Source organism: Paracoccus kondratievae (genome assembly GCF_009301415.1).
Taxonomy (GTDB): Bacteria; Pseudomonadota; Alphaproteobacteria; order Rhodobacterales; family Rhodobacteraceae; genus Paracoccus; species Paracoccus kondratievae.
In genome coordinates this window covers 97,501-209,289 of the sequence record NZ_CP045072.1, presented here as the reverse complement: position 1 = coordinate 209,289, position 111,789 = coordinate 97,501, and the positions used below count along the sequence as shown (strand labels likewise).

The 111,789-nt window shown below is 64.3% G+C and carries 108 protein-coding genes, 3 tRNA genes, 2 rRNA genes, 2 pseudogenes and 1 riboswitch (2 of these 116 cut by a window edge); of the genes and pseudogenes, 42 read left to right on the top strand and 73 right to left on the bottom strand.

From position 1 onward, the window contains the following. From gcvT to F8A10_RS01060, 7 genes are all read right to left on the bottom strand, one after another. Positions 1-116 carry the beginning of a glycine cleavage system aminomethyltransferase GcvT gene (gene gcvT, locus F8A10_RS01090; protein ID WP_152366513.1) on the bottom strand. It extends 997 nt beyond the left edge of the window, so the window shows 116 of its 1,113 coding nt (coding positions 1-116); it begins with the start codon at positions 114-116; its stop codon lies beyond the left edge, outside the window. 131 nt (positions 117-247) lie between these two features. Then, positions 248-337: riboswitch (glycine riboswitch) on the bottom strand. Positions 338-392: 55 nt separating this feature from the next. After that, positions 393-1,175 carry an SDR family oxidoreductase gene (locus tag F8A10_RS01085; RefSeq protein WP_010397701.1) on the bottom strand — a complete coding sequence of 261 codons (783 nt, stop codon included), beginning with the start codon at positions 1,173-1,175 and terminating at the stop codon, positions 393-395. 58 nt (positions 1,176-1,233) lie between these two features. Beyond that, positions 1,234-1,569, bottom strand: a complete 336-nt coding sequence (locus tag F8A10_RS01080) for a hypothetical protein (RefSeq protein WP_010397700.1) — start codon at positions 1,567-1,569, stop codon at positions 1,234-1,236. Continuing rightward, a complete protein-coding gene (locus F8A10_RS01075; RefSeq protein ID WP_152366512.1) occupies positions 1,566-2,180 on the bottom strand; it encodes a hypothetical protein in 615 nt (204 codons plus the stop codon). Before F8A10_RS01075 ends, F8A10_RS01080 begins: the two co-directional genes overlap by 4 nt. A gap of 85 nt (positions 2,181-2,265) precedes the next feature. Then, entirely contained in the window at positions 2,266-3,591 is a 1,326-nt protein-coding gene (locus F8A10_RS01070; RefSeq protein WP_010397697.1) for an ATP-binding response regulator, read from the bottom strand. A 3-nt stretch (positions 3,592-3,594) separates the two neighbouring features. Next, the gene (locus F8A10_RS01065; RefSeq protein ID WP_010397696.1) at positions 3,595-4,797 is read right to left on the bottom strand and encodes an FIST N-terminal domain-containing protein; all 1,203 of its coding nucleotides are present in this window, start codon (positions 4,795-4,797) and stop codon (positions 3,595-3,597) included. Further along, entirely contained in the window at positions 4,794-5,504 is a 711-nt protein-coding gene (locus F8A10_RS01060; protein WP_010397695.1) for a response regulator transcription factor, read from the bottom strand. The genes F8A10_RS01065 and F8A10_RS01060 overlap by 4 nt, the downstream gene beginning before the upstream one ends. Before the next feature lie 188 nt (positions 5,505-5,692). Here F8A10_RS01060 and F8A10_RS01055 point away from each other — a divergent pair, with 188 nt between their 5' ends. The 3 genes from F8A10_RS01055 to F8A10_RS01045 are packed head-to-tail and all read left to right on the top strand — an operon-like array spanning position 5,693 to position 8,052. Beyond that, entirely contained in the window at positions 5,693-6,682 is a 990-nt protein-coding gene (locus tag F8A10_RS01055) for an ABC transporter substrate-binding protein (protein ID WP_152366511.1), read from the top strand. 7 nt (positions 6,683-6,689) lie between these two features. After that, the gene (locus tag F8A10_RS01050; protein WP_010397691.1) at positions 6,690-7,472 is read left to right on the top strand and encodes an ABC transporter permease; all 783 of its coding nucleotides are present in this window, start codon (positions 6,690-6,692) and stop codon (positions 7,470-7,472) included. After that, positions 7,462-8,052, top strand: coding sequence for an ATP-binding cassette domain-containing protein (locus tag F8A10_RS01045; protein ID WP_152366510.1), 591 nt, complete (start codon positions 7,462-7,464; stop codon positions 8,050-8,052). The genes F8A10_RS01050 and F8A10_RS01045 overlap by 11 nt, the downstream gene beginning before the upstream one ends. On the opposite strand, the gene F8A10_RS01040 is transcribed toward F8A10_RS01045, so the two are convergent. The 6 genes from F8A10_RS01040 to pqqA form a co-directional block, all read right to left on the bottom strand. Beyond that, a complete protein-coding gene (locus tag F8A10_RS01040; RefSeq protein WP_010397686.1) occupies positions 8,040-8,810 on the bottom strand; it encodes a quinoprotein dehydrogenase-associated SoxYZ-like carrier in 771 nt (256 codons plus the stop codon). The genes F8A10_RS01045 and F8A10_RS01040 overlap by 13 nt on opposite strands. Continuing rightward, positions 8,807-9,943 (bottom strand): pyrroloquinoline quinone biosynthesis protein PqqE, encoded by a 1,137-nt coding sequence (pqqE, locus tag F8A10_RS01035; protein ID WP_010397685.1) that lies wholly within the window; start codon positions 9,941-9,943, stop codon positions 8,807-8,809. Before pqqE ends, F8A10_RS01040 begins: the two co-directional genes overlap by 4 nt. Then, entirely contained in the window at positions 9,940-10,239 is a 300-nt protein-coding gene (pqqD, locus tag F8A10_RS01030) for a pyrroloquinoline quinone biosynthesis peptide chaperone PqqD (protein ID WP_010397683.1), read from the bottom strand. Before pqqD ends, pqqE begins: the two co-directional genes overlap by 4 nt. Next, complete coding sequence (pqqC, locus tag F8A10_RS01025; RefSeq protein WP_010397681.1) at positions 10,236-11,015, bottom strand: pyrroloquinoline-quinone synthase PqqC; 780 nt, start codon at positions 11,013-11,015, stop codon at positions 10,236-10,238. Before pqqC ends, pqqD begins: the two co-directional genes overlap by 4 nt. Then, positions 11,012-11,902, bottom strand: a complete 891-nt coding sequence (gene pqqB, locus F8A10_RS01020) for a pyrroloquinoline quinone biosynthesis protein PqqB (protein ID WP_152366509.1) — start codon at positions 11,900-11,902, stop codon at positions 11,012-11,014. The genes pqqC and pqqB overlap by 4 nt, the downstream gene beginning before the upstream one ends. A gap of 66 nt (positions 11,903-11,968) precedes the next feature. Next, entirely contained in the window at positions 11,969-12,061 is a 93-nt protein-coding gene (pqqA, locus tag F8A10_RS01015; RefSeq protein ID WP_010397677.1) for a pyrroloquinoline quinone precursor peptide PqqA, read from the bottom strand. Positions 12,062-12,203: 142 nt separating this feature from the next. On the opposite strand from pqqA, the gene F8A10_RS01010 reads away from it, so the two are divergent. The 5 genes from F8A10_RS01010 (at position 12,204) to F8A10_RS00990 (ending at position 21,925) form a co-directional block, all read left to right on the top strand. Next, entirely contained in the window at positions 12,204-13,262 is a 1,059-nt protein-coding gene (locus F8A10_RS01010; RefSeq protein ID WP_152366508.1) for a quinoprotein relay system zinc metallohydrolase 2, read from the top strand. Positions 13,263-13,321: 59 nt separating this feature from the next. Further along, a complete protein-coding gene (locus F8A10_RS01005; protein ID WP_152366507.1) occupies positions 13,322-18,823 on the top strand; it encodes an alpha-2-macroglobulin family protein in 5,502 nt (1,833 codons plus the stop codon). 85 nt (positions 18,824-18,908) lie between these two features. Beyond that, positions 18,909-19,907, top strand: a complete 999-nt coding sequence (locus F8A10_RS01000; protein ID WP_085502195.1) for a helix-turn-helix domain-containing protein — start codon at positions 18,909-18,911, stop codon at positions 19,905-19,907. A gap of 105 nt (positions 19,908-20,012) precedes the next feature. Further along, positions 20,013-21,539, top strand: a complete 1,527-nt coding sequence (gene adh, locus F8A10_RS00995; protein ID WP_085502194.1) for an aldehyde dehydrogenase — start codon at positions 20,013-20,015, stop codon at positions 21,537-21,539. Between the two features lie 56 nt (positions 21,540-21,595). Beyond that, positions 21,596-21,925 carry a DUF779 domain-containing protein gene (locus tag F8A10_RS00990; RefSeq protein ID WP_010397664.1) on the top strand — a complete coding sequence of 110 codons (330 nt, stop codon included), beginning with the start codon at positions 21,596-21,598 and terminating at the stop codon, positions 21,923-21,925. A 61-nt stretch (positions 21,926-21,986) separates the two neighbouring features. Here F8A10_RS00990 and F8A10_RS00985 read toward each other — a convergent pair whose 3' ends face one another. The 5 genes from F8A10_RS00985 to F8A10_RS00965 all read right to left on the bottom strand — a co-directional run bounded on the left by F8A10_RS00985 (position 21,987) and on the right by F8A10_RS00965 (position 25,537). Next, positions 21,987-22,178 (bottom strand): Trm112 family protein, encoded by a 192-nt coding sequence (locus F8A10_RS00985; RefSeq protein ID WP_152366506.1) that lies wholly within the window; start codon positions 22,176-22,178, stop codon positions 21,987-21,989. Continuing rightward, positions 22,175-22,813 (bottom strand): LON peptidase substrate-binding domain-containing protein, encoded by a 639-nt coding sequence (locus F8A10_RS00980; protein WP_010397659.1) that lies wholly within the window; start codon positions 22,811-22,813, stop codon positions 22,175-22,177. The genes F8A10_RS00985 and F8A10_RS00980 overlap by 4 nt, the downstream gene beginning before the upstream one ends. 1 nt (position 22,814) lies before the next feature. Further along, positions 22,815-23,729: a thioredoxin family protein gene (locus F8A10_RS00975; RefSeq protein WP_152366505.1), complete on the bottom strand. Its 915-nt coding sequence runs from the start codon at positions 23,727-23,729 to the stop codon at positions 22,815-22,817. A gap of 86 nt (positions 23,730-23,815) precedes the next feature. After that, positions 23,816-24,601, bottom strand: a complete 786-nt coding sequence (locus F8A10_RS00970; protein WP_010397655.1) for an exodeoxyribonuclease III — start codon at positions 24,599-24,601, stop codon at positions 23,816-23,818. 249 nt (positions 24,602-24,850) lie between these two features. Then, positions 24,851-25,537 carry a response regulator transcription factor gene (locus F8A10_RS00965; protein ID WP_010397653.1) on the bottom strand — a complete coding sequence of 229 codons (687 nt, stop codon included), beginning with the start codon at positions 25,535-25,537 and terminating at the stop codon, positions 24,851-24,853. Between the two features lie 133 nt (positions 25,538-25,670). On the opposite strand from F8A10_RS00965, the gene ribA reads away from it, so the two are divergent. Together ribA and F8A10_RS00955 are read left to right on the top strand one after the other, a co-directional pair. Then, the gene (ribA, locus tag F8A10_RS00960; RefSeq protein WP_152366504.1) at positions 25,671-26,732 is read left to right on the top strand and encodes a GTP cyclohydrolase II; all 1,062 of its coding nucleotides are present in this window, start codon (positions 25,671-25,673) and stop codon (positions 26,730-26,732) included. Positions 26,733-26,749: 17 nt separating this feature from the next. Next, positions 26,750-27,265 (top strand): L,D-transpeptidase family protein, encoded by a 516-nt coding sequence (locus F8A10_RS00955; RefSeq protein WP_152367315.1) that lies wholly within the window; start codon positions 26,750-26,752, stop codon positions 27,263-27,265. Positions 27,266-27,271: 6 nt separating this feature from the next. Here F8A10_RS00955 and F8A10_RS00950 read toward each other — a convergent pair whose 3' ends face one another. Then, positions 27,272-28,021, bottom strand: coding sequence for an SDR family NAD(P)-dependent oxidoreductase (locus tag F8A10_RS00950; protein WP_152366503.1), 750 nt, complete (start codon positions 28,019-28,021; stop codon positions 27,272-27,274). Positions 28,022-28,125: 104 nt separating this feature from the next. Beyond that, positions 28,126-29,322, bottom strand: coding sequence for a THUMP domain-containing class I SAM-dependent RNA methyltransferase (locus F8A10_RS00945; protein WP_227493395.1), 1,197 nt, complete (start codon positions 29,320-29,322; stop codon positions 28,126-28,128). 163 nt (positions 29,323-29,485) lie between these two features. Between F8A10_RS00945 and F8A10_RS00940 the strand changes: the two genes are divergently transcribed. Then, positions 29,486-30,289, top strand: a complete 804-nt coding sequence (locus tag F8A10_RS00940; protein ID WP_152366501.1) for a VOC family protein — start codon at positions 29,486-29,488, stop codon at positions 30,287-30,289. On the opposite strand, the gene F8A10_RS00935 is transcribed toward F8A10_RS00940, so the two are convergent. Then, positions 30,286-31,074, bottom strand: a complete 789-nt coding sequence (locus tag F8A10_RS00935; RefSeq protein ID WP_085502190.1) for a metallophosphoesterase family protein — start codon at positions 31,072-31,074, stop codon at positions 30,286-30,288. The two genes, F8A10_RS00940 and F8A10_RS00935, sit on opposite strands and share 4 nt — an antisense overlap. Continuing rightward, positions 31,071-32,045: a diacylglycerol/lipid kinase family protein gene (locus F8A10_RS00930; RefSeq protein ID WP_152366500.1), complete on the bottom strand. Its 975-nt coding sequence runs from the start codon at positions 32,043-32,045 to the stop codon at positions 31,071-31,073. The genes F8A10_RS00935 and F8A10_RS00930 overlap by 4 nt, the downstream gene beginning before the upstream one ends. A gap of 338 nt (positions 32,046-32,383) precedes the next feature. Between F8A10_RS00930 and F8A10_RS00925 the strand changes: the two genes are divergently transcribed. From F8A10_RS00925 to F8A10_RS00915, 3 genes are read left to right on the top strand one after another with little or no spacing between them, the layout of a single operon-like run. Further along, complete coding sequence (locus F8A10_RS00925) at positions 32,384-33,592, top strand: isochorismate synthase (RefSeq protein WP_152366499.1); 1,209 nt, start codon at positions 32,384-32,386, stop codon at positions 33,590-33,592. Continuing rightward, the gene (locus F8A10_RS00920) at positions 33,592-34,233 is read left to right on the top strand and encodes an isochorismatase family protein (protein ID WP_152366498.1); all 642 of its coding nucleotides are present in this window, start codon (positions 33,592-33,594) and stop codon (positions 34,231-34,233) included. Before F8A10_RS00925 ends, F8A10_RS00920 begins: the two co-directional genes overlap by 1 nt. Before the next feature lie 4 nt (positions 34,234-34,237). After that, positions 34,238-35,008 (top strand): SDR family oxidoreductase, encoded by a 771-nt coding sequence (locus F8A10_RS00915; protein ID WP_152366497.1) that lies wholly within the window; start codon positions 34,238-34,240, stop codon positions 35,006-35,008. A 19-nt stretch (positions 35,009-35,027) separates the two neighbouring features. On the opposite strand, the gene F8A10_RS00910 is transcribed toward F8A10_RS00915, so the two are convergent. Continuing rightward, positions 35,028-35,270 (bottom strand): phosphopantetheine-binding protein, encoded by a 243-nt coding sequence (locus F8A10_RS00910; protein WP_227493394.1) that lies wholly within the window; start codon positions 35,268-35,270, stop codon positions 35,028-35,030. 11 nt (positions 35,271-35,281) lie between these two features. Further along, a complete protein-coding gene (locus tag F8A10_RS00905) occupies positions 35,282-36,904 on the bottom strand; it encodes a (2,3-dihydroxybenzoyl)adenylate synthase (protein WP_152366496.1) in 1,623 nt (540 codons plus the stop codon). A 192-nt stretch (positions 36,905-37,096) separates the two neighbouring features. Between F8A10_RS00905 and F8A10_RS00900 the strand changes: the two genes are divergently transcribed. Continuing rightward, entirely contained in the window at positions 37,097-38,455 is a 1,359-nt protein-coding gene (locus tag F8A10_RS00900) for a condensation domain-containing protein (RefSeq protein WP_152366495.1), read from the top strand. Here the strand turns inward: F8A10_RS00900 and F8A10_RS00895 are convergent. Both F8A10_RS00895 and F8A10_RS00890 read right to left on the bottom strand, forming a co-directional pair. Next, positions 38,452-38,886 (bottom strand): hypothetical protein, encoded by a 435-nt coding sequence (locus tag F8A10_RS00895; protein WP_152366494.1) that lies wholly within the window; start codon positions 38,884-38,886, stop codon positions 38,452-38,454. The genes F8A10_RS00900 and F8A10_RS00895 overlap by 4 nt on opposite strands. Next, complete coding sequence (locus F8A10_RS00890) at positions 38,879-39,499, bottom strand: DUF5671 domain-containing protein (protein WP_010397618.1); 621 nt, start codon at positions 39,497-39,499, stop codon at positions 38,879-38,881. Before F8A10_RS00890 ends, F8A10_RS00895 begins: the two co-directional genes overlap by 8 nt. 188 nt (positions 39,500-39,687) lie before the next feature. Between F8A10_RS00890 and F8A10_RS00885 the strand changes: the two genes are divergently transcribed. The 3 genes from F8A10_RS00885 (at position 39,688) to gndA (ending at position 42,871) form a co-directional block, all read left to right on the top strand. After that, positions 39,688-39,762 (top strand) — tRNA-Gly (locus F8A10_RS00885). A 276-nt stretch (positions 39,763-40,038) separates the two neighbouring features. Beyond that, on the top strand, positions 40,039-41,343 hold the full coding sequence (locus F8A10_RS00880; RefSeq protein ID WP_010397616.1) for a class I SAM-dependent methyltransferase: 1,305 nt from the start codon (positions 40,039-40,041) through the stop codon (positions 41,341-41,343). 127 nt (positions 41,344-41,470) lie between these two features. Next, positions 41,471-42,871 (top strand): NADP-dependent phosphogluconate dehydrogenase, encoded by a 1,401-nt coding sequence (gndA, locus tag F8A10_RS00875; RefSeq protein ID WP_085502181.1) that lies wholly within the window; start codon positions 41,471-41,473, stop codon positions 42,869-42,871. 14 nt (positions 42,872-42,885) lie between these two features. Here the strand turns inward: gndA and F8A10_RS00870 are convergent. The 9 genes and pseudogenes from F8A10_RS00870 to choX all read right to left on the bottom strand — a co-directional run bounded on the left by F8A10_RS00870 (position 42,886) and on the right by choX (position 50,923). Further along, positions 42,886-43,642: pseudogene (locus F8A10_RS00870) on the bottom strand (IS5 family transposase). Positions 43,643-43,720: 78 nt separating this feature from the next. Continuing rightward, the gene (locus F8A10_RS00865; RefSeq protein WP_010400363.1) at positions 43,721-44,722 is read right to left on the bottom strand and encodes a DMT family transporter; all 1,002 of its coding nucleotides are present in this window, start codon (positions 44,720-44,722) and stop codon (positions 43,721-43,723) included. Further along, a complete protein-coding gene (gene queG / locus F8A10_RS00860; protein WP_152366493.1) occupies positions 44,719-45,771 on the bottom strand; it encodes a tRNA epoxyqueuosine(34) reductase QueG in 1,053 nt (350 codons plus the stop codon). Before queG ends, F8A10_RS00865 begins: the two co-directional genes overlap by 4 nt. Next, positions 45,752-46,441 (bottom strand): FtsZ-binding protein FzlA, encoded by a 690-nt coding sequence (gene fzlA, locus F8A10_RS00855; protein WP_085502180.1) that lies wholly within the window; start codon positions 46,439-46,441, stop codon positions 45,752-45,754. Before fzlA ends, queG begins: the two co-directional genes overlap by 20 nt. 86 nt (positions 46,442-46,527) lie before the next feature. Next, positions 46,528-47,280 carry a monofunctional biosynthetic peptidoglycan transglycosylase gene (gene mtgA, locus F8A10_RS00850; protein ID WP_152366492.1) on the bottom strand — a complete coding sequence of 251 codons (753 nt, stop codon included), beginning with the start codon at positions 47,278-47,280 and terminating at the stop codon, positions 46,528-46,530. 71 nt (positions 47,281-47,351) lie between these two features. After that, on the bottom strand, positions 47,352-47,921 hold the full coding sequence (locus tag F8A10_RS00845) for a DUF1269 domain-containing protein (RefSeq protein ID WP_010400368.1): 570 nt from the start codon (positions 47,919-47,921) through the stop codon (positions 47,352-47,354). A gap of 134 nt (positions 47,922-48,055) precedes the next feature. After that, positions 48,056-48,481, bottom strand: a complete 426-nt coding sequence (locus F8A10_RS00840; RefSeq protein ID WP_085502177.1) for a PPC domain-containing DNA-binding protein — start codon at positions 48,479-48,481, stop codon at positions 48,056-48,058. Beyond that, positions 48,482-49,984, bottom strand: coding sequence for a choline-sulfatase (gene betC / locus F8A10_RS00835; RefSeq protein ID WP_152366491.1), 1,503 nt, complete (start codon positions 49,982-49,984; stop codon positions 48,482-48,484). Next, positions 49,985-50,923, bottom strand: coding sequence for a choline ABC transporter substrate-binding protein (gene choX, locus F8A10_RS00830; RefSeq protein ID WP_152366490.1), 939 nt, complete (start codon positions 50,921-50,923; stop codon positions 49,985-49,987). 162 nt (positions 50,924-51,085) lie between these two features. On the opposite strand from choX, the gene F8A10_RS00825 reads away from it, so the two are divergent. Then, positions 51,086-51,161, top strand: a tRNA-Ile gene (locus tag F8A10_RS00825). Between the two features lie 69 nt (positions 51,162-51,230). Here the strand turns inward: F8A10_RS00825 and F8A10_RS00820 are convergent. Continuing rightward, positions 51,231-51,713 (bottom strand): tyrosine-type recombinase/integrase, encoded by a 483-nt coding sequence (locus tag F8A10_RS00820; protein WP_152366489.1) that lies wholly within the window; start codon positions 51,711-51,713, stop codon positions 51,231-51,233. 122 nt (positions 51,714-51,835) lie between these two features. After that, the gene (ychF, locus tag F8A10_RS00815) at positions 51,836-52,933 is read right to left on the bottom strand and encodes a redox-regulated ATPase YchF (RefSeq protein WP_010397835.1); all 1,098 of its coding nucleotides are present in this window, start codon (positions 52,931-52,933) and stop codon (positions 51,836-51,838) included. A gap of 126 nt (positions 52,934-53,059) precedes the next feature. On the opposite strand from ychF, the gene trpA reads away from it, so the two are divergent. From trpA to F8A10_RS00795, 4 genes are all read left to right on the top strand, one after another. Continuing rightward, on the top strand, positions 53,060-53,857 hold the full coding sequence (gene trpA, locus F8A10_RS00810) for a tryptophan synthase subunit alpha (protein ID WP_152366488.1): 798 nt from the start codon (positions 53,060-53,062) through the stop codon (positions 53,855-53,857). Positions 53,858-53,976: 119 nt separating this feature from the next. Next, positions 53,977-54,594: a glutathione S-transferase family protein gene (locus F8A10_RS00805; protein ID WP_085502209.1), complete on the top strand. Its 618-nt coding sequence runs from the start codon at positions 53,977-53,979 to the stop codon at positions 54,592-54,594. An 11-nt stretch (positions 54,595-54,605) separates the two neighbouring features. Continuing rightward, positions 54,606-56,135 carry a VOC family protein gene (locus tag F8A10_RS00800; RefSeq protein WP_010397829.1) on the top strand — a complete coding sequence of 510 codons (1,530 nt, stop codon included), beginning with the start codon at positions 54,606-54,608 and terminating at the stop codon, positions 56,133-56,135. 206 nt (positions 56,136-56,341) lie between these two features. After that, positions 56,342-56,935 (top strand): NADPH-dependent FMN reductase, encoded by a 594-nt coding sequence (locus tag F8A10_RS00795; protein ID WP_010397827.1) that lies wholly within the window; start codon positions 56,342-56,344, stop codon positions 56,933-56,935. A 30-nt stretch (positions 56,936-56,965) separates the two neighbouring features. Here F8A10_RS00795 and F8A10_RS00790 read toward each other — a convergent pair whose 3' ends face one another. Both F8A10_RS00790 and F8A10_RS00785 read right to left on the bottom strand, forming a co-directional pair. Next, positions 56,966-57,367 carry a DUF1801 domain-containing protein gene (locus F8A10_RS00790; RefSeq protein WP_152366487.1) on the bottom strand — a complete coding sequence of 134 codons (402 nt, stop codon included), beginning with the start codon at positions 57,365-57,367 and terminating at the stop codon, positions 56,966-56,968. 140 nt (positions 57,368-57,507) lie between these two features. Beyond that, positions 57,508-58,452 carry a ring-cleaving dioxygenase gene (locus F8A10_RS00785; RefSeq protein ID WP_010397823.1) on the bottom strand — a complete coding sequence of 315 codons (945 nt, stop codon included), beginning with the start codon at positions 58,450-58,452 and terminating at the stop codon, positions 57,508-57,510. 119 nt (positions 58,453-58,571) lie between these two features. On the opposite strand from F8A10_RS00785, the gene F8A10_RS00780 reads away from it, so the two are divergent. The 3 genes from F8A10_RS00780 (at position 58,572) to F8A10_RS00770 (ending at position 62,382) form a co-directional block, all read left to right on the top strand. After that, on the top strand, positions 58,572-59,525 hold the full coding sequence (locus F8A10_RS00780) for a LysR family transcriptional regulator (protein ID WP_152366486.1): 954 nt from the start codon (positions 58,572-58,574) through the stop codon (positions 59,523-59,525). Continuing rightward, positions 59,522-60,541: an LLM class flavin-dependent oxidoreductase gene (locus tag F8A10_RS00775; protein ID WP_010397817.1), complete on the top strand. Its 1,020-nt coding sequence runs from the start codon at positions 59,522-59,524 to the stop codon at positions 60,539-60,541. The genes F8A10_RS00780 and F8A10_RS00775 overlap by 4 nt, the downstream gene beginning before the upstream one ends. Before the next feature lie 68 nt (positions 60,542-60,609). Next, positions 60,610-62,382: a monovalent cation:proton antiporter-2 (CPA2) family protein gene (locus tag F8A10_RS00770; RefSeq protein WP_010397815.1), complete on the top strand. Its 1,773-nt coding sequence runs from the start codon at positions 60,610-60,612 to the stop codon at positions 62,380-62,382. On the opposite strand, the gene F8A10_RS00765 is transcribed toward F8A10_RS00770, so the two are convergent. The 7 genes from F8A10_RS00765 to F8A10_RS00735 form a co-directional block, all read right to left on the bottom strand. Next, the gene (locus tag F8A10_RS00765) at positions 62,379-62,942 is read right to left on the bottom strand and encodes a HutD/Ves family protein (protein ID WP_085502167.1); all 564 of its coding nucleotides are present in this window, start codon (positions 62,940-62,942) and stop codon (positions 62,379-62,381) included. The genes F8A10_RS00770 and F8A10_RS00765 overlap by 4 nt on opposite strands. Before the next feature lie 31 nt (positions 62,943-62,973). Beyond that, a complete protein-coding gene (locus tag F8A10_RS00760) occupies positions 62,974-64,002 on the bottom strand; it encodes an AbrB family transcriptional regulator (protein WP_152366485.1) in 1,029 nt (342 codons plus the stop codon). Positions 64,003-64,066: 64 nt separating this feature from the next. Continuing rightward, positions 64,067-65,836 (bottom strand): acetyl/propionyl/methylcrotonyl-CoA carboxylase subunit alpha, encoded by a 1,770-nt coding sequence (locus F8A10_RS00755; protein ID WP_193668131.1) that lies wholly within the window; start codon positions 65,834-65,836, stop codon positions 64,067-64,069. Beyond that, entirely contained in the window at positions 65,833-67,386 is a 1,554-nt protein-coding gene (locus F8A10_RS00750) for a 5-oxoprolinase subunit B/C family protein (RefSeq protein ID WP_227493393.1), read from the bottom strand. Before F8A10_RS00750 ends, F8A10_RS00755 begins: the two co-directional genes overlap by 4 nt. Positions 67,387-67,388: 2 nt before the next feature. Beyond that, complete coding sequence (locus tag F8A10_RS00745; RefSeq protein WP_152366483.1) at positions 67,389-68,180, bottom strand: putative hydro-lyase; 792 nt, start codon at positions 68,178-68,180, stop codon at positions 67,389-67,391. Then, positions 68,177-68,950, bottom strand: coding sequence for a LamB/YcsF family protein (locus F8A10_RS00740; RefSeq protein ID WP_152366482.1), 774 nt, complete (start codon positions 68,948-68,950; stop codon positions 68,177-68,179). The genes F8A10_RS00745 and F8A10_RS00740 overlap by 4 nt, the downstream gene beginning before the upstream one ends. 55 nt (positions 68,951-69,005) lie before the next feature. Next, positions 69,006-70,241, bottom strand: a complete 1,236-nt coding sequence (locus tag F8A10_RS00735; RefSeq protein WP_152366481.1) for an NRAMP family divalent metal transporter — start codon at positions 70,239-70,241, stop codon at positions 69,006-69,008. 304 nt (positions 70,242-70,545) lie between these two features. Here F8A10_RS00735 and F8A10_RS00730 point away from each other — a divergent pair, with 304 nt between their 5' ends. The 4 genes from F8A10_RS00730 (at position 70,546) to F8A10_RS00715 (ending at position 75,718) form a co-directional block, all read left to right on the top strand. Next, entirely contained in the window at positions 70,546-71,223 is a 678-nt protein-coding gene (locus F8A10_RS00730; protein ID WP_085502163.1) for a GntR family transcriptional regulator, read from the top strand. A 106-nt stretch (positions 71,224-71,329) separates the two neighbouring features. Beyond that, positions 71,330-72,526 (top strand): HPP family protein, encoded by a 1,197-nt coding sequence (locus tag F8A10_RS00725; protein WP_010397794.1) that lies wholly within the window; start codon positions 71,330-71,332, stop codon positions 72,524-72,526. 135 nt (positions 72,527-72,661) lie between these two features. After that, positions 72,662-73,624 carry a glycosyltransferase gene (locus tag F8A10_RS00720; RefSeq protein ID WP_085502162.1) on the top strand — a complete coding sequence of 321 codons (963 nt, stop codon included), beginning with the start codon at positions 72,662-72,664 and terminating at the stop codon, positions 73,622-73,624. A 9-nt stretch (positions 73,625-73,633) separates the two neighbouring features. Further along, positions 73,634-75,718: an NAD-dependent epimerase/dehydratase family protein gene (locus tag F8A10_RS00715; RefSeq protein WP_152366480.1), complete on the top strand. Its 2,085-nt coding sequence runs from the start codon at positions 73,634-73,636 to the stop codon at positions 75,716-75,718. Here F8A10_RS00715 and F8A10_RS00710 read toward each other — a convergent pair whose 3' ends face one another. From F8A10_RS00710 to F8A10_RS00690, 5 genes are all read right to left on the bottom strand, one after another. After that, entirely contained in the window at positions 75,719-76,231 is a 513-nt protein-coding gene (locus tag F8A10_RS00710) for an AmiS/UreI family transporter (protein ID WP_085502207.1), read from the bottom strand. 135 nt (positions 76,232-76,366) lie between these two features. Further along, positions 76,367-77,305 (bottom strand): hypothetical protein, encoded by a 939-nt coding sequence (locus tag F8A10_RS00705; protein ID WP_085502160.1) that lies wholly within the window; start codon positions 77,303-77,305, stop codon positions 76,367-76,369. A 92-nt stretch (positions 77,306-77,397) separates the two neighbouring features. Then, positions 77,398-78,492, bottom strand: a complete 1,095-nt coding sequence (locus tag F8A10_RS00700) for a DUF475 domain-containing protein (protein ID WP_010397784.1) — start codon at positions 78,490-78,492, stop codon at positions 77,398-77,400. A 134-nt stretch (positions 78,493-78,626) separates the two neighbouring features. Further along, positions 78,627-80,057: a sensor histidine kinase gene (locus tag F8A10_RS00695; RefSeq protein WP_152366478.1), complete on the bottom strand. Its 1,431-nt coding sequence runs from the start codon at positions 80,055-80,057 to the stop codon at positions 78,627-78,629. Beyond that, positions 80,054-80,725 carry a response regulator transcription factor gene (locus F8A10_RS00690; RefSeq protein WP_010397778.1) on the bottom strand — a complete coding sequence of 224 codons (672 nt, stop codon included), beginning with the start codon at positions 80,723-80,725 and terminating at the stop codon, positions 80,054-80,056. The genes F8A10_RS00695 and F8A10_RS00690 overlap by 4 nt, the downstream gene beginning before the upstream one ends. A 79-nt stretch (positions 80,726-80,804) precedes the next feature. On the opposite strand from F8A10_RS00690, the gene F8A10_RS00685 reads away from it, so the two are divergent. From F8A10_RS00685 to F8A10_RS00665, 6 genes are all read left to right on the top strand, one after another. Beyond that, the gene (locus F8A10_RS00685; protein WP_227493392.1) at positions 80,805-81,884 is read left to right on the top strand and encodes an ABC transporter substrate-binding protein; all 1,080 of its coding nucleotides are present in this window, start codon (positions 80,805-80,807) and stop codon (positions 81,882-81,884) included. Positions 81,885-82,068: 184 nt separating this feature from the next. Next, positions 82,069-83,010, top strand: coding sequence for a Bug family tripartite tricarboxylate transporter substrate binding protein (locus tag F8A10_RS00680; RefSeq protein WP_029372301.1), 942 nt, complete (start codon positions 82,069-82,071; stop codon positions 83,008-83,010). After that, on the top strand, positions 83,007-83,501 hold the full coding sequence (locus F8A10_RS00675) for a tripartite tricarboxylate transporter TctB family protein (RefSeq protein WP_085502158.1): 495 nt from the start codon (positions 83,007-83,009) through the stop codon (positions 83,499-83,501). Before F8A10_RS00680 ends, F8A10_RS00675 begins: the two co-directional genes overlap by 4 nt. A 3-nt stretch (positions 83,502-83,504) precedes the next feature. Next, entirely contained in the window at positions 83,505-85,022 is a 1,518-nt protein-coding gene (locus F8A10_RS00670) for a tripartite tricarboxylate transporter permease (protein ID WP_152366477.1), read from the top strand. A gap of 155 nt (positions 85,023-85,177) precedes the next feature. Next, positions 85,178-85,333: a hypothetical protein gene (locus F8A10_RS21015; protein WP_010397767.1), complete on the top strand. Its 156-nt coding sequence runs from the start codon at positions 85,178-85,180 to the stop codon at positions 85,331-85,333. A 216-nt stretch (positions 85,334-85,549) separates the two neighbouring features. Further along, positions 85,550-86,548 carry a glycosyltransferase gene (locus F8A10_RS00665; RefSeq protein WP_152366476.1) on the top strand — a complete coding sequence of 333 codons (999 nt, stop codon included), beginning with the start codon at positions 85,550-85,552 and terminating at the stop codon, positions 86,546-86,548. Here the strand turns inward: F8A10_RS00665 and F8A10_RS00660 are convergent. The 7 genes from F8A10_RS00660 to F8A10_RS00630 are packed head-to-tail and all read right to left on the bottom strand — an operon-like array spanning position 86,545 to position 94,780. Then, entirely contained in the window at positions 86,545-87,420 is an 876-nt protein-coding gene (locus F8A10_RS00660; protein WP_085502156.1) for an alpha/beta hydrolase, read from the bottom strand. The two genes, F8A10_RS00665 and F8A10_RS00660, sit on opposite strands and share 4 nt — an antisense overlap. Beyond that, the gene (locus tag F8A10_RS00655; RefSeq protein WP_010397760.1) at positions 87,417-89,033 is read right to left on the bottom strand and encodes an ABC transporter ATP-binding protein; all 1,617 of its coding nucleotides are present in this window, start codon (positions 89,031-89,033) and stop codon (positions 87,417-87,419) included. Before F8A10_RS00655 ends, F8A10_RS00660 begins: the two co-directional genes overlap by 4 nt. A gap of 3 nt (positions 89,034-89,036) precedes the next feature. Beyond that, the gene (locus F8A10_RS00650) at positions 89,037-89,855 is read right to left on the bottom strand and encodes an ABC transporter permease (protein ID WP_010397757.1); all 819 of its coding nucleotides are present in this window, start codon (positions 89,853-89,855) and stop codon (positions 89,037-89,039) included. Positions 89,856-89,859: 4 nt separating this feature from the next. Next, a complete protein-coding gene (locus F8A10_RS00645; RefSeq protein ID WP_010397755.1) occupies positions 89,860-90,840 on the bottom strand; it encodes an ABC transporter permease in 981 nt (326 codons plus the stop codon). After that, positions 90,837-92,291: a carnitine 3-dehydrogenase gene (locus F8A10_RS00640; RefSeq protein WP_152366475.1), complete on the bottom strand. Its 1,455-nt coding sequence runs from the start codon at positions 92,289-92,291 to the stop codon at positions 90,837-90,839. Before F8A10_RS00640 ends, F8A10_RS00645 begins: the two co-directional genes overlap by 4 nt. Next, positions 92,288-93,847 (bottom strand): ABC transporter substrate-binding protein, encoded by a 1,560-nt coding sequence (locus F8A10_RS00635; RefSeq protein WP_010397750.1) that lies wholly within the window; start codon positions 93,845-93,847, stop codon positions 92,288-92,290. The genes F8A10_RS00640 and F8A10_RS00635 overlap by 4 nt, the downstream gene beginning before the upstream one ends. Before the next feature lie 45 nt (positions 93,848-93,892). Then, entirely contained in the window at positions 93,893-94,780 is an 888-nt protein-coding gene (locus F8A10_RS00630) for a BKACE family enzyme (protein ID WP_085502153.1), read from the bottom strand. Positions 94,781-94,867: 87 nt separating this feature from the next. Here F8A10_RS00630 and F8A10_RS00625 point away from each other — a divergent pair, with 87 nt between their 5' ends. Beyond that, positions 94,868-95,821 (top strand): GlxA family transcriptional regulator, encoded by a 954-nt coding sequence (locus F8A10_RS00625; RefSeq protein ID WP_152366474.1) that lies wholly within the window; start codon positions 94,868-94,870, stop codon positions 95,819-95,821. Between the two features lie 4 nt (positions 95,822-95,825). On the opposite strand, the gene F8A10_RS00620 is transcribed toward F8A10_RS00625, so the two are convergent. Continuing rightward, complete coding sequence (locus tag F8A10_RS00620; RefSeq protein ID WP_085502152.1) at positions 95,826-96,086, bottom strand: DUF1127 domain-containing protein; 261 nt, start codon at positions 96,084-96,086, stop codon at positions 95,826-95,828. A gap of 104 nt (positions 96,087-96,190) precedes the next feature. Here F8A10_RS00620 and F8A10_RS00615 point away from each other — a divergent pair, with 104 nt between their 5' ends. Then, a complete protein-coding gene (locus F8A10_RS00615; RefSeq protein WP_152366473.1) occupies positions 96,191-97,075 on the top strand; it encodes a LysR substrate-binding domain-containing protein in 885 nt (294 codons plus the stop codon). On the opposite strand, the gene F8A10_RS00610 is transcribed toward F8A10_RS00615, so the two are convergent. Then, positions 97,072-97,521, bottom strand: coding sequence for a PACE efflux transporter (locus tag F8A10_RS00610; protein ID WP_010397736.1), 450 nt, complete (start codon positions 97,519-97,521; stop codon positions 97,072-97,074). The two genes, F8A10_RS00615 and F8A10_RS00610, sit on opposite strands and share 4 nt — an antisense overlap. Before the next feature lie 83 nt (positions 97,522-97,604). On the opposite strand from F8A10_RS00610, the gene F8A10_RS00605 reads away from it, so the two are divergent. Continuing rightward, positions 97,605-98,498: a LysR family transcriptional regulator gene (locus tag F8A10_RS00605; protein ID WP_152366472.1), complete on the top strand. Its 894-nt coding sequence runs from the start codon at positions 97,605-97,607 to the stop codon at positions 98,496-98,498. A gap of 3 nt (positions 98,499-98,501) precedes the next feature. Here F8A10_RS00605 and F8A10_RS00600 read toward each other — a convergent pair whose 3' ends face one another. From F8A10_RS00600 to selA, 4 genes are all read right to left on the bottom strand, one after another. Continuing rightward, a complete protein-coding gene (locus F8A10_RS00600) occupies positions 98,502-100,049 on the bottom strand; it encodes a PhnE/PtxC family ABC transporter permease (protein WP_227493391.1) in 1,548 nt (515 codons plus the stop codon). Continuing rightward, positions 100,015-100,674, bottom strand: a complete 660-nt coding sequence (locus F8A10_RS00595; protein ID WP_152366471.1) for an ATP-binding cassette domain-containing protein — start codon at positions 100,672-100,674, stop codon at positions 100,015-100,017. The genes F8A10_RS00600 and F8A10_RS00595 overlap by 35 nt, the downstream gene beginning before the upstream one ends. Before the next feature lie 9 nt (positions 100,675-100,683). Beyond that, positions 100,684-101,562, bottom strand: coding sequence for a putative selenate ABC transporter substrate-binding protein (locus F8A10_RS00590; protein WP_152366470.1), 879 nt, complete (start codon positions 101,560-101,562; stop codon positions 100,684-100,686). A 63-nt stretch (positions 101,563-101,625) separates the two neighbouring features. Further along, positions 101,626-103,011, bottom strand: a complete 1,386-nt coding sequence (gene selA, locus F8A10_RS00585; protein WP_010397728.1) for an L-seryl-tRNA(Sec) selenium transferase — start codon at positions 103,009-103,011, stop codon at positions 101,626-101,628. An 831-nt stretch (positions 103,012-103,842) separates the two neighbouring features. On the opposite strand from selA, the pseudogene F8A10_RS00580 reads away from it, so the two are divergent. Continuing rightward, a pseudogene (locus F8A10_RS00580) lies at positions 103,843-104,311 on the top strand (IS5 family transposase); the annotation flags it as partial. Here F8A10_RS00580 and F8A10_RS21010 read toward each other — a convergent pair. The 6 genes from F8A10_RS21010 to F8A10_RS00555 all read right to left on the bottom strand — a co-directional run bounded on the left by F8A10_RS21010 (position 104,293) and on the right by F8A10_RS00555 (position 109,013). Continuing rightward, positions 104,293-104,712, bottom strand: coding sequence for a type 1 periplasmic-binding domain-containing protein (locus F8A10_RS21010; RefSeq protein ID WP_193668207.1), 420 nt, complete (start codon positions 104,710-104,712; stop codon positions 104,293-104,295). The pseudogene F8A10_RS00580 and the gene F8A10_RS21010 sit on opposite strands and share 19 nt — an antisense overlap. Beyond that, positions 104,700-104,969 (bottom strand): ABC transporter substrate-binding protein, encoded by a 270-nt coding sequence (locus F8A10_RS00575; RefSeq protein ID WP_152366469.1) that lies wholly within the window; start codon positions 104,967-104,969, stop codon positions 104,700-104,702. The genes F8A10_RS21010 and F8A10_RS00575 overlap by 13 nt, the downstream gene beginning before the upstream one ends. 75 nt (positions 104,970-105,044) lie before the next feature. Then, on the bottom strand, positions 105,045-106,127 hold the full coding sequence (locus tag F8A10_RS00570) for a 3-hydroxyacyl-CoA dehydrogenase family protein (RefSeq protein ID WP_152366468.1): 1,083 nt from the start codon (positions 106,125-106,127) through the stop codon (positions 105,045-105,047). After that, entirely contained in the window at positions 106,124-107,317 is a 1,194-nt protein-coding gene (bktB, locus tag F8A10_RS00565; protein WP_152366467.1) for a beta-ketothiolase BktB, read from the bottom strand. The genes F8A10_RS00570 and bktB overlap by 4 nt, the downstream gene beginning before the upstream one ends. An 11-nt stretch (positions 107,318-107,328) precedes the next feature. Further along, positions 107,329-108,255, bottom strand: coding sequence for an electron transfer flavoprotein subunit alpha/FixB family protein (locus F8A10_RS00560; protein ID WP_152366466.1), 927 nt, complete (start codon positions 108,253-108,255; stop codon positions 107,329-107,331). Continuing rightward, complete coding sequence (locus F8A10_RS00555) at positions 108,255-109,013, bottom strand: electron transfer flavoprotein subunit beta/FixA family protein (protein ID WP_152366465.1); 759 nt, start codon at positions 109,011-109,013, stop codon at positions 108,255-108,257. The genes F8A10_RS00560 and F8A10_RS00555 overlap by 1 nt, the downstream gene beginning before the upstream one ends. 212 nt (positions 109,014-109,225) lie before the next feature. On the opposite strand from F8A10_RS00555, the gene F8A10_RS00550 reads away from it, so the two are divergent. Both F8A10_RS00550 and F8A10_RS21290 read left to right on the top strand, forming a co-directional pair. Continuing rightward, on the top strand, positions 109,226-109,636 hold the full coding sequence (locus F8A10_RS00550; protein WP_152366464.1) for a hypothetical protein: 411 nt from the start codon (positions 109,226-109,228) through the stop codon (positions 109,634-109,636). A gap of 92 nt (positions 109,637-109,728) precedes the next feature. Then, positions 109,729-110,031: a hypothetical protein gene (locus tag F8A10_RS21290; protein ID WP_227493390.1), complete on the top strand. Its 303-nt coding sequence runs from the start codon at positions 109,729-109,731 to the stop codon at positions 110,029-110,031. Positions 110,032-110,081: 50 nt separating this feature from the next. Here F8A10_RS21290 and F8A10_RS00540 read toward each other — a convergent pair. The 3 genes from F8A10_RS00540 to F8A10_RS00530 all read right to left on the bottom strand — a co-directional run. Beyond that, positions 110,082-110,158 (bottom strand) — tRNA-Met (locus tag F8A10_RS00540). 33 nt (positions 110,159-110,191) lie between these two features. Then, positions 110,192-110,306, bottom strand: a 5S ribosomal RNA gene (gene rrf / locus F8A10_RS00535). Between the two features lie 105 nt (positions 110,307-110,411). Continuing rightward, positions 110,412-111,789 (bottom strand): 23S ribosomal RNA (locus F8A10_RS00530); it runs 1,468 nt beyond the window's last position.

The following is a 111,789-nucleotide window of genomic DNA, read 5'->3' as shown; positions in this document are numbered from 1 at the left end:
TCGTTCAGAACGCCCATCGGATATTGCACCGGCATTTCCCAACCGGCAAAGGGCACCATCTTCGCGCCACGCGAAAGGTGCAGATCATACAGCATCGTACGCCGAAGCTCGGCCATGGGCATCCCCTGTCTTGCGGGCGGACCAATCCCGCCCGGTTAGATGCCCCCTCTGTCCCTACCCCGAACGGGGGCGCCTGAGATCGTTATCCCTTCGGCGGACGGCGGATGCCGTCTCTCTCCAGAGCGTACATAGGAAAACGGTCCCTTTGCCTGAGAGATTCCCGGGGCGGTTGCTCCTTCGGCCCTGGCGGTGCGCCAGCGTCTCCCGATTTCCTACTTTTGTCGTAGCCGGACGGCACCATTCTGGCAAGAGGCTAATGCCGCCCGCAAGCCTCAGACGGTGACGTTCAGTGCTCCACCATCAAGCAGGATGTTCTGCCCGATGATAAACCGCGCATGCTGGCTGCAAAGAAACGCGCAGGTCGCGCCGAAATCCTCGGGCTGGCCATAGCTGCGGGCGGGAATCGTTGCCTCACGGCGGCGGCGTGCCTCGTCAAGGCTGATGCCCTCGGCCTTGGCAACGCCACTGTCCAGACTGTCCGCGCGGTCGGTCGCATGAATGCCGGGCAGCAGGTTGTTCACCACCACACCATGGGGAGCCACCTGACGCGACATGCCCGCAACAAAGCCCGTCAGGCCCGCACGGGCAGTGTTCGACAGCCCCAGCACCGGGATGGGCGAGCGCACCGATTGCGAAGTAATGTTCACCACCCGCCCCCAGCCACGCTCGATCATACCGGGCACAAGGGCCTGCATCAGCGCGACAGCTGTCAGCATATTGGCGTCGATGGCTTTAATGAAATCATCCCGGCTCCAGTCCGTCCACACACCAGGCGGGGGACCGCCGGCATTATTGACCAGAATATCGGCCCGCCCACCCAGCGCCTCAAGCACGGCGGCGCGGCCTTCCCCGGTAGTGATATCGGCGGCAACCGGCGTGACCGAAACGCCGTGTTTCGTGGCAATTTCGTGTGCTGCGGCCTCAAGCGCGTCGGCCCCGCGGGCGTTGATGACCAGATCAACCCCTGCCTCGGCCAGGGCCTCGGCGGATGCCCGGCCCAGCCCCTTGGACGCGGCGCAAACGAGGCCACGCTTGCCTCTGATCCCCAGATCCATCGCTTATCTCCTGTTCGTTTCGCCGTCAGGGAAGCGCGGGATGCCGGCATTGTCCAGATTAGAAGCAGAGGATCTCGGCCTCGGCCTCGGCACGGTGAAAATTCGCCACCTTTTCATTGGTGCCCATATTGCGAAAGACAGCGGCACGTTCGCCGCCGACCTGACGCATGGCCAGCACCGTCTCGGCCGCGACGTAATCCTCATAGGGCAGGATCTCGGCGATCTGATCTATGGCACAGCTGCATTTGTCCAGCATTTCGCGCGTCTGGCCGTTCGCCGCCATGCAGACGAAAACGTAATCGGCCCGCGCATTGGTCGGATAATCATTCACCGCCTGCGCCCAGGCCATGCCGGCCGAAAGCGTCAGGGCGGCTGTCAGGGTTGCCCGGATCATTTCAACACCATTTCGCTGCGATAGGCTGGCAGGCCGCCTTCAAGGGGGCCAGTCTGCGCCAGCATACGCCGGATCGGCTGCTTGGGGTCACCAAAGGTAAAGCTTAGCTCCAACCTGTCAAAGCCGTGCATCCGCCCACTGTTCTGGTCACCGCGAAAAGGGGCAAAAACCGCCACGGTCGCATCGCCCTCTTGCCGGACTTCTCCGCCGCGAAACAGCGCGTCCTTGAGCCGGTTGCGAATGTAAAAGGGGCTGCCACCGGTCAGCATCGCCATATCGCGCGAAGTGTTTTCCAGAAAGAACACCAGCGCCGGATCGCCACCCGAGACAGGGAAAGGACCGATGCGGCGCGTGATGCGATCGGTCTTTTCGGCCAGTTCCAGCACCGGTTTGCCATCAGCAGGGTCGGTGACCGCCTGCAAGGTAACCGTCCCTTCGCCCAAGGGTTTAAAATCCCCTGCCTCGGGCCCGGTCTGGCGCAGCACCCAGGTCAGCCCTCCCTGCGACAGGTCCCAGGGGCCGCGGTCGGCAAAGACAAGGTCACCCGCCTCGCCCGCCCATAGCGGCACGGCCAGTAGTCCGATCAGCGCAAGGCCCGGCCATAATCTCATGCGATGTCTCCCCTTCCCTGTTCGCGACTCTGCCCCCGCGAAACGCGCGGCGAAAGCCTGCCGCCGGGACTTTCGTGCTTTGGTCTTAGGTCAGCAGCTTTTGCAGCATGGTCAGCAGATCCTCGGGGCGGATCGGTTTTTCCAGCACCGGCACGCCCATCTGGCCGCAGGCCCGGCTGAGTTCCGAGGCACGCCGGGCCGAAACGACGATGGCCGGCAGCGCGCGACCCGCCGCCTCGCGCAGCGCCATGATCGCATCCAGCCCGGTGTCACCATTGTCGAGATTGTAGTCAGCAATCACCACATCCGGGGGCTCATCACCCATCTGCGCCAGCGCCTCGGCAATGCCGCCTGCGACGCGCGGCACCATGCCCAGCTGGTCCTTGAGCACCAGTTGCAGGGCGCGGCGCATCGCCTCGTCATTCTCGACCACCAGCGCAACAAGGCCGCGCAGCAACGGCGCCGTATCAAACCGCTCGGGCCGCGTCGGCTCGCATCCGGCCAAGATCAGCGGCAGGCTGACACGGAACACGGTGCCGCGCCCAGGTTCGCTGTCCATTGCGATCGGGTGGCCAAGCTTGGCACAGGCACGGCGCACGATAGACAGACCCAGCCCCATCCCCGGCGCGCTGTTTTCGCGCCCCAGGCGCTGAAACTCATCAAAGATGCGGGCACGGTCTGCGGCGGCAATGCCGATACCGGTGTCATAGGTTTCCAGCCAGGCGCGCTCACCACGTTTGCGAACACCTACCAGAACGCCACCGTGCTCGGTGTATTTTATCGCATTCGAAATGAGGTTCTGCGCAATCCGCCGCAGAAAGGTCGGATCGCTTTCCACCACCGCCGAGGTCGGCGCAAAGCTTAGCCGCAGGCCTTTGGCTTCGGCCATCGGCGCATATTCGACGGCAAGGCGGCGAAACAGCTCACCCAGATCGACGGGCTTGCGCTGGAACTCGATGCGCTGACTGTCGAGGCGTGAGATATCCAGCACCGCGTGCATCAGCTCTTCGACCGATTCAAAGGCACCGGACAGGCGGTCGGTCAGTTCGCGCTGCAACGGATCCAGCGAGGTGTCCTTGAGCGCCGACAGAAACAGCTTGGCCGCCGAAAGCGGCTGCAACAGATCATGGCTTGCCGCGCGCAGAAAGCGGGTCTTTGAGCGGTTCGCCTCTTCGGCGGCAGCGCGGGCGACGGCCAGTTCACGGTTGCGCTCGGACAGGTCGGCCAGCGCCTGCTCAAGCTCTCGGGTACGGGCCTGAACCTCTTGTTCCAGCGCCACGGCGGCCTGAAACATCGACCATGCCGAGCCGCGGCTTTCCTCAAGCCGGTCGATGCGTTCGACCAGCACATCGGCGATGCGTGTCAGCTTTTCGACCCGCCGGTGCGGGCTGTCGTCGTCGCGCAGAAACATCTGTCAGCTCGGCGCCGGTGGCATCAGCGCCATGCCGACAAAGGTCTGGTTCACATGCATGCCGCTGTATTGCTCACCATAGGTGTTGAAACCAGCCACGCGATAGCGGGCGAAAAGCTCGGACATCTCCTTGTCCATTCCCGCCCGCTCCAGCGCCAGTCGCCGCAGCACGCAGTCAAAGCCCAGAACCATCAGCGGCGGACGGGGCAGCGCGTCCAGCGTCTCGGCAAAGCCGCGCGTCATGTCCATCGCCTGCCCGATGGTCAGGATATGGCCGGCCTCGATCCCGGACAGCAGTTGCAGCCCCCCTTCGGGCGTAACCGCACGGATGGCACGGACGTGATGGCGCCGCCCGGTCTTGAGAAGCAGCGGGTGGCGGGCGAATTCGGTCGGTGTCAGGGCCTCGACGGGGATACCGGCCAGCCGGGCATATTCCTGTGCCGCGGGTTCGTCGTTCAATTGCTGGATGACACGGCTGTGCCGGTCAGCCGCGGTCACCACCGCGCGCCGGTCCGTGGGGCTGAAGTGCTGGAATGAAACCTCGGTCGCCACAAGGTCGGTCTCGATCAGCAAGAACAGCGCCGCACCGGGATGGGCCACGCCATCGACCATCTGACAGGTCGGCTCAAAGCGCATGCCCTCGGCACTGGACCCTCCGACGATAGGCAGGCCGGGGATCGCCGCATCAAGCGTCGCGGTCAGCACATCCTCTTGCCGGGCCAGCGCATCAGCCAGCAGGACGCCAAAGCTGGAGCGGCGCAGATCAGGGCGGAAATCGGCGTGAAAGCTGCGCAGCGTCGCCATCCATTCCGACACCGGCACCAGCGCCTGATCGCGCAAAAGGCAGACCCCGACCCGGAAACTGGCCGAAGGAAAACCCAACGCCGTCACCGTCCTGGCGCAATAGCCCTGTGGCCCGATCTCGCCCACGGATGAGCAGCCGACGACACGGCACCCCTCGCCCATGGCTTCGCGCAAGGCCGTGCCAAGGGCGGGCAGCCCCTCGGCGGGCATGCCGAAAAGCAGAACCAGCGCCGGTTTCAGCGGCGCCATGGCGGCGGCGATGCGCTGCGCGGTATCAGGACCGTCGGCCGGTTCAGACACGGCAATCGGCGCAGGCGGAGGCCGCCTGACCTGCTGGTCGGCGGCCTCGTTTTCGCCGGACCCCCGGCTGCCCGGCCATGGTTCGGGCGAGGCAGAGCTCATGCCGGGTCGAACAGCCTGACGCTATTGGCCAAAAGCACCGCCTGAGTGCGGCGGCGGGCGTTGATCTTGGACATGATCGCGGTGATGTGTGTCTTGACGGTGGCCTCGGCGATGGACAGCTCATAGCTGATTTCCTTGTTCGCCTTGCCCTGACAGATCAGCCGCAGGATTTTCATCTGCTGCGGCGTCAGCGTTGCGAATCGGCGCGCCAGCTCGGCGCGGGCCGCGTCCTCTTCTCCGTCATGGTCGGGCTGATAGCTGTCGGGGGTTACCCGCTCACCCTCCCACATGCGGCGCAGGCTGTCGACCAGCGCCTCGCGGCCCAGGGACTTGCTGATATAGCCCTGTGCACCTGCCGCCATGGCGGTCGAGATCATCGCATTTTCCAGATCGGCCGAGATCATGGTGATTGGCACATCCGGGATCTGGCGCCGCAGGATGACAAGCCCTTCGGCACCCTTGGCATCCGGCAGGTTCAGGTCCAGAATCACCGCATCCGGCGCGCCCTGGTTGCGGATCTGCTCTTGCGCGGCAGCCAGGCTGCGCGCAGTGCGCACATTCCTTAGCCCAAAGCTGATCTTCAATGTCAGGGCTAAGGCGTCACACATCAGCGGGTGATCGTCCACGATCAGGATTTCGCGGACTCGGTCAGCGGTAAGCCTTGGCGTTGCGGCACGGTCATGCGACTGCATTTCGGCTGAGGCCATCGTTCTCCTCCCAAAGAAACGACAGAGGGCCGGGGATTGGCAAGCCGGCCTTGATGCGGCCATCTTAAGACCGCAGCCCGCTGGCGCAAGCCTGTTGGACCGTCGGGTACCATCTGTCTACAACTTCGGTGGTATTGGACGAAACTCCGGGCCATGGCAATTTGACCGTATCGATGGGGGAAAAGACCATGCAATTCAGCCGCAGAACCACCCTCCTGGCGGGGGCCGCGGCCCTTGTCGGGCTGGCCCTGCCTGCCTACTCACAAGGCAATGCCCGACTTCCCACCATCCGCATCGGCACGCTGGAGAACGGTACCGTCAACTGGGAAATCGAAACGATCCGCCGGCGCGGCCTTGATGTCGAGAACGGCTTTCGCCTGCTGCCGCTGATTCTGGCCGGCAATCCCGCCACTCAGGTCGCCATGCAGGGCGGAGAGGTCGATACCATCGTCTCGGACTGGCTGTGGGTGGCCCAGCAGCGTTCGCGCGGGACAGGGTTCCGCTTTCTGCCCTACTCTACTGCCGTTGGCGGGGTAATGGTGCGCGCCGACAGCCCGGTGCAGTCGCTGGCTGATCTGAAGGGCAGAAAGATCGGCATAGCCGGCGGCCCGGTCGATAAAAGCTGGCTGATCCTGCGCGCATGGTCGCGCGAAAAGCTGGGAGAGGATCTGGCAGGCGTCACCGAGCAGGTATTCGGCGCGCCGCCGATGATCCTGAACGCCGCCGAAACGGGCGAAGTCGATGCCGCGATCAACTTCTGGCATTTTCAGGCCAAGATGAAGGCACGTGGCATGCGCGAGATCATCAATGTCGAGACAGCGGCCAGCGATCTGGGGCTGGATCCTTCGACGCCGCTTCTGGGCTATGTGCTGCGCGATGAATGGATCACCTCGAACCCGCAATTGGCCGAAGGGCTGGCCCGCGCCTCGCACAGCGCCAAAGACATCCTCGCCAGGGATGATGCCGCATGGCAGGATCTGCGCCCGATCATGGAGGCCGCCGATGATGCCGAGTTTGAGGCGTTAAAGGCAGGCTGGCGCGCCGGTATCCCCGCCCATGGCCCGGTCGATGCCGAAAACGCGCAAAAGATGTTCGCCACCATGGCCGAGCTTGGCGGGAACGAGCTGACCGGAGGCGTCACCGCCCTGCCCGAAGGTCTGTTCTGGTGGCCGGAGTAAGGCTGGCGTGACGCAGACGCAGAACTCTCGTCCATCGCGTCCCGGTCTTGTGCCGGGGGTGCTGTCGGTCCTTGCCATGCTGGTGCTGTGGACGCTTGCCTCACAGCTGACCGACCGGCCCCAGACCCTGCCCGCACCATGGGAGGTAGCGGCGCGGATCCTGCGGCTTGCCTCGGGGGGCGAGCTGTGGCTGAACGGCGGCATGACCCTGTTCCGCGTCGCGGCAAGTTTCGCGCTGGCGATGGCGGCGGGAATGGCGCTGGGGCTGTGGATGGGGCGCAGCCGGGCAGCGGATCATTGGCTGAACCCCGGCCTGATCATCCTGCTGAATGTGCCGGCGCTGGTGGTGATCGTGCTGTGCTACATCTGGATCGGCCTGAACGAGACCGCCGCCATCCTGGCCGTCGCACTGAACAAGATCCCGGTCGTAACGGTAATGATCCGTGAGGGCACGCGGGCGCTGCGCCCCGATCTGGACGATATGGCCCGTGTCTTTCGCATGTCACCCCTGACCCGGCTGCGTCATATCGTGCTGCCGCAGCTTGCGCCCCATATCGCCGGGGCGGCGCGGGCCGGTATCTCGCTCATCTGGAAAATCGTGCTGGTGGTCGAATTCCTGGGCCGCTCAAACGGGGTGGGGTTCAAGATCCACCTGCTGTTTTCCAGTTTTGATGTCGAGGGCGTGCTGGCCTGGGCTTTGGCCTTTGTCGCCGTCATGCTGGCGATCGACCTGTTCCTGCTGCGCCCGGCAGAACGCCGCGCCAATCGCTGGAGGCAGGATGCGGCTTGACCTTGAAGCGAAATCCTTTGGTCCCCGGCAGGTGCTGGGGACGCTGACACTGTCCGTCACGCGGGGCGAGCGGCTGGCTATTCTGGGACCTTCTGGCATCGGGAAATCGACGCTGCTGCGCATCCTCGCAGGGCTGGACCGGCAGTATCAGGGCCAGTTGCAGGGTGCCGAACGCCTCGCCATGGTATTCCAGGAGGCGGTGTTATTGCCATGGCGCGATGCAGTAGCGAACATCACCCTGCCCACCGGCTGCGACGCAACGACTGCACGCGACTGGCTTTCAGAGGTCGGGCTTGAGGGGCATGAGACGAAATTCCCCCGCCAGCTTTCGGTTGGCCAGCAGCGGCGGCTGGCGCTGGCGCGCGCCTTTGCCGCCGGACCGGATATCCTGCTGATGGACGAACCCTTTGCCTCGCTTGATGCCGCGACAGCGGCACGAATGCTGGCCCTGACCGATGCGCTGCTGAACCGGACCGGCGCGGGGGCTGTACTTGTCACCCATGACCCGGCCGAGGCGCGCACACTGGGGGTGCTGGCCCTGCATCTTGGCGGCTGTCCGGCCCGGTTTCAGAAAGACTGATCCCAGACCCGGCCTTCGGTATCCTCGGCATGAACCGTGACCGGCCCCTGCCCGGGTGTATGCGCAAAGCGAAAGACCGGATCCTCGGAAATCGAAATCCCGGCATCCATGGTGAACAGCATGGCATCACCCTGTTTCACCTCAAGCGTCTGGATGAACTCGGCCGGGATGGTCAAAAGCGTCACCTGATCGCGCTGCAGGCCCGAAAAGTTGGGATGCCGGATCATCAGCGTGCCAATCTGGCGGCCTGCGTCCTCGGCCTGACGAAAGCGCATCTCGCCCATGGTGGCGCGCACCTCGTCCATGCTTTTGCCCGCCGGGGCCGCACAACCGCCCGAAGCCTTGACATAGCGCCCCGCCATCACCTTGCGCCCGTCGGCAAGCGTGGCGATGGCGCGCAGGTCGGAATAGCTGTCGACCCGCACCCGCACCTCAAAATCCAGGGGCATCAGCGCCTCGCCAAAGGTAAACTCGGCCGCGACCGGGGCGGGGTTGCCGTCCACCACCAGCGCCAGGGACCGGATCGCCGGGGCCCCGGGCGGCTGGGTGATCCGCACCGGCACCAGCGCCGGGTTGTCGGCGCGCGGCGGCGCGTCAAGGTCAAAGATCGCCGGGTCGGTCGGCGGCTCTTCCTCGGTGCCGATGACGGCAAGCCGCATGTCATCCCACAGGGGCGAGGGCTGCATCGGGTTCGTCACCCCGGCCACCGCAGCACCCGAGGCAAGGATCAGCGCCGTCAGCAGAACAGCCGGTCTCATGATCGCTTCTCCCTCGTCATGCGGCGATAGACCAGAACGGTGGAATCGCTGGCCGCCTCGGCCTCGGTGTTGGCGCGCAGCCGGGCGTTCAGGGACGAGCGTGAACAGACCGGATCGGTCGCCCGCGGGTCATTGGCCAACGCCATGGCCTGACAACGGCAGCCGCCAAAGTCGATCTCGCGCCGGTCGCATGAGGCACAGGGCTCGGGCATCCAGCCGGTACCGCGAAACGCGTTGAATGCCGCGCCGTCATGCCAGATCCGCGCCAGCGGCACCTCACGCACGTTTTCAAACGTCAGCCCCGCGATGGTCTGCGCGGCATGGCAGGGCAGGACCGTGCCATCGGGCGCCACGTTCAGCCCGGTCGATCCCCAGCCGCCCATGCAGCTTTTCGGATAGGCCGCCAGATGGTCGGCGGGCACATAGTCGATGACCATACGGCCCAAAAGACGGCGGCGGGCCTCATCCACCACCTCGCGCGCACGGACTGCCTGCGCCTGCGTCGGCATCAGCGGGCGGCGGTTGAGGTCGGCCCAGCCATGAAACTGGACGGTCGCCACCTCGATGCGGCGGCAGCCCAACTGCTCGGCAAGGTCGATCATCTCGGGCAGGCGGTCGAGGTTCTGACGATGGACCACCGCATTCAGCGTCAACGGAAAGCCCAGCGCGCGCACCCATTCGGCCACCTGCATCTTGCGGGAAAAGCTGCCGCCATAGCCGCTGATCCAGTCGGCCGTCTCGGCGTCGATCCCCTGCAGCGACAGCTGGACGTGATCCACAATACCATCCAGTTCACGCAGCCGCGCCTCGGTCAGGCCGATGCCCGATGTGATAAGGTTGACATATAACCCCGCATCCCGGGCCGAAGCGGCGATCTCGGTCAGGTCACGACGCGAGGCGGGCTCACCCCCCGACAGATGCACATGCAGCACCCCCAGATCGGCGGCCTGCCGGAACACATCGGCCCATTCCGCGGCCCTGAGCTCGGCACTGACCCGCGTCAGCTCGACCGGGTTCGAGCAATAGGGACAGGCCAGCGGACAGCGATGCGTCAGTTCGGCCAGCATCGCCATGGGCAGGCCGACGCTGACCGGGTTGCCGTCGATGTCGCGGGGAACGCAATCGCCTCTCATGCCGCGCCTCCGTCCAGAAACACCATACGCCGGTCGACCAGATCACGCAGAAACTCCTGCACATCGCCCTCGATCTGTTCGGCCGGGGCGTCATAGCGGGAACAAAGCGTCAGGATCACCTCGGCAAGGCTGCGCTTGCCGTCCAGCTCTGACAGAATGGCGTGGCCGACCGGATCAAGCTGGATCACCCGCTCGGGCGCCAGCAACACGCGCAAACCGCGCACCCGGTCGTCATGCAGCCTGACCCCGCGCGGCAGATAGGGCACCGCAGCGCCGCTGATGCGCGCGCCGCTCATGAAACCGCAGCAGCAGCAAGCGCCGGGTTCAACATCCCCTCGCCCGGCTGCCATGCGCCCGGGGGAATACGGCCTTCGACATAGCCATGCCACAAAGCGTCAAGCTGGGCCCACAGAACGTCGGTCTTAAAGGTCAGCGCCGCCGCCGCCGCGTCCTGCTTTTCCCGCGTGTCAGCATGGTCAAGCACATAGGTCAGGCCAAATTCGACATCTTTCGGGGCCTCGCTCAGCCGGTTACGGAAATAGGCAAGACTGGCCTCATTGGCGAAATCGTAATGCCTCAGCAGACCCTCGATACGCTCGGCATGAATCCTGGGCGCAAACATCTCGGTCAGGCTGGCGGCCACCGCATCAAGCAAGGGCATGTCGCGCACGAAACGGACATAGGCATCAACGGCAAAGCGCGTTGCCGGCATCACGCCCACCCCGCTTGCGACGTAATCGGGATCAAGCCCGACGGCATGGGCCAGCGCAAGCCAGCGCCGGATTCCGCCGCCCTGATCGGGATCACCGTCGTGATCCTCGATCCGGTGACGCCAGATGCGGCGCAACTGCGGGTCCTCGACGCGCGACATGAAGGCGGCGTCCTTCATCGGGATGCGCGACTGATAGTACCAGCGGTTGATCACCCATGCCCGCACCTCGTCCGGCGTGCATTGCCCGCCGTGCAGGCGTTTATGGAACGGGTGACGGTCATGGTAACGCTCGGCGCCGATGCGGCGCAGACGCTCATGAAATCCGGCGCGGGTCTGCGCGTGGCGGTCGGCTGATGTCATGGCACGATCTCCATGCCGTCATGGCCAACCTGCCAGCCTGCCGCCTGCGCCTCGGCGCGCTCGGGGCTGGCCGGATCGACCAGAGGGTTGGAATTGTTCAGATGCACATAAATGCGCGCGCCCAGATCAAGGTCGCGCAGCGCCTCAAGGCTGCCGCCGGGACCCGAGACCGGGACATGTCCCATCCGCCGCCCGGTCTTGGCGCCAAGACCCGCGCGCAGCATCTCGTCATCGGTCCAAAGGGTGCCGTCAAACAGCAGCGCATCCGCCCCCGAGATCCGCGCCCGCAGCCAGTCAGGCACCGAGGCACAGCCGGGGATGTAAAAGACGCGGCGCCCTTTGGCAGTCAGCTCGACCCCGACGGTCTGTTCTCCGACAAGATCGGTTCGGACTTCGTCGCCCTCAAGGTAAAGCGGCACCTTGCCCGGCACGGCAAAAAGCGTCGCGCCAAGGCCGGGCGCAAGTTCAAAGCGGGTGTCAAGCGTCACCGCCCGCCGCAAAACCAGTTGCGGGTTCAACGCCGACAGTATCGGATTAGCCGCCAGCACCGCATGGATAGCTGGCGTGGCGAACAGGTCGAACCCCTGCCCTTCGCGCAGGGTCAGCAATCCGGCGACATGGTCGATATCACCATTGGTCACCAGAACCGAACAAATCGGAGAGCCGCGCAACCCCTCGGGCCGCAGGGCAGGCGTCACGGCCAATTGCTGGCGCAAGTCGGGCGAGGCGTTGACCAACGCCCAGTCCCGGCCATTTGCGGAAACGGCAATCCCGCTTTGGCTCATGGCGGGAATGCGCCCTGCACGCGCGGCGTCACAGTTGCGGCAGCCACAGTTCCACTGCGGCACGCCACCGCCAGCGCCGGTGCCGAGAATCACGATGCGCATGGGAAAGGCTCCGGCAGGCCCGGCACCCGATCAGGTGGGAACCGGGCCCGGGTTGTCACCGGCGGGTCAGAACAGGACCGGCTCGTCCTCGGCCGGGGCATACATGTTGATTTCCATGCCGCAGGTGATTTCCTTCGGCGCGGGTTTGGTCCAGGCCATATGGGTCTCCTCCTCCAAAGCGTCCACAGCAGATGCGGACAGCCCGATGCTAGGCTGCTTGCGCCATCAGTCAACGCGCCAAAGGTCGTAGATGGAACACGGCGCGACGCTGTGCTAGCCTGCCTGTCCGAAAGGAAAGCGGATGTTTCATCTGGTGCTTGCGGCCTGTCTGGCCGCCCACCCCGACGCCTGCGAATCGCGCCTGCTGCCCGCTGGCGATGCCCAGACGCGCGAGGATTGCGAGGCGCGGGCCGATCCCATTGCCCGCGACTGGCTGGCCCGCCACCGCGATCTGGTGGCCAACGGCGGGACGCATTGCGTCGAAGCCTCGGAACTGCCTGCCCTGACCGTGCAAGAGGTGGCGCCGGGGGTTCATGTGCATCAAGGCGTGATGGCGCAGATTTCACCCCAGAACCGCGGGCGGATCGCCAACCTTTCGTTTATTGTCGGCGATACGGTGGCGGTGATCGACGCAGGCGGCAGCCGGGCCGAGGGTGAGGCGCTTTACGCCGCGATCCGCCAGATCACCGACAAGCCGGTCAGCCATCTGATCCTGACCCATATGCACCCCGATCACATCCTGGGCGCCGAGGTGTTTTCCGAGGCTGGCGCCACCATCATCGCCGATGCCCGCCTGCCCGAGGCGGTGGCGCGGCGCGCGGAAAGCTGGATGGCCTCGACCGGGCGGCAGATCGGCGCGGCCGCCTTTGCAGGCACCAAGATCGCCCCGGTGGATCAGAAGGTCGAGGCACCGCAGACCCTTTCCCTGGGGGCTCGTCAGTTACATCTTGCGCCCGTCCCAGCCGCCCATACCGGCAGCGACATGACCGTGCTGGACGAGGAAACCGCGACGCTGTTCACTGGCGATCTGGTGTTTCTGGGCCTTACCCCCTCGCTTGACGGGACGCTGGCGGGCTGGCTGAACTGGATCGGGCAAAAACCAGACCCCGAACCGGCACTGATCGTCCCCGGCCATGGCCCGGTTTCCGAAAGTTGGGACGAGGCCGTGACGCCCGAACGCCACTACCTGACGACGCTGCGTGACGAAACACGCAAGGCGATCGCCGATGGCCTGCCCCTGTCGCAGGCGATTCCAGCCATCGTCACCGGAATGAAACCCGTGTCAGAGGGCTGGGCAGATTTTCAGGCCACCACGGCGCGCAATGCCGCCGCTGCCTATGCCGAACTGGAATGGGAATAGATTGCCTCGCCCGCGCTCAGGTGTAAGAAGATTGTTGCGCGCATAACGGAGTACGGGCAATGGCATATCTGGTTCGGCAAGGTCTCTTCGCCGCAATCCTGGGCGGTTTGATCGTCTCGGGCAGCGCATGGGCGCAGGACTGGCAGATTCCCGACCGACGATTGTCGCTGCAGCCGGATACCGACCTGCCCGGAGGCGATCTGGGCCCGATCTTTGACACCACGCTGCAAGCCTGCGTGCAGGCCTGTCTTGCCAATGCCGACTGCCGCGCGCTGACCTATAACGAACGCGCAGGTGCCTGTTTCCCAAAGGGCGCTGACACCGGCGCGCCCACCGCTTTTGTGGGGGCGATCTCGGGCCGGGTCGTGGCGACCTCGGCCGAAGAGCGTCTGCGCGCGGAATCGCGCTCGGCCGCCGCACCCTTTATCGCCGCGACCGATCACGAAGCCGCACGTAATCAGGCGCGAACCTTCCCCGCCATGCATCCGGCAATCGACCCAAGCGCCACCGCCCAGATGGCCGTCGAGGCCGAGAACGGCGGCGGCCTGCTTTACGCCTCACAGCTCATGGCCTCTCTGGTCGCGCGCGACGACCGGGCCGAGGACTGGACGAACCTTGCCCGGCTGACGCTGTACATCAGCGATCAGGGCGACCGTCAGGCGTCGTCCTCGATCGCCAATATGGCAATCAACGGCTATCTGCGCGCGGGCGAGGATGCGGTCGCGGCGCGGGCGCTGTCGTGGCTGGCCATGGCATGGGAGCGGCTGGATCGCGGTCGCGATGCGCTGGCGGCACTGCGCCTGGCGGCAAAACTTTCGCCCGGCGACGGCTCGATCGCGCAGGCGCTTGAGGAATCCGAAGCCCGCAACGGCATGCGCATCACCAATACGCAGATCGAGGCCGAGGGCCGGATGCCGCGTTTCTGCGCCATCATGTCCCACAAACTGTCCGAGGCCACCGATTACGCACAATTCCTGCGCCTGCCCGGTCGCGACCTGACGGTCGAGGCCAGCGGCGACCGTCTTTGCGTTGCCGGGCTGACCCACGGGCAAGAGGTCGAACTGACGCTGCGCGCTGGCCTGCCCTCGGCCGATGGCGAGGCACTGGCACGCGATGTCACGCTTAAAGGCTATGTCCGCGACCGCGCGCCCTCGGTGCGTTTCCCCGGCCGCGCCTATGTGCTGCCCGCCTCGGGCGATCAGCGGCTGTCGATGGTCACGGTCAATGCCGACACGATCAGCCTGCGCCTGCTGCGCATCTCGGACCGTAACCTGATCCGCGCCATGGCCGAGGACATGTTCGCCACACCTCTGGACAGCTGGCAGGCGGATTACTTCAGCGACCGCATGTCGCGCGAGATCTGGAAGGGCACGGCACAGGTCGCCAAACCCATGGGTCAGCAGACCATGAACCAGGAGCTGACGACCAGCCTTGCCATCCCCGCAGAGGTCGGTCCGCTTGAACCCGGTATCTATATCCTCGAAGCCGGGATCGAGAATGAAAGCGTGCAGGACACTGGCCTTGCAACGCAATGGTTCGTGATCTCGGACTTTGGGATTTCGACCTTCTCGGGCGCGGACGGGCTGACGGTCGCGGTGCGCAGCCTTGCCGATACTTCGGCCAAGGCCGGGGCCGAGGTGGCGCTGATCAGCCGCTCGAACGAAGTTCTGGCCAAGACAGTAACCGACGATCAGGGCGTTGCCCATTTCGCGCCGGGCCTCGCGCTTGGCAAAGAAGGCGCCGCCCCAGCACTGGTTACCGTGACCGAATGGCAGGGCGACGGGGCCGAACGCGCGCCGCGTGACATGGCCTTCCTGTCGCTGTCCGATCCTGAATTCGACCTGTCGGATCGCGGGGTCGAGGGCCAGCCGCCTGCGCCGCCCATCGACCTGTTCGTGACCACCGACCGCGGCGCCTATCGCGTCGGCGAGACGGTGAATGCCACCATCCTTGCCCGCAATGCCGAGACAAGGGCGCTTGAAAACCTGCCGCTGACCGCCGTGATCCTGCGTCCCGACGGGGTCGAAGCGACGCGCCTGCCTGCACAGGACGCCGGCGCGGGCGGCAGCACCGTCAACTGGCAGATCCCCGGCAACGCCCCGCGCGGCACCTGGCGGCTGGAACTGCGGACCGAGGCGGACGGCCCCGCTTTGGCGACCGCCCGCATACTGGTCGAGGATTTCCTGCCCGAGCGGATCGACTTTACCCTGCGCCTGCCGGAAGGCCCGGCCCGCGCGGGCGACCAGCTGGATCTGTCGCTGTCGGCGCACTGGCTCTTTGGTGCGCCGGCTGGCAACCTGCCGGTCGAAGGGCAGTTGCGCCTGTCGCCGACCCGCAGCCTGCAAGGATTTGATGGCTATGTCTTTGGCCGCCACGACGACGACACAGCGCCTGTGACCGAAAGCCTGCCCGCCGGTGTCACCGAGGCACAGGGCGGGTATGAGGCGCAGATCCCGCTGCCCGAGGCTGAACAGCTTGGCGCACGCCCCGTTCAGGCCGAGGTGGTGGTCGACATCCGCGAAGGCGCGGGCCGCCCGGTCGAGCGCACCGAATCGCGTATCGTCATGCCCGAAGCCCCGGTCGTCGGCATCCGTCCGATGTTCGAAGGCGATACAGTTTCAGAAGGCACCGAGGCACGCTTTGCGCTGATGGCGGTCGGCCCCGACCTGAAACCTGAGGCTCAGCCGGTGCGCTGGGTCCTGAACCGCATCGATACCGAATATCAGTGGTACTCGCTCGGCGGCCAGTGGAACTGGGAGGTCATTACCAGCCGCACCCGCATTACCGAAGGCGTGGCAGAACCGGGCGAGTCCCCGGCCGAGATTTCGGCCCCCGTCGAATGGGGCGAATATGAACTGGTGGCGGAGCTGGCCTCGGGTCAGGGCGGTCCCAGCTCGGCCCGGTTCTATGCTGGCTGGGGCGCTATCGCCAATTCCGGCACCGAGACACCAGACCGGTTGAAGGTCGTTCTGGACAAGCCCGCCTATCGCAGCGGCGACACCGCACGCGTCCGGGTCGAGGCCGCCAGCGACGGGCTGGGCCTCGTCTCGGTCCTGTCGAACCGGCTGGTGTCGATGCAGACCGTGGCGCTGAAGGCGGGCGACAATACCGTGGACCTGCCCGTCACAGATGAATGGGGCGCCGGCGTCTATATCACCGTCAGCGCCATCCGTCCGCTGGGCGACACCAAGCCCGGCGACCGCCAGCCGGTCCGGGCGCTGGGTCTGGCCCATGCCGCAGTTGACCCGGGCGATCGCCAGCTTGCAGCCAGCTTTGAAGCCCCGGCCGAAACCCGGCCGCGCGGCGTGATTCCGGTCACGCTCAAGGTTGATGGCGCGGCAGGCGAAACCGTTCATGCCACCATCGCGGCTGTCGACCAGGGTATTCTGAACCTGACGCGCTTTCAGCCGCCGAACCCCTCGCAGCACTATTTCGGCCAGCGTCGTCTGGGCGTCGCGCTGCGCGATCTTTACGGGCGTCTGATCATGCCGACGGGCGCCCCGGATGGCGCGCTGCGCGAAGGGGGTGACGCAAACCTTGCCGGCAGTACCGAGGCACCTCCGCCCACCGAAAAGCTGATGAGCTGGTTCTCGGGGCCCGTCACGGTGGGCGCGGATGGCACCGTCACGGTCGAGATCCCGGTCGGAGACTTTAACGGCGAAGTGCGCCTGATGGCCGTGGTCTGGTCCACCAAGGGCGTCGGCCAGACCGATGCCTCGGTTCTGGTGCGCGATCCGGTGGTGATGACCGTCACCGCCCCCGCCTTCCTTGCCCCCGGAGACCGGGCACAGGTCGGGCTGCGCCTGACCCATGCCTCGGGTCCTGCGGGCGAGGTGCGGCTGGCGGTCGAACAGGTCAGCGGCTCGGCTCCGCTGACGACCAGCCTGCCCGTGGACAGCGTGACGCTGGCCGAAAAAGCCGAGGCGCAGGTCCAGATGCCCGTCACAGCAGGCGAGGCCGAAGGGATTGCCAATCTGCGGCTTACCCTGACCACGCCCGATGGCGAGGCACTGACCAAGGATATCGCCATCCCCGTTTCGCTGAACGAGGCCGATATCCAGCGTCAGGACCGTCTGGTCATCGAGCCGGGCCAAAGCCTGACCATCCCGCCCACGCTGATGCAGTCCATGCTGCCAGGGGCCGAGGTGACGGCCGCGCTTGGCCCCTATGGCCGGCTGGATGTGGCGGGCGCCCTGATGCGGCTTGCGCGCTATCCCTATGGCTGCACCGAGCAGCTGACCTCGGGCGCGATGCCGCTGCTTTACCTGCCAAGCCTTGCCGCCGCCGAAGGGATGGAGGGCGAGGACACCTCAAAGCAGGTCCAGCGGGCAATCGACCAGATCCTGACCCGCCAGAGCTCGAACGGCGGTTTCGGCCTGTGGTACGCGGATTCCGGCGATCTGTGGCTTGAATCCTATGTCACCGACTTCCTGTCGCGGGCACGGGCTGCTGGCTATCGGGTTCCCGACACCGCATTCGACATGGCGATCAACAACCTGCGCAACCGCGCCAATTACGCTACCGAACCCGGGGCCGCCTCGGCCGATGAAAACGCCGCCCTTGCCTATGCACTGACTGTACTTGCGCGTGAACGGGCGGCGACGGTGGGTGATCTGCGCTATTATGCCGATACCGCAGCCGGGTCATTCTCGACCCCGATGGCGGCGGCGAACCTTGGTGCGGCACTGGCCTCTTACGGCGACCAGCAGCGGGCGGACCGGATGTTCACGCAGGCGCACAACCTGCTGAACCTCGGCGCGCCCGAGGCCTATTCCTATCGCGCCGATTACGGCACCAAGCTCCGCGACGGTTCTGCTGTTCTGGCACTGGCGGCCGAGGCAAAAACGCAGGCGATTGATACTACCGACCTGTCCGGCCAGATCGCCCAGCGTATCGCCCACGCCGAAGAGGCCGGACGCAGCCTTTCGACGCAAGAAGCGGTCTGGACGGTGCTGGCGGCGCAATCGCTCTTTAGCTCGACCCCGGCGGCGACGCTGAACGGGGTGGCGCTGAATCAGCCGGTGGTGAACCTGCCTGCGGACGCCAGCATCGCCAATAACGGCGACCGCCCGCTTGAGGTGACGCTGACCGCGACCGGCAAGCCGCAAGGCCCGGTTGCGGCGGGTGGGAAAGGCTACACGATCTCGCGCAGCTATTTCAGCATGGAGGGCAGCCCGCTTGACCCCGAGACGGTGAAGCAGGGCACCCGCATGGTGGTGGTGGTCGAGGTCTATCCGCACTCCGAAGGCGGCGGGCGTCTGGTCATCGCGGACCCCTTGCCCGCAGGGTGGGAAATCGACAACCCGAACCTGCTGCGCGCAGGCGATGTGTCGTCGCTCGACTGGCTTGAGGCAGAAACCTCGACCGAAATGTCCGAGTTCCGCGCCGACCGCTTTGCCGCCGCGCTGACCTGGACCTCGGCGGAAAGCTTCAAGCTGGCCTATATCGTCCGCGCCGTAACGCCCGGCGATTTCCGCCAACCCGCCGCCAGCGTCGAGGATATGTACCGGCCCGAATACCGCGCCTGGTCGGACAGCGGCACGGTGACGGTCACCCCTTAAGCCAAAAGGGGGACGAAAGCATTGCTTGCCCCGCGACGTCGGGGCGGGCAATATTCCGGGAATCGTGTAAGGAAGGGAGGAAGCCTTGCCCGAGACCCGCCCGGTTGCATCACCCCCGCTGCGCCACGAAGACCGCGTGGTGCAGGCCTTGCAATCGCCCGCCGCCGTCAGCCGGCTGGCGGCAAGCTGGCGCCGCTCGATGCTCAAGCACGGGCTGGACCCGACGCGTCCGCCCGAACCCCGCCGCCTGACCGAGCGTGAACTGTCCGGGCGGATCGAGCGTATGGACCGTTTCATCGCCGTCGCCCGGCCACAGCTTGACCAGCTGTTTCAACTGGTCTGCCCCACGGGCTGCAACCTGTTGCTGACAGATGCGGACGGCATCGTGCTGGAACATCGCGTCAGCGAGGGGGATGCCGCGACCTTTCGCGGCTGGGGCCTGTGGCGCGGCATGGACTGGTCCGAAGAGGTGCAGGGCACGAATGGCATCGGCACCTGTCTGGCCGAAGGTCGGCAGGTCACCATCCACCGCGATCAGCATTTCTATGCCCGCAACACCGGCCTGTCCTGTATGGACGCCCCGATCTGGGGACCGGACGGGCGGATCATCGCTGCACTCGACGTCAGCTCTGCGCGCGCCGATCACACCGAACGCCTGAACGCGCTGATCGCCGCACAGGTTGCCCATAGCGCACGGGCAATCGAGGCCGCGTTCTTTCGCGCCTCGTTCCCCGGCGCGCGCATCATCACCGCCGGGGCCGAAGGTGCCGAGGACGGAACGCTGCTGATCGCGGTGGACAAGGATGATCTGGCCATCGGCGCAAACCGCGCCGCACGCCGCGCCTTTGGCCTTGAGAAAGAGGGGCAGTTGCGCCCCCGCCCGGCCGCCGACCTTTTAGGCCGCCAGGACGAAGGGTCAGGCTTTGAACGCGCCGAACGTGCAGCCGTGATTCGTGCCCTTGCGCGGACACAGGGGAACGTCTCGGCCGCGGCGCGTGCGCTGGGGGTCGGGCGTGCGACGCTGTACCGCCGCATGGCACGGCTGGGGATCGAGGAAAATCCGGGGCGAGTGTCTCGCCCCTGAAACACATCGGCGCGGCGATGCAGCCCCCCAAGTTGACCGGTTACGGCGCGCACCCCACCCTTTCAGGCAACCGGCAGGAGGAGCCGGGATGAGAGGAGAAACAAGATGCCGAACGATCAGACGCATCCCTTCCGGGGCGTGAACGCGCTGCCTTTCGAGGCACGCTATGACAACTTCATCGGCGGCAAGTGGGTGGCGCCTGTCTCGGGCAAGTATTTCACCAACACCACGCCGATCACCGGGGCCGAAATCGGCCAGATTGCGCGTTCGGATTCCGGCGATATCGAGCTGGCGCTGGATGCCGCCCATGCCGCCAAGGAAAAATGGGGCGCAACCAGCCCGGCCGAGCGCGCAAATATCATGCTGAAGATCGCCGACCGGATGGAGCAGAATCTGGAACTGCTCGCCACGGCCGAAACCTGGGACAACGGTAAGCCCATCCGTGAAACCATGGCCGCCGACCTGCCGCTGGCCATTGACCATTTCCGCTATTTCGCCGGGGTGCTGCGCGCTCAGGAAGGCGCGATCAGCCAGATCGACGATGACACCGTAGCCTATCACTTCCATGAGCCGCTGGGTGTCGTCGGCCAGATCATCCCGTGGAACTTTCCGCTGCTGATGGCGTGCTGGAAGCTGGCCCCCGCTTTGGCTGCCGGCAACTGCATCGTGCTGAAACCCGCCGAACAGACCCCGGCCAGCATCATGGTCTGGGTGAACCTGATCGGCGATCTGCTGCCCCCGGGCGTCCTGAACATCGTCAACGGTTTTGGGCTTGAGGCAGGCAAACCTCTGGCCTCGTCGAGCCGCATCGCCAAGATCGCCTTCACCGGGGAAACCACCACCGGCCGGCTGATCATGCAATATGCCGCTGAAAACCTGATCCCGGTGACGCTGGAGCTGGGCGGGAAATCCCCCAACATCTTCTTTGCCGATGTGGCGCGCGAAGACGACGACTTCTTCGACAAGGCGCTGGAAGGCTTTGCGATGTTCGCGCTGAACCAGGGTGAGGTCTGCACCTGCCCGTCGCGCGTGCTTATCCAGGAATCGATCTATGACCGGTTCATGGAGCGCGCAGTCCAGCGGGTCAAATCCATCAAGCAGGGCGACCCGCGCGAAAGCGACACCATGATCGGCGCGCAGGCGTCGAGCGAGCAAAAGGAAAAGATCCTCAGCTATCTCGACATCGGCAAGAAAGAAGGTGCCGAGGTTCTGACCGGCGGCAAGGCAGCTGATCTGGGCGGCGAACTGTCGGGCGGCTATTACATCGAGCCGACGATCTTCCGCGGCCATAACAAGATGCGCATCTTCCAGGAAGAGATCTTTGGTCCGGTGGTCTCGGTCACGACCTTCAAGGATCAGGCCGAGGCGCTGGAGATCGCCAATGACACGCTTTACGGCCTTGGCGCCGGTGTGTGGTCACGCGACGCCAATACCTGCTACCGCATGGGCCGCGGCATCAAGGCGGGTCGGGTCTGGACCAACTGCTATCACGCCTATCCCGCCCATGCGGCCTTTGGCGGCTACAAACAGTCGGGCATCGGGCGCGAGACGCATAAGATGATGCTCGACCATTATCAGCAGACCAAGAACATGCTGGTCAGCTATTCACCCAGGAAACTGGGCTTCTTCTGACCGACAGGGCGGCCCCGCGATGGGGCCGCCTTTCCCCCCTGATCGGGACCAGAACCATGGACCGCGTTTCCGCCACCCCCGCCGCGCTGGCGTTTTTGGCCGAGATCGTCGCCGAGCACGGCCCAGTCCTTTTTCATCAGTCCGGGGGCTGCTGCGACGGGTCCTCGCCCATGTGCTATCCACAGGGCGAATTCCGCATCAGCGAACGCGACGTGAAACTGGGCGAGATCGGCGGCATGCCCTTTTATATCTCAGCCAGTCAATACGATGCCTGGAAGCATACCCGCCTGATCATCGACGTCGTGCCGGGCCGCGGTGGCATGTTCAGCCTGGACAACGGTCGGGAGCGGCGCTTTCTGGTGCGGTCCGAGATCTGCGGACTCTGACCGCGGCGCGGGCGTGCGAGCCTTCCCCAGCTGCTCGTGCGTCCGCCCCTGTTTTCCGGCCTCAGGCGCGGGTCTGACGCGCCTCGTTCAACAGCATGATCGGAATACCGTCGCGGATCGGAAAGGCCAGACCGGCAGCATCCGAGATCAGTTCCTGAGCCCGGGCATCATAGCGCAGCGTCGTATGCGTCACCGGGCAGACCAGCGCCTCAAGCATATGACGGTCATAGCCGCGTTCGGTCGTCTCGGTCACTGAAGCATCTCCTCATTATCGCCGCCATGCAGGGCGTATTCCAACAGACCTTCCAGCAGCGCCCGACGCTCGGCCAGCGTCGGCGCCTCCAGCAGCGCCTGCTTTTCCTCGGGCGCCAGCGGCAGCAGCATCGACAGCGAATTGACCAGCGTTTCAGGATCCGAGGCTTCGGCCGCCTCCCAATCGGTGGACAGGTCGCGCTGCTCCATATAGCGGCCCAGGCGCGCCATGAAGGGCTGACGCTCAAAGCCCGGGTCCTCTTCGGCCTCAACGGCCAGATCATCCTCATAGCCGCGCCAGTCCACCTGACCGCGCAGATAGGGGGTAAAGCCCGGTCGCACCTCGCCAAGCCGGAAACGAGACTGCGCCTTCAGCGAAATCATCAGCCGCCCGTCGTCCAGTTCGGAAAAGGCAACGATCCGTCCCGCGCAACCGACCAGGGCCAAAGCCTCAAGCCCGCCCTCGGCCGGCTGGATCATTCCGACCAGCCGCGACGGGGTCTTCAGCACATCCTCGATCATCTGCAGGTAGCGCGGCTCAAATATCTGCAAAGGCAGGCGGGTGCGCGGCATCAGGACCGCGCCCGGCAACGGGAACAGCGGAACCGTTTCGGGCAGGTCGATGCCCCGCGCCATCTCAGGCAAAGATCAGCGAGGACAGCCGCCGCCGCCCCTTCTGCGCCACCGGATCAGTGGGCTTGAGCGCATCAAAAATGGTCAAAAGCTGGGCCTTGGCCGCGCCATCGTTCCATTCCCGGTCACGACGAAAGGCCTCAAGCAACTCATTGATCGCCTCTTCGACCTGACCGGCGGCATGCAGCGCAGCAGCATAGTCGAACCGGGCCTGCTGGTCAGCGGGATCGGCCACGACCTTCTGGCGCAACTCGTCCAGAGGGCCCGCGCTTGCGGCCTGACGGGTCAGCTGCAATTGCGCGCGCGCGGCCTCGACGGGCCCCGAGCCCGCCACGGCGGCAGGCACCTGCGCCAAGGCCTCTTCGGCGCGGTCCGCAGCGTTGGCGGCCAGATGTGCGCGGATCAGGCCACCCCAGGCGGCGGCATTCTCGGGCTCTTCGCCAAGGATAGCGGCAAAGGTCTCGGCCGCATCCTCGGGCGCACCTTCGGTGATCATGCTCTCGGCCGCTTCCAGCGCCTCGGCAAGCCCGCCGTCATCACCACCCAGAGCGACCAGCTTGTCAACGAACTGCTTGATCTGGCTTTGCGGGATCGCACCCTGGAAACCATCGACCGGCTGACCCTGGAAAAAGGCGTAAACGGTCGGGATCGACTGCACCCGCAACTGGCCAGCGATCATCTGGTTTTCATCCACATTGACCTTGGCCATGCGGACACGGCCCTTGTGGCGGGCAACCTCGGCCTCAAGCTGGGGACCAAGCGTCTTGCACGGGCCACACCATGGGGCCCAGAAATCGACAATTACCGGCACGTTCATCGAGGCTTCGACGACATCGGCCATGAAGGTCGCCTCGGTCACGTCCTTGATGATATCGGCCGGGGCGGTCGCGTCTTTAGGGGCAGAGCCAAGCTCGAGCATCAGATTTCCTCATTACAAAGGGTTGCCTCTTAGATGGCGCAGCCATGGACACGATGCAAGGTTACCCACCCATGAGGCAAGCCGCCTCAGAGGTCAAAGCTCGCCAGTACCGGCACATGATCGCTTGGCTGTTCCCAGCCACGCAGCGGCCGCAGGATGCGGCTGCCATGGCCCGCATTGGCGATATCCGGCGTCGCCCAGATGTGATCCAGACGCCGTCCCTTGTCGGCGGCATCCCAGTCACGGGCGCGATAGCTCCACCAGCTGTAAAGTAAGCCCTCAGGGATATCCTTGCGGGTGATATCCACCCATTTCCCGGCATCCTGCGTAGCCGAAAGATGCTCGACCTCGATCGGAGTGTGGCTGACGATCTTCAACAACGCCTTATGGTTCCAGACGTCATCTTCGCGCGGAGCAATGTTCAGATCACCCACCATGATCGAACGCGCAGGTTTGTCGGCATGAAAGACGTCCCGCATCTCGGTCAGGAAATCCAGCTTCTGGCCGAACTTGATATTCTGTTCACGGTCGGGAATGTCACCGCCTGCCGGAACATAGAAATTGTGAATGGTAACGCCGTTCTCAAGCCGCGCCGCGACATGGCGGGCATGGCCCAGCCCCGCATAGTCGCGGTCGCCCGCATCCTCGATAGGCAGTTTCGACAGGATGGCGACGCCATTGTAGCCCTTTTGCCCACGCGCGACGAAATGGCGATAGCCAAGGGCACGAAAACCCTCCAGCGGGATATTCTCGACCGGACTTTTCGTCTCTTGCAGACACAGGATATCGGGCGCCTCCTCGGTCAGGAAGCGGGCGACCAGCGCCTCGCGCAGGCGAACCGAATTGATGTTCCAGGTGGCGATGGTGAACATGGCGGCTCCTTTTCCGGGACGGACCCTAGGGGCACAGCGGCCCCTTGTCCACCGGCCGAACCAGGGCAGCCGGCTTTCACCGGCCCATGACTTCTTCCGTGTTCAAATATCCACCTGGACCGCGCCAACGAAAACCCGGCCGCCGGCAGGGGCCGGGACCGGGCAAACATGTGGCCGCATCCTCCGGCCACTGGGCTTGGCGTTAAAACCCGCAAACCACGCGTGGGTTCCCTGACGCGGGCTGTGTGATCAGGCGACCAGACGATAGCCGCCGGATTCGGTCACCAGCAGCCGCGCGTTCGAGGGATCGGGCTCGATCTTCTGGCGCAGGCGATAGATATGGGTCTCCAGCGTGTGCGTGGTCACACCCGCATTATAGCCCCAGACCTCGTGCAGCAGCACATCGCGCGGCACCACCCCGTCCTGAGCGCGGTAAAGGAACTTCAGGATATTGGTTTCCTTTTCCGTCAGGCGGATCTTGCGGTCCTTGGCGTCGATCAGCATCTTCATCGCCGGCTTGAACGTATAGGGACCAAGCTGGAAGATCGCGTCCTCGGACTGCTCATGCGTGCGCAGCTGCGCACGCAGCCGGGCCAGCAGGACCGGGAACTTGAACGGCTTGGTGATATAGTCGTTCGCACCCGAGTCGAGGCCAAGGATCGTGTCGGCATCGGTGTCATGTCCGGTCAGCATGACGACAGGGCATTTGACCCCCTGCTTGCGCAGGCGCTTGCACAGCTCGCGCCCGTCGGTATCAGGCAGGCCGACATCCAGCACCACAAGGTCAAAGATCGCGCCTTTGGTCTTTTCGACCGCCTCGTGGCCCGAACCGGCCTCGAACACCTCGAAATCCTCGGTGGCGACCAATTGCTCGGCCAGCGCCTCGCGCAGGTCCTCTTCGTCATCAACCAACAGGATCTTTTTCAGTCCGGCCATTCTTGCCTCCTATGGCGTTATGGCGGAAAACTGCGGCGGGGCGCGGTATGCGTCCAGCGGTTTGCAGCAATTCTCACATGGAGTTGTCGGAAATCCGTCCTATGTTTCAGATTGTTTCAACCAAGCTGGCCCGATGACCCTTATCCCGACCCTGACCGAAACACTTTCGCGCGCCCGCGCCGATCTGCGCATCGGCCTGCCGGTGATCATCGGCAGCCAGCTTGTCGCTGCGGTCGAAACGCTGCGCCCCGACCGGCTGGAGACGATACGCGCCCTTGGGCCTGCGGTTCTGGCGATCACCGAACCGCGCGCCAGAACGCTGAAGGTACGGGTCTATGACCGGGATCTTGCACGGATCGAGGTGCCGCCGGATGCCGGTCTGGCGTGGCTCAGGGCCGTGGCCGATCCGGCTGGCGATCTGATGACGCCGATGAAAGGCCCCTTTCGCAGCCCCCGCGACGGTCAGGTGGACGCCCATCGCGCCGGGATCGCGCTGGCGAAATCTGCCCAGCTTTTACCCGCCGTTCTGGTCGTGCCGGTCCCCGAGCCACCCGAGGGGCTGACGCGCCTTTCGCCCGGTCCGGCGCTTGCACAGATGGCAACCGAGGCAGTGATGGCACCTGTCGCCGACGCCCGCCTGCCCCTGCTTTCGGCCGAAAATTCCCGCCTGCATATCTTTCGCCCCGACAATGGCGAGGCAGAACATTACGCGGTCGAGATCGGCGCCCCTTCGCGTGCCAAACCGGTGCTGACGCGGCTGCATTCAGCCTGTTTCACCGGCGATGTGCTGGGCAGCCTGAAATGTGACTGCGGACCTCAGCTGCATGCCGCGCTGACCGCCATGGGTCAGGCCGGCGAGGGCGTATTGCTATATCTTAACCAGGAGGGGCGCGGCATCGGCCTTGCCAACAAAATGCGCGCCTATTCTTTGCAAAATCAGGGATTTGACACGGTCGAGGCCAATCACCGCCTTGGCTTTGAGGATGATGAACGCGATTTTCGTATCGGCGCGGGCATCCTTAGAAAGATGGGCTTTTCCTCGGTCCGGCTGATGACCAACAACCCCAAAAAGGTCGCCATGCTGGAAAGTCACGGCATCAGCGTAGCCGAGCGTGTGCCGCTGATCACGCCCCGGAACCGCCACAATACGGCCTATCTTGATGTCAAAGCCGCGAAATCGGGTCATCTGCTGTGAGGCTGCTGCTGACGCCGATGGGATTGCGTGCAGGGTCGCGGGTCATTCCCTGCTCGGTCGGGCGCGGAGGCATCCGGGCCGACAAGCGCGAAGGAGACGGAGCCACCCCCACCGGCCGGCATCGGATCGTCGGGCTGCTTTATCGCCCCGACCGGCTGCCCCCGCCCAATGGCTGGGCGCGGCCTATCGTGCCGGGGGATCTGTGGTGCGACGCATCAGGCCATCCGGCCTATAATCATCCGGTCCGCGCACCTTTCGCCCCCAGTCATGAGGCGATGCGGCGGCCTGATCCGCTGTACGATATCGTGCTGATCACTGACTGGAACTGGCCCGATACCCGACCCGGCAGGGGTTCGGCGATCTTTCTGCACCAATGGCGGCGGCCGGGCTTCCCGACCGCCGGCTGCATTGCCATGGCGCGGCGCGACCTGATCTGGCTGGCCTCGGCCGTCACGCCCGGCGATGTGCTGGAAATTCCCGCCCTTCCGCGTTGGCCGGCGCGCAAACGCGCCAGCCGACACGACAAGGACTGATGCGGCCTACTGGGCCGTGTAGCCGCCATCCACCAGATGATAGCTGCCAGAGATGAAGCTGGCGCGGTCGGACAGCAAAAAGACAACCAGGCTTGCCACCTCTTCCGCGCGGCCAAGCCGGCCGATGGGATGGCGGGCGATCATCGCCTGCCTGACCTCCTGATCCATGTGGGACAGCAGCGCGGTGTCGATAAAGCCCGGGCCAACCGCGTTCACGCGGACGCCCTTGGACGAATATTCCAGCGCCGCGTTCTTGGTCATACCGACAACGGCGTGCTTGGCCGACACATAGGCACCGGCCCCCTGAAACCCGACCGAACCGAGGATCGAGGCCATGTTCACAATCGCGCCTCCGCCAGCTTCCAGAATGGCCGGGATGCCGTAGCGCATGCCGTAAAACACCGCGTTCAGGTTGATGTCGATGACCTTTTTCCAGCCATCCAGCGGGTAGTCGCCAGTCGGTTCGACAGGACCGCTGATGCCGGCATTGTTCACCATAAGATGCAGCCCGCCCAGCTTTTTGGCAGCCTCGACAGCTTTGCGGACCTGTTCCGGGTCCGAGACATCGCCCACTACGGCCTCGGCCTTGCCGCCAGCCGCAATGATCTTGCCGGCGGTGGCACGGGCAGATTCCTCGTGCAGGTCGGTGACGACTACGGTCGCCCCCGAAGCGCCAAGCTCCAGCGCAATCGCTTCGCCCAGTCCCGAACCGGCCCCGGTAACAAGCGCGACCTTACCATCAAAACGAATATCCATTGCTGTTCTCCTGCGCTTATTAGTTAACCATCGTACTTGCCGCCGGGTGCGCAGTCCCGCAGCAGATCGTATAAATGCGGCAATTTCAAAAAGACTTTCCCGACCTAAAGAGGCCCGGTCTGCCACAAGCGGATCTTTAACCCGCCATGAGCAATATAGGGTCCCGGCTCGTAGAATGGTAGTCCCGTGGCCCGGGCAAGGGCGGCATCGCTGGTCACAAGTCCGATACGCCAGCCGGAAAAACGCTCGCGCAGCACCTCGCCCAAGGCGGCGTGCAGACCGAACAGCGGCCCCTTGTTTCCGATGCGGGCGCCATAAGGCGGATTGATGATGACCAGGCCGGGCGGACCTTCTGGTCGCTGCAAATCGCTGATTGGCAGATTCTCGAATTGGGTCCAGCTTTCCAGCCCGGCGCGACCCGCGTTTTCGCGACTCATACGGATCGCCCCTGCGTCACGATCACTGCCGTGATAGCGGATCGCTGCGGGCGCAGGCGGAATGGCGGGGGCGGCGCGCATACGTTCCCACAACTGCGCGTCAAAGCCGGGCAGTTGTTCAAAGGCGAAATGCCGCATCCGGCCAGGGGCAAGACCTGCCGCGATCTCAGCCGCCTCGATGACAAATGTGCCCGAGCCGCACATCGGGTCCAGCACCGGCTCGGCCCCGTTAAAGCCGCACAGACGCAAGAACATCGCCGCCATGGTTTCGCGCATCGGAGCTTTGCCGACCGCCTGCTTATGGCCGCGCCGGTGCAGCGACTCGCCCGAGGTGTCAAGGCTGAGGGTGCAAAGGTCGTCCTCGATCCGGACCTTTAGCGTGACCGGCGCGTCCTCGGCGATCGGCGCACCGATACTGTCACGTATGGCGGCCTCGATCCGTTGGATGATTGCGCCAGCGTGATAGATGCGGGATTTGCGGCTGGTGGCCTCGATCCGCACCGGCACGTCCGGGCGCAGCCAGTCGGCCCAGGGAAAGCGGCGCGCCCGTTTGTCCAGCTGCGCCGGATGCATGGCGCGAAACGCACCGATGCGTGCCAGCACCCGCGTCGCGCCGCGAATTTTCAGGTTCGCGCGCCAGACCTCAGGCCAGCCGCCGGTAAAAGTCACACCGCCGGGCTGGATCCGGGCATCAAACCCAAGCTCGCGCGCCTCGGCGGCCAATGGCTCTTCCAGCCCCGGAGTGGCGACCAGAAATATCTCCATCCGCCCCGGATCAGCGGCAAGTGGCGCGGGTTCGGGCTGCGGCCGGGGTGCAGTTTTGGGTGCGGTTTTGGGTGCGGTTTTGGGGGTGCGGGGCTTCATCGGGGTCCGGCAAGCGAAAGGCCCCGCATCATGCGTCGGCGCGGGGGCGAAGGCAACCGCACCAATTATCCCCTGATTGGGGACAGTGTTCCCCGATTGCCGCCATTTCATGCCATCATGGCTAAGCCTATCTTAGCACCAACCCAGATAACGGAGACCTCAAATGGCTACCAGTGATGCCCCCATTCAGGTCAGCCGCGTGGCGCTGATCGTCAACGACCTCGACCGTGTCGGGGATTACTACCGCTCGGTCATCGGGCTTGAGCGTATCTCTGGCAGCGGCAAAGAGACGGTGCTTGGTGCCGCGGGCCTGCCGTTGGTCGAGTTGCGCCAGGACCGAGCCGCCCGCCACCGCCCGCGCGAGGCCGGGTTGTTCCACACCGCCTTTCTTTTGCCGGACCGCGCCGCTTTGGGTCGCTGGCTGCGGCATGTGGCGGAACTGGGGATCGCGCTGGACGGTGCTTCGGACCATCTGGTCAGCGAGGCGATCTATCTGCGTGACCCGGAAGGCAACGGGATCGAGATCTATGCAGACCGCCCCCGTGACAGCTGGCAGCACACCGGCAGCGGGGTGCAGATGGATACCATCCCGCTGGACCTGCAGGGTCTGCTGCGTGCAGCAAACGGCCCCTGGACCGGCGCGCCCGAAGGCAGCGTCGTCGGCCATGTCCACCTGCAAGTCGGCGACGTGGCCGAGGCCGAGCGCTTCTACATGGACCAGCTTGGCATGGACCGTATGGCCCATATGCCCGGAGCAAGCTTCTTTGCCACCGGTGGCTATCACCACCATCTGGCCGGCAATATCTGGCACAGCCGTGGCGCCGGGCTGCGCAGCACCGATTCCACCGGCCTGGCTGAGGTAGTGCTGACCGCCGACCCGGATCGGTTGCAGGCCCTTGGGGCCGAGACCTTCCGCGATCCCTGGGGTACGGCGATCCGGATCGAGCCCAAGGGCAAAGCCGCCTAACCGGGCAGCCACAGCCCGTTCTTGCGGGCAAAGCGCAGATGCTCGGGCGGGCGAAAGCCCTGCTCGGTCATCGGGGCAACGTGACGCTCGACCAGCAGGTCGGGGCCAGAAAACTCCAGCACGGCAAATTCGTTCTGGCGATCTCCGGGCCGGTCGCACAGGGCAGTGCCGGCCTGCACTTGCAGGACCGGCCTGCCGCCCGGCCCCAGAAACGCCCCGATCGCCCACAGATGCAGATGGCCGGTCAAAACCAGCTGGACGCCCGCGCGCTCAAACCGCGCCAGCGCCGGTTCGGCCCCGTGCATCAGCGCCTTGTCGACCTGCGGACGCTGCTGCATCGGGTGGTGCAGGGCAACGATATTGACGCAGCCCGGATCAAGCGCATTGATCACCCGGCCAACCTGAGCGGACGAGATGATGCCCCGCTGCCATGCCATCGGATCAACGCTGTTCACCCCCTGAACACGTACCTGACCGACGCTGCCGATGGGTTCAAGGTTTTCGGCAATCGTCTCGCGCCAGCGGCGATAGGGACGCATCATCCGCTCGGTCAGACGAAACAGGGGGATGTCGTGATTGCCGGGCACCGCCATAAGCGGAGCCTCGATCCTGCGCAGAAAAGCGGCCGCCTGCGCAAATTGCGCCGAGCGGCCCCGATGGGTCAGATCGCCGGTCACCACCACCAGATCGGCGCGCGCAGCATTGACCCGGTCAAGCAGCGGCTCGACCAGCGACCTGCGTTCAAGCCCGAAATGCAGGTCGGAAAGATGCAGGATCCGCGTCATTCCGCGTCCTGCCCCTTGCTTTCCGCCGGGACCAGAACCTTCAGCGCGCCATGACGCACCCGCACCTGAAAGGGCGAATCCATCCAGGTCTTTTCGCCGTCATGGGCAACATATTCGTGGCGGGGCACGGTCTCGATCTGGAATTCCTCGGCACAAATCAGGTCGAAATCGGCATAACGCGCCGTCTTGCCCAATGCGAGCCGCAGGGCCGAACGCACCAAAGGCCCCGGTCGCCGCGCCCGCGCCACCAGCAGCGCAAGCTGGCCGCGGCGCACGCAACCGGCACCCTCAAGCAGCCCAAAGCTATCCAGTTGATAGGCGCTTTTTGCCACAAAGGCCAAGGCCGTGGCCAAACGCTGTTCCTTACCATTCGCCCGGACGGTCAGGTGCAGGGGGCGGCGCAGGTTCCACAGCGCCGCCACCGCCGACCAATAGGCCGCGATCCGCGAACGGCCCCAGCGGCGATAGACGCTTTCACGGTGCTTGAGAATCTCCGGATAGGCACCGAAGCTGACATTGTTAAGAAAAACCATACCGTTCATCTCGCCGATATCGACGGGGCGCACACGGGGGGCATCAAAGATCCTCAGCGCCTCTTCCACCGTTTCACCCGAGCCAAGATCGCGGGCAAAATAATTGAAGGTCCCTCCCGGGATCACCGCCATGACGGCATTACTGCCCGCAACCGCCCCGGCGACGGCGGATTGCGTGCCGTCACCCCCTGCGGCAATGATCAGGTCAAAGCCCTCTTCCACCGCACGACGCGCGGCGGCAGGCAGGTCCTCACCCCTGGCGGTACGGATATCCAGTGCCGCAACACGGCCAGCCAACGCCTCGCGCAGTGCGCCTGCGATATCGCCGCCTGCCTTGCGGCCCGAACCCATATTCACAATTGCGCAAACGCGCGCCGTGGACAGCTCGAACGCTGCATCGGGACCCGTGCCGGTGATGTCGTTCTCTTGCGTGCTCATGTCCCGGAACCTCTGAAAACGCTGACCGGTTCCACATGCCCAGACCCGGAGCGGGCAGCATTTTGCCTGCGACGATATACCTGATCTTTTTACTTGCCTTTCCTGGGGCGCTTTGACAGATTGCGCCCGGGCAGCCAAGGCGGGGTCCCAATCCCTTCCACGCCCCGCGTGACCGCCGGGACCGCGGCGGCGCGCCCCCCGTGTTGGTGCAAATCTGTGCAGGAGAGTTCTGCCCCGAAAGATCTGACCGCAGCATGGCTCATGACTGCGTGCCCCGCATCATGGGTAATCGACCCAGTTCAACGGACGATGCCCGCCAAGAAAAATTGAGATGGAACATGAACATCCGCCTGTCCGAGGCGCCGAACGAGACAGCGGCGCCAGTGCCTGAACCGGCTCTTTTTGGTTTCGATGGCCCTGCGGGCTGTATCCTTGGCCGGGGTCCAGCGCGGCGGCTGGAGCCGGGAAATGCCGCAACCCTGCAATCGCGAATCTCGGCTGCGCTGGCGGCGGCAGCGCCAGATGACCTGATCGGCGGCAGCCTGCCCTTTGACCGCGAGGCCGATGATTGCCTGTGGCAATGCGCCCGCGCCGATACCCCCGCCCCCACGGGCATCGCTCCGCAGGGTCTGCCACTGGTGGATTGGCAACTGCGTGCCGAACCCTCGGCACAGGTTTATGCCGCCAGCGTCGCCCGCGCCCTTGATATCATGGAGCAAGAGGCAGGCAGCGCCGATGCGCTGGCCAAGATCGTGCTGGCACGCACCCTGCTGGTCGAAGCGCCAGCCCCGATCCCGGTCGAGGCGCTGATGTCGCGGCTGCATGCCGACCGCAGCGTGACGGCATTTCGTGTGGCCCTGCCCTCGGGGCCCGATCACCCGCAAGGCCGGATGCTTTGCGGGGCGACGCCCGAACTGCTGATTGAAAAGCGGGGCCGGCAGATCGCCTCGCATCCTCTGGCAGGCTCGGCCCGCAGGCTGGCCGATCCGGTCGCCGACCGCGCCGCCGCCGAGGCTCTCGCCCAATCGGACAAGGATCACCGCGAACACGCGCTGGTCGTCGAATCGATTCTCGACACCCTTGCCCCGCATTGCCGCGAACTGGGCTGTCCCGAGGGCACGCGCGTCACCTCGACCCGCAGCATGTGGCATCTGGGCACGCGGATCGAGGGGCGGCTCAGGGATGACAGCACGCCCTCGGTCCTTCTGGCCTCGGCCCTGCATCCGACGCCTGCGGTCTGCGGCATGCCCATGGCGCGGGCGGCGGATCTGATCCGCAAGCTTGAACCCGTGGCACGGGATTTCTATGCCGGTGCGGTCGGCTGGTGCGACGCAAACGGAGACGGTGCATGGTATGTCGCCATCCGCTGCGCCGAAATCAGCGGTCGGCAGGCACGGCTTTACGCGGGTGCCGGGATCGTTCCCGGCTCTGACCCGATGGCCGAAGCCGCCGAAACTGGCGCGAAATTCGGCGCGTTCCTGGCCGCATTGGGCCTGCCACAGGATGCAGGTCTGGCCGGGGTCGCCCGCAGGAACGGAGAGAACTGATGGCCCTGCCCGGCATCGCCCCCTACGCCCCTCTGGCCGAAGCCGAGCTGCCCCGCCCGCGCGGCCCCTGGCAGCCCCGGCGCGACCGGCTGGCGCTGCTGGTTCATGACATGCAGCGCTATTTCTGCCGCATCTACCCCGAGGGTCAGCCGATCACCCCTGTGGTCGAAAACATCGCCCATCTGATCAGTGCTGCCCGCGCGGCGGGCGTGCCGGTGTTTTATACCGCGCAGAAAGGCAATCAGTTCCGCCCGGATCGCGGGTTGCAGGCCGATCTGTGGGGACCGGGGATGAGCGCGACCCCCGAACACGAAGAAATCCTGCCCGAGCTTGCCCCGGCTGGGGGCGATATCGTTCTGGTCAAGCACCGCTACAGCGCCTTTCAACGCTCGAACCTTGAAACCCTGATGCGGGCGCGGGGACGCGACCAGTTGATGATCTGCGGCGTCTATGCCCATATCGGCTGCCTCGCCACCGCCGTCGAAGCCTTCCAGCGCGATATCGAGGCCTTTGCCGTCGCCGATGCGCAGGCCGATTTCTCGCGCGAGCGGCTGGGGATGGCGATGGACTGGATCGCTGCCACCTGCGGCGTGCCGATGTCCACCCGGCAGGCGCTGGAAGCATTGCAGGAGCAAGGGTGAAATCATGCGCTTGACCGGATTTGAGGGAAAGACCGCGATCGTCACTGGCGCGGCGGGCGGTATCGGCCGTGCCGTCGTGCGCGCTCTGCTTGACGCAGGCGCAGCGGTCGTCGCCACCGATACCGAGGCCGCGCTGGCCAGCAATCCCGTACCGGGGGTCGAGAACCGCGTGCTTGATGTGCGCGACAGCGCGGCAGCCGAGACGCTGGTAACCGAGGTCGAGGCGGCGCATGGCCCCTTGGGCCTTGGCGTCCATGCGGCAGGCGTGCTGGCCATCGGACCGCTGCTGGATCTGCCGGTCGAGGAATGGGAACGGGTGATCAATGTCAACGCCCGCGGCACCTTCAACGTCACCCGCGCCTTTGGCCGGGCGATGGTGCGCAATGGCGGCGGCTCGATCGTCGCCGTCAGTTCGAACGCCGCGGGGATCCCGCGCCTGAACATGGGCGTCTATGCGGCCTCGAAAGCGGCGGCGACCATGCTGATCCGCTGTCTGGGGCTTGAGCTTGCCGCACAGGGTGTGCGCTGCAATATCGTGGCCCCCGGCTCGACCCTGACGCCGATGCAGACCGGCATGTGGACCGAGGACGGCGGCGCGGGCGAGCGTGCGGTGATCGAAGGCAGCCTTGAGGCCTATCGCACCGGCATCCCGCTAAGGAAACTGGCGACGCCCGAGGACATCGCCAGTGCTGTCATGTTCATGCTGTCGGATCAGGCGGGCCATGTCACCATGGCCGACATTTACGTGGATGGCGGGGCGACGCTGCGCGCCTGATAGCCCCGCCCGCCCTGGCCTATAGCCGCGACGAAATCAGCGCCCACCAGTTATCCAAAGATGGTTCGCGGGCCAGTTCTTCGAAACTGGCCTCGATACCCATCTGCTTCAGCTCTGACGAAAAGGTCATTACCGCGATGGAATCGAGCCCGTAGAGGACGAGGTTCTCGGCAGGGTCGATCTCGCAATCGTCCTCGATCATCTTCCGGACCCGGGCGGCCAGCCATTCGGGGCTCAGGTCGGTCTTTTCGGCAATTTCCATCATCGGTCCTTTCAGGCGGCGGTTTCGGCCACGAGGCTGTCGCGCAGGCGGCGCTTGTCGATCTTGCCCACCGCCGTCAGCGGCAGTTCGGGCACAAAGCGGAAACGGTCGGGCAGCTTGTATTCTGCCACGCCCAGTTCCAGCAGATGCCGGCGCAGCGCCGGGGGCGACAGTTTCCCGGCCCCGTCACGCAGAACGAGGAAAGCGCAGCTTTTCTCGCCCAGATGCGCGTCGGGGGCGGCGACCAGCGCCGCGTGGGTGATGTCGGGATGGCGCACCAACAGGTTCTCGATCTCTTCGGCCGCGATCTTTTCGCCGCCGCGGTTGATCTGGTCCTTGATCCGGCCGACCACGCGCAGATTGCCGCCCTGTCGCACCACAACATCACCCGAGTGATAGAACCCCTCGGCGTCAAAGGCTTTGGCGTTGTGTTCGGGGGCGCGGTAATAGCCCCGGAACGTATAGGGGCCACGCGTTGCCAGCGCACCCGGGGTGCCTTCGGGGACCTGATTGCCGTCCTCGTCCAGAATGCGCACCTCGTCATCGGGGCTGATCGGGCGGCCCTGAGTGGTAAAGATCACCTCTTCGGGATCGGTCAGCCGGGTGTAGTTCACCAGCCCCTCAGCCATGCCGAAAACCTGCTGCAGGCGACAGCCAAGCAGTTCGGGCACCCGCCGCGCCATGGCCTCGGCAAAGCTGGCGCCCCCGACCAGCATCAGGTCCAGACTGTCCAGCCCGGCGCGGCGCGAAGGCTCTTCTTCGACCGCGCGCAGCCACAGCGCCACGGCAGGCGGGACCAGCGGCACCATCGTCACCCGTTCACGTGCCACGATGTCAAAACAGGTCAGCGGATCGGGGTTCGGCGCCATGATCACCGTGCCCCCGGCATGGAACACCCCCAGCGCGCCGGGTGAGCTCATCGGAAAGTTATGCCCCGCCGGCAGCGCACAAAGAAAGCGCGTGGCAGAGGTGACACCGCTGATCTCGACACTGGCACGGATGCTGTAATCATAGTCGTTATGGGTGCGCGGGATCAGCTTGGGCGTACCGGTACTGCCGCCCGAAAGCTGGAAAAAGGCGACCTGATCGGCTGGGGTCGGCCCCACGCCTTGGGGCAGATCACCGCCAAAGGTCAGCCAATGGGCAAGGCTACGCTGCGGGTCGTCCTCTTCCAACAGCAACAGATGGACGACACCACCCGCACGCAGCTCATCGGCAAAGGCATCGTCGCGGAACAGCTCATGCCCGCGCGAGGCGATGACAAGCCGCGGCGAGATCTGGCGGACATATTCGGCAAGCTCCAGCCGGCGATGGCTGAAAAGCGCATTCACCGGCACCACGCCGATTCGCAGCAGGGCAAAGAATACGACGTAGAATTCAGCCACGTTCGGCAGCTGCACCACCGCCGTATCACCATGGCCAAGTCCCTGCGCCGCCAGCCGGGCGGCAAGGTTGCGCGACAGTCGATCCAGACCGGCATAACTGAAACGCCGGTCACCGCAGACCAGCGCCTCGGCCTCGGGGTTGGCGGCCAGTTGCGCGTCCAGAATATGGGTCAGCGGCTGGTCGATCCAGTAACCGGCCTCGCGATAGCGCTGCGCGAGGTCCTGAGGCCAAGGGCTGAATTCAATCATCGGGATACCTGTCCTGACAGCAAAGACCCGCCACAGGCGCCCACGGCACCTTGACGGAGATCAATAGTTGAGTATTTTTATCTTGCTTTCTCTCTCGAAGCAAGCCAGCAGCGCCCTCGCCCCCCGGGGGCGTAACAAAGCCAGCCTCATTCAGGTCAATAACAGCACGTCCGGCAACAGGGACAGGACTTAATGACGCATCATCTGCCCGAGGGGCTTTGGCTGCCTCTGACCCTGGCTCAACTGGATTTCTGGGAAGAGTTCCGGCTGCATCCTGGCGAAGCGGTTTCGACCGTCGCCCATGCGGTCGAACTGCGCGGCGTCGCCCAACCCGACGCGCTGATTCAGGCGATCCGGACGACAATCGCTGAAACCGACATCATGGCGCTGCGCTTTGCACTGGGCAGCGATGGCCAACCAGTGCAGCGGGTTGATCCCGCCTACCGGCCAGAACTGCGCGTCCTTGACCTGACAGAGAGGGCGGATGCACGCGAGCACGCCTTTGCGTTGATGCAGGCCGATGTCGAGGCCCCGCTGAACCTTATGGAGCAACCGATTGCCGCACAGTGGCTGATCCGGCTGGCCGAGGGGCATTACCTCTGGTTCAACCGCGGCCATCACATTGCGCTGGACGGCTATGCGATGAGCCTGATCGAACAGCGATGCGCCCGGCTTTATGCTGCGGCACTTGGCGGTGCCGATGCCGGAGCCCCCCTGCGCCCGCTTGCCGATTATCTGAACGAAGAGCTGGATTACCGCGCCAGCCCACGCCACGCCGCAGATGGCCACCACTGGGCCGAGGTGCTGGCAAATGAACCGCGCCCGCGCGTGCTGCGTAAAGGTTCGGAAAATTACCCGACCGAGGCGCTGTCGGTCATGCACGACCTGTCGGACCTGCACCCGGCACTGATGCAGCAGGCACAGTCGGTCCAGATGGGCTGGCCCGATCTGCTGACCGTGCTTTGTTCAGCCTGGACCGCGCTGTGTCTGACCGATGCTTCGGCCCAGCGGCTGCGCGATGGCGAGGGTCGAATCTCGATGCCGGTCTGGCTGCCTTATATGAGCCGGATGGGCAGCGTCAGCATCTCGGTCCCGGCGCTGGTGGTGAACATCCTGCCCTTTGACGTGACGTTGCACGAGGCCGAACCCTTATCCGAGGCGCTGGCCCGGCTGGGCACACGGCTGCGCAAGCTGCGCCGCCATGGACGCTATCGCATCGAACAGATCGCCGGGGACTGGGGTATGGAGCCGCGCAGCCGGTTCTTCTTTTCCCCGCTGATCAACGTTTTGCCCTTTGACGAGCCGCGCTTTGCCGGATGCGAAACAACCAGACATGTGCTGTCGAATGGCCCCGGCGACGGTTTCAACATCACCATTCGTGGCGATGGCGAAGCGCGGGGGTTGGATCTGTTGATCGAGGCCGATCCGACCCTGACTCCACCTGCCGATTTCGCGCGCCTCTCGGCAGCACTGCCGCACTTTCTGGCACTGGCGGTTGCACCGGAAAGCCTGTCGCGCCCGCTGGCAAAACTGGCGTCCTGGCAGCCCTAGCCGCGCGAGGTGGGGGCAAGGCGGATGCCATGCCGCTCTGCGCCGGTAGGGATAAAGAACCGGCTGGTACAGCCTTGCTCATCGCGCACCGCCAGTCCCGAGGGGTGGTGCGGCAGCAGCTCAAAATCCGCGCATAACCGATAGCTGCGCGGTCCTGTCACCTCATAGCGATAGGGTTTGCCCGTAAAGGGATCGGCCAACTGCACCTGCCAGTCACATTGCGGCGTGATCTGCAATTCCTCGGGCAGACGGTTGCCGTTTTCGCGCGCAAGGCAGCCGACAAGGCGACTGAGATGGGCGATATCGCTTTCACGTTGGCGGTCGCGCCGCTCTTTGCGGGCCTGAGCGGGACCTCCGGTCAGCACCAGGCCGACTATGATGGCAAAGGCGGCCAAAAGCGCGATGGCAATGGCGACCCGGCCCTTAATCATCCAGCTCATCCCGGTAATAGGCAAAGACCAGCGCAGCAACCCCCGCCACCAGCACCGCCTTGGCGGCAAAGCGCAGGGTCAGATCGCCGTTCAGCAGCGCAAATATGGCAAGGACTCCATCGCCCAGAAACACCAACGCAACAACCAGCAGCGTCAGTGAGGCGAACCATTTGCGCACCAGCGAGCGGCGCTTGCCGGCGTCGCCGACACTCATCCGCGCCACCTTGCGGTTCAGCCCCAGAAACAGCGGCACAAAGGCGATCAGCGAGGCGATGGACCACCGCACCGAACTGTCCCAGCCGTAATGCGGGCCGTCGAACGGGTCGGGAATCAGCCAGTCGATCAGGACTGCCCCAAGTTGGCAAAGGTGCCAGACGATCACGCCCAGCGACAGAAACAACAGGCCATATAGCAGCGCCTCTTGCGCCGAGGCATAGGGGCGCGGCCGCGGCACGGGCGGCAGGCCGGGCACCGAAGCCCAGCTTTCCAGCGCCTCTTCGATCTCGGGTGCGGACCAGCCGGCAGCGGCAAGCGCATGGGCGATACCGTCGCGGTCCCCACCCTGTGCAAGCGCGTGCTGGACAAACTCCGAGAGCTGGTCGGACGGTTTCATCGGCCCCTCCCCATTCCTGGCGTCGCACCTTTCGGCAAGGCGCGGCTGCGGTCAAGTCGTTACGATCACAGGGCCTTTGCGGGTCCTTTGTGAAAAATTTTCGGCAGGCCGCTTTTTCCCTCTTGCATCCCCCTGCGCGGTCCCATAAATGCCGCCTCACCGAAGGCGAAGCGCCATCGGAACGGAGTGCGGGCGTAGCTCAGGGGTAGAGCATTACCTTGCCAAGGTAAGGGTCGTGAGTTCGAATCTCATCGCCCGCTCCAAAATTTTCCTTCGGGAATGGCGAAAAGCGGCCTCCGGGCCGCTTTCGGCGTTTCCGGTCCCAGCACAAAGCGCTCATCGCAAAGCCCGCCGCCACACCGCAAAGTCAGCGCGTTGCTGACAGGTCTTCCTGCCTCTGGTCATTTTCCGGGAATCAGGGCTAGTATGGTGGAGAGGTTGCCCCGGCAACAGCATCCGGGACAGACGTCAGGAACACGCTGCCGCGCTTTGCGTCCCCTCCACCCCTGCATCGCGGCCAGCCCAAGCGTGAGGTGATCATGCCGGCTCTGGAAACTTTGATCGAACGAAAACTTCAGCAACTCCCGGTCCCTCTGGCGGTGCGCCTGCCCTCGGGACGGCGGCTGGGTCCGCAGGATGCACGCGTAACCATCGCCTTTCAGGACGTTACTTCTTTGGCGCTGCTTGCCTCGGCTAAGCTGGGGCGGCTCGGGGATGAGATCGTGCGCGGGCGCGCCCGGATCGAAGGCTCGATGCGCGATCTGATGCGGGTCGTCGCCGCGCTGATACCCCAGGAGGGGCAGATGATTCGCCCCAACGCCTGGCAGCGGCTGATCAATCGCCTGAACTCTGTCCTGCGCCACAGCCGCGAACGCGACGCCCACCAGATTCGCGCCCATTACGATGTGTCGGACGAATTCTATGCCCTGTGGCTGGACCCGCGACGGGTCTATTCCTGCGCCTATTTCGCCGATCCGCAGATGACACTGGCCGATGCGCAAGAGGCGAAACTGGACCTGATCTGCCGCAAGCTGGACCTGCGCCCCGGCGAGCGTTTCGTTGATATCGGCGCAGGCTGGGGCGGGCTGCTGATGCATGCGGCGCGTCATTACGGCGTCGACGCAACCGGCATCACCCTGTCGCAGAATCAGTTCGACCATGTCAGCCGCCTGATTGCCGACGAAGGCTTGGGCGATCGCGTGCGCATCCTGCTGTGCGACTATCGCGACCTGACGCCAGACCGGCCTTTTGACAAGCTGGCCTCGGTCGGAATGTTCGAACATGTCGGCCGCGCCAATCTGGGTCTTTACAGCCAGACCCTGCGCCGGCTGCTGAGGCCGGGCGGCATGGCGCTGAACCACGGCATCGCCGCCTCGGGTCTGGACGACGCGATGGTCGGCGGCGGCCTTGGCGATTTCATCGAGAAATATATCTTCCCGGGCGGTGAGCTGGTGCATGTCAGCCAGGCGATCCGCAGCCTGTCGCAAGCCGGGCTTGAAATGGTCGATACCGAAAACCTGCGCCCGCACTACGCCCGGACCCTTTGGGCCTGGTCCGACGCGCTTGAGGCGCGGCTGCCCGAGGCCGAGCAGGTGCTGGCCCGCTCGATGCCCCCTGACCGCGCCGCCGAAGTTCTGCAGGCCTACAGGCTGTACCTTGCGGGCTGCGCCCTGGCCTTTGAGCAAGGCTGGGTGGCGCTTTACCAGATCCTGATGACCCATCCCGATCAGGGGCAGGTAACGCCCGATCTGCCCGGCGCGCATTCCGCCTATCCCTTCCGCCGCAACTATATCTATCAGCCCGCAGGATCAGAGAAGGAGGCCTGGCGCAACAGTGCCGAATGACCCTCTGGCAAACCGGCTCCGCACGGCGTAGTTAACGGTAACATAAGCCCGGATGGGCTAAAGACCTGTAACCTCCATTGTCCGGAAAAGCGCCGGGCGATGCCAAGCGGAACGGAGCGGAACCGTCATGACACAGGCACGAATCGGCCTTATCGGCCTTGGGACGATGGGCGCGGCGCTGGCGTTGAACATCGCCGAAAAAGGCTTTCCCATCGCGGTGTGGAACCGCACCACCGAGGTCACCCGCCGTTTTCACGCCGAAGCCGGGGCTCTGGCCGAACGCGTCATCCCGACCGAAAGCCTGGCCGATCTGGTCGCCGCCATCGCCCCGCCGCGCGCCATCATCCTGATGGTCCCCGCCGGTCAGGCCGTCGATGACCAGATCGCTGCGCTGGCCCCGTTGCTTGACCCCGAAGATCTGGTGATCGACGCCGGGAACGCCAATTTCCATGACACCAACCGCCGCGCCGCTGCCGGCCTGCCGATGCGCTTTCTTGGCATGGGTGTTTCGGGCGGCGAAGAGGGCGCGCGTCACGGACCGGCCATCATGGGCGGGGGTGCCCGCGCCGACTGGGATCGCGTTGCCCCGATCATGGAGGCCATCGCCGCCCGCGCCGAGGACGGCACCCCCTGCGCGACCTGGATGGGCGAGGCTGGCGCCGGCCATTTCGTCAAGACCGTGCATAACGGCATCGAATATGCCGATATGCAGATGATCGCCGAAATCTATGGACTGATGCGTGACGGGATGGCGATGCCCGCCCCAGGCATTGGCGAAACCTTTGCCACATGGAATCAGGGGCCGCTGAAGTCCTATCTGATCGAGATCTCGGCCGCCGTTTCTCGCGCTGCTGATCCGTTGACGGGCGCGCCGATGCTCGACGTGATTCTGGATGCTGCGGGGCAAAAGGGCACCGGCCGCTGGACCGCGATCGAGGCGCAGCATCTGGCCGCACCGATCCCGGTAATCGACGCGGCTGTGATGGCACGCAACGTCTCGGCCCGCGTCACAGAACGTAAGGCCGGCGAGGCGCGTTTCGGTGCCGGTCCCCAGCCGCTGGATCTGGCCCTGACCGAGCTTGAGGCCGCGCTGATTGCAGGCAAGATCCTGTGCTATGCGCAGGGTTTCGCGATGATCGAGGCCGCTGGCCGGGCCTTTGGCTGGCAACTCGACTTGCCGGGGATTGCACGGGTCTGGCGCGCTGGCTGCATCATCCGCTCGGCCATGCTCAACGACATGGCGGCTGCCCTGGCCGAAGACCCGTCGCGCAACCTCGTACTCGCGCCCTTCTTTGCGCAGCGGCTTGAGGCAACGATCCCCGCATTGCGCCGTGTGGTGGCAACCGCCCTGCTGAACGGTCACGGCGTGCCCGCGTTGGCAGCTGGCCTTGGCTGGTTCGACCTGATGCGCACCGGCCGTGGCACCGCGAACATGATCCAGGCGCAGCGCGACTTCTTTGGTGCCCACGGCTTTGACAGGCTGGACGGTCAGGACAGCCACCACGGACCGTGGGGTAAGACGAGCTAGGCCGGATCGGACATTCACCACATCCGGGGCATAGCGGCAACGAGATAAACGAAGCCCCGGAAGGTGAACGGCTCTTCGGTCGTATCGAGAGGCGAAGCGGCGGAAGAGCTTCATCTGGCTGAAGCAACGTCCGATGTGGTTGCGACGCGCACAGGCGCGCTCATTGTGTGGAATGATGATTTTACGCAAGCCGTTTGACGGGATGACCGCTTCGGCTCCGATGCCGGCAATGATTTGCCGCAAGGCGTTGCTGTCACAGGCTTTATCGGCCAGCACGAGATCACCGCTCTGTCCCTGCGGAAGGGACGAGGCCTGCGTAATGTCGCCAACCTGGCCGGCCGTTATGATGAACCGCGACGGCCTGCCCAGAGCATCGGCCAGCATGTGGATCCTGGTGGTCAGCCCGCCTCGGGAACGCCCCGGCGCCTGATCCCTGCCCCCTTTTCCAGATGCCGCCTGCTGATGAGCACGCACAATCGCGCAGTCGATCATCAGTTACTGATTGTCACGATCGGCCGTCAGCGTCTTGAAGACCTGCTCCCGAATACCGGCATGGCGCCAGCGGCTGAAGCGCTTATGCACCGTCGTCCATTTGCCGTAGCGGTCCGGCAGATCGCGCCAATGGGTGCCAGAGCGCAAAACCCACAGGCAGCCATTGATGAATATCCGGCTGTCAGCCCCCGTCCTGCCGGGATCGCCAGCTTTGCCAGCAAGCAGCGATGCGATCCTGTCCCACTGTCCGTCGCTCAGCTCATATCGTTTCGCCTCCACTGATAGGCCTCCGTGCTCAACACGGAGGCCTGTGAAGCACTCATCGGTCGATTTATGAACCTTGAATGACGATCAGGTCTAACCCTGCGGGGTCATGGCCTTGCGCTGGCGGTTGCGTTCAAGCCCCAGCTGACGCTCGCGCCAGATGATCAGGATACCGGCCGTGATGACCAGCGCTGCCCCGGCCAGCATCACCACGGTCGGTGCCTCGTCAAAGATGAACCAGCCGATCAGAATTGCCAGCAGCATCGAGGCATATTCGAAAGGCGCGACCAGAGACGCATCTGCATAGCGATAGGCCGAGGTCAACAGGATCTGACCCAGCCCGCCCAGCAGCCCTATGGTGACAAGCAGCGCCGCGGTTTTCGCATCGGGCATCACCCAGCCAAAGGGGATCGTCAGCAGCCCCAGCAGCGTCGAGGTGACCGAGAACCAAAAGACGATGGCCGAGGTCCGCTCTTCCTGCACGAGTTTGCGGATAAAGATCTGGGCCAGCGCCGTGCAGGCGGCGCCCGACAGCGTGACCATGGCACCCAGGCTTTCCTTGTACCCCATTCCGGCATTGCCAAAAGTCAGGCGGGGGGACAGCACGATCACCACCCCGATCAGCCCCAGCACCACCATCGAAAGGCGGAACAGCCGCACATCCTCGCCCAGAAACATCGCGGCAAAGATTACAGTCAGCAGGGGGGCGGCATAGCCGATGGCCGTCACCTCGGGAAAGGGCAGCAGGGCCAGCGCCCAGAAGCCCATCCCCATGGCGGCAGTACCTATGATGCCCCGGTACAGATGTCCCATCGGGCGAAAGGTTTTCAGCCCCACGCCAAGTTCATGCCGCCAGGCGAGCCAGATCAGGATCACCGGGATGGCAAAGAGCGAGCGGAAAAAGACCTGTTGGCCCGGCGGCACGCCAAGCCCGTCGCGGGCGGTTGCCTTGACGATCGAGGCCATCAGCGTGAACACCACTACGCTGAGACATTTCAGCACGATGCCTCGCAGCGGGCTTTGCAGCGGGCGCTGAACCGCGCTTGGGACCCGGCTGTGGTGCAGGCTTTGTGACGGGCTGTCGGGTTGGGTCATGGCAATTGCTCACAAGCCCAGCGTGCCGCATCGGCGACCGCCGGGTCGGGGTCATGCTGCAATGCTTCGGCCAGCGGGCGCAGTTGCGCAAGCCCCGAGTTGCCTATCGCATAAAGCACATTGCGCACCATCCGGTCGCGGCCGATGCGCTTGATCGGGCTGCCCGAGAACCGGGCGCGAAAGCCGGCGTCATCAAGCTGTGCCAGCTCGGCAAGCGCCGGGGCTCCATGGGGACCGTGATAGCGCAGCTCGGTCGCGGCCCGTGCAAATTTGTTCCACGGGCAGGCGGAAAGGCAGTCGTCGCAGCCATAGATGCGATTGCCAAGCAGCGGGCGCAGTTCGGCATCGACCGGCCCTTTGTGCTCAATGGTCAGGTAGGAAATGCAGCGCCGCGCATCCAGCTGGTAGGGTGCGGGAAAAGCCGCAGTCGGGCAGGCGTCAAGACAGGCCCGGCATGAGCCGCAATGCGAGTGCCCGGCCTCGTCCCGGGGCAGGTCCAGCGTCGTAAAGATCGCGCCCAGAAAGAACCAGCTGCCGAGGTCGCGCGACAAAAGGTTCGTGTGCTTGCCCTGCCAGCCAAGGCCCGCCGCCTGTGCCAGCGGCTTTTCCATCACCGGGGCAGTGTCGACAAAAACCTTGATCTCGCATCCGGTCAGCCCGACCAGCCAGCCGCCCAGCCGCTTGAGGCGCTTCTTGACCAGATCGTGGTAATCCTTGCCCTGAGCATAGACGCTGACTGCGCCGCGATCCTTGTGACGCAGCACCTCGATCGGGTCATGTTCGGGAGTGTACAACTCGGCCAGCATGATGATCGAGCGCGCTTCGGGCCACAGGCTTGCGGGTGAGGCGCGCCAATGCGTCCGCTCGGCCATCCAGCCCATCTGGCCGTGGCGGCCGTGATCCAGAAACTCGGCCAGGCGTCGGGGCAGTTCGGGGGCGGCGTCGGGGGCGCAAATGCCAAGGGCCGAGAAACCCTCGGCCCGTGCCTGTTCCTCGAGCCGCGAACGGATTTCTGCCGGATCGGTCAGCCTAGAAGTCGAGCAGCGCATAATGCGGCGCCGGGTGCACGCCCGGCAGGTGGTCGGCCAGAAGGCTGCGGAACGCCGGCCGCGACTTGATCTTGGCGTACCATTCCTGAACCTCGGAGGAATAGGTCCAGTCCACGTCCGAGATATAATCCAGGCAGGACAGATGCGCCGCCGCGGTGAAATCGGCCAGCGTCATCACATCGCCAGCCAGCCAGCGGCGATGTTCAAGCAGGCTTTTCATGTAATCGAGGTGATAGCGTATCGCCGACAGCCCCGCCTTGACGGTGCGCGAATCGGGATAGCCCAGCCGCATGACCTTTTTCCACACCCGTTCGGTCATCACGGGTTTGGTCACCTCGGCGTTGAACTTGTCGTCGAACCACGAGCAGAGGCGGCGAACCTCGTACCGCTCGATCGCCATGGCGGGCATCAGCGGCGGCTGGGGCTGGATCTCGTCCAGATATTCGCAGATCGCCTGGCTTTCGGCCATCAACCGACCGTCCATGCGCAGAACCGGCAGCTTGCCCGCCGGGTTGCGGCGCAGAATTTCCGAGCCCGGCTCCCAAAAGCGGTCCTCGACCAGCTCGACCTCGATCCGCTTTTCGGCCAGCACCAGCCGCACCTTGCGGCAAAAGGGCGACAGGGCGACGTGGTAAAGGCGAATCGTGGAATTGGGCGACGAGGTATTCATCAGGGGGAAACCGCTTCGTTCTCGGGCCTGTGGTTGATACGCCCCGGGACGTATAGTTTCAACTGTCATGGCGCGGGATGGGCGGATCAGCGCGGCAGGAGCAGACAGGAATCGCGGCCATCCGCGCGGATCGTCTCGGCCCCGCTGACGATTGAACGGGTGCGCGCCGATCCGGTCTGCGGGTTGCGCGTGCGGGGCGAGGGCAGGATCGAGGCCAGTGCTGCCGCCTGGCGCAGGGTCAGCCTGTCAGGCGTCGTCTGGAAATAATGCGCCGCCGCCGCCTTGATGCCAAAGATGCCACGCCCGAATTCCGCGATGTTCAGATAGACCTCGACGATGCGGCGTTTGGACCACAGTGCCTCGATCATCGGGGTATAGATCGTCTCCATCACTTTGCGGGGCCAGCTGCGCCCCTGCCACAGAAAGACATTCTTTGCCGTTTGCTGGGTCAGGGTGGAGGCGCCGCGAGATGAACCCGAGGCGATGACACGCCGGATCTCGACCATGTCGAAACCCCAGTGATTGCAGAAATTGGCGTCTTCGGCCGCGACGAGGGCACGCAGCATATGGGGCGAAATCTCGTCCAGATCGGTCCATTCGCGGGTCGCCCGGCCGGGAAATTCACGTTGGCCCTGAATGATGGTCCAGGTGGTAGGCGGGTTGATGAAGGAAAAGAGAAAGACCAGCACGAACATCAGCGCCAGAAGTCGCGCCCCGATCCAGCGCACCCATGACCACAGCCAAAGCACCAGCCGCCGCAGCGGCCGCGCGCGGCGCTTGGCTGGGCGGGGATGAGGCTGCGCCTCGGGGTGGTCGATGATGTCCATGCGGCGGGGCATGGAGGCGTCCTGTCACGCCCATGCCCCTTGCGTCAAGCGCTCAGGCCAGGGCCCGATCTGCTTGATTACCCTCAGGCTTCGGGTTTGGCAGCCTCTGTGGGCGTGCCAGCCGGTTGGTCCGCCTGGGGCAGGCCCAAAGCCGAGCCGAGCTTGCCGCCGGCGAAAGCCTGACGCAGCCGTTCCTCTTCGGCGTCGGGCAGTGAAGTTTGCAGGACCCGGCCGCGCAGGTGGAAACCTTCGAGCCGCGCCAGCACCTTGTCAGCGGTCATCTTGCGCACAAGGATAAAGACCGCCGAGCCGCCCGGCTGGATCGAATGGCCAAGTTCACGCATGAAATCGTCGTTGATGCCGATGTCGGACAGTTTGCCGGCGATTGCGCCCGCCCCGGCACCCACCGCTGCGCCAATCAGCGGGTTCAGGAATACAAGCCCGACCAGCGTGCCCCAGAACCCGCCGCCAAGTGCGCCCGCGGCGGTCAGGTTGACGGCCTGATGCAACTGAATGTCGTCGGCCGAGGGGCGAGTGACGACAACGGCGTCCTCAAGCTGGATCAGATATTCCTTTTGCATCTTCACCAGCTCGGTGCGCAGTTCAAAACCGGTGGTCTCGTCGTCGAAAGCAATAACAAGCAGATCGGACATGGGAGGAATCCTCTTGACTGGTAACGGGGCAGTAACGCCCTGATGGTACTAAGAGTTCCGAAAGCAGTGCGGCTTGTAAGGGGGTGTTTCGGCCTTTGGCCGAGGATATTTGGGCACGAAAGAAGCGGATGGGTTTATCCCTTGTCCGGCGTTTTGTGCACAACCAGCTCGGTACAGCCCGAAAGGGGACAGGGCGCGCGGTTGAAGGTCAGCCCCTCCAGGATCACCACCACGATTTCCGCGGTCGTGTAGACCTGTGATCCCGGCAGGAGGTGGCCGCCGAAGGCGCGTCCCTTGCTGTCCGCGATGGTCAGGTGCAGGTGCTGGCCGGCAGGGTCGATCGTGCCGACCAGAGACGTGATCTCAAAATGGCCCTGATAGCTGGTACTGTCGGGCTGGTCTGCATGGCGGATGACGGCACGGGTCAGGCTGCCGACGCAGGTGACCAGTGCCATGGCCTGCGCCCCGGTCTGACGTTGCAAGGCGCGCAGCGCGGTCAGAGGATCTTCCCCCGGCGTTAGGCGGATGGCCGCAAATCTGCCGGGGGAGAGCGGGAGCATTCATTCGCCCCTTGGATAGCGCTTGGATTCCTCAAGCACGTTCAGATCCATATGGTTGCGCATGTAACGTTCGGACGCGCGCATCAGCGGTTGGTAGTCCCAGGGGAAATAGGCACCGTTGCGCAGAGCCTCATAGACCACCCAGCGGCGGGCCTGGCTTTCGCGCACCGCCGCGTCGAAGGCGGAGAGATCCCAGCGCTCTGCCGCTATTGCGCGCATACGGGTAAGCACCTCGGCTGCAGCTGGGTCGTTTGCACGGTTGATGCGTTCGGCCGGGTCCTCGGCGAGATTGTAGAGGATTTCCGGGTCGGCCTGACAGGCGATGTATTTCCAGTCGCCGTCACGCAGGCACACCAGTGGGGCGATGCTGCCCTCGGCGGCATATTCCATCGCTACCGGCCCGCGCCCCTCGGCCCCTTGCGCAAGAGAGTAGCCATCGGTCCAGGGCTTGACCTCGGACATCGAGATACCTGCAAGGTCGCACAGTGTCGGCAGCACATCTATCGTCGAGACAGGCTTGTCGACGCGCCCCGTCTTGCCGCCTGGGACCGAGATCATCAGCGGAACCCGGGCCGAGCCTTCAAAGAAGCTCATCTTGAACCACAGGCCACGTTCACCCAGCATCTCGCCATGGTCGGATACGAAGAGGATGATGGTGTCATCCTCCATCCGGCTGCGACGGAGCACGTCCAGCAGCTCGCCGATCTTGTCATCGACATAGGAGATATTGGCGAAATAGCCGCGCCGCGCCCGCCGGATATGATCGGGTGTGATCTCGAACGCGCGCCAGTCGCAGGCGTCCATAAGGCGTTGCGAATGGGGGTCCATCTGATCGTATGGGATCGCCTCGGGCGGCTCAAGCTCGGGCGCGCCTTCGTAGAGGTCCCAGTATTTCCTGCGCGCGACAAAGGGGTCGTGAGGGTGGGTAAAGCTGACCGTCAGGCACCATGGCCGGTCATCCTGACGCCGCGACAGGTCGTAAAGTTTTTGCGCGGCGTGGAAGGCAACCTCGTCGTCATATTCGTATTGGTTGGAGATCTCGGCCACTCCGGCGCCGGTGACCGAGCCGAGGTTGTGATACCACCAGTCGATCCGCTCGCCCGGTTTGCGATAGTCGGGGGTCCAGCCGAAATCAGCGGGATAGATATCGGTTGTCAGCCGCTCTTCGAAACCATGAAGCTGGTCGGGGCCGACGAAATGCATCTTGCCCGACAGGCAGGTATGCCAGCCCGCGCGCCGCAGGTGGTGGGCATAGGTTGGAATGTCGCTGACGAATTCTGCGGCGTTGTCATAAACGCGGGTCCTGCCGGGCAACTGCCCTGACATAAAGCTGGCGCGTCCCGGCGCACAAAGCGGGCTGGCCGTATAGGCATTCGAATAGCGCACCGAGCGTTCCGCAAGCGCCCTGAGGTTCGGAGCATGCAGGAAATCCGCCGGGCCGTCGGGGAACAAAACCCCCGACAGCTGATCGGCCATCAGGATCAGGATATTGGGACGTTTCAATTACTTCACCGCTGCCAGAACTGCCTCGGCGCCGGGTTTTCCGTCCAGCGTCGTAACCCCGTCAAGCCATTTCCCTACGGTCTCATCATTTTGGCTGATCCACTCTTTCGCGGCATCGGTCGGGTCCGCGCCATCATCGAGGATATTGCCCATCAATTGGTTTTCCATATCGACGGTAAAGGTCAGCTGGCTGAACAGTTTGGCGGCATTGGGGCAGGCCGCGACCCATTCCTTGCGCGCCAAAGTATGGACGGTCGCACCGCCGTAATCCGGGCCGAACTCTTCGTCTCCGCCGGCAAGATAGGTAATTTTCAGTTTGATGTTCATCGGATGCGGCGCCCAGGCCAGAAAGACCGAGGGGGTGCCCGCCTTGTCGTTGCGCTGTACCTGCGCCAGCATGCCCTGTTCGCTGGATTCGACGAGTTCCCAGTCAGCGAGGCCGAACTTGTCCGCCTCGATCATCTTCTGGATGCTTTGGTTCGCCGGGGCGCCGGGCTCAATACCATAGATCTTGCCCTGGAAGGCATCCTTATGCGCGTCAAGGCCAGCGAAATCCGTCACGCCCAGATCTGCAGCCACGTCGGTAACGGCAAGGGTGAATTTCGCGCCAGTCAGGTTCTGGACCAGTTCCTGAGTCTTGCCCGAGGCGTCGAGGTCGTCGCGGAATTTCTGCTGAGCGGGCATCCAGTTGCCCAGGAATACGTCGATATCGCCGGTTTTCAGTGCTTCATAGCCGACCGGAACCGAAAGAGTGGATATCTGCGGCTTGTAGCCCAGCCCCTGCAGCACGGTCGTAGCAACGCCGTTGGTGGCAGTGATATCCGTCCAGCCGGGGTCCGACAGGCGGACGGTTGCACAACTGTCGGGGTCTGCCGCCAGCGCCGGCCAAGCAGCCATCAGCGCCAGGGTCAGCGGGGCAATCAGGGTGGGTCTGGACATGATCTGATCTCCGTTTGGTGCCGCAATCTGCGGATCGATGCCGCTATCAACCCATAGGAGCGGCAGCTGTTCAAGCGCATATGGATTGTCCGGCTTTTCGTGAACTCTGGCGTTCTCGTCCTTGACGAAGGCGCTTTCCTTGATCAAAGGTGGCGCCGGTCAGGGCCTGTAGCTCAATGGTCAGAGCAGGGCGCTCATAACGCCTTGGTTGGGGGTTCGAGTCCCTCCGGGCCTACCAAACCCCATCGTTTTCACCTTTATATCAACAAGTTACGCTGTTTCTTGACGAACCTCCCAAGGAGGTTCGTCACGTGGTCTCGTATTTTGCGCCATTTGGCAGCCCTGCGATTGCAGAGTCGGCCTTGCCTTTGCGATTGAAGCGGTCGCAATATTTCTGCGCTTCCCTGATGTCAGTATGGCCGCTAACGGCCATAACCTTGAAAACATCCCCCTCGACCTCGGCGATGCGGCGGCAAATCGCCTTGCGCAGCCCATGTGAGCTGCAATGTGGCAATCCCGCCTTATCACACCATTTACGCATCGAAGTGCCCAACCCGTTAGCGGAACGGCGCCCACCGTCTTCGGTTTGAAGATAAGTGGCGGCATCCGCCGGTACATGAGCCAGGGTCTCGGCGAGATAGGGATGCACCGGGATGTTGACCTCGAAACCATCCGGGTTTTTCCTGGTCTTACGCCTGCGGTAAACAATCCTGCCGTCGCGGATATGCTCTCGTCCGAGTGCAACGGCATCACATTTTGCAGCCCCTGTATAAAGCATCAGCGAGTACACCCAACTTTTCTGGATGCGGATAAATGACAGGAAACCTCAGCAGACCGGATTTAACTATATTTTAAATAATAATCTTAATTCAACGAGCACTGCTGAGGTTTACTGAACTCCGCAAGAAATCGTCAGGCGTTGAACAGGAAGTGCAGCACGTCGCCGTCCTGCACCACATAGGACTTGCCCTCGACACGCAGCTTGCCAGCCTCGCGCGCGCCGGCTTCGCCCTTGTAGGTGACATAATCCTCATAGGCGATGGTCTCGGCACGGATAAAGCCGCGCTCGAAATCGCCATGGATCACACCCGCCGCACGCGGGGCCGGCGTACCCTTGTGAATGGTCCAGGCGCGGGCCTCCTTGGGGCCGATGGTGAAATAGGTCTCAAGGCCCAGCAGCTTGTAGCCTTCGCGGATAAGACGGTCGAGACCGGCCTCATGCAGGCCCATTTCCTCAAGGAACATGGTCGCTTCCTCGGCGGGAAGCTGGCTGATCTCTTCCTCGATCCGGGCGGAAATCACCACATGACCTGCACCCTGCTCGGCCGCCATCTGCGCCACGCGGTCGGATTGAGAGTTGCCGGTTGCGGCCTTGTCCTCTTCGACGTTGCAGACGAAAAGCACCGGCTTTGCGGTCAGAAGCTGCAGCATGTCCCAGGCCTTGCGATCCTCATCCGCAACCTGAACGGTGCGGGCGGGCTTGCCCGATTCCAGCGCGGCCTGCGCGGCCTTGAGCAGCTTTTCCTGCGCCACGGCATCCTTGTCGCCACCCTTGAGCTTGCGCTGGATATTGGCCAGCCGGCGCTCGACAGATTCGAGGTCGGCAATCATCAGCTCGGTCTCGATGGTATCGGCATCGGCAAGAGGATCGACGCGGCCCTCGACATGGGTGACGTCGTCATCTTCGAAACAGCGCAGCACATGGGCTATGGCATCCACTTCGCGGATATTGGCCAGGAACTGGTTGCCCAGCCCCTCGCCCTTGCTTGCGCCCTTTACCAGACCGGCAATGTCCACGAATGTGATGCGGGTCGGGATGATCTGCTTTGAGCCCGCGATCTCGGCCAGCTTGTCCAGCCGCGGGTCGGGCACCGCCACTTCGCCGACGTTCGGCTCGATGGTGCAGAAGGGAAAGTTCGCAGCCTGAGCGGCTGCGGTTTTCGTCAGCGCGTTGAACAGCGTCGATTTGCCCACGTTCGGCAGGCCGACGATCCCCATGCGAAAGCCCATGATGCACCCCTTTTTCCCGGAATTTCGCGCTTATTATGGGTCCATGACGCCCAAGTCCAGTGGCGGGCCGTTGATCTTGCCCCTCAAGCCGGGCTAGGGCTGTGCGGAACAAGAGGGAACAGGCGCATGACCAGAATCGACGACACTTTCGCGCGGCTGGCCGAAACCGGCGGCAAGGCCTTTGTCGCCTACATGATGGGCTGCGACCCGGATTTCGACCGCTCACTGGAAATCATGCGCGGCCTGCCCGACGCAGGCGTGGATATTATCGAGCTGGGCATGCCCTTTACCGACCCGATGGCGGATGGCGCCACGATCCAGGCGGCGGGCCAGCGTGCGCTGGCGGCTGGGGGCAGCGTCAGCCGGGTGCTGGAGATGGTGCGGGCCTTTCGCGCCGACAACAACAGCACCCCAATCGTGCTGATGGGTTATTACAACCCGATCTATGCGCGTGAAGGTGGCGTTCCGCGCTTTCTGGCCGATGCGGCCGAGGCCGGGGTTGACGGGCTGATCGTCGTCGACCTGCCGCCCGAGGAAGACGCCGAACTGTGCCTGCCCGCGCGCGAGGTGGGGCTGAACTTCATCCGCCTTGCTACGCCGACCACTGACGACCGTCGCCTGCCAGCGGTGGTCAAGAACACCAGCGGCTTTGTCTATTACGTCTCGGTCACCGGCATCACCGGGGGCCCCGCTGCCAATGCCGCCGAAGTCGCGCCCGAGGTCGCCCGCATCCGCGCCAGCGCCAACCTGCCAGTGGTGGTCGGCTTTGGCATCTCGACCCCCGAAGCGGCGCGGGCGGTGGCAAGCGTTGCCGATGGCTGCGTCGTCGGCTCGGCCATCGTCAAGCTGATCGGCGAGGGGCGCCCCGTGCCCGAGATCCTGTCCTTTGTCGCCGAACTGTCAGCCGGCGCGCATAGCGCCTGAGGGCTGAACCGCTCCTCCGTCGGCGCGTTCGATAGGGCAGAACACCACGTTCCCTCCCTTGCGGGTTGGAGAAACACGGTGCAACGCTATCTTGAACGCATCTGATGACGGAGGATTTCATGCCCACCCTGTTTTATCACGCCGGCGCATGTTCGCTTGCACCGCATATCGTGCTGGAATGGACCGGAACGCCCTATGAGGCTGTGGCGGTCGAGTTCGGCTCGCCCGAACTGTTGGCCGTGAACCCGGCTGGCGCCGTTCCGGTCCTGCGCGAGGATGACGGCTGGACCCTGACCCAGGCGGGCGCGATCCTGCATCACCTCGTGCGCAAGCACCCGCAGGCCGATCTGGGCGGCGGCGACGATCTGCACGCCTCGGCCGAATTTGACCGCTGGTCGAGCTTTTTCACCGGCGATTTGCATCCGGCCTTTTTCCCGGTCTTTACCCCCCGGCGCTATACCACCAGCCGCGAACAGGCCGACCACGACGCGGTACAAGAGGCCGGGCGCAAGCTGGTGCGCAAGCGGCTGGCGCAGCTTGATGCGCATCTTGAGGGGCGGGAATGGGTTCTGGACCGCCGCTCGGCGATCGACGCCTATGCTTTCCCGATGCTGCGTTGGGCCATGAAAGTGCTGCCCGAAGGCATCAGCGGCTGGGCCAATGTGCAAGCCCTGCATGACCGTATTGCGGCCGATCCGGCCGTACAAACCGTTCTCGCCCGCGAAGAGGGCGCCTGAGGAGACAAACCATGCTGTCTGGCATCCATCACGTCACCGGCATTACCCGCCGGGTTCAGGCCAATGTCGATTTCTACGCCGGTTTTCTGGGCCTGCGTCTGGTCAAGCGCACCGGAGGCTATGAGGATGCCGAACAGCTGCACCTGTTTTATGGCGATGCGCTTGGCTCGCCCGGCTCTCTCATCACTTTTCTGGTGTGGGAGGACGGCGCACCCGGCCGCGTCGGCCATGGGCAGGTCTCGGAAATCGCGCTTGCCGTGCCCCCTGACAGCATCGGCGACTGGCTGACCCGCGCCATGACCGCGCGCGTGCCGGTCGAGGGGCCGCTGCGCGAACAGGGCGAAACCGTATTGCGGCTCAAGGACCCCGATGGCGTGATCGTCAAGCTGGTCGGGATAGCCCTGCCTGCGGCGGCTCCCCTGCCTGATCCGATCGCCCCGACGCGGCTGCGCGGCGTGACCATCCTGACCGAACAGCCCGTCGCGACACGTGAATTTCTGACCCGCTTTGGCTATCAGCCCGGCGCGGCAGGCGGCGCGATCCAGCGTATGGAATCGGACACGGATATCATCGACGTCCGCGATGCCACCGGATTTTTCCCCGGCATCCCCGGCACCGGCATTCTGGATCACGTCGCCTTTCGCGCAGCCGATGCCGATGCTGTGCGTCAGATGCGGCTTGCGCTTAAGGGCACCGACGCGACCAGCGTGCACGACCGGAAATATTTCCTGTCGCTTTATGTGCGCGAACCGGCGGGGACACTTTTGGAATATGCGACCGACGCCCCCGGATTCACCGTGGACGAGGCCCCCGAACATCTGGGCGAGACGCTGTTCGTCCCGCCCCATGACGCGGCCCGCGCCGAAGATCTGCGCGTGATCCTGCCGCAATTCTCCCTTCCGGGAAAGGAAAGGCAACCGATGCGAGACCTGCATTTCGTCCATCGCTTTCACCGGCCGGACAGCCCGGACGGCAAAACCATCGTCCTGCTGCACGGTACCGGCGGTAATGAATCCGATCTGATGCCGCTTGCCCATCGCATGGCACCGAATGCCACGCTTTTGGGCGTGCGCGGCCGCTCATCCGAGGAAGGCATCAACCGCTGGTTCCGCCGCCATGACGCCGTGACCTATGATCAGGCCGATATCCGGGCCGAGGCCGAAGCTTTTGCCGGCTTCATCGCCGAGGCGGCGCGGGCCTATGATCTGGACCCGGCGGCACTGACCTATCTGGGCTATTCGAACGGCGCGAACCTGCTTGGGGCGCTGATGCAGCTTTATCCCGGCCTGATCCGCAGTGCGGTCCTGCTGCGGGGCATTCAGGTGCTGGAAGAGCCCCCCACCCTTGAGCCGCAGGCGCTAAAGGACAGTCGCGTGCTGATGCTGACCGGGGCGCGTGACCCCTTTGCGCGCATGGCACCGGCGCTTGAACGGGCCTTGCAGGATGGCGGCGCGGCGCTTGAGGTGCAAACGCTCGACGCCGGGCACGAGCTGCAGCCCGAGGATCTGGCACAGGGGAAAAGCTGGATCGACCGCGCCTGACAGGCACCCCGGGAATGACAGCGGCAGGCGGGTCAAAAGGCCCGCCTGTCCGTTTCTGCCCAGACATCAGGCCGTTCCAAAATATCGAACACTGTATCCGATGCCGGTTGGCTTGCCCGGAAACCCCGCAGGGGGCAGGTTAAGACCACGACAGTTATCCAAGGCCGCAACCGGCCCCCGAAAGATCATCACAAAGGATCACGAACATGACCCGCAAACCCCATATCGCCATTATCATCGGCTCGACCCGCGCCGCACGCTTTGCCGACAAACCCGCCGCCTGGCTGCTGGAGAATGCGCAAAAGCGCGAGGACATGACCTTTGAACTGGTCGATCTGCGCGACTATGACCTGCCGCTTTTTGACGAGGTCGCCTCGAACCTGTGGGTGCCGTCGCAGGACCCACGCGCGGTGAAATGGCAACAAAAGCTTGCCGAGTTCGACGGCTATATCTTTGTCACTGCGGAATATAACCACTCGGTCAGCGGCTCGCTCAAGAACGCGCTGGATCAGGCTTATAAGGAATGGAACCACAAACCGGCGGCAGCCATGGGTTATGGCGGCGTCGGTGCTGCCCGCGCCATCGAGCATTTGCGCGGCATCGCGGTCGAGTTGCAGATGGTGCCGCTGCGCCATGCCGTGCATCTGGGCGGGGGCGATTTCTTCAAGGTCTCGCCGCTGGGCGCCAATGGCGAGATGACCGAGGTCGAGGCGAACCTGCTGCCCTCGCTCAACGCCATGCTCGATGAACTGAACTGGTGGGCCGAGGCGACCATCGCCCAGCGTGCCAAAACCGCCTAAGGCGGTCAGATCAGCAAAAAGACGGGGCGGTCATTCTGGCCGCCCCTTTTTCTTGCTCTGGTTCAGGGCCACGGCGGCACGGATCAGCGCCTTCAGCGCCCCGGCGTCGATCTGGTCACCCGCGCGCAGATCGATGGCGCGGCGGGTGTTACCCTCCAGACCGGCGTTAAACAGACCCGAGGGATCCTCAAGCGACGCACCCCTGGCGAAGGTCATCTTGACCACCTGCTTATAGGTCTCGCCCGTGCAGATGATGCCGTCATGCGACCAGACCGGCACGCCGCGCCATTTCCATTCCTCGACCACCTCGGGATCGGCCTCGTGGATCAGGGTGCGCAACTGCGCCAGCGTCTCACCCCTCCAGTCCCCCAGCTCTGTGATCCGGGCGTCAATCAGCTCTGAGACAGGCTTGTCCGTGTCCGGCTGGATCATTCCCCACTCCCCCTATGTCCTGTTGCGTGTGTCAGGATGGAACCAAACACCCGTCGGTCGCAACCGTTCCCATCGGCGCCGGGCCATATGAAAAAGGCCGCCGGATCGCTCCGACGGCCTTTCATGTCAGGGGGTACGTCTTAGTCCAGCGGTTTCAGTCGCGCCTCGATCATCGCGCGCTGACCTTCCAGGAAGGGCGGCAGCGACAGCGTTTCGCCAAGGCTCTCCAACGGCTCATCCACGGCGAAACCGGGGTCGTCGCTGGCGATCTCGAACAGGTTTCCACCCGGTTCGCGGAAATAGAGCGAGCGGAAATAGTAACGCTCGACCTCGCCCGAGTTTGGCACCCGCATATCGGACAGACGCCGCGCCCATTCGTGGATCGCCGGTTTGTCGGGCACGCGGAAAGCAACGTGATGCACCCCGCCCGCACCCGGACGCGCCACCGGCAGATCGGGCTGGACCGCAACATGCAGCTCGGCCGAAGGGCCGCCCTGCCCCATCTCATAGACATGGACCGTGCCCTGCCCGTCGGGGCTGGCATAGTCGCGGACCTTGCGCAGGCCCATGACCTGGGTCAGCACGAGCTCGGTCGGGGCAAGTTCAGGTACCGAAATGGTGATCGGCCCCAGCCCGTGGATCTGATGCTGCGCCGGCACCGGGCTTTTCTCCCAAGGCGCGGTCACGGCATCGGGTGCATCCTCGGTCAGACGGAAACGCTGGCCCTCGGGGTCCTCGAAATCAAGGCTCGCGCGACCGTCGAGGGATGCAATCTGCCCAAGGCTCAGCCCGCGGTCAGCCAGCCGCCCGGCCCAGAAGTCCAGACTGTCGCCCGCAACCCGCAATCCGGTGCGGCTGATCGAATGCGTCCCGCGCCGCTCAGGCGCTGCCGGCCAGTCAAAAAAGGTCAGGTCAGTGCCGGGACGGGCCAGCCCGTCAGCATAAAACAGGTGATAGGCGCTGGTATCGTCCTGATTGACGGTCTTTTTCACCAGCCTCAGCCCCAGCGTGTCGGTATAGAACCGTTTGTTGCCGGGCGCATTCGCCGTGATCGCCGTCAGGTGGTGAATTCCGGTGAGCTCCATGATGGGCCTCCTTTCTCTTGGCACCAATATCGGGCATGGGGGCCGTTTCCACCACAGCAGCGGCGGCGAACCTTGTGTTCGCCTATTGCGAACGCCGGCACAGCAGGTAAGCTTGCGCCATGCGCTATGACCTGAACGATCTTGAGACATTTCTGACGGTGATGGAGCTTGGCACCGTCACCGCCGCCGCCGCCCGTCTGAACCTGTCTAAATCTGTGGTCAGCAAGCGGATCACCGATCTTGAGGGCACGCTGGGCGCGGCGCTGTTTCGCCGCAACGCCGGCCGCATCACCCCGACCGAGGCCGCTTTGCGTCTGGCCGAACGTCTGCGCCCCGCGCTGACCGAGCTGATTGCCGCCGCCGAAAGCACCGCATGGGATATGGACGGGCTTGCCCCCTTGCGCGGCAGCCTGTCGATTGCCGCACCGATGACCTTTGGCGTGATGCATCTGGGTCCGATCATCGCCCGTTTCGCCGCCCTGAACCCCGAGCTTGAGATCAGCGTCGATTACGACGACCGCGCCCGGGACCTTGCGCGCGAGGGTTTCGACATCGGCATCCGCATCGGCAAAATGCGCGACAGGGCGCTGATGCAGCGCAAGCTGTGCGAAGATGAAAGCGTCGTCTGCGCCAGCCCCGCCTATCTGGAACGCAAGGGTCGGCCCCGGACACTGGCCGATCTGCGCGATCATGAGGTGATCGGCTACAGCCACCTGCCTAACAGCCAGCTATGGCAGTTTCAGGACCGCGACCGCTTTGTGTCCCCGGTCGTGCAGGGACGGCTGTCGATGAACAATGGCGAGGCGATCCGCGACATGGCGATCGGGGGGCTTGGTCTGGCCATCCTGCCCGGTTTCATCGCCGCGCCCGCGCTTGCCGACGGGCGGCTGGAGCGGGTGCTTGAGGGCTTTGACACAAGGCCGCTGCCCGTGGTCGCGGTCTGGCCCCCGGTTTCCCCCATGCCTGCCAAGCTGCGCCGGTTTGTCGACCATCTGGCAGCCGAGCTGCACCGCCCGCCATGGCAGGCCCCCCTGTCCCAGCATCCCCCCGCAACCACCGAGGCGACCCCGTGAAAAAGATCGGATTTCTGTCCTTTGGTCATTGGTCGGACGAACCCGGCTCACAAAGCCGCAGCGCACAGGACACGCTGCTGCAATCGATCGAGCTTGCGGTTGCGGCCGAGGAACTGGGCGCGGACGGTGCCTATTTCCGCGTCCATCACTACGCCCGCCAGCTTGCCTCGCCTTTCCCGCTGCTGGCGGCAGTAGGCGCGCGTACCAGCCGCATCGAGATCGGCACAGCCGTCATCGACATGCGCTATGAAAACCCGCTTTACATGGCAGAGAACGCCGGGGCTGCCGATCTGATTTCGCAGGGAAGACTGCAACTTGGCATCTCGCGCGGCTCACCCGAACAGGTAATCGAGGGCTGGCGCTATTTCGGCTATTCGCCCGCCGATGGTGAAAGCGATGCCGACATGGCCCGCCGCCATGCCGAGATGTTTCTGAACGTGATCGAAGGTCACGGCTTTGCCCGTCCGAACCCGCGCCCGATGTTTCCCAACCCGCCGGGCCTCTTGCGGATCGAGCCGCATTCGGCCGGTTTGCGTCAGCGCATCTGGTGGGGGGCGGCGTCGAACGATACCGCCCGCTGGGCGGCGCGGCTGGGGATGCATCTGCAAAGCTCGACCCTGAAAACCGATGAGACGGGCCAGCCATTTCACATCCAGCAGGCCGAACAGATCCGCGCCTTTCGCGAGGCATGGGCAGCGGCGGGGCATGAACATGAGCCGCGCGTTTCGGTCAGCCGCTCGATCTTTCCGCTGATCGACGACCGCGACCGCCGCTATTTCGGTCGCGGCGGGCAGGACAGCGACCAGGTCGGCTTTATCGAACGGACCCGCTCGATCTTTGGTCGCAACTACGCAGCCGAGCCCGACCGCCTGATCGAAGAGCTGCGCGCCGATGAGGCCATCGCCGAGGCTGACACCCTGCTTTTGACCGTGCCGAACCAGCTTGGCGTCGATTACAACGCCCATGTCATCGAGGCCGTGCTGAAACACATCGCCCCCGCGCTTGGTTGGCGCTGAGCATGGTGCTTTGTGATCGGCAAGGCCCGGTATAGGCTGACCCGAAACAGAGCGCGAACGGAGGGTAAATGGCAACAGAGGTAACAGCCGCCGCCGAGGCGGCAGGGCATGGTGGCGGCCTGCCGCTGCTCAGCGTGGTGGTCTTGCTGGCGGCAGCGGTGCTGGCGGTCCCCCTGTTTCGCAAGATGGGCCTGGGCTCGGTCCTGGGCTATCTGGCGGCGGGGCTGGCGATCGGACCCTTTGGCCTTGGCTTTTTCCACGACCCACAGGCGATCATCCATGTCGCCGAACTGGGCGTGGTGCTGTTTCTGTTCGTTATCGGGCTGGAGATGCAGCCGTCGCGCATCTGGGCGATGCGGGGCGAGATATTCGTCCTTGGCTTTGCGCAGGTGCTGCTGGCCATCGCATTGCTGACCTGCGTGGGGCTGGCGCTGGGTTTCCCGGTCGCGGCCAGCTTTGTCTCGGGCACCGGCTTCGTGCTGACCTCGACCGCCATCGTCATGCAGATGCTGGCCGAGCGCAATGAAATCGCCCTGCCCAAAGGCCGCCGCATCATCGCCATCCTGTTGTTTGAGGATCTGGCCATCGTCCCCCTATTGGCAATGGTCGCCTTTCTGGCCCCGGGAGGAGAAGAGGTCACCCTGCCCCAGCGCCTTGCCGGCGTTGCCATCGGGCTGGGCTGCATCGCCGCGCTGGTTGCGGCGGGGCGCTATCTGCTGAACCCGATGTTCGCCTTTCTGGCGCGCTTTGGCGGGCGCGAGGTGATGACCGCCGCGGCGCTGCTGGTGGTGCTGGGCTCGGCACTGCTCATGCAATGGGGCGGGCTGTCGATGGCGATGGGCGCGTTCCTGGCCGGGGTGCTGTTGTCGGAATCAAGCTTTCGCCACCAGCTTGAAGCCGATGTCGAACCGTTCCGCGGCCTGCTTTTGGGCCTGTTCTTCCTTGGCGTCGGCATGGCGCTGGATTTGCGCATCATCGCCGGAAACTGGGCACTGATCGCAATCTGCGTGCCAGCCTATATGCTGCTGAAGATGCTGGTGATCTATTGCGTAGGCCGGACGCTGCGCGCCAGCCGGTCCGAGGCGCTGGAACGCGCGGTGCTGATGGCGCAGGGCGGCGAATTCGCCTTTGTGCTGTACTCCAGCGCCATGCAATTCGGCATTATCAACGGCCAGAACAACGCGGTGCTGACCGCCATTGTCATCGTCTCGATGGTGCTGACACCGCTGATGGTCATTCTGCATGATCGTCTGGCACCGAAACCCGCACCATCGCTTGACGGGGTCGAGGCCGCGCAGGGGTTAGAGGCACGGGTCCTGATGATCGGATTCGGCCGTATGGGTCAGATCATCAGCCAGCCGCTGATCGCGCGCGGCCACTCCATCTCGATCATCGAGAAGGACCCCCAGACCATCCGCGACGCCAATGAATTCGGCTTCAAGATCTGGTATGGCGACGGGGCGCGGCTGGACATCCTGCACTCTGCCGGGGCGGGGAACGCCAGCCTGATCATCGCCGTTCCCGGCGACCGCGAGGCCACCACCCGCATCGTCGAGCTGATCAAGCACGAATTCCCGCTGGTGCCGGTCATCGCCCGCGCCTTTGACCGCGAGCATGCGCTGGAACTGATCGAGGCCGGGGCCGATTTTCAGCTGCGCGAAACGCTGGAAAGCGCCTTTGTCATGGGACGCGAGGCGCTGTTGCAGCTGGGCGATGACCCTGACGAGGTCGACGAGGTCATGGAAGAGATCCGCGGCCGCGACGCCGAACGCTTCAAGATGGAATGCGTCGGCGGCATATTTGCCGGCCGCGATCTGTTGCTGAGCAACCGGGCCGATTAGGCGTCGTCGATCTCGATCAACCAAAGGTCAGGGGCGGGGCCGACCGGCAAGGCCGCCTCGGCCCCCTCACAATAAAGCGCATCCAGCGGCTCCAGCGCCATCGTCTTACCCGCGAATTCCAGCGTTACCGGCGCGGTGGCAAGTAGCAGCCGCCACTGCGGCGCGCCGGTGGCCTGCGTGCTTAGCCGTGTCAGCCGGTGGGTAAAGGCGCCGCGCCGGGTCATCACGTTCAGATCGGTGATCGGCCCGGCCAGCAGCCGCGCCGAGGTCGGCACATCGGCGGCAAAGGCCATCGGTTCGGAATCAGGCGTCAGTTGCCGGGTCGGCGTACCCTGAACATGCAGCTCGATCCCCTCGCCGGTCAGCACGGCAAGCGTCCGGTCGATCTGGGGAAAGATCGAGAAATCACCGTCCTCGCTCACTCCGGCCATGCTGATACGCCAGCCGAAATCAGCCAGCCCCGCGCCGTGGGGGTGAACGGCGACCTCGACCGTCTCGCCCCGACCATTCTTCCACGGCATGCGGCGGTGTTCGGCGGCTTTCAGGATGCGATGACTCATGCGGATACTCCCCTTTTTCCCTGGCCCGCGGCTAACGCCGTCCCAGCAGCTTACCCACCACCGGACCCAGCAGGATGACGATGATCATCCGCAGCAGATGGTGACTGACGACATAGGCCAGATCGGCCCCGGCGATCAGGGCAATGACCACCATCTCGGCCTGTCCGCCGGGCAAAAATGCCAGAAATGCGTCCAGCCCCGAGGCAAGACCCAGATGCACGATCGCCTCGATAAAGATCAGGCTGATCGCGGCCAGAAACAGCGCATAGACGATGCCCGCCGTCACATGCAGACGCAGTTCGCGCAGGGTAATGCCGGCGTATTTCACCCCCACCGCGATGCCGATGAAAAATTGCGCGGCCTGTATCATCTCGGCCGGAGGGCGATGCGTGATCAGCCCCGACAGCGACAGCGCCGCAGTCAGCACCATCGGCCCAAGGATCGAGGCCCCGAACAGGCCCAGCCGCTCGGCGACCTTCCAGCCGATCAGGCCCGCAGCAATCATCAACGCGATCTCGGTAAGGCCGGTGGCACGCATCGGCGCACCGGGGGGCTGGGACAGGTCCACACCCCACCATGTCGTCATGATCAGCGGCGCGACGGTGACGATCACCAGCACCCGAGTCGCATGGATCAGCGACAGAGCGCGGATATCACCGCCCGCCTCTTCGCCAAAAACCAGCATGTCCTGCAACCCGCCGGGCATTGCCCCGTACCATGCCGTCGCATGATCAAAACCAAAGACGCGGCGAAACAGCGGATAGCCGACCAGCGCGATCACCGCGATGAAGCCCGGCACGAACAGCAGCGAGGCAGCGACATCGGGCAACTCGGCCAGAACGCCGGGCGTGATCGAAGCACCGACCGCCACGCCAAGGATGGTGCGCATGAAGATGCCGAACTGTCCCGCCCCAGCCAAAGGCACGCCCACAAGCGCCGCGATCAGACAGGCCAGCATCGGGCCAAGCAGCATCGGCAACGGCAGATGCAGCAGCAGAAAGACCACACCGCCAAAAGCGGCCAGCGCGAAGGTCAAAAGGCGGCGTTTCGGCAGGCTCATGATCTTTCCCGGCGGGCACCTTGACGCCGAATTGGCACGGCCCGCCGGGGAATGTCAAAGCGCCTTAGCTGATCCGCGCCAAGGGCGCCCCAAAGGCAAGGACCGCGCCCTGTTCGGCGATCCGAGTCAGCTTGCCCGATTGATGGGCCTCGATACGGGTTTCCATCTTCATCGCCTCGATCACAGCGACAAGCTGACCCTCTTCGACCTCGGCCCCATCCTCGACCTGCCACAGCGTCAGCGTGCCGGGAACCGGGGCTGTCAGCACTGCGGCATCCACCTCGGCCTTGGCAACCTGCGGGACAGCAGCGCCCCCCGCCGGCAACGCGGCCAGCAGATTCGCTGGCAGGCCCAGTTCGTGCCGCTTGCCGTCGATTTCGACCGCAAGACGCAACAGCGGTGCCTGCGGGGCCGGGGCGACGCGGGCATGAGGCGCGACCGCCTTGGCCAAGGCGTCGGCAAAGTCGGTCTCGATCCAGCGGGTATGAACGCGGAAATCACCGCCCTCGGCGCGGAAATCGGACTGGTCCAGCACCGCGCGGGCAAAAGGCAGGACCGAGGCCACGCCTTCGATACGGAACTCGCGCAGCGCCCGCTGGGCCCGTTGCAGGGCCTCTTGCCGGGTCGCTCCGGTAACAATCAGCTTGGCCATCATCGAATCAAAGCTGCCCGGCACCACCGAACCCTGTGTCACGCCGCTGTCCAGCCGGATGCCCGGCCCAGAAGGGGCATCGAACACCTCGACCGGCCCGGGAGTGGGGAGGAACCCCCGGGCCGGATCTTCCGCATTGATGCGGAACTCGATGGCATGGCCGCGCGGCTCGGGCACCGATTCGTCGGCCAGCCGTGCACCCTGCGCGACGCGGATCATACCGCGGACCAGGTCGATACCGGTGGTTTCCTCGGTCACCGGATGTTCGACCTGCAGGCGGGTGTTGACCTCAAGAAATGAGATCGTGCCATTCGCGGACAGCAGATATTCGACCGTCCCCGCCCCCGAATAACCGGCATGAGCACAGATGGCGCGGGCGGAATCATGCAGCCGCGCGCGCTGGTCGTCACTCAGGAAGGGGGCCGGGGCCTCTTCGACCAGCTTCTGGTTGCGCCGTTGCAAGGAACAGTCACGGGTGCCGATCACCTTGACCGTGCCGTGCTTGTCGGCCAGCACCTGCACCTCGACATGGCGCGGACGGTCAAGGAATTGCTCGATGAAGCATTCACCACGACCAAAGGCTGTCAGCGCCTCGCGCGTTGCCGATTCGAAAAGCTCTTCGACCTCTTCCAGCCGCCATGCGACCTTCATACCGCGCCCGCCACCGCCGAAAGCGGCTTTGATGGCGATCGGCAGGCCGTGTTCGCGGGCAAACTCCAGCGCATCGGCTGCGCTTTCGACCGGGCCGGGCGTGCCGGCAACCAGTGGTGCACCAACGGATTCGGCAATGCGGCGGGCCTCGATCTTGTCGCCAAGCGCCTCGATCACGCTGGGGTCCGGACCGATCCAGATCATCCCGGCATCCTGCACAGCCTGGGCAAAATCCGCGCGCTCGGACAGGAAACCATAACCAGGATGGATCGCATCAGCCCCCGCCGCCCGGGCGATGGCGATGATCTTTTCCGCATCCAGATAGGTCTCGGCCGGGATATCGCCGCCAAGGGCATGTGCCTGATCGGCCATGCGCACAAAGATCGCATCGCGGTCGGCATCGGCATAGACGGCGATGCTTTCGATACCCTCGTCACGGCAGGCGCGGATCACCCGGACGGCGATTTCGCCCCGGTTGGCGATCAGCAGGCGGCGGATCGGGCGGGTGGGGCCGGTGGCGAAAATGGTCATGCGGGCCTCTCTGGCGTGATGGGTGCGAAATCGGCGCGGGCGGTAAAGCGGATGCGGGCGCCGGGCGGGATCTGCCCGGCCAGATCCAGCGCCTCGGGGCGCAGGGTGGCAATGACCGGATAACCTCCGGTCAGGGGATGGTCGGCCAGAAACAGCACCGGCTGACCGGAATGGGGGATCTGGATCGCCCCGGTCTCGGTCCCTTCCGAGGGCAGCTCGGCCGCGTCCTCACGCGTGATCGCATCGCCCTGCAAACGAATGCCAACGCGCGAGCTTTGCGGCGTCACCAGCCATTCCTGCGTCAGGAAATGCCGGATCATTGCGGGCGTGAACCAATCGGCGCGAGGACCCAGCATCACGGGCAGTTCGACCAGATCACCGGGTTGGGGCAACTCGGGCTCGATCCCCTCGGCCACCACGGCGACGGCCGAATGATTGCCGGGGGCAAGCACCGCACCCGCCGTAACGGGATCGGGGCCGACATGGGCCAGCGTATCAGTCGCGGCCGAGCCAAGAACCGGCGCAACCCGGAAACCGCCACGCAGGGCCAGATAGCTGCGCATCCCGGCCTGAGGCGGATCAATCGTGATCTCATCCCCCGCGTCCACGGCAAAGGCCGCGCCGCGCGGGATGGAATGTCCAGCCACGCTTGCCTGTCCCGCGCCGGTCAGCGCCAGGGTCATGGGCAGGTCGGCACATAGCCGGACAGGACCCAGCGTGATTTCAAGAACCGGCAGGTCCGAGGCATTGCCAACCGCGCGGTTTGCACGCCGAGCCGCGCCCATATCAAGCGCGCCCGAGGCCGAAACCCCCTGCCCGCCCTGACCGGGCCGTCCTTCGTCCTGAAAAACCATCGGAAAGGCGGTCGAGATCACGCGCAGCCCTTTGGCAGGCCGCGGCTGGGGAATCGCGGCAGAGGGGTGGACCTCGGCCCTTCGCGCCACGAAACGGCAGCGCACGCCGGGACGCAGCAGCGCGGGTGGATCGCGGTCCAGATCCCACATCGGCACTTCGGTCTGGCCAATCAGCTGCCAGCCGCCGGGGGTTTCCTGCGGATATACGCCGCAAAAACGCCCGGCCAGCGCCACCGAACCCGCAGGAATGCGGGTGCGCGGCGCAGGACGGCGCGGCAGATCGAAACGCGCATCATCGCAGGTCATATAGGCAAACCCGGGCGCAAAGCCGCAAAAGGCGACCTGCCAGGTGGCCTCTTGATGGGCTGTGATAACCTCGGCCTCGCTTAGCCCCATATGGGCGGCGACATCGGCCAGATCCTCGCCACCATAGGTCACGGGCAGCTCGACCGTTTCGCTGGCGCGCGCATTGGGCGGCGTGCCGGGGGCGGGCTGGCGCGCCAGAATTGCGCTGGCCAGCCGACCATCGGCAAAAACGCCGGGGGCAGTGCGAATCATCAGCGTCCGCGCAGCCGGGATGATCTCGGCCACGCCGGGCACCGGATCGGCCAGCAGCGCGTCAAACAGCGCCAGCGTCTGATCCAGATCCTCAAGCTCGGCCAGAAATGTGCGGGGACCGACAGGCAGAAAACGCATGCTCATACCTGCCAATGCGTGTCCGGCACGTCGGTAATGAACATGTAGCCCGGCGCATGGGTAATGGCAAAGGGCGGTTTCGACGCCATGACCGCTGCCTGCGGGGTCACGCCGCAGGCCCAGAACACCGGCACTTCGCCCGGCCTGACCTCGACCGGATCGCCGAAATCGGGCCGCGCAAGACCGGCGATGCCCAAGGCCTCGGGCGCGCCGATATGGACAGGCGCACCATGTACCGCCGGGGTACGGCCCGAGATCATCGCCGCCTCGGCCACGCGCGCAGCCGGGATGGGGCGCATCGAGACGACCATCTTGCCCTGCAACCGCCCCGCCGACCGGCAATCGCGGTCGGTCAGGAACATCGGTACGTTGCAGCCCTGCGAGATGTGGCGGATCTCGATCCCTGCCTGTTGCAGCGGGGTTTCAAAGGTGAACGAGCAGCCGATCAGAAAGGTCACCAGATCGGGATGCTCGGCCCATGCTGCGGTCGCGTCGGGGGTTTCTTCGACCAGCTCACCGTCACGCCAGATGCGATAAAGCGGGATATCGGTACGCAGATCAGCGTCCGGAGCCAAAGCCGTACGGTGGCTGCCGGGGTCGGTCACGTCCAGCACCGGGCAGGGCTTGGGGTTACGCTGCGCATAAAGCAGGAAATCCCAGGCCCAGTCCCTGGGCAGCGAGATCATGTTGCACTGGGTGAACCCCGGTGCCATGCCCGCGGTCGGACGCGCAGCGCCCTCGCGGCAGGCCAGCCGGGCCGCACGGGCCAAGGCAGGATCGGGCAGCAACGTCATGCCGCGCCCCCCGCGGCCGGGGCAATCGCTACCCCACCCGCCAGCAGCACCTCGCGGATACGGGCAGCCATGGCCACCGCCCCGGGACTGTCGCCATGCACGCAAATGCTGTCAGCATGAAGATGCAGGGTCGAACCGTCTGCCGCCTCGATCTTGCCCTCGGTGGCAAGGCGCAACATGCGTGCAGCGACCGCCTCGGGGTCGTGCAGGACCGCCCCCGCCTCGCGGCGTGAGACCAGCTGGCCATCGGGACGATAGGCGCGGTCGGCAAAGGCTTCGGCAATGGTGGGCAGCCCCGCTTCGGCCGCTTGCGTCAGGATCTGCGACCCGGCAAGGCCCATCATGGCAAGCCCCGGATCAACGGCCTTGATCCCCTCGATCACCGCCGCGCCCTGTTTGGGCTCAACGGCGATGGTGTTGTAAAGCGCGCCATGCGGCTTGACGTAGCTGACGCGGGTGCCGGCGCTGGCACAGATGCCTTGCAGCGCGCCGATCTGATAGATCACATCCGCGACCAGCTCGGCATGGGTCACATCCATCGGGCGGCGACCAAAGCCTACACGGTCGGGATAGGAGACATGAGCCCCGACGGCCACGCCACGCGCCGCCGCCTCACGCACGGTGGCAAGGATGGTCAGCGGATCGCCGGCGTGAAAGCCGCAGGCAACATTGGCCGAGCTGACGATGCCCAGCATTGTGGCGTCATCGCCCATCTTCCAGGCGCCATAGCCTTCCCCCAGATCACTGTTCAGGTCGATGTTGCGGGTCATGTGTTCCTCCGGGAATTCGGGCGGCAGGCCCGGACGGGCCCACCGCGATCATGGTTCAGGCGCCCAGGAAGGCAAAGATCGGGCCGATGGATTTAATGCCCATATACCAGGTCAGGGCGCAGACCAGCGCGCTGGCGACAAGCAGCGGCCGGTTATAGATATGCCCGCCCATCAGATCGGCGCGCGCAAAACCGATATAGGTAAAGATGGTCAGGCCGATGGGCAGGATCAGCCCGTTGAAACCGCCGACAAAGACCAGAATGGCGGCCGGCGCGGTGCCAAGCGACAGATAGACCGCCAGCGAGATGGCGATAAAGATCACCGTGGCGATGTTGCGGTCACGATCGCTCATATTGCGGAAGGCAACGAGGAAGCTGACCGAAGTATAGGCCGCGCCGATGACCGAGGTGATGGCGGCAGCCCAGAAGATCAGGCCAAAGATCCGCATGCCCCAATCGCCCAGCACCACGGCAAAAGCCTGCGCGGCGGGGTTCGCAGCCTGACCCGACAGATCCAGCGTCACGCCCGAGGCGACGACGCCAAGAATGGCGAGGAACAGCACGAAACGCATCACGCCGGTCACCGCGATCCCGGTCAGCGAGGCGCGGGTGACGGCGGCAAGATTGTGCTCGCCCACCAGCCCCTTGTCCAGCAGGCGATGCGCGCCGGAATAGGTGATATAGCCGCCCACAGTGCCGCCCACGATGGTGGTAATGGTCGCGAAATCGACGATCTCGGGCAGCACCATCTGGCGCAGCGCCTCGCCCACCGGTGGGTTCGACACAAAGGCGACGATCAGCGTCATCACGATCATCAACAGCCCCAGCGCGATCAGCGAACGGTCAAGCAGCAGCCCCGCCCGGCGCGACAGAAAGATACCGATGGCCAGCGCCGCCGACAGTGCACCGCCGATCTTGGGCTCAAGCCCGAACATCGCGTTCAGACCAAGCCCTGCCCCGGCGATATTGCCGATGTTAAAGGCCAGCCCGCCGATCAGCACCAGAATCGCCAGCAGATAGCCCGCGCCGGGGATCGCCGCATTGGCGGTGTCCGAGGCATTGCGCCGCGTCAGCGCGGTGATGCGCCAGATGTTCAGCTGCACCACAAAGTCGATCAGGATCGACGCAAGAATGGCAAAGGCAAAGGCAGCGCCCAGCTTTGCCGTAAAAGTCGCGGTCTGGGTGATGAAACCCGGCCCGATGGCCGAAGTCGCCATCAGGAAGATCGCCGCCATGAACCCACCGCGCGCGGCGGCTGAGGCGGCAGAGGGGGAGTTGACGGATTCGGCCATCGGTCTTGCTCCTGCTGCAAGGGTGGAGTGCGTCTTGGGAATACCTGAATGTGAATTCAACAAGACAATCCGTCAACGATAATTTGACATTCCATGCGATATTGTTGAACAATTTTTTTCGAAGACAAGAACGATTTGCCCATATGCTGGGCATTTTGCCAGTTTTTTGTCCCATCTCCTGATACTGTTCCCGCTTGCGCAGGACCAGAAAAACCGTCGAATCGTCGTACGATGCCTTGTCTGCCCTGCGCCTCTCGGCCAAGATCGCCGGACCTTTCTCGCACGAGCCCCAGACCGCCAGTCCATGACCAAGGAACCCGCCGCGCCAGCGGACAGCCGCGACTCTTCCCTAAGCCTTGCCGAGGGCATCGCTGCCCGGCTGCGCGATCAGGTCACCGGCGGGACCCTGGTGCCCGGCCAGCGCCTGTCCGAGGCACGGCTTGCGGCCGAACTTGAAATCTCGCGCAATACGCTGCGCGAGGTATTCCGTCTGCTGACCCGCGAAGGCATCCTCAGGCATGAGCCGAACCGGGGGGTTTTCGTCGCGGTACCCTCGATGGCCTCGATCCTTGATATCTATCGCGTGCGGCGGCTGATCGAGGTGCCGGCCCTTGCGCAGGCGTGGCCCGGCCATGCCGCCGTCACCCGCATGCATAACGCGGTGGAACAGGCGAAAGAGCTGCAAAAGATCCCCGATTGGCGCGGCGTTGGCAGCGCCAATATGGAATTTCACGCCGCGATCGTCGCCCTGACCGACAGCCCGCGACTGATCCAGTTCTTTACCCAGATCATCGCCGAGCTGCGGCTGGCCTTTGGTCTGCTCGACAGCCCCGAACTGCTGCACCAGCCCTATATCCCCCGCAATGCCGAAATTCTGGGCAAACTTGAGCGTGGGGACCCCGCCGCAGCCGCACGGATGCTTGATGATTACCTGAACCAATCCGAACGCGCTGTGCTGGAGGCCTTTGCCCGTCTGGGCTGAGGTCATTGCCGCTCAGCCCTTCCGGGGACTTGCAACCTGCCCGTTCCTGCGACAATTAGGCGCATCGGAAGCCCGTTTTCCGGGCAGGCGCGAAGGATTAACCCAGATGACCAGACCGGCCGGGGCCGTGCTGCATCAGATTGCGCAGGCACTTGGGCCGGCGATTGCGCCCGGCTCGGCGCGCGAGGCACTGCGGGCGGGTATCGGCGCATTGGCAGGGCTGGGCATCTCGGGCCTGTTTTTGCTGTCCCCGGCGATTGACCTGCAGCTGGGACTTTACATGATCGCCCCGTTTGGTGCGACCTCGGTGCTGGTCTTTGCCGTGCCGAACAGCCCGCTGGCGCAGCCCTGGTCGGCAGTGGTCGGCAATGCGATCGCCGCGGCCGTCGGCGTGCTTGCCTGTATGCTGACGTCTGACACGGCGCTTTGCATTGCGCTGGCTGTCGGGGCGACGATCACGGCAATGATCCTTTTGCGGGCGGTGCATCCCCCGGCGGGTGCTGTCGCCATGACGGCGGCGCTAAGCCCCGATGCAATCCGCGAGCTTGGCTTTCACTTTGTGCTGGCCCCGGTTCTGGCCGGGACGGTCGCGCTGGTCGGCTTTGCGATGATCTATGCCCGGCTGACCGGGCGGCGCTATCCTTTTCGCCAGTTCGACGAGCCGGGACCACATGGCACCGCCGATCACCCGGCGATGGAGCGGCTGGGCCTGTCCCGAGAGGAACTGACCGAGATCCTGCAACGCTATCGCCAGTCCCTGAACCTGGGGGTCGAGGATCTGGCCCGGCTGATCGGAGCCGCCGAATTGCAGGCAGCCACCCATCATACCGGCCCGCTGACAGCGGCGGATGTGATGTCGCGCGACCTTGTCACCGTGTCGCCTCAGACCCGGCTGGTGCAGGTCGCCGATATCTTTCGCCGCCACGGCTTTACCTCACTGCCGGTGGTCGAGGATGACAATCAGTTTCGCGGCGTCATCTTTCAGCTGCATCTGATCCGCCGCGCGCGCGAGGACGCCTTTCGTCACGACCGCCGGTTCCTGTCCGCCATGTCGGACCTGCTGAACCCGCGCCGCTCGAACCCCACCCGCGCCCATGAGATCATGCAGACCGATTCTCCGCATGTTGCGCCCGATACGCCCATCGCGGCGCTGCTGCCGCTGCTTGCCTCGGGGGAATGCGACGCGGTGCCGGTGCTGGACGGGCCGCGAATTGTCGGCATCGTGACCCAGACCGACCTGATCTCGGCGCTGGCCCGCCAAAGCCTGCGACAGGAACTGGCCGCGCCCGACATCACCCCCTAGTCGGCGCAGATCGCCCGGCGATGTGCGATCCGGCACAGTCACACACCGGAACATGACGATAACGACAGGTCCTGCCGCATTGTAGAGCAAGCGGCGGCGCGGCTAGCTTCGCCGCAGCATCAGACCGGGGGAATCATGGGCGAACCGACACTTGGTGCGGTAGCCATCGGCCGCAACGAAGGCGACAGGCTCAGGGCCTGCCTGCGCTCGCTGGTGCCCCTGTGCCAGCGGGTCGTTTATGTTGACAGCGGATCGGGCGACGACAGCGTTGCCTTTGCCCGCAGCCTTGGCGTTACGGTGGTCGAGCTGGACCGCAACCGCCCATTCACCGCCGCCCGCGCCCGCAATGCCGGGTTCGAGGCGCTGCTGCAGGGCGGAGAGCTTGATCTTGTGCAATTCGTCGACGGCGATTGCCGGGTCGAGGCCGACTGGCTCGGGGCCGGTGCCGCCGCCTTGCAGGACGACCCCGAACTTGGCCTGGTGACCGGCTGGCGCTCTGAGATCCGCCCAACGGCATCTGTCTATAACCAGATGTGCGAGGTGGACTGGCACCGCCCCGCCGGCCCCATCGCCACCTGTGGTGGCGACATGATGGTGCGCGTCGCGGCCTTTCGTCAGATCGGCGGCTTTGACCCGGGCGTAATCGCGGCCGAAGACGACGAATTCTGCCTGCGTCTTGCCAAGGCAGGCTGGAAGCTGTTGCGCCTGCCCAAGCAAATGACCTGGCATGACGCCGACATGACCCGTTTTGGCCAGTGGTGGAAACGCACCATCCGCAATGGCCACGGCTTTGCGCAGGTCGGCGCGATGCACCCGCCGCATTTCCGCCGCGAAAAACTGCGGGTCTGGGTCTATGGGCTGGTGCTGCCACTGCTGTTCCTTTTGGGGCTATTTGTCAGCGGCTGGTTGTCAGTGGCTGTGCTGGCGCTTTACGCCCTGTCCTTCTGGAAGACATGGCGCGGACTAAAAGACCGGCCTATGGCGGTAGAACAGGCCGCGCTGCTGACGCTGGCCAAGATCCCCAGCCTTTGGGGAATGCTGACCTATTTCCGCCGCCGTCAGCGCGGCGATGACATGCATATTATCGAGTACAAATAGGGGTTTGCCATGACTTCGGAGCTGCGCGTCGGAATCATCGGGGCCGGCTATATCGCCTCGTGGCACGCCGATGCGATCAAGGCCGCGCCGGGTGCGCGCCTGGTCGCCGTCTGTGACCCGGCCGGCGACGCGGCCGGGGCACTGGCCGCCAGCCACGGCATCGCCGCCTTTACCGATCTGGACCAGATGATCGCGGCCGGAGTCTGTGACGTGGTTCATATCCTGACCCCTCCGAACCTGCATTGCGACCTGGCGGTGAAATGCCTGGGTGCAGGGCTGTATGTGCTGGTTGAAAAACCCGTCGCCCTGTCGGTGGCCGAAATCGACACCATGCGCGCCGCAGCCGATGCCGCTGGCCGTCAGCTTGGCGCCTGCCACAACTTTCTTGGCCTGCCCGGTTATGGCCGGCTCAGGCAGGCGGTGCAGGCAGGTGATCTGGGGCTGGTCTCAAGCGCACAGATCAACTGGGCACTGCCGCTGGTTCCGCTGCGCTCGGGTCCCTATGGGCTGTGGATGCTGCGCGAGACGCAGAACCTGCTGCGTGAACTGGGCCCGCATCCGTTTTCCTTTGCGGTGGACCTGTTCGGCCCACTTGAGATCGAACATGTCAGCCTTGGCCAATGGATCACCCTGCCCGGCGGCGACAAGCGCCCGCAAAGCTGGCGCATCCTTGCCCGCGCCGGTCAGGTGGATGTGACGATCAACCTGTCGCTGGTCGAAACCTTTGACGACCGCTCGGTCTGCCTGCGCGGCTCGGCCGGGATGGCGCGGCTGGATTATGCGGCGGACGCGCTGGTCATCACCCGCGACAACACCGCAGATCTGGTGCTGAACCCGCTGATCAAAGAGATGTCACGTGCCGGGTCGCATCTGCGCGAAGGGCTGCGCAATGCCTTCCGGCAGGCTGCATCCCTGAACCAGAAAAGCCCTTATGGTCTAAGTTTCCGCGCCACGATCTCGGCCTTTTACGACGGCATCCGCGCGGGCGAGCCTGATCCGCGCTTTGCCCCCGCATCGGCCCAAGACGTGATGCAGGGCATCGACGACGCGCTGGCACGCCTGCCCGCCCTGCCCGCTGCGCCGGCCCGCCCCGCCGGGATGCCGCAGCCCCGCGTCATGGTAATCGGCGGCACCGGCTTTATTGGCCGCAACCTGACCCGCAGGCTGGTTGAGCGTGGCCATGAGGTGCGCGTGCTGTCCCGCGGCGGGAACGGACCCTTTGCCGACTTGGCCGATCACGTCCAGACTGTCGGCGTTTCGCTGCGCGACGAGGACGCGCTGACCGAGGCGATGCAGGGTATGGACTGCGTTTTCAACCTTGCAAAATCGACCGACAAAAGCTGGCAGGCCGCGCTGGAGAACGACGTCGCCACGACCGAGCATATCGGCCGCGCCGCGCTTCGCGCAGGGGTCGGGCGCCTGATCCACACCGGCACCATCGCCTCATATGATATGTCCGACCCTGCCCGTACGATCACCGAGGCGACCGATTTCGGCGAAATGGAAAGCCGTAACATCTATGCCCGTTCAAAGGCCGAGGGCGAACGACGGTTGCTTGCCATGCAGGCGCAGGGCCTGCGGCTGGTCATCGCCCGTCCCGGCATCGTGCTGGGCGACGGCGGTCCGTTGCAGCATTGGGGCATCGGGCGCTGGCATGGCGCCGGTGCGGTCAGGCTGTGGGGCAATGGCCGCAATATCCTGCCCTTTGTGCTGGCCGATGATGTCTCGGACGGGCTGATCGCGATGATGGAACGCGACGAGGCCATCGGCGAAAGCTTCAACCTGATCGGTGAGCCGATGTTTACCAGCCGCGACTATTTCAAGGCCATCCATCGCCGCACCGGGGCCAGGATCGGGGTCAGCGGCTCAAACCTGACTGCGCTATGGCTGGTCGATGCAGCGAAACAGGGGCTCAAACGCTACGCCCTGCGCCGCCGTGACGCCGCACCCGCATCCCGCGCGGATTGGAAGTCACGCGGCCATCTGTCGCCTTTCGACAACGCCAAGCCCAAGCGCCTGCTGGATTGGCAGCCCGAAAGCGACCGCGAGGCCTTCTGGCGCCGCGCCATAGATGAGGCGCATCTGTTCTGGTGATCAGATCAGCCCATCAAGCAGCAGAAACCCCGGCAGCCAGCCGGTAAAGATCCCCGCCAGCAGCGTGACCCACGCCGTCTGGCGCTGGATCGGCCGGCCAAGTGCCAGCAGCATGAAGTACATAAACCACAGAACACCCCAGACAGCCCAGTTAGCGGCCAGCCACAGTTCGGTCCCCGAACCTGCCGCCGCAAGTGCGCGCAGGAAAACCGGCACAGTGGTTACGGCAACGAACAGGCTGAACCAGCCAAGCCCGCGCCCGTCGACACCGCTAAGCCGGTTATAGGCGACCCACAGGTAGGTGGTGCAGAACAACAGGCTTAGCGCGCCATTGCGGATGCTGGCGGCGCTGGCGCCCGCGCCAAAGGCGTCATGCAGCACCGCCGCCCCTGAAACCAGCGCGGTGATAATGTTGATGACGACGATCTCACGATCGGCAATACGGCCCATCAGCCACAGCCCGTTCAGAAACAGAACGGCACCGACATAGAACAGCACGAACCCGGTAAGCATCGAACCTCCTGCGCAGGGCTGACCGCCGATCGGGCAGTTGCCCGCCATGCAATCAGTCATGCCTGCCAAGAAGGCAGAATCAGCGCCGGATCAACGGGATTATTTTCAATCCAGCGTAAAATCAGCGTTCGGATTTCATGGATTAATGCCAGTCAAAGGCTCGGCCAGGACCACTTCCCACACCAGTTCCTGCATGCGCCGCGCCAATTCCGGCGAAGGCGCATCGGCGGGGGTGCCATCGGCACGCAGCAACTGATGCGGCAGGCCGACCGGGCTTTTGCCGTAAAGCACCGCATAATGGGTCAACGCCACCAGATAGATGCCCAGATCATTAGGATGGATCGTATCAAGCGAGCCGTCGGGATTGCGGGCAAAAAGATCCTCGCGCGAGGTCAGCTCAGCGATACCGCCCGCCTCGGCCTCGGCCACCAGACGCGCCATCACCTGCCCGGCGGGGATCAGCCAGACCGGTCTGCCCGCCGCCCGCGTGGCGGGCCAAAGCAGTCCGGGCTTCCACATGGTTTCCAGATCATCTGGCAGACGCCCCAACCATTCGGGCCGATCGTCCAGCGCATGCCAGCTTTCATACAGAAAGATCTGGGTATCGGGATTGCCTGCCGCGGCCTCGGCCGCCCATTTCCCCGCGTGTGCACTGCTGTCTTTGTAACGCAGCGCATCCTTGAGCCGCACCATCTCGGTCATGACAAAGGCGTCGTATTCCCCCGATTTCAGCGCCTCATGCGCATCACGGTAATGCGGGGTGGCGTTCTCTTGCTCAAAACCGCTGATCGCCCCGCTACCCTGAAAATGTTCGCTCAGCGCCGTGCCCCAGCCCAATTGCAGCGCATAATCATGCCCCTGCCCGGCCAGTTGCGCCAGCATGGCCGGCATGTCGCGCCCCACAAGGCTGTGGCCCAGATGATAGACCCGCAACGGCCCCGATGGCAGCACCCGGCCAGACTGGTAAAGCGCCTGCACATCGGCATCGTCATCCGCCGCTGCCCGTTGCACATGACGCCAGTAAAGCAGCGCCGCCACGGCAATCACGACCAGAAAAGCAACCAGATAGCGCATGTCGCCCCCGTCCCGAACCAGTGACAGGATAGCAAAAGGGCCGCCACCCCGAAAGGCGGCGACCCCGAAAGGCATATATGAGGCGGGGCGTTTTAGCCCTCGGCCTCGGAGTTTTTGCGGTTCCAGCGGATCGAGGACCAGAGCGAGATACCGATCAGCGTCGCGCCGCCAAGACCAGTCACGACCTCCGGGATATGCACGAGCGGTTGCACGAACATGATCACCGACAGGGCGACGATTGCATAAAAGGCGCCATGTTCCAGAAAGCGGTATTCGGACAGCGTCCCGCGCTCGACCAGCATGATGGTCATCGAGCGGACATACATCGCGCCGATACCCAGACCGATGGCGATGACGAACAGGTTGTGGGTCAGCGCAAAGGCACCGATCACCCCGTCAAAGCTGAATGAGGCGTCCAGAACCTCGAGGTAAAGGAACGCGCCCAGACCGCCCTTGGCCCCGGCCTGCAAGGTCTGCTGCGAACTGTCCAAAAGACCGCCCAGCACCTCGACCAGCAAAAAGGTCAGAAGGCCCCAGATCGCGGATTGAAAGAACACCTGCGATTCGGCCCCCTCCAGAAAGCGCGAAAAGATCAGCACCGTCACCAGCACAACCGCGACCTCGATGCCGCGGATGGTGGCATAGCGCTGCATGCGGTCCTCAAGCCAGCGGACCCAGTGCACATCCTTTTCGTGGTCAAAGAAGAAGCTCAGGCCGACCATCATCAGGAAGGTGCCGCCAAAAGCCGCGATAGGCAGATGGGCATCCTGCATGATCCGGGAATATTCGTCGGGCTGGGTCGCAGCCAGGATCATCGCCTGCCACGGGCCGATATTGGCAGCAATGACGACGATCAGCAGCGGAAAGATCACCCGCATGCCGAAAACCGCGATGACGATACCCCAGGTCAGAAAGCGGCGCTGCCACTTCGGGGTCATCTCTTTCAGCTTGTTGGCGTTGACGATAGCGTTGTCGAAGGAAAGCGAGATTTCCAGCACCGCAAGCACGGCACAGATAAAAAAGACCGTCAGTGCACCACCGACAGTACCTGTGGTCTGCCATCCCAGCACCGCGCCAAGCGCGAGACCAAGGAAGGTGACAATGAACGACCATTTGAAATATTGCAGGGTCGGACGATGGGTTCCATTCGTCGAGCCCGCCGCAGACGGGGTGTTTCCTTGCTGCATGTCAGAACAAGATCCAGGCGGCTGGTAAAAGATCGATGCCGACATCACGAACGTGCCGCCACGTCCGCCAGAGGGGCCCGGACATCAAACTGCGTTCACGAGGACGCGAACGGGCGAAAGATGGCGAATCACAGTCACGATTGCAAGGGTTTCCCATCAATCGCGGCATTTTCCTGCGCGAAGAATTCGCTCGCCAACACCGGCAAGGCGATCTGCGCCAGCAGCCCACCACCGCCCGCGCCTTCGCCCAAAGTCAGCCTGCCCCCGAAAAGACTGGAAATTTCCAGCGCCACCGGCAGGCCCAGCCCCATGCCCGGCCCGGTCGTCTCACCCCGGCTGAAACGGCTGACGGCGGCGGCACGCGCCCCGGTCGGGATGCCGGGGCCGTTGTCCTCGACCTCCAGAACCGCCGCGCCGCCGTCGCGCCTGACGCGGACAGTCACCACCGCCGCCCGTCCTGCGTGAAGCAGCGCGTTCGAGATCAGGTTGCTCAGTGCCTCGCCCAGCAACAGGGGTTCGGCCCGGACCAGCAACGACCCCTCGCCCTCAAAGCCAAGGTCGATCCCGGCCTCGGCTGCGGCGGGGATATGTTCGGCGGTCAGATCGCGTGCCAGAGCCACCAGATCCAGCGGGGCGGCCAAAGCCGCGCCCTCGGCGGTATCCACCCGAGCCAGCAGCAAAAGCTGGGCAAGGATACGTTCTGCATGTGCCACCGCGGCATCGCCCTTGGCGGCGGCGGCCTGCGCCTCGGGCAGGGTCGCGGCCCGTGCCGCCAGCGCCAGCTGGGTGCGTACCACAGTCAGGGGCGTTCTGAGCTGATGCCCGGCATTGCCGGTGAAATTGCGCATCCCGTCCAGCGCCGCCCCCAGCCGGCGCATGAACCCGTTGACCGTCCCGACCAGCCCGCGCACCTCGGATGGCACCTGCGTCCCGATCGGGCTCAGGTCATCGGGGCTGCGGGCCGCGATCTCTTCGCTCAGCCGGTAAAGCGGGCGCAGGGACAGGGTCACCGCGATCCAGACGATCAGCGCCGCCCCGGCAATCATCAGCCCCAGCCGCAGGGCCGAGCGCATCAGGATTGCCCGCGTCAGTTCGCGCCGGGCATTTGTGGTCTCGGCCACGGTGACCACAAAGGGCACCTCGTCGATCCCGGTCGAGGCGGCACGGGCAAGGCTTGCCACCCGCACCGGCTCGCCCCGGAAAACATCATCGGCATAGGCCGGTCCGCTGCCCGGACGCGCCGGTGCCATGGGCAGATCGCCATAGCCGGTGACGATATGGCCCGGCGGACCGTCGACGCGGTAAAACACCCGGTCCTGCGCGGCGGAACTTAGCATCTCCAGCGCGCCATAAGGGATCTCGATGGCGATACGGCCGTTTTCGTCAAGCGAGGCGCGCTCGGCAATGACAAGGGCCGAGCCCGCCAGCACCCGGTCGGCCAGCGCGTTGGCCATGCGCACCGCCTCGCGCCAGGTGTCGATCAGGGCCGCCGTTCCCAGCACCAGCGTCGCCAGCAACAGCCACGCAAGCAGGCGGCGACGCAGGGAAAAGGGCCGCCGGATCAAGGCGCCGCCCGGTCAAGGAAATAGCCGATGCCGCGCGCGGTGCGTACCGTCAGCCCGGCCGGAGCCAGCCGCTTGCGCAGCCGGCTGACATATTGCTCGATCGCATTCGCGGACAGGTCATCCTCAAGCGAGGTCAGCGACTGCACAATGGCGTCGCGCGTCACCACCTTGCCGGCGCGCATGATCAGCAGCTCCAGCAACCCGCGTTCCCGCGCCGGCAGGTCCAGAGGCTGCCCCGCCAGCATGAAGCTGCGTGCCGTCTGGTCCAGCACCAGATCGCCAAAGCTGACGGTCGAGTTGCGCAGCCCCGCCTGACGCCGCAGAAGCGAGCGGATGCGGGCCTCGAACTCTCCGATGTCAAAGGGTTTGATCAGGTAGTCGTCGGCGCCAAGGTCAAGGCCGCGCACCCGCTCTTCGGGCGCGCCACGGGCGGTCAGGATCATCACCGCCGCCGGGTTGCGCCGCGCGCGCATTGCCCGCAGGACCTCCAGCCCGTCCATCTGGGGCAGGTTCAGATCCAGGATCACCAGATCAAAGCTTTCCGCCGCCGCCAGCGCCTCGGCCGAGGCCCCGTCATGGACCACATCCACCGCATAGCCTGACTGCCGCAAAAGGGCGGTCAGCCCCTCGGCCAGCGACAGGTTGTCCTCGACAAGCAGGATGCGCATGGTTTCCCCCCTTGCGACGCACCCTAGCGGCGCAAGGCAGACTTGTGAACGGCCCACCGCTTTGGCAAAGTCGCAGATCATGCGCCTGTTCGACCGTATCATGCCAGCCATCGCCACGGCACTTACGCTGTGGGCAGGCGGCGTGTCCGCGCAGGTTACCCTGTTCCCGGCCCCCGACGATCAGACGCAAGAGCTGTCGATCTATTCCTCGCTCGACAATGATCTGGCCGCACCGCTGATTGCGGCCTTTCAGGCCCGGCACCCGGACGTCACGGTGCGTTATGAAAACCTGCTGACGACCGAGCTGCACGACCGCATCGTGGCCGAGACCAGATCAGGCACAGGAACGGCGGATTTTGCCTTTTCCTCGGCCATGGATCTGCAGGTCAAACTGGCCAACGACGGCTATGCCCGCGCGGTCGAGACCCCGGACACGCCCGACTGGCCCGATTGGGCAAACTGGCGCGACACCGCCTATGCGCTGACCTTTGAACCCGCGGTCTTTGCCTATCACAAGCCCAGCTTTGCCGGGCGCGAACCTCCGGCCACACGCGCCGATCTGATGCGCTGGATGGCCGAACACCCGGCCGGGGCGCGGGGCCGGATCGGCACCTATGACGTGGCGCGCTCGGGCGTGGGCTATCTGTTTCTGGCCCGCGATCAGGAGCTTTATCCAAATATCTGGTCGGTGGTGCGTGCCATGGGCCGGGCAGAGGTGCAGCAATTCCCGACCTCGGCCGATCTGCTGGAACGGATCGCCGACGGACGGCTGGCGGTGGGCTATAACCTGCTGGGCTCATATGCCGCCGACTGGGCGCGGCGCCATCCCGACGTGGGTGTGATCCTGCCGCGCGACTTTACTGTCGTCGTCTCACGCGTGGCGCTGGTGCCTGCGGCGGCGCGTCAGCCCGGGCTTGGCGCGGATTTCCTGGCCTTTCTGATGTCGCCCGAGGGGCAGGGCCTGCTGTCACGTACTCTGCGGCTGTCAGCGGTCAGCCTTGAGGTCTCGGGCCAGCCGGGACCGGCGGGCGGCATGCAGGATCTGGCCGGGCTGCGGCTGAAGCCGGTGCCGGTCAGTCCCGGCCTGCTCGCCTATCTGGATCAGGCGACACGGGCGAGCCTGCTTGGCCGCTGGAACAGTGCTTTGGCCGGGCAATAGCGCCGACGACGATTTTCGCCACCATGTCAGGTCCATGACAGCTTTCTGTGCTGGAAAGGTGACAGGACCCGCCTGCGCGCGGGTTCAGGAGGACGTCCGCATTCCGGGAGAAATGCGGGCCAAAGCCAGAAAAACGAATGATGGGACCGGCGCCGATGCGTCCGGCCCGATGCGGAGGAAGACCATGAAGCAATTCGTTCTTGCCAGCCTGTTTGCGGCGGCCACTGCCCTGCCGGCCATGGCCGATTACACCATCATCGCGCCCGCCAACCCCGGCGGCGGCTGGGACCAGACCGCGCGCACCATGCAGACCGTGATGCAAGAAGAAGGCATCTCGAAATCGGTGCAGGTACAGAACGTGCCCGGCGCCGGCGGCACCATCGGGCTGGCGCAATTCGCCAACCAGAACAAGGGCAACCCCGACACGCTGATCGTCGGCGGCTATGTCATGGTCGGCGCGATCCTGACCAACAATTCGCCCGTTTCGCTTAAGGATGTGACGCCCATCGCCCGCCTGACCGGCGAATATGAGGCGATCGTGGTTCCCGCCGCCTCGCCCATCCAGGACATCAACGGCCTGGTCGAGGCGCTGAAGGCTGATCCCGGCGCGGTCAGCTGGGCCGGTGGCTCGGCCGGTGGCACCGACCATATCGCCGTTGGCCTGATCGCCAAAGCCGCAGGCGTCGATCCGACCAAGATCAACTACATCGCTTATTCCGGTGGCGGCGAGGCTCTGGCCGCGATCCTTGGCAATCAGGTGACTGCGGGCATTTCCTCTCTGGGCGAGTTCGAGGCCCAGATCCAGGCTGGCACCCTGCGCCTTCTGGCCGTCACCTCGCCCGAGCGGCTTGAAGGCGTCGATGCCCCGACCCTGCAAGAGGCCGGTCTGGACGTCACGCTTGAGAACTGGCGCATGGTCGCCGCTGCCCCCGGCCTGAGCGACGAGCAAAAGGCCAAGGTGACCGCCGATGTCGAAAAAATGGTGAAATCCGAAAACTGGCAGAAACAGCTGGCCGACAAGGGCTGGATGGACACATATCTGGCCGGTCCCGAATTCGAGGCCCAGCTTGAAAAAGACGTGGCCGCGACCGGCGCCATCCTCAAGGACATCGGTCTGGTGAAATGAGCGTATCTCGCCATGAACCGCCGCGCCGCCGTGATACGGCGGCGCTCATCGTCGCCGCCGGTCTGGTGGTGATCGGGGCCGTGCTGCTGTGGGACAGCAGCCGGCTTGCCGATCTGGGCGGCTATTCGGGCGTCGGCCCGGCCAGCGTGCCGCGCGTGGTGGGCGTGGCGCTGATCGGTCTGGCCATCTGGACCGCCGTCGAGGCCATGCGCGGCGATTTCCCCTTGCGTGCACCACAGAACATCCCGCCGGTGCTGTGGATCGTGGCGGGTCTGGCGGCACAGCTGATTCTGCTGAATGTAGCGGGCTTTTCCATCGCCACGGGGCTGCTCTTTGCCTTTACCGCCCGGGCCTTTGGCAAGCGCAATCTGGCCATGACCATCCCGATCGGCATCGCCGTTTCCTTTGTGGTCTGGACGATTTTCTCGCAACTTCTGATGCTGCACCTGCCTGCCGGGCCGCTTGAGCATCTGGTCTTTCCGCGGGGCTGAGCGATGAGTGCATTCGAATTTCTGCTGCAAGGCCTGGCCACGGCCGCCGACCCGATGATGCTGCTTTACGCACTGGTCGGGGTGACGCTTGGGACCGCTGTCGGCGTTCTGCCCGGCATCGGCCCCGCGCTGACCGTGGCGCTGCTGTTGCCTGTCACCTATCGGCTGGACCCGGCCGGATCGCTGATCATGTTCGCCGGCATCTATTACGGCGGCATGTACGGCGGCTCGACCACCTCGATCCTGCTCAACACCCCGGGCGAAAGCGCCTCGATCATCACCGCGCTCGAAGGGAACAAGATGGCCCGCAAGGGGCGCGGCGGCCCCGCGCTGGCCACCGCCGCCATCGGCTCATTCATCGCCGGGCTGATCGCGACGCTGCTGCTGGCCTTTCTGGCACCCACTATCGTCAAGGTGGCGCTGGTTTTTGGTGCGCGCGAATATTTCGCGCTGATGGTGCTGGCCTTTGTCACCGTCTCGGCCGCATTTGGCGATTCTGCCCTGCGCGGGCTGACGTCGCTGTTTCTGGGGCTGGCGCTGGCCTGTGTCGGTATCGACCAGCTGACCGGACAGGCACGGCTGTCCTTTGGCGTACCCGAATTGCTTGACGGTATCGAGGTCACGACCATGGCCGTCGCCATGTTCGCCGTGGGCGAGGCATTGTTCATCGCCGGTCAGCGCGTGCAGGTCGATGAGGAGGTCACAGCGGTCCGCGGCTCGATCTGGATGAGCCGCAAGGACTGGGCCCGCTCGTGGAAACCGTGGCTGCGCGGCACGTTCATCGGCTTTCCCATCGGTGCCATGCCTGCAGGCGGGGCCGAGATCGGCACCTTCCTGTCCTATGCCGCCGAGAAAAAGCTGACCAGACACCCCGAAGAGTTCGGCCACGGTGCAATCGAGGGCGTTGCCGGTCCCGAGGCCGCGAACAACGCCAGCGCCGCCGGTACCCTGGTGCCGCTGCTGACGCTGGGCCTGCCGACCTCGGCCACCGCGGCGATCATGCTGGCCGGGTTCCAGCAGTTCGGCCTGCAACCGGGACCGCTGCTGTTTGCCACCAACCCGACGCTGGTCTGGGGGCTGATCGCCTCGCTTCTGATCGCGAACGCGATGCTTCTGGTGCTGAACCTGCCCATGATCGGTCTGTGGGTCAAGCTGCTCAAGGTGCCGAAACCGTGGCTCTATGCGGGCATCCTGCTGTTTGCCACGCTGGGCACCATCGGGGCCAACCCCTCAAGCTTTGAACTGGGGCTGTTGCTTGCCTTTGGTGTGCTTGGCTATCTGATGCGGCTCTTTGGCTATCCGATCGCGCCGATCGTTGTCGGCCTGATCCTTGGCCCGATGGCCGAGCAGCAGTTGCGCCGGGCCTTGTCGATCAGCCAGGGCGACTGGCTTTACCTGATCCAGTCACCGATCGCGGCCACCCTGCTGGCCATCGCCGCACTGGCGCTGATCGTACCGCTGATCCTGCGCGCACGCGGCAAGGGCGAGATGCTGAGCCAGCTTGCCGCCGAAGAGGACTGATCCAAAGGACCAGCCCTTTTTCCGAACCAAGGCCGCCCGCCATGTCCTGACCGCATGGCGGGCTTGCCATTTTGCTGCGTTGCAGAACAGCCGTCATGGCCCCATCTGTCTGGTGTCGACAGTTCGACAGATTCACATGACACACAGGCCGTAAAATGCACCGCGCCCTTCACTCGCTTACCTCGGTTCTTTCGACCATCCGGGCCGCCATCGCCGTCGCCTCGGCGACCGAGGCACATCGTCACCCCGCCGCCGCAGACCTGCGCCGTCTGGGTATCGACGAAGCCCGCTTTGCCAAGATCCATCTCTGATACCTTGCCGAAAGGCGCGGCGCCCTCTGGCGCCCGCGCCTGACAGGCACCGCCGGGCAGTTCCCCCGGTCAAAGGGACAGGGCGTAACATCTGCATATCACACAAATGCAGGTGCCCGAGCTTGTTCCCGGGACGATCATCCGGTATCTATCCCCGGCAATACGGTCCGGGGCGCAGTGGCAGCCGTGGGCGTAGCCCTGAACAGCAAGCCGGATATGCGTCCCACCCACGATCCGCCCGCCACATCAGCCTTGTCCCGCCAGACCATCGCCGCGCTTGTCGTCACCCACAACCGGCTTGACCGGCTGCGCGAGACGCTAACGCGACTGCTTGCCGAGGATCTGGATCAGATCCTTGTTTTTGACAACGCCTCGGGCGACGGTACGCGCGACTATCTGGACGCAATGGACGATCCGCGGCTGATCGTCATACATCACCCTGAAAATCTTGGGGGCGCAGGCGGTTTTTCCCGTGGCCTGCGCCTGTTGGTCAAAGGTTACGACCCTGACTGGGTTGTTCTGATGGATGACGACGGACGCCCCGCTCCCGGCCAGATCGCCCGTTTTCGCAGCCTTGATCTAAGCGGCTGGGACGCGCTTGGCGCCGCGGTGCTGACACCTTCGGGTGAGGTGTGCGAGATGAACCGCCCCTATCGCAACCCGTTCTGGCACCTGCCCGAGTTTCTGCGCACCCTGACCCGGGGCCGCAAGGGCTTTCATCTGGGTAATGACAACTATCGCGCCGATGCCGCGCCGGTCGGGATCGACATGACCTCATTTGTCGGTCTGTTTCTGTCGCGCGCCAGCATTTCCCGCGCCGGATATCCCGATGAGCGGCTGTTCATCTATGGCGACGACCAGCTTTACACGCTGGAAATGCGGCGCAAGGGGCTGCGCATCGGCTTTTTGCCCGCGGTCCGGTTTGAGCATGACACCGGCTCGATCCAGCCCGGCGGGCATCTGGTGCTGCGCCCGCTGTGGAAGGTCTATTACATGTACCGCAACGCGCTTATGGCCTATCGCGTGGCGGCGGGGCCCTGGTTCTGGCCATTGCTGCCAGTGCTGGCGCTGAAATGGCTGCGGCAGGCACGTCGCTATGGCCCCGACGCGGGGCGCTATCGCACAATCCTGCGGCAAGCCTTCATGGACGGGCTGTTGCGCAGGCTGGACCGGCCGCATGCCCAAGTCGTCGCGATGGCGGAAAAGCCGGACTAACCGCGCACCGCAAACCGCATGATCGCCGACAGGATGGCCTGAAAGCTGCGCCGCGCCCGGTCGCTTTCGCGTCGGGCACGCAGATAGCCATGAGGCAATTCAGGCTCATTGCGCCACTCGGCGGCAACACCAGCCGCGCGCAGCCGCTGCACATAATCCCGTGCGTCATCGCGCAGGGGATCGACATCGGCGCTGACGACAAAAGCAGGGGCTACACCGGCCAGATCCTCGACCTGCAGGGGCAAAGCCAAGGGATCAACCGGCCCATCGCCATGCAAGGCCGCGTGATAGGTGGCCAGATCCTCGGTCCGTAGCAGCGGCGCCCCGGCATTTTCGCGATAAGAGGGCGCGCTGCCATCTCCGCCAAGCCCCGGATAGATCAGCACCTGCCCCAAGGGCTGGCGCTGCCCGCGCCGCGACAGGCACAGCGCAGCGGAAAGCATCCCACCCGCACTGTCGCCCGCGATCACCGCCGGACGGTCCAGAGCATCCCAGACAGCCTGCACGTCCTGGATCTGGGCTGGCCAGCGATGTTCGGGCGCAAGGCGGTAGTCGATGGCGATAACCTGCAGGCCGGTCGCATCGGCGATTTCGGCACAAACATCGTCATGGCTGTCCAGCCCGCCGACCACAAAGCCGCCGCCATGCACATAGACGACCGAAACCGCGCTATCCGCACCATAAACGCGGCAGGGCACGCCGCCGATACGGCGATCCCCGACCACAAGGCCCGGAGGGCGCGGGCCGCGAAAGACCGCGCACATCGCGTCGTAAAAGCGGCGGTTATCAGCGGCGCTGGCGCCATTCGCCTCGGGCGGATAGGCGGCCTCGGTCCGGGCGATAAAGCCTAGCACCTGCGGGTCCGAAATCATGGCTCATCACCTGCAACACGGCCCTCGGCGATGCGGTGGGTCAGCCAATCCGGGTCCATCTGCGGAACCGATGCCAGCAGTTCGCGCGTGTAATCATGGCGCGGCGGGTCCAGAACGTCGGGCTTGGGACCGCGATCCATGACCCGGCCACCCTTCATCACCACCACCTCATCGGCAATGGCGCGCACCGTGGCAATGTCATGGGTGATGAACATATAGCTGACCCCGGTTTCGTCCTGTACCTTGCTGAGCAGGCGTAAGATCCCCTCGGCCACCAACTGGTCAAGGGCGCTTGTCACCTCGTCGCAAATGATGAACTCGGGGTCGGCGGCCAGGGCGCGCGCAATGCCGATACGCTGCTTTTGCCCGCCCGACAGCTCACCCGGCAGGCGGTCCAGGAAACGCGCGGGGTCCAGCTCGATCTGCTCCATCAGCTCCATCAGCCGGGTCTCGCGCGCCTTTCCGGTCAGGCCCAGATAGAACTGCAAGGGGCGCGACAGGATCTGACGGATGGTCTGGCGCGGGTTCAGCGCCGTATCGGCCATCTGATAGATCATCTGCACCGCCCGCTTTTGCTCAAGCGTGCGCTGCGCGAGACGCGGCGGCAAAGCGGTACCGTTCAGCGAGATGCTGCCCAGCCGCGGCGGCAGCAGCCCGGTGATGACCCGCGCCGTTGTCGACTTGCCCGAGCCGGATTCGCCCACCACTGCCACCGTTGCCCCGCGCGGGATGTCAAAGCTGACGTCCGAAAGCACATCTAGCGTGGAATAGCCCGCCGTCACCTCGCGGATACTGATCGCCGGCGCGCTGGCCTGAGGCAGGGCACGCTCGGGCCGGCGGAACTCGCGCACCGCCCAAAGCGAGCGGGTATAGTCCTGCTTTGGTGCCCCGATCATCTGACGGGTCGGGGCCTCTTCGACCTCGCGGCCGTGGCGCATGACCTTGATGCGATCGGCCATCTGGGCCACCACCGCAAGGTCATGGGTGATATAGATGGCCGCCGTTCCGGTTGTCTCGACCGCCTCGCGGATCGCGGCAAGAACGCCGATCTGCGTGGTGACGTCCAAGGCCGTCGTCGGCTCGTCAAAGACGATCAGGTCAGGCTTGCAGGCCATCGCCATGGCGACCATCGCCCGCTGCAACTGCCCGCCCGAGACCTGATGCGGAAACCGCAGGCCGAAATGTTCGGGATCTGGCAGATGCATTGCGGCGTAAAGCTGGCGGGCAAAGTTTTCAGACTCTGCACGGCTTGCTGTGTGATGGATCGCCGGCCCCTCGCAAAACTGGTCAAGCAACCGCCACGCCGGGTTGAAACTGGCCGCCGCAGACTGCGCAACATAGGCAACGCGGCGACCGCGAAAGGCGCGGCGCTGGCGCTCGGGCAATTGCAGCAGGTCGGTGCCGTCAAAAAGCACCCGCCCGCCCGCAAAACGCAGCCCGCCCTGGACAAAACCCAGCGCAGCAAGACCCAGCGTCGATTTCCCCGCGCCGGATTCGCCGATCAGGCCGACCACCTCACCCCGTGCCACCTTCAGATCGACGCCGTGCAGAATCGGGGTCCAGCCTTCCTCGCCCCGCGCCTCGACCTTCAGGTTTTCGATGTTCAGCAGCATGGTTCAGTCCTTCAGACCCGAGGCGCGGTGCAGCATCCAGTCCACCACGAAATTGACCGAAACCGTCAGCACCGCGATGCAGGCAGCCGGCAAGAGCGGGGTGATATCGCCAAAGGTGATCAGCGCCGCATTGTCGCGCACCATCGCACCCCAGTCCGCCATGGGCGGCGGCAGGCCAAGTCCCAGAAAGGACAGGGCCGAGATGGTCAGAAAGACAAAGCAGAAGCGCAAGCCGAATTCGGCAATCAGCGGGGCCGAGATATTGGGCAGCACCTCACGCGTGATCGTCCACCAGATACCCTCACCCCGCAGATGCGCGGCCTCGACGTAATCCATCACCATGACATTCATCGCCGTGGCCCGGGCAAGGCGAAAGACCCGGGTGGAATCCAGAACTGCAACCACCGCGATCAGGTTCATCACCCCCGGCCCCAACGCTGAAAGCGCCAGCAGCGTCAGGATCAGCGCGGGCACCGCCATCAGCACATCGACGAGGCGCGACAGCACCAGATCGACCCAGCCGCCCAGCGCCGCCGCCAAAAGCCCGGCGATGGCCCCGATACCAAAGGCCAGCGCGGTCGTGACCAGCGCGACGCCCACGGTATTGCGCGCGCCCCAGATCAGCCGCGACAGCATGTCCCGGCCAAGCGTGTCGGTGCCAAAGGGATAGGTCGCGCTCCACGGTTCGAACTGCGCGCCGACGATCTGCGCCTCGCCATAGGGGGCGAACAGCGGCGCAAAAAGTGCAATCACCGCATAGGCAAGGATGACCAGCACCCCAAGGATTGCCGTCGGCGGCATGGTTTTCAGCATCCGCATCATGGCGTCACCTCGGATGCAGCAGGCGCGGGTTCGTGGCGATTGCCAGAACATCGGCCAGCAGGTTCAAAAGGATATAGACGGCGGCAAAGATCAGCGCACAGGCCTGAACCACCGGAATGTCGCGGTTGGTGACACTGTCCACCATCAGCTGGCCCAGTCCGGGATAGACAAAGACCACCTCGACAATGACGACGCCGGTGATCAGCCATGCGATGTTCAGCGCCACCACATTGACGATCGGGGCAAGGGCGTTCGGCAGCGCGTGCCGCGTCACCACCCTCCAGCGCGAAACACCCTTGAGCCGTGCCATCGTCACATAGGGCGCACCCAACACGTTGACGACGGCCGCCCGCGTCATGCGCATCATATGCGCGGTCACCACCAGAACCAGCGTGATCGCGGGCAGGAAGGCGCGGCTCAGCATCTCGCCCAGCCGGGGTGAGGCGCCGGGATCAGCGATCGAGGGCAACCAGCCCATACGGACCGACAGCCAGAACATCAGGATATAGGCGATGAAGAATTCGGGAAACGAGATCGCCGAAAGCGTCGCCACATTGGCGATGCGGTCAAACCAGCTGCCGCGCCACAGGGCGGACAGCAGGCCAAGCCCCACCGCCACCGGCACCGCGATCACAGCGGCATAGGCGGCAAGAAACAGCGTATTGCCCAGCCGCGCCGCCAAAAGTTCGGCCACCGGCCTGCCATTGGCGAGCGAGCGGCCAAAATCGCCCGAAAGCACGCCCCCGACCCAGTCGAGATAGCGCCAGATCAGGGGCTGATCGAGGCCAAGTTCGCGCCGGAAAGCTGCAACCGTCTCGGGCGTGGCGGACTGGCCCAGCACCTGCTGGGCGATATCGCCGGGCAGCAGGCTGACGGCCAGAAAGATCAGCACCGAGATGACGAACAGTGTAAACACCCCGATGCCCAGCCGCCCCACGATCATCCGCAGGATGGGCCGCTGTCGCCGGGCAGCGGGGGCGCTCATGCCGTTGCCTCCTTCTGGCGGACAGAACGGATGCCCGCGCCGGCATGGTCGGGATGGGGGGCCGTATCCTGCGCCGCCACCCGGTCAAGCGCCTCAAGCAGCGTGAGCGGCATCGGGATGGTGCGCCCCTCGTCCGTATCGACATGCAAGAGCATATGCTCACCCGTCGCGGCCTCGGTCCCGTCCTCGCGCAGGATGGCGTGATGCAGACGGAACCGCTTGGCGTCATGCCCCAGCAGCCGGGTCTCGACCGTCAGCAGCTCGCCGGCCTTTACCTCGGCCAGATGGCGGATATGGGTTTCAACCGTATAGGCCGACCGACCCTGCGCACGGTATTCCGCATCCAGCCCGATATGGATCAGAAAGGCATCGGTCGCGTCACCCAGCACCTGAAGATAACGGAACTCGGTCATATGGCCGTTGTAATCGACCCAGCCACCGGCGACGCGGGCCTGATGAAGACGCAGGGGATAGCCTTCGGCCCGGGCCGGGGCGCGCGCATAGAAACCGTCCTCTTGCGCCCGGACAGTCTGGCCGACGCCCCAGTCATTGGCCTTGAGCGCATGAAAGATGCCGACAAGGTTGTCGTCACGGATCCGCTCTAGCTCGCGGATACTGTGATGACCCGATTGCGCGTCGGATTGACCGGCGATGCGGTCGATCAGCGCGTCATCAAGGTCGGGCACATCCATCAGCTTGGTCCAGGGCCATTTCAGCGCCGGGCCGAACTGGCCAAGGAAATGACGCATCCCGGCTTCGCCCCCGGCGATGCGATAGGTCTCGAACAGGCCCATCTGCGCCCAGCGCAGACCAAAGCCAAAACGGATGATATCGTCGATCTCTTCGGTGGTTGCGATACCGTCATTGACCAGCCACAGGGCCTCGCGCCAGACCGCTTCCAGCAGGCGGTCACCGATATGGGCATCAATCTCGCGCGCGATCCGGACCGGCTTCATGCCGATAGCGGTCAGGATTTCGCAGGCGCGGGCCGCCGCCTCTCCGCCACCCACGACCTCGACCACCGGCAAAAGATAGACCGGATTGAAAGGATGGGCGACAAGGATACGATCAGACAGACGCGCACCCTGCCGCAGTTCCGAGGGTTTGAAACCCGAGGTTGATGAGCCGATCAGCGCCGTTTCAGGCGCGGCATCCTCGATCTCGGCAATGATGCGATGCTTGAGATCCAGCCGCTCGGGCACGCTTTCCTGAATGTAATCGGCTTCCCGGACCGCCTCGGCCACCGAGCCCGCCCAATGGATGCGCCCCGGCCGGGGCAAAGGTGCCTGAAACAGCGCCTCCCATGCCCGGGTTGCGTTCGCCAGCACCTCTGCGATGATGCGCTGCGCCTCGGGGTGGGGATCATAGACCGCGACATCATAACCCGAGAGGATAAAGCGGGCGATCCAGCCCCCGCCGATGACTCCGCCGCCGATTGCCGCAATCTTCATGCCTGCCACCACCGTTCCACGATCTTCCAGCCATCGAGGAAGCGGTTCGACGCCACCTCGCCATGCGCGACCTTGTCATTGGCCACGTCGATATAGTTCACAAAAATCGGGATGATCGTCCCGCCATCCTGAGAGACCAGCCCCTGCATTTCGCGATACATCTCGGCGCGCAGGCTTTCATCCAGTTCGGCCCGCGCCTTTAGCAGCAGCTCGTTGAAACGCTGGTTATCCCAGTGGCTTTCGTTCCATTCGGCCCCTTTGGCATAGACAAGGCTGAACATGTCATCCTCGGTCGGGCGACCGTTCCAGTAGCTGACGCAGAAGGGCTTTTTCAGCCAGACATTCGACCAGTAGCCGTCGTCCGGCTCACGCTTGACGGTCAGGTCGATGCCCGCCGCCTTGGCCGATTGCTGGAACAGCTGCACCATGTCGAGCGCCCCGACCGAGGCCGCGTCCGAGGCCGAGATCTCGACCTTCAGGCCCTCCATCCCCGCCTGTTTCAGGTAATGCCTGGCCTTATCCGGATCATAGCTGTTCTGGGCCAGATCGGCGGCATAAAAGCGGTTTGCCGGAGCGATGGGGCTGTCATTGGCGATCTGGCCATGACCGCGCAGCACCTTGTCCAGAACCTCTTGCCGGTCGATGGCATATTTCAGCGCCAGCCGCACATTCGGATCGGTAAAGGGCCCCTGATCACAGAACATCGGCATGGTGTAATGGGCGGTGCCCGTCACCTCGACCAGCTGCAGGCCGGGGCGGCGCTGCAACAGGTGCAGCGTGGCCAGATCAGGCGAGTTGATGACATCGACTTCGCCCGTCATCAGCGCATTCTGGCGGGCGGTGGCGTCGTTGATGGTCAGCAACACCGCCTCGTCAAACCAGGCGCGGTCGGGTTTCCAGTAGTCATCGCGGCGCTTCAGCGTGATGCGCACGCCCGGCTCAAAGTTTTCCAGCACATAGCCGCCGGTTCCCAGGCCGGACTGCCAGTCCAGCGTGCCATCCTCATTCGCGGGCATGATGACAAAGTGATAATCCGAGGTCATATAGGCAAAGTCGGCATTGCCCGAGACCAGTTCAAAGATCACCACATTGTCGCCGTCAGCACGGATATCCTTGACCTGTTCAAGCGAGCCCTTGGCACCGGATTTGGTCTGATCGCCGCGGTGGTGGTTGAACGAGGCGATAACATCCCGCGCCGTCAGCTTGCGCCCGTCGGAAAAGGTCACGCCGTCCTTCAGCCGGAAGGTCCAGACACGGGCCTCGGCATCCGGCTCGAACTCGGCCAGTTCGGGGACGGCACGGCCCTTGGCGTCGATCTCGACCAGGTTGTTGCAGACCGCCAGCATCGCCGTCACCACCGGCCCCGCCGCGTAGGTCGCAGGGTCCAGCGTGTCCGAGGTCGCGCCGCCCAGATGGCCGATGCGCAGCCTGCCGCCACGCTTGGCCGTTTGGGCATATGCGCCGCACGGCAGGATCAGCCCCGCCGCAGCCATCCCCGCCGCGCCGGCCAGAACCCCGCGGCGGGTCAGCCCTTGCCTCGTCAGATTGATACTCATGATGGACCCCCTGTCTTGATGTTATGAATTGGTTCGGTCTGTGGCTCAGCGCCGGGTCAGTTTCAGCTTTTCGCGCACCTCCTGCGGTCCAAGGATCCGGCAGCCCATGGCGGTCAGGATGGTGGTCGCACGCTCGACCAGATCGCCGTTACTGGCCAGCACACCCTTGTCCAGCCAGATGTTGTCCTCAAGCCCGACCCGGACATTGCCGCCGGCCAAAGCGGCCTGTGCCACATAAGGCAGCTGCATCCGCCCGATCGAGAACATCGAATAGACCCAGCCGGGCGGGATGTTGTTCACCATCGCCATCAGGCTGTTGGGATCAGATGGCGCGCCATAGGGGATACCCATACACAGCTGGATCATCACCGGATCGTCAATCAGCCCCTCATCGACCAGCGTCCTGGCAAGCCACAGATGGCCGGTGTCAAAAACCTCGATCTCGGGGCGGACACCCGCGGCCTGAATGCGTGCAGCCATGGCGCGCAGGGTGCCGGGGGTGTTCGTCATGACGTAATCGGCTTCGGCAAAGTTCATCGTGCCGCAGTCAAGTGTGCAGATCTCGGGCAGCAACTCTTCGACATGCACCAGACGCTCACTTGCGCCGACGATGTCGGATTGCGGCGACAGGGGCAGGGGCGCTTCGGCCGAGCCAAGCACGATATCGCCGCCCATCCCCGCCGTCAGGTTCAGCACCACATCGACATCGGCCGAGCGCACACGGTCCACCACCTCGCGGTACAGCGCGGGATCGCGCGACGGGGCGCCGGTTTCAGGGTTGCGCACATGTACATGGGCAATGGCCGCGCCCGCTTTCGCCGCCTCGATGCAGGAATCGGCGATTTCTTTGGGCGTGATCGGCACCAGATTCGATTTCTTGTGGCTCTGACCCGAACCCGTCACCGCACAGGTGATGAAGACGTCACGGTTCATTAGTAACTCCGGCAATTTATGGCTTGGAAATCAACGTGACAGCAAATTTGCTGGCATGATTGGCTGATTTCGCCATAATCTTTGCCTATGCCGTCAAAATCTCCGCTGCATCTGACCTTTCTGCTGTTCGATGGATTTTCGAACATGGTGCTGGCCAGCGCCATCGAGCCCCTGCGGGCGGCGCGCGACCTTTCGGGGCAGCGGCTGTTTTCCTGGCAGATCACATCGCTTGACGGAGGGCCGGTGACCAGTTCGTCGCGGCTGGCGATCTCGGTCGATCTGCCGCTGGATCGGGTAGGGGCAACGGATGCGCTGATTCTCGTATCGGGCTACGGAATGCGCGACCATCTGCAGCGCGATTCGGCGCAGGCAGTACTGCGCAAGGCACGTGGCCTGCCGGTCGTGGGTGGTATCGATACCGGGGCCTGGCTGCTGGCACGGCTGGGGCTGCTTGCCGGACGCCGCGCCGCCATTCACTGGATGGAGCGTGAGGCGCTGGCCGAGGCATTTCCAGAAATCACAGTGGTTCCAGACCCTTATGCCACCGATGGCAATATCGTCACCTGCGGAGGCGCGCAAAGCGTGCTCAGCTGGTCGTTGGACCTGATCGGCGCGCAGGCAGGTGAGGCGCTGCGCTTTGACGTGGCGAATATGTTTGGCCGGGTCATGGGACGCAGCACCGACCCGGTCGAGTGGCAATTGCCCAGCCGGATGACTGACAGCGCGCTGCCACCTTCGCTGCAGCGCGCCATCGTTGCCATGCGTGAGACGGCCGAGCAGCCGTTGCCCCTGCCCCGGATTGCCGAGCGTGCGGCCCTGTCCACGCGCAGCATGGATCGGCTTTTTCACGCCCATCTGGGCCTGTCGGCAGGCGGATATTACCGGCAGATCCGGCTGTCCCACGCCCGGGCACTGGCTTTGGAAACCCGGCTGACGCTGGGCGAAATCGCCTCGCGTACCGGGTTTTCATCAGCAGCGACCCTGGCGCGGGCCTATCGCCGCGCTTTTGGGGAAACGGTGCGCAAAAGCGCCCCGCGCTAAGGTGCTACCAAAGGTGACGACGCAGAGCGTCGCCCTCTTGCGGGGCCGGAGTGGTATCGCTGCGTGCATCAGACGCGCCGATATCGCGCAAAAGATGGGGCGGCAGTTCGGCCAGCGCCTTGCGGGTTTCGGGATGATCCAGCGCCGCCATGCGATCAGGGCATGAGGATAGGCCGGGCTTATCCCGGCGCAATACACCGAACAGCATCCTGGCCAGTCCCGAGAACAGCGGACGTTGACGCTCGCATGCAAGATTGTCGGACATTTAAGTCCTCCTTTCGGTGATCGTTATTGAACAATGACCTGATCATGCTAGGTTTCCTCGACGATGGCCAACAAAGCCTCAGTACGCTTTCATAAGGCAGGCTTATGTCTATTCCCCCGCTTGCCGCCCTGCGCGCCTTTGAGGCGGTGGCGCGGCACCTGAGCTTTACCCGCGCCGCACAGGAGCTGGGCATGTCCCAGGCGGCAGTCAGCTATCAGATCCGCCTGCTGGAAGAGCGGCTGGGCATGCCGCTGTTTCTGCGCAAACCGCGCGGAATCACCCTGACCGAAACGGGGGCATTGTTTGCCCGCCCGACCATTGATGCCTTTGACATGCTGCGCGAGGCTTTTGCCGATCCTTCGGCAGATTCGGTCTCGACCCTGTCGATCTCGACCGTGCCGACTTTTGCCGGGGCCTGGCTGTCGCCGCGGCTGGGCAAATTCCAGATGAACCACCCCAACCTTGCCGTCAGACTGGAGACCAGCGACAATCTGGTCGATTTCGGGCGCGAGGATATCAGCGTGGCGATCCGCGCCGGTGACGGAGACTGGCCCGGGCTGGAATCACATTTCCTTATGTCGATCGAGTACACGCCCATGCTGTCGCCTGAACTGGCGAAAAAGCATGACCTGCGTGAACCCGCCGATCTGCTGAAACTGCCGCTGCTGGATCGGGTTGACCCGAACTGGGCGGTGTGGATGCGCGCGGCAGGGGTGGATTTCTGGGAAACGCCGCCGCGCCCCGGCCTGACCCTGTCGACAGACCTGCACGAGGCGCGGGCGGCGCTGGAGGGTTACGGCGTGGCACTGCTGACGCCGCGCTTTTTCCGGTTTGAGCTGGCAACAGGCAGCCTGATCCAGCCCTTTCCGCTGGTGGCACAGAACGGCCGCAGCTTTTGGCTGGTCTATCCCAAAGGCCGCCGCAACCGTCCCGCTATCCGCAAGTTCCGCGCCTTTCTGCTGGACGAAATATCCTGCGATCCGGCCTAGGCCGGCTGACCCTGCCCGGGCCGGTGATCGTGGGGCAACGGAAACAGCCGGTCGTAAGCGATGTTAAAGACAAAGTTATAGACCAGATAGAACGCCACGATGAACAGATCGAGCATGAGCGTCTGCCACAGCGTCATGCCCAGATACCACGCCATCGGCGGCAACAGCATGATCAGCAAACCCAGCTCGAACAGCATCGTATGCAACAGGCGGTGGTGAACCGCCTTTTGGACATGCCCGACCCAGCGCCGCATGGCATGGTCGAAACCAAGGTTGAAGACAAAATTCCAGACCGTCGCCGCCGTCGCCGCGCCCACGCCGACGACGCCCATGTCGAGCATCGGTTTGTCATAGATCCAGGCGGTCAGCGGGGTGACAATCACCAGACCGATCAGCTCGAAGCTGATGGCGTGCCGTACGCGGTCTGGAAAACTGCGCATCGTCATAATGATTCCTCGTTATTGCTTGATGCGCTTTCTATCTGTATTTCCCGGAGTACCAAGTTAGATACCATCTGATTTTCTGATAGATGACTGTCACACTGGATCAATTGCAGGCTTTTGTCGCCACCGCCGAAAGCGGCTCGTTCTCGGCCGCCGGACGGGTGCTGCGCAAGGCTCAGTCGGCAATCAGCACACAGGTATCGAACCTTGAAGACGACCTTGGGATCGAACTTTTCAGCCGCCAGGGCCGCAACCCGGTCCTGACCCCGGCCGGCGAACGGCTGCTTGCCGAAGCACGGGTGGTGCTGGACCGGCGCGAGCATCTGATTGGTGTCGCCGCCAGTTTCACCGCCCATGTCGAGCATCGGCTGGTCGTTGCCGTGGACGAGCTTTATCCGGAAAAGCCTCTGGCTGCACTATTTGCCGATTTCGCCGCCCACTTCCCGCATGTAGAGCTGGAGCTGCTGTTTCCGATGATGGAGGACGTCAGCCGGCTGGTGCTGGATGGCAAGGCCGATATCGGCGTGATGTGGCGGCAGGAGATTCTGCCGGCCGAGATCGGCTTTCACACGCTGGGCTGGGTGCCGCTGCAACTGGTCTGCGGCAAGAACCACCCTTTGGCCAATGGCGCGATTGATTTCGAAGAACTCAAGCGACACCGCCAGCTTATGGTTGCGGTCCGCAGCGAAGGCCCGGAAAAACAGCGCCTGCGCACCGCGGCCGAGGTCTGGTGGGTCGAAAGCCACTGGGTGATCCTGCAACTGGTCCGGCAGGGTATCGGCTGGGCTTTGGTCCCTGACCATATCATCGAGAACTCTCCCGTCCGCGAGGATCTGGTCATACCGCCGCTGCGTTTTGACGGGGCCGACTGGCCGGTTGCGCTGGAGATGGTCTGGCACAAGCAGCGGCCCAGCGGACCGGCGGCGCGATGGTTGCGCGAACGCTTTGCCGCCATGCGCATCAGCGGCCTGCCGGGTTAAGACCTAGCAATAGGGCCGGGTCGAAGCCGCCCCGACCCGCAGCCTGCGCCGCAGCGCCCGCGACCCCCAGTCGACCAGCGCCGTCAGCAGCATCATCGCCACGACCAGCACCGCCGCGCGATCAAAACGCAAGGTGGCAATGGCACTATCGACATAAAAGCCCAGCGTGGCGATGCCCAGAATGCCCAGGATCATGCTTTCACGCAGGATGATCTCGCCGCGATAGAACAGATAAGCAATCAGCCCGGACGAAACACGCGGCACCAGCTCATAGGCATATAGCCCGGCGCCCTTCGGGCGGTCGGGACGCAGGCCGGGCACGATCCTTGTCGCCTCCCGGCCGATCAGATGGGCGATGATCGCGCCATTGTGCAGCCCCAGCGCCAGCACCGCCGGCAGCATCGAGGGGCCAAAGACCTGCACCCCGACAAAGACCAGCATATATTCCGGGGTAGAGCGCAGGATCACCAGCACCACATGGCCAAAGCCCGAGCCGATCCTGCCAGCCAGTGCCGGAACGATCAGCGGAAAGGCAAAAAGCGCGATGATGCCGCACAGAACAAAGGCCAGATAGCTGACCAGCACCGTCGCCCATGCCCCCGGCAGCACCTCGTGTGAGACGAGCCGCCACAGCCAGTCGCCAAAGGCGCGCCAAGTTCCGGCCGCGCCCGGATCAGCGCCTCGCAGAGGGGCCGGGACCATATCGACCCCGATCAGCTGCCACAGACCGGCAGCCGAGACCGGCCCTTGCGACAGTGAGGCGAGATAGGCCAGCGCGCCCAGAACATAAAGCGGCACCAGCCTGCGACGCAGCCACAGCGACTGGCTGAGGATCAGCGCATAGATCAGCAAAAGCACGGCCGCCGCACCGTCGTAACGGCCTTGTTTGAACAGGGTATCAAGCTCAAACCCCAGCGTCGGCAGGCCGACAAAGCCCAGCACCGCGCTGGAGCGGATGCCGCATTCGATACGATAGCAGAAATAGCTCCAGAATGCCGGCAGGCTGGGCACCAGCCGCGCATAGATCAGCCCCGAAAGAGTCATTCCGCGCCCGGGCAGGGCGTCGCGCGGGCGCGGGTCAGCCTCGTCAAGGATTTCGCCAAACACCTTGGCAAATATGCCGCTATAGGACAGCGCCAAGGCCAGCACCGCCGCGATGGGTTCGGGCCCGGTCACCGTCATGATGAACAGCGCCCAGATCAGCTCATGCACGCTGCGCAGGGACAGCGACAGCATCCTGACCGCACGCCAGCCCCAAAGCAGTGCCATGGCAAAACCCGCAACCGCGCCAATGGCGACGCCGCCAAAGGCCACGGTCAGCGTCAACAGCAGCGCCTGCCTCAGGTTTTCCAGCGCCGCGAAATCGGGGCGGGCAAAGCCCATCGCCAGTGCCTTGAGCACCGCCCCGGGGGACGGCGCGCTGATCTGCAAATCGGCCGCGAACAGTGCCAGCGCGGCCAGCGTCAGCGCGATCCAGACGACCTGCAACCGGCGCAGGGACGGCTTGGCCTCGCGCTCAGCGGGCATAGAGATGATCGATGTCGGCAGCATTCTGTTCGCCTGCCGGCATGTCAAAGATGATGCGCCGGTCCTTTAGCCCGACCAGTCGCGTGCAATATGCCTGCGCCAGCCCGACATCATGCAGCGAGATCACCGAAGTCGGAAAACGTGAGATCAGCGTCGCCAGCACCTCAGGTGCCTGCTTTTCATCCAGCGCCGAGACAGGCTCATCCGCCAGCAGCACCTCGCCACCGCCATGAATGGCCCGCGCCACGGCGGTGCGCTGGCGCTGCCCGCCCGAAAGCCGCTCGACCGGCTGATCAACCGGCGGCTCAAGCCCCAGTTCGCGGGTCAGTTCGGAAACTTCGGCCCGGTCGCGACGAAAGGGACGCAACAGCGTGACCAGATTGTATAGCGCCGAATGACGATGCAGGCGGCCCATATGGACGTTGTGAAAAAGGCTTAGCTGCGGGACCAGCGCATTGTCCTGGGGGACCAGTGCCACCTCTTTTCCCGCGACCATGGCCTTTTCGCGGATCGCCGCCAGCAGCGTCGATTTGCCCGCCCCGCTGCGGCCAAGCAGTGCCACACGCTCACCCTGCCGGATCGTCAGGGTAACGTTTTCCAGCACCACAGCGGGGCCATAGGACAGGGTTTGCCCACGCAGCTCGATCATGGGCGACCTTCAGTCCAAAAGATCAAGCTGGCGCGCGACCTCTTCGATGGGCTGGTAATCGGCATTGCTCGCCGCGATAAAGCGGCTGCGCGGAAAGGCGCCAAGGATCTCGGGGTCATCCATCCCAAGGATCGCCGTGGTCAGCCGCTCGGTAAAGCCCGCGCCAAATTTCTCATCAGCATCGCCGCGCAGGGTAAAATTGTAGTCGGGATAGGCCGGGGTGCGCCAGATCACCGGGACCTCGGCCGGATCGACCTGCCCCTTGGCCACCATGTCGTCATAGGCGGTGAAGTTGACCGCGCCGATCTCATAGGCGCCGCTTTGCACCAGCTCGACGGTTTTGGTGTGATCGCCCGAAAACCCGACCCGGGAAAAGAACTCTTCCGGCGCCACCCCGGTGTTCCGCCTGATCTCATATTCCGGCATCAACCGGCCCGAAGTCGAGGTCTTGGCACCAAAGGTAAAGCTGCGCCCCTTGGCGGCCATGGGGAAGTCCGGCCCCTCAGTCAGGCCGGTCGCCTTATTGGCAATGAAATAGCTGACGAAACGCGCATCCTCTTCGCCCTGCGCAATGGCGACCGAGCCTGGCAGCGCCAGCCGCGCCTGCACGCCCGACAATCCGCCGAACCACGCAAGCTGGATCTGATCGTTGCGAAAGGCCACCACAGCGGCAGGGTAGGATTTCACCGGAACGAACTCGACCGGAACGCCCAGCTTGTCGGACAGATATTCGGCAACCTTGGTAAATCGACCCATCAGCTTGGTTGCGTCCTCGTCGGGGATGGCCGAAAAGCGCAGCACCTCGGCAGCGCGGCTGGCAAGCGGGGCAAGCGCCGCAGCGGCGGCCAGGCCCCCGACGAGTTGCCGGCGATTAAGACGGAATTCCATGGTTCGTCCTCCTGTCCAAGGAAGGGTTGGGATGCGCCCTTTGCCACACTAACCGCAACGGACTCAAGCCGAAGGCGCGACGAGAGTCAGTCGGCCCAGCTGAGCAAGAAAGGGCTCTGCGTTTTCAAGACAGCGCAGATCCAGCAGGAACCGGTCCTTGTGGATCCGCCCGATCACCGGCAGTGGCAGTTCGCGAAACGCCCGCGCGATAGCTTGGGCCGAAACGCCGCCGATCCCGTCAAAAGCCAGCCCCGCGCTTGGCAGCAGATCCACCGGCCGCGCCCCGCTGCCGATCTGGCTAAGGCATTCGATGACCGAGACCCCGGCCCACCCGGCAACCGCCGTCCCGACCTGCGGGCACAACCATTCGGCCAGGGCACGGATCTCATCCGTGGGGCGGGTCAAAAGGCGCAGGGTCGGGATCTCGGCCCGGGCGCGTTCAGGATCGCAGTGGCTTTGCAGTGTTGCGGTCAGCGCGGCAAGGATGATCTTGTCCACCCTCAGCGCCCGTTTCAGCGGGTTGGCGCGCATACGGGCGATCAGCTCACGCGAACCGGCGATGATGCCGCATTGTGGCCCACCCAAAAGCTTGTCACCGCTAAAGGTGACCGCATCAGCCCCATCACTGATCGCTTGCCGCGCCGTCGGCTCGGCAGGCAACCCGAAAGCGCCCAGATCCAGCAACGAGCCGCTACCAAGATCAATCAGGAAGGGGATGCCCTGCCGCCGCGCGAGTGCTGCCAGATCGGCCTGAGGCACCTCGGCCGTAAAGCCCTCGATTGCGTAATTGCTGGCATGAACCTTCATGAAGGCGGCAGTTTCTTCGTTCACAGCCTGAGCATAGTCACGCAGATGGGTGCGGTTGGTGGTGCCGACCTCGTGCAAGCGGCAGCCCGCGCGGGCCATCACATCAGGGACGCGGAATGCGCCGCCGATCTCGACCAGCTCGCCACGAGAAACGACGACCTCGCGCCCCAGCGCCAGTGTGTTCAGCATCAGCATGACCGCCGCGGCATTGTTGTTCACCACGGTCGCGGCCTCGGCCCCGGTCAGGCGGCAGATCAACGCCTCGACATGGCTGTCGCGGTCGCCGCGTGTGCCCTGATCAAGGTCGTATTCCAGATTGGTCGCGCTGATCATCGCCTGACAGGCCGCCTCGGCAGCCCGCTGCGACAGCAGGGCACGGCCCAGATTGGTATGGTTGACCGTGCCCGTCAGGTTCAGCACCGGTCGGAGCGAGGGCTCGGCCTGCTCTGCCAGCCGCTCGGCACATTCGGTTAGCAGATTGCCGGCTGCTGCCTGACCCTGTCCGATTGCCCGCCGCCGGTCCTGAAGCAGGCTGCGCAGCGTCTCGACCACGGCGTCGCGTCCGTGATTGGCGATAAGGCGCAGGATCTCGTCCTGACGCAAGAGTTTGTCGATCGAAGGCAGGGCGCTGCGAGGATCCATGGCTGTTCTGATCTTGCTGGGAACGGGCTGCGCGTGGGGTTCCAGAGCATGCCCCCGCCGCGTCAACTTGCGGTCTTGGGGGCGGGCTTGTCAATCTTGGGGGCCAACCCATGTCGCAGGCCGATCTGCATCACGACCATGGCGCCCTTGTCGGGATCTATCGCCGCCTGTGCGGCAGAGCCGACGATATCCAGGCCAGATTACCCCCCCTCCCTTCGTGCGCTGAGGCTCTCTCAGGGGCATTGTGGAGCTTGTCGATGGCCGGATCGCGATATGCGCGTGAGGATTGGCTTCATCCTCGGTCCCGGCCTTGTCGTGGATAGCGGCAAAGAAGGGTCGGCGCAGCAGGCGGTGGTGCGGGTGATGTATCCGACATGCGCGCCAGCGGTTCCGGCGTCATGGGTCGAACGTCCAACAATGCGATGCGTCAGATGACTGATCGCCATGCGAAAACGCTGGTGGGGCGGTTCCTTCGATGCAAGAGAGGGCGCATTTATGGGTTCTGTGTCAAAACCCGTGCGGCATGGAGCAGTTGCCCCCGCTGCGGATCGGAACCACCTCGCGGCGACAGCTTTGCGGCGTTGTAAACATTCCGCATTTTCTGCTATGTTCTATGCTAGGTTTTCGGCTGTTCCGGAAGAACGCGGCGGGCAGCAGAGTGTAAAAAATTTCGGATGCATTTCTTGCCAATGTGACAGGTCGATTCTGTTCTAGGGATGCCAGGCGGCCGAAGCGGTGAGGGATAGGCATCTGGACTCCGACGTGTCAGGCTCGAGACTCATTGATTTCAGACCTTTGGCGTGATTCAGTCTCCGCAAGGAGACCTGATCTATGAGCAATCTTGCTGGTTGAGCGACGCCCGGATGGAGCGGCTACGGCCCTTCTCTCCCAAGAGCCATGGCAAGCCGCGCGTGGATGACCGCCGCGTCCTCAGCTGCATAATATTCATCAATCGCAATGGCTTGCGCCGATGTGACGCGCCAAAGGAATACGGCCCGTCCAAGACCCTCTGCAACCGTTGGAAACGCTGGAGCGACAATCGGGTCTTCGCCCGGATCATGGTCGGCCTGGCCGCCGAGAGCGCCGAACACAAGAAGATCATTATCGACGCGACCAATCTCAAGATACACCGCACGGCGCTGAGCCTGTACATGAAAAAAAAGGGACGCGCGGGCACCAGATCGGGCGCACCAGAGGCTGCATCATCACCAAGCTGCACGCCGTCGCCGATGCCAAGGGGCGCCAGATCGGGTTCTTCATGTCGACCGGCCTGGTCAGCGACTACACAGGTGCAGCGGCTCGGCCCTGCCGTTGTGCATTGGAAAAGATCTGCGGGGTCATGTCCTCGGACTTGAACGCAAACTCCTGCACGATGACCGGTCGCGCGCCCTGTTCGATCATGTATTCCGTCATTTCCGACACCGCCCCTTGGACATGCCGCCGTTGTCGGAAATGACGGCAATCTTCTTCACGCCCATCATGTCGATGGCATAGCGGATCGCCGCGATCATCTGGTTCAACCCGGTGAACGAGTTCGAAAAGTGGATGGGGAGCCGCCTGCGGCGTCAGGTCGGGCGAAGCGGCAGTCGAAATCTGGACGATGTTCGCCTCGGTCGAGACAGCCGAGATCGGCATGGTTTCCTGCCTGGTGATCGGTCCCAGCCGTGCGACGGCGCCTTCATTACCGATCAGCCGCCGCACCTCGGCCACGCCACGTGTGGGGCGGTCTGGCTGTCGCCCAGAGCCAGTTCCACAGGTTTGCCGCCGATGCCGCCCGCGGCGTTGACCTCCTCCACCTCTACCTGCCAGCCCAGCCGGGCAACGTTGCCGACCGTGGTACCCGCTCCGCTCATCGAGGCGATGCCACCTAGGCGGATGGTGTCCCACCCGAGGGCCGCTGTGGGAATTGCGGCAAACGCCGTTCCCGCCAGATAGGCCAGAAGCCTGTTTCCAATCATGTTGCATCCTCCCCAATGACTGTCTGTCGGTAGCGGAGTTCTGCGGTTTCGCGCCTCGCGCACGGCCCGAAAGAACTAGGCGGGCGACATCGGGACAAGATTGCCCCGACGCTTATGCACGTCGACCAGCGCCATCAGCCGCGTGCTTTCCGCAACCGGCAGGTCCGCCAGCAAAGAGACGGGGGTTCGCGCGAAGCGCAGTGCCGCGCGCGCGCCGCGATCCAGATCCGCAGGGGCAACCACGCCGGCGGCCATGGCATCGGCTGCAGACAACAGCAAGGCACCGGTCAAGCGATCCGCGATGGTGCGCTTGACCGTCTCGGACGTCGTGGCGGGCTGCTCGTCGATCTGCCAATCAGCCAACGCAGCACCCAAGGCACGCAAACCGTCGGCAGGTCGATAGAATGGCCCAAGCACTGCAAGACTTTCCATCGCTTTCAGCATGATGACCGGCTTGGTCAGGTTCATCACCCGGAATGGTCCCGCCGCCACACCAAGCGCCTCACAGGCAACGGCATCAATCTGACCCATGGTCGCCACCCCATCGTCCAGCAGTCGCACCGCCTCATTGCAATAGGGGCAGAAAAACCGGTTGAGTGCAAAGCCAGGGCTGTCCTTACAGGGCAACGGCGATTTCCCGGTTGCGGCCAAAAAGGCCAATACCGGCTCGCTCAGATCTGGCCGCGTGGCCTCGGTCGATATCAGTTCGACGATGGGGCTGATTTCGGCGGGGCTGAAGTAGTGCAACCCCAGCATCCGGCCCGGATCATCCAGCGCGGCCGCGATGTCGCGCACCAGCAGGCAGGACGTATTGGTCGCTATGATCGCCTGCGGCTTCAGCAAAGATTCGATCCGCCGCATGAGGCCACGCTTGACCTCCAGATCCTCATGCACCGCCTCGATAACCAGATCGGCCCCGGAGACAAGATGCGGGTCGCGGGATAGCACCAGATGCTCAACCGCATCATCGGCCTGATTGGCGCCAAGCCGGCCCTTTGCCATCTCGCGTGTCAGATGATCGTGAATCCGTACCCGCAGAAGGTCCAGCGCGCCATCTGTGGTGTCGATGACCGTGGTCCGCAGCCCGACCTTGGCGCAGGACAGCGCGATACCGCCGCCCATCGTGCCGCCGCCAAAGATCGCGACGGACCGGATCATCGGGCAATCTCCACCGCCTCGACGATCACGGCGATGCCCTGTCCGCCGCCAATGCACATGGTGGCCAGCCCGTAGCGCCCGCCGATGCGGCGTAATTCGTAAATCAGCTTAATCAGGATGATGGCCCCCGAAGCTCCGATGGGATGGCCAAGTGCCACCGCACCACCGTTGGGGTTCACCTTGTCTGCCGGAAAGCCGAGTTCGGCCGAGACCGCGCAAGCCTGTGCGGCAAAGGCTTCGTTCGATTCGATCACGTCCAGATCAGCGACGGTCAGCCCCGCGCGCACCAAAGCCTGCCGGGTCGCAGGCACCGGACCAAGCCCCATAACGTCGGGCGCAACCCCGCCAAGACCGGTAGCCACGATCCGCGCCAGCGGCGTGATGCCGCGCGCCTGGGCCACCTCCGCCTCCATCAGCACCAGCGCGCCTGCACCATCGTTGATCCCCGAGGCATTGCCCGCTGTTACGCTGCCATCCTTGCAGAAGGCCGGGCGCAATTTGGCCAGATCATCCGTCGTGATACCAGGGCGGACATGTTCATCGGTGTCAAAAACCCGCTCGGTCCGGCCCACCCGCACCGTCACGGGCAGGATCTGGTCGCGGAAATGCCCGGCCTCGATGGCAGCCGCAGCACGGCGGTGCGATTCGACCGCAAAGACGTCCTGCGCCTGCCGGCCGATGTCGGCACGGCCTGCGACATTCTCGGCCGTGACGCCCATGTGTCCGTTGCCGAACGGATCGGTCAGCGCGCCGGTCATCATGTCGGTCGCGGTCACCTCGCCCATCTTCTGGCCGGGGCGCGCCTGCATCAACAGATGACCGGCGCGGCTCATGCTTTCGGCCCCGCCCGCCAGCGCGATTTCGGCGCGGCCAAGTTCGATCTGTTCGGCCGCCGTCACCACCGCCTGCAGCCCCGAACCACAGAGCCGGTTCAGCGTCAGCGCCGGCACGCTGTCGGGCACCCCGGCCTGCAGGGCGACAACGCGGGACAGATACATGTCCTCGGGCGCAGTGTGGATGACATTACCGAATACGGCCTGCTGGATCTGATCGGGTGCGATTCCGGCGCGTGCAATAGCCTCGGCCGCGACCGCTGCCCCCAGATCGCAGGGCGACAGCCCGGCCAGCGCGCCCCCGAAATCACCGATGGCCGTCCGAACGCCCGAGGCAATGACAACAGTTCTGCCCATGATATGTCCCCTTACAACTTCTGCGTGAGTTCTGGTACGGTGGAGAAGAGGTCCCCGACGAGGCCGTAGTCTGCGATCTGGAAGATGGGGGCCTCTTCGTCCTTGTTGATGGCGACGATGACCTTGCTGTCCTTCATCCCCGCGAGGTGCTGGATCGCACCCGAGATGCCGACCGCAACGTAAAGCTCGGGCGCGACAACCTTGCCGGTCTGGCCAACCTGCCAGTCGTTCGGCGCGTAGCCCGAGTCCACCGCCGCGCGCGAGGCGCCGACCGCGGCGCCCAGCTTGTCGGCAAGCGCCTCGATGATCCCGAAGCTCTCTTTCGAGCCAAGGCCGCGACCGCCCGAGACCACACGTTTCGCCGAGGTCAGCTCGGGGCGGTCCGATTGCGCCACCTCGTCGCCGACCCAGGACGACAGGCCGGGATCCGCAGCAGCAGCCACATCCGAGACCGCGGCCGAGCCACCCTCGCCCGCCGCATCAAAGCTGGCCGTGCGGATGGTGAAGACCTTCTTTGCGTCCTTCGACCTGACCGTCTGGATCGCGTTGCCGGCATAGATCGGCCGCTCGAACGTATCCGCGCCGATCACCGCCGAGACATCCGACAGCACCATCACGTCCAGAAGCGCCGCAACCCGCGGCATGACGTTCTTGGCATCCGTCGTCGCAGGCGCGGCGATATGGTCGTAGTCACCCGCCAAAGACACGATCAGCGCCGCCGTCGGCTCGGCCAGCCGGTGGCCATAGACCGGGCTTTCCGCCACCAGCACTTTCGACACGCCGGCGATCGTCGCGGCCTCCGCGGCGGCCGCTTTCGCCGAGGCGCCGGCGCAGAGCACCGTCACATCGCCCAGGCCCCTGACCGCGCTGACCGCCTTGGCGGTCGCATCGCGGTTCAGAACACCACCCGTCACTTCTCCAAGCAGCAGAACAGCCATCAGATCACCCCCGCTTCTTTCAGCTTGCCAACCAGCTCATCGACCGAGCCGACCCTGATGCCGGCCTTGCGCCCCTCGGGCTCGCGGGTCTTGAGAACCTCAAGCCGCGGCGAAACATCCACGCCGTAATCACCGGCGGTCTTTTCATCGAGCGGCTTTTTCTTGGCCTTCATGATATTGGGCAGGCTCGCATAGCGCGGCTCGTTCAGACGCAGGTCGGCGGTCACCACCGCAGGCAGGCTGACCTCGATCGTCTGCAGCCCGCCGTCAACCTCACGCGTGACCCGGGCCTTGCCGCCATCAACCTCGAGCTTGCTGGCAAAGGTCGCCTGCGCCCAGCCCAGCAGCGCCGCCAGCATCTGGCCGGTCGCGTTCATGTCGTTGTCGATCGGCTGTTTGCCGGCGATGATCAGGCCCGCGCCCTCTTCCTGCGCCACTTTCGCCAGGATCCTGGCCACCGCCAGGGGCTCGATGTCCTGATGCACATCATCGGCCGCAACCACCAGGATCGCACGGTCCGCGCCCATCGCAAGCGCCGTCCGCAGCGTCTCGGCTGCCTGCTTCACACCGATCGAAACCGCGATCACCTCAGAGGCCTTCCCGGACTCCTTCAGGCGGATCGCCTCCTCAACCGCAATCTCGTCGAACGGGTTCATCGACATCTTGACGTTCGCAAGATCAACACCAGAACCATCAGACCTAACACGGGCCTTAACGTTGTAGTCAATCACACGCTTCAATGGCACGAGAACCTTCATCGGCCGCTCCCCTTTGGGTTGTTCCGCCGTCATCGTTCCGGCATAAACATGTCGCGGGCACGCTGGTGTGGAACGACGCCCCAAGACATCGTCCGATCGAACGAGATCCATGGCTTTTTCTGCACCTGCAAAAAGACCGGCTGACCCGTCCGGGCAATGCGACGCTCTGCAAGATCCGCAAAGATGACGCCAGATCACGAGAAGAGAGGCAGATGACCGACACCTCTAACACCACGACCGTCGGCCATGTCGCACTGCATTATGGCAAGCCCGAAGATGGGCCGCTGACCGCAAAGCTTTTCAAGCTGATGGGTTTCGTCACGCGCGAAGAGACCGCTTACCCCGACGGTACTGTCTTCCATTATTTTCTGGTCGATCCCCATGCGATCAACGCGGGCGACGGCATTCTTTTCCTCGTGCCGCGAAAGAACGTCCCGCGCGCGCTCTACGATGCCATCCGAAAGACTTTCCGCGCAAATCAGCAGGACGAGGACGAGGTGGTCAACGATTCCCGCGCCGCTGCGCGGGAAAACCCGGAACTCGGCGTTCACGTCGGTTTTCTGAAAAGCTCGCTGGAAGAGTTGGAGGGCATCGTGCAGAGGGTACAGCACGTGGTCGCCTGAAGGACAAGACTGCGCAGCTGGAAACCCGCAAGGCCGAGCTGACGGAGAAGCTGGCCAATGCGAACGAGCCACCACCCCTGCTGCACCCGAACATGGCGGCGCTCTATGCCCAACGGATCGCCGCGCTTTCCGAGAACCTGCGGCACGAGGACAGCCGCGCGCAGGCGGCGGACATCCTGCGCTCGCTGGTCGACCAGGTGACGCTGGTGCCGGAGGAGGGCGAACTGGCCATCGTGCTGCGCGGCGATCTCGGCGCCATCCTGGGCTTCGCCGCGGGAAAGAAGGATCCTGATTTCCTGTCGGAAGCCGAGGCGCTGGACAACCTGCTGGCGCAATCGGGCAGCTCGCGGAAGCCGCCGCCCGGACGGCAAAAAGCCTCCGCAGCCCGGGCGTAGAAACGCAAAAACCTCCGCGCATTATGCTACGGAGGTTTCGCAATTATCGTTGGTTGCGGGGGCAGGATTTGAACCTGCGACCTTCAGGTTATGAGCCTGACGAGCTACCGGGCTGCTCTACCCCGCGGTAGTTTGTTGAGAGAGTTACGCTTCTTTCCAGGTCTGGCGGTGACCTACTCTCCCACGTCTTTTGACGCAGTACCATTGGCGCTACGGCGCTTAACTGCCGAGTTCGGGATGGGATCGGGTGTTTCGCTCGTGCTAAAGCCACCAGACCGGGAAAGGAGCGTATCGGCGTGACCCATTCGGGTTGGTTGTCCAAGGATGCTTTTTGGAAGCTGACGTGCAGGTAGTTTTTTCTGGTCTGTCTTCTTCCGGATCAAATCAAGCCAATCGAGCGATTAGTACCGGTCAACTGAACGCATTGCTGCGCTTACATCTCCGGCCTATCGACGTGGTGGTCTTCCACGGCTCTCAAGGGATACCTTGTTTTGAGGGGGGCTTCACGCTTAGATGCCTTCAGCGTTTATCCTTTCCGTTCATAGCTACCCTGCACTGCGGCTGGCGCCACAACAGGTCCACCAGTGGAACGTTCACCCCGGTCCTCTCGTACTAGGGGCAACTCCTCTCAAGTATCCTACACCCACGGCAGATAGGGACCGAACTGTCTCACGACGTTCTAAACCCAGCTCACGTACCTCTTTAAATGGCGAACAGCCATACCCTTGGGACCTGCTCCAGCCCCAGGATGAGATGAGCCGACATCGAGGTGCCAAACGATGCCGTCGATATGGACTCTTGGGCATCATCAGCCTGTTATCCCCAGCGTACCTTTTATCCGTTGAGCGATGGCCCTTCCACTCGGGACCACCGGATCACTATGGCCGACTTTCGTCTCTGCTCGACTTGTCAGTCTTGCAGTCAGGCTGGCTTCTGCCATTGCACTCGACGAGCGATTTCCGACCGCTCTGAGCCAACCTTCGCGCGCCTCCGTTACTTTTTGGGAGGCGACCGCCCCAGTCAAACTACCCACCACGCAGGGTCCCGGACCCGGATAACGGGCCGCGGTTAGACATCAAGAGTGCGAAGGGTGGTATCTCAAGGGAGGCTCCACCGGAACTGGCGTCCCGGTTTCAGCGCCTACCACCTATCCTGCACATCACAATCCTGATGCCAGTGCGAAGCTATAGTAAAGGTGCATGGGGTCTTTCCGTCTAACCGCGGGAAGTCTGCATCTTCACAGACAATTCAATTTCGCTGAGTCCACGTTTGAGACAGCGGGGAAGTCGTTACGCCATTCGTGCAGGTCGGAACTTACCCGACAAGGAATTTCGCTACCTTAGGACCGTTATAGTTACGGCCGCCGTTTACCGGGGCTTCAATTCAAGGCTTGCACCTCTCCTTTTAACCTTCCGGCACCGGGCAGGCGTCAGACCCTATACGTCGCCTTACGGCTTCGCAGAGCCCTGTGTTTTTAGTAAACAGTCGCCACCCCCTGGTTTGTGCCCCCCGCCGGCAGTTGCCTGCTGACGGGGCCTCCTTCTCGCGAACTTACGGAGGTATTTTGCCGAGTTCCTTAAACGTGGTTCTCTCAAGCGCCTTGGTATTCTCTACCAGTCCACCTGTGTCGGTTTAGGGTACGGTCTGATGGAGGGCTGTTTCCAGGGACCGCTCAGCTGCCCGGCCAATCCGATAAGGCCGAACAACACTTGCGATCCGTCACCATCTCCTGGCCCAGGAATATTAACCTGGTTCCCA

Excerpts from the sequence above, each read along its gene's own strand:
- F8A10_RS01085 (WP_010397701.1), bottom strand. The coding sequence starts at position 1,175 with ATGGATCTGGGGATCAGAGGCAAGCGTGGCCTCGTTTGCGCCGCGTCC.
- F8A10_RS01080 (WP_010397700.1), bottom strand. The coding sequence starts at position 1,569 with ATGATCCGGGCAACCCTGACAGCCGCCCTGACGCTTTCGGCCGGCATG.
- F8A10_RS01075 (WP_152366512.1), bottom strand. The coding sequence starts at position 2,180 with ATGAGATTATGGCCGGGCCTTGCGCTGATCGGACTACTGGCCGTGCCG.
- F8A10_RS01070 (WP_010397697.1), bottom strand. The coding sequence starts at position 3,591 with ATGTTTCTGCGCGACGACGACAGCCCGCACCGGCGGGTCGAAAAGCTG.
- F8A10_RS01065 (WP_010397696.1), bottom strand. The coding sequence starts at position 4,797 with ATGAGCTCTGCCTCGCCCGAACCATGGCCGGGCAGCCGGGGGTCCGGC.
- F8A10_RS01060 (WP_010397695.1), bottom strand. The coding sequence starts at position 5,504 with ATGGCCTCAGCCGAAATGCAGTCGCATGACCGTGCCGCAACGCCAAGG.
- F8A10_RS01055 (WP_152366511.1), top strand. The coding sequence starts at position 5,693 with ATGCAATTCAGCCGCAGAACCACCCTCCTGGCGGGGGCCGCGGCCCTT.
- F8A10_RS01045 (WP_152366510.1), top strand. The coding sequence starts at position 7,462 with ATGCGGCTTGACCTTGAAGCGAAATCCTTTGGTCCCCGGCAGGTGCTG.
- F8A10_RS01040 (WP_010397686.1), bottom strand. The coding sequence starts at position 8,810 with ATGAGACCGGCTGTTCTGCTGACGGCGCTGATCCTTGCCTCGGGTGCT.
- pqqE (WP_010397685.1), bottom strand. The coding sequence starts at position 9,943 with ATGAGAGGCGATTGCGTTCCCCGCGACATCGACGGCAACCCGGTCAGC.
- pqqD (WP_010397683.1), bottom strand. The coding sequence starts at position 10,239 with ATGAGCGGCGCGCGCATCAGCGGCGCTGCGGTGCCCTATCTGCCGCGC.
- pqqC (WP_010397681.1), bottom strand. The coding sequence starts at position 11,015 with ATGACATCAGCCGACCGCCACGCGCAGACCCGCGCCGGATTTCATGAG.
- pqqB (WP_152366509.1), bottom strand. The coding sequence starts at position 11,902 with ATGCGCATCGTGATTCTCGGCACCGGCGCTGGCGGTGGCGTGCCGCAG.
- pqqA (WP_010397677.1), bottom strand. The coding sequence starts at position 12,061 with ATGGCCTGGACCAAACCCGCGCCGAAGGAAATCACCTGCGGCATGGAA.
- F8A10_RS01010 (WP_152366508.1), top strand. The coding sequence starts at position 12,204 with ATGTTTCATCTGGTGCTTGCGGCCTGTCTGGCCGCCCACCCCGACGCC.
- F8A10_RS01005 (WP_152366507.1), top strand. The coding sequence starts at position 13,322 with ATGGCATATCTGGTTCGGCAAGGTCTCTTCGCCGCAATCCTGGGCGGT.
- adh (WP_085502194.1), top strand. The coding sequence starts at position 20,013 with ATGCCGAACGATCAGACGCATCCCTTCCGGGGCGTGAACGCGCTGCCT.
- F8A10_RS00990 (WP_010397664.1), top strand. The coding sequence starts at position 21,596 with ATGGACCGCGTTTCCGCCACCCCCGCCGCGCTGGCGTTTTTGGCCGAG.
- F8A10_RS00980 (WP_010397659.1), bottom strand. The coding sequence starts at position 22,813 with ATGGCGCGGGGCATCGACCTGCCCGAAACGGTTCCGCTGTTCCCGTTG.
- F8A10_RS00975 (WP_152366505.1), bottom strand. The coding sequence starts at position 23,729 with ATGCTCGAGCTTGGCTCTGCCCCTAAAGACGCGACCGCCCCGGCCGAT.
- F8A10_RS00970 (WP_010397655.1), bottom strand. The coding sequence starts at position 24,601 with ATGTTCACCATCGCCACCTGGAACATCAATTCGGTTCGCCTGCGCGAG.
- F8A10_RS00965 (WP_010397653.1), bottom strand. The coding sequence starts at position 25,537 with ATGGCCGGACTGAAAAAGATCCTGTTGGTTGATGACGAAGAGGACCTG.
- ribA (WP_152366504.1), top strand. The coding sequence starts at position 25,671 with ATGACCCTTATCCCGACCCTGACCGAAACACTTTCGCGCGCCCGCGCC.
- F8A10_RS00955 (WP_152367315.1), top strand. The coding sequence starts at position 26,750 with ATGGGATTGCGTGCAGGGTCGCGGGTCATTCCCTGCTCGGTCGGGCGC.
- F8A10_RS00950 (WP_152366503.1), bottom strand. The coding sequence starts at position 28,021 with ATGGATATTCGTTTTGATGGTAAGGTCGCGCTTGTTACCGGGGCCGGT.
- F8A10_RS00945 (WP_227493395.1), bottom strand. The coding sequence starts at position 29,322 with ATGAAGCCCCGCACCCCCAAAACCGCACCCAAAACCGCACCCAAAACT.
- F8A10_RS00940 (WP_152366501.1), top strand. The coding sequence starts at position 29,486 with ATGGCTACCAGTGATGCCCCCATTCAGGTCAGCCGCGTGGCGCTGATC.
- F8A10_RS00935 (WP_085502190.1), bottom strand. The coding sequence starts at position 31,074 with ATGACGCGGATCCTGCATCTTTCCGACCTGCATTTCGGGCTTGAACGC.
- F8A10_RS00930 (WP_152366500.1), bottom strand. The coding sequence starts at position 32,045 with ATGAGCACGCAAGAGAACGACATCACCGGCACGGGTCCCGATGCAGCG.
- F8A10_RS00925 (WP_152366499.1), top strand. The coding sequence starts at position 32,384 with ATGAACATCCGCCTGTCCGAGGCGCCGAACGAGACAGCGGCGCCAGTG.
- F8A10_RS00920 (WP_152366498.1), top strand. The coding sequence starts at position 33,592 with ATGGCCCTGCCCGGCATCGCCCCCTACGCCCCTCTGGCCGAAGCCGAG.
- F8A10_RS00915 (WP_152366497.1), top strand. The coding sequence starts at position 34,238 with ATGCGCTTGACCGGATTTGAGGGAAAGACCGCGATCGTCACTGGCGCG.
- F8A10_RS00910 (WP_227493394.1), bottom strand. The coding sequence starts at position 35,270 with ATGGAAATTGCCGAAAAGACCGACCTGAGCCCCGAATGGCTGGCCGCC.
- F8A10_RS00905 (WP_152366496.1), bottom strand. The coding sequence starts at position 36,904 with ATGATTGAATTCAGCCCTTGGCCTCAGGACCTCGCGCAGCGCTATCGC.
- F8A10_RS00900 (WP_152366495.1), top strand. The coding sequence starts at position 37,097 with ATGACGCATCATCTGCCCGAGGGGCTTTGGCTGCCTCTGACCCTGGCT.
- F8A10_RS00895 (WP_152366494.1), bottom strand. The coding sequence starts at position 38,886 with ATGATTAAGGGCCGGGTCGCCATTGCCATCGCGCTTTTGGCCGCCTTT.
- F8A10_RS00890 (WP_010397618.1), bottom strand. The coding sequence starts at position 39,499 with ATGAAACCGTCCGACCAGCTCTCGGAGTTTGTCCAGCACGCGCTTGCA.
- F8A10_RS00880 (WP_010397616.1), top strand. The coding sequence starts at position 40,039 with ATGCCGGCTCTGGAAACTTTGATCGAACGAAAACTTCAGCAACTCCCG.
- gndA (WP_085502181.1), top strand. The coding sequence starts at position 41,471 with ATGACACAGGCACGAATCGGCCTTATCGGCCTTGGGACGATGGGCGCG.
- F8A10_RS00865 (WP_010400363.1), bottom strand. The coding sequence starts at position 44,722 with ATGACCCAACCCGACAGCCCGTCACAAAGCCTGCACCACAGCCGGGTC.
- queG (WP_152366493.1), bottom strand. The coding sequence starts at position 45,771 with ATGCGCTGCTCGACTTCTAGGCTGACCGATCCGGCAGAAATCCGTTCG.
- fzlA (WP_085502180.1), bottom strand. The coding sequence starts at position 46,441 with ATGAATACCTCGTCGCCCAATTCCACGATTCGCCTTTACCACGTCGCC.
- mtgA (WP_152366492.1), bottom strand. The coding sequence starts at position 47,280 with ATGCCCCGCCGCATGGACATCATCGACCACCCCGAGGCGCAGCCTCAT.
- F8A10_RS00845 (WP_010400368.1), bottom strand. The coding sequence starts at position 47,921 with ATGTCCGATCTGCTTGTTATTGCTTTCGACGACGAGACCACCGGTTTT.
- F8A10_RS00840 (WP_085502177.1), bottom strand. The coding sequence starts at position 48,481 with ATGCTCCCGCTCTCCCCCGGCAGATTTGCGGCCATCCGCCTAACGCCG.
- choX (WP_152366490.1), bottom strand. The coding sequence starts at position 50,923 with ATGTCCAGACCCACCCTGATTGCCCCGCTGACCCTGGCGCTGATGGCT.
- ychF (WP_010397835.1), bottom strand. The coding sequence starts at position 52,933 with ATGGGCTTTCGCATGGGGATCGTCGGCCTGCCGAACGTGGGCAAATCG.
- trpA (WP_152366488.1), top strand. The coding sequence starts at position 53,060 with ATGACCAGAATCGACGACACTTTCGCGCGGCTGGCCGAAACCGGCGGC.
- F8A10_RS00805 (WP_085502209.1), top strand. The coding sequence starts at position 53,977 with ATGCCCACCCTGTTTTATCACGCCGGCGCATGTTCGCTTGCACCGCAT.
- F8A10_RS00800 (WP_010397829.1), top strand. The coding sequence starts at position 54,606 with ATGCTGTCTGGCATCCATCACGTCACCGGCATTACCCGCCGGGTTCAG.
- F8A10_RS00795 (WP_010397827.1), top strand. The coding sequence starts at position 56,342 with ATGACCCGCAAACCCCATATCGCCATTATCATCGGCTCGACCCGCGCC.
- F8A10_RS00790 (WP_152366487.1), bottom strand. The coding sequence starts at position 57,367 with ATGATCCAGCCGGACACGGACAAGCCTGTCTCAGAGCTGATTGACGCC.
- F8A10_RS00785 (WP_010397823.1), bottom strand. The coding sequence starts at position 58,452 with ATGGAGCTCACCGGAATTCACCACCTGACGGCGATCACGGCGAATGCG.
- F8A10_RS00780 (WP_152366486.1), top strand. The coding sequence starts at position 58,572 with ATGCGCTATGACCTGAACGATCTTGAGACATTTCTGACGGTGATGGAG.
- F8A10_RS00770 (WP_010397815.1), top strand. The coding sequence starts at position 60,610 with ATGGCAACAGAGGTAACAGCCGCCGCCGAGGCGGCAGGGCATGGTGGC.
- F8A10_RS00765 (WP_085502167.1), bottom strand. The coding sequence starts at position 62,942 with ATGAGTCATCGCATCCTGAAAGCCGCCGAACACCGCCGCATGCCGTGG.
- F8A10_RS00760 (WP_152366485.1), bottom strand. The coding sequence starts at position 64,002 with ATGAGCCTGCCGAAACGCCGCCTTTTGACCTTCGCGCTGGCCGCTTTT.
- F8A10_RS00755 (WP_193668131.1), bottom strand. The coding sequence starts at position 65,836 with ATGACCATTTTCGCCACCGGCCCCACCCGCCCGATCCGCCGCCTGCTG.
- F8A10_RS00750 (WP_227493393.1), bottom strand. The coding sequence starts at position 67,386 with ATGCGTTTTCTGCCTGTCGGTCCCCGCACATTTCTGGCCGAGCTTGAG.
- F8A10_RS00745 (WP_152366483.1), bottom strand. The coding sequence starts at position 68,180 with ATGACGTTGCTGCCCGATCCTGCCTTGGCCCGTGCGGCCCGGCTGGCC.
- F8A10_RS00740 (WP_152366482.1), bottom strand. The coding sequence starts at position 68,950 with ATGACCCGCAACATCGACCTGAACAGTGATCTGGGGGAAGGCTATGGC.
- F8A10_RS00735 (WP_152366481.1), bottom strand. The coding sequence starts at position 70,241 with ATGGCCGAATCCGTCAACTCCCCCTCTGCCGCCTCAGCCGCCGCGCGC.
- F8A10_RS00730 (WP_085502163.1), top strand. The coding sequence starts at position 70,546 with ATGACCAAGGAACCCGCCGCGCCAGCGGACAGCCGCGACTCTTCCCTA.
- F8A10_RS00725 (WP_010397794.1), top strand. The coding sequence starts at position 71,330 with ATGACCAGACCGGCCGGGGCCGTGCTGCATCAGATTGCGCAGGCACTT.
- F8A10_RS00720 (WP_085502162.1), top strand. The coding sequence starts at position 72,662 with ATGGGCGAACCGACACTTGGTGCGGTAGCCATCGGCCGCAACGAAGGC.
- F8A10_RS00715 (WP_152366480.1), top strand. The coding sequence starts at position 73,634 with ATGACTTCGGAGCTGCGCGTCGGAATCATCGGGGCCGGCTATATCGCC.
- F8A10_RS00710 (WP_085502207.1), bottom strand. The coding sequence starts at position 76,231 with ATGCTTACCGGGTTCGTGCTGTTCTATGTCGGTGCCGTTCTGTTTCTG.
- F8A10_RS00705 (WP_085502160.1), bottom strand. The coding sequence starts at position 77,305 with ATGCGCTATCTGGTTGCTTTTCTGGTCGTGATTGCCGTGGCGGCGCTG.
- F8A10_RS00700 (WP_010397784.1), bottom strand. The coding sequence starts at position 78,492 with ATGCAGCAAGGAAACACCCCGTCTGCGGCGGGCTCGACGAATGGAACC.
- F8A10_RS00690 (WP_010397778.1), bottom strand. The coding sequence starts at position 80,725 with ATGCGCATCCTGCTTGTCGAGGACAACCTGTCGCTGGCCGAGGGGCTG.
- F8A10_RS00685 (WP_227493392.1), top strand. The coding sequence starts at position 80,805 with ATGCGCCTGTTCGACCGTATCATGCCAGCCATCGCCACGGCACTTACG.
- F8A10_RS00680 (WP_029372301.1), top strand. The coding sequence starts at position 82,069 with ATGAAGCAATTCGTTCTTGCCAGCCTGTTTGCGGCGGCCACTGCCCTG.
- F8A10_RS00675 (WP_085502158.1), top strand. The coding sequence starts at position 83,007 with ATGAGCGTATCTCGCCATGAACCGCCGCGCCGCCGTGATACGGCGGCG.
- F8A10_RS00670 (WP_152366477.1), top strand. The coding sequence starts at position 83,505 with ATGAGTGCATTCGAATTTCTGCTGCAAGGCCTGGCCACGGCCGCCGAC.
- F8A10_RS21015 (WP_010397767.1), top strand. The coding sequence starts at position 85,178 with ATGCACCGCGCCCTTCACTCGCTTACCTCGGTTCTTTCGACCATCCGG.
- F8A10_RS00665 (WP_152366476.1), top strand. The coding sequence starts at position 85,550 with ATGCGTCCCACCCACGATCCGCCCGCCACATCAGCCTTGTCCCGCCAG.
- F8A10_RS00660 (WP_085502156.1), bottom strand. The coding sequence starts at position 87,420 with ATGATTTCGGACCCGCAGGTGCTAGGCTTTATCGCCCGGACCGAGGCC.
- F8A10_RS00655 (WP_010397760.1), bottom strand. The coding sequence starts at position 89,033 with ATGCTGCTGAACATCGAAAACCTGAAGGTCGAGGCGCGGGGCGAGGAA.
- F8A10_RS00650 (WP_010397757.1), bottom strand. The coding sequence starts at position 89,855 with ATGATGCGGATGCTGAAAACCATGCCGCCGACGGCAATCCTTGGGGTG.
- F8A10_RS00645 (WP_010397755.1), bottom strand. The coding sequence starts at position 90,840 with ATGAGCGCCCCCGCTGCCCGGCGACAGCGGCCCATCCTGCGGATGATC.
- F8A10_RS00640 (WP_152366475.1), bottom strand. The coding sequence starts at position 92,291 with ATGAAGATTGCGGCAATCGGCGGCGGAGTCATCGGCGGGGGCTGGATC.
- F8A10_RS00635 (WP_010397750.1), bottom strand. The coding sequence starts at position 93,847 with ATGAGTATCAATCTGACGAGGCAAGGGCTGACCCGCCGCGGGGTTCTG.
- F8A10_RS00630 (WP_085502153.1), bottom strand. The coding sequence starts at position 94,780 with ATGAACCGTGACGTCTTCATCACCTGTGCGGTGACGGGTTCGGGTCAG.
- F8A10_RS00625 (WP_152366474.1), top strand. The coding sequence starts at position 94,868 with ATGCCGTCAAAATCTCCGCTGCATCTGACCTTTCTGCTGTTCGATGGA.
- F8A10_RS00620 (WP_085502152.1), bottom strand. The coding sequence starts at position 96,086 with ATGTCCGACAATCTTGCATGCGAGCGTCAACGTCCGCTGTTCTCGGGA.
- F8A10_RS00615 (WP_152366473.1), top strand. The coding sequence starts at position 96,191 with ATGTCTATTCCCCCGCTTGCCGCCCTGCGCGCCTTTGAGGCGGTGGCG.
- F8A10_RS00610 (WP_010397736.1), bottom strand. The coding sequence starts at position 97,521 with ATGACGATGCGCAGTTTTCCAGACCGCGTACGGCACGCCATCAGCTTC.
- F8A10_RS00605 (WP_152366472.1), top strand. The coding sequence starts at position 97,605 with ATGACTGTCACACTGGATCAATTGCAGGCTTTTGTCGCCACCGCCGAA.
- F8A10_RS00600 (WP_227493391.1), bottom strand. The coding sequence starts at position 100,049 with ATGCTGCCGACATCGATCATCTCTATGCCCGCTGAGCGCGAGGCCAAG.
- F8A10_RS00595 (WP_152366471.1), bottom strand. The coding sequence starts at position 100,674 with ATGATCGAGCTGCGTGGGCAAACCCTGTCCTATGGCCCCGCTGTGGTG.
- F8A10_RS00590 (WP_152366470.1), bottom strand. The coding sequence starts at position 101,562 with ATGGAATTCCGTCTTAATCGCCGGCAACTCGTCGGGGGCCTGGCCGCC.
- selA (WP_010397728.1), bottom strand. The coding sequence starts at position 103,011 with ATGGATCCTCGCAGCGCCCTGCCTTCGATCGACAAACTCTTGCGTCAG.
- F8A10_RS00575 (WP_152366469.1), bottom strand. The coding sequence starts at position 104,969 with ATGATTGGAAACAGGCTTCTGGCCTATCTGGCGGGAACGGCGTTTGCC.
- F8A10_RS00570 (WP_152366468.1), bottom strand. The coding sequence starts at position 106,127 with ATGATCCGGTCCGTCGCGATCTTTGGCGGCGGCACGATGGGCGGCGGT.
- bktB (WP_152366467.1), bottom strand. The coding sequence starts at position 107,317 with ATGGGCAGAACTGTTGTCATTGCCTCGGGCGTTCGGACGGCCATCGGT.
- F8A10_RS00560 (WP_152366466.1), bottom strand. The coding sequence starts at position 108,255 with ATGGCTGTTCTGCTGCTTGGAGAAGTGACGGGTGGTGTTCTGAACCGC.
- F8A10_RS00555 (WP_152366465.1), bottom strand. The coding sequence starts at position 109,013 with ATGAAGGTTCTCGTGCCATTGAAGCGTGTGATTGACTACAACGTTAAG.
- F8A10_RS00550 (WP_152366464.1), top strand. The coding sequence starts at position 109,226 with ATGACCGACACCTCTAACACCACGACCGTCGGCCATGTCGCACTGCAT.
- F8A10_RS21290 (WP_227493390.1), top strand. The coding sequence starts at position 109,729 with ATGGCGGCGCTCTATGCCCAACGGATCGCCGCGCTTTCCGAGAACCTG.